This window comes from Selenomonas sp. oral taxon 138 str. F0429 (assembly GCF_000318175.2).
Taxonomy (GTDB): domain Bacteria; phylum Bacillota; class Negativicutes; order Selenomonadales; family Selenomonadaceae; genus Centipeda; species Centipeda timonae.
The window spans coordinates 227-105,885 of sequence record NZ_KB290930.1 but is presented as its reverse complement, the minus strand read 5'-3'; the positions used below and the strand labels follow the sequence as shown (position 1 = coordinate 105,885).

At 55.3% G+C, this 105,659-nt stretch carries 103 protein-coding genes, 1 tRNA gene, 1 other RNA gene and 2 pseudogenes; 91 read left to right on the top strand and 16 right to left on the bottom strand.

Annotated features, from left to right (window positions below):
* Window positions 1-162 precede the first annotated feature (162 nt).
* Window positions 163-1,407 (top strand): class I SAM-dependent methyltransferase, encoded by a 1,245-nt coding sequence (locus HMPREF9163_RS02055; RefSeq protein ID WP_157049407.1) that lies wholly within the window; start codon window positions 163-165, stop codon window positions 1,405-1,407.
* A 71-nt stretch (window positions 1,408-1,478) separates the two neighbouring features.
* Here HMPREF9163_RS02055 and HMPREF9163_RS02050 read toward each other — a convergent pair whose 3' ends face one another.
* The gene (locus HMPREF9163_RS02050) at window positions 1,479-1,703 is read right to left on the bottom strand and encodes a hypothetical protein (protein ID WP_037345697.1); all 225 of its coding nucleotides are present in this window, start codon (window positions 1,701-1,703) and stop codon (window positions 1,479-1,481) included.
* 135 nt (window positions 1,704-1,838) lie between these two features.
* Between HMPREF9163_RS02050 and HMPREF9163_RS02045 the strand changes: the two genes are divergently transcribed.
* From HMPREF9163_RS02045 to HMPREF9163_RS11950, 7 genes are all read left to right on the top strand, one after another.
* Window positions 1,839-2,618 (top strand): DUF134 domain-containing protein, encoded by a 780-nt coding sequence (locus tag HMPREF9163_RS02045; protein WP_009439974.1) that lies wholly within the window; start codon window positions 1,839-1,841, stop codon window positions 2,616-2,618.
* 355 nt (window positions 2,619-2,973) lie between these two features.
* The gene (locus HMPREF9163_RS02040) at window positions 2,974-3,474 is read left to right on the top strand and encodes a flavodoxin family protein (protein ID WP_009439972.1); all 501 of its coding nucleotides are present in this window, start codon (window positions 2,974-2,976) and stop codon (window positions 3,472-3,474) included.
* The gene (hutW, locus tag HMPREF9163_RS02035) at window positions 3,471-5,123 is read left to right on the top strand and encodes a heme anaerobic degradation radical SAM methyltransferase ChuW/HutW (RefSeq protein ID WP_009439971.1); all 1,653 of its coding nucleotides are present in this window, start codon (window positions 3,471-3,473) and stop codon (window positions 5,121-5,123) included. The genes HMPREF9163_RS02040 and hutW overlap by 4 nt, the downstream gene beginning before the upstream one ends.
* A 204-nt stretch (window positions 5,124-5,327) precedes the next feature.
* The gene (locus HMPREF9163_RS02030; protein WP_232296653.1) at window positions 5,328-7,451 is read left to right on the top strand and encodes a TonB-dependent receptor; all 2,124 of its coding nucleotides are present in this window, start codon (window positions 5,328-5,330) and stop codon (window positions 7,449-7,451) included.
* A gap of 13 nt (window positions 7,452-7,464) precedes the next feature.
* Window positions 7,465-8,085: a MotA/TolQ/ExbB proton channel family protein gene (locus HMPREF9163_RS02025; RefSeq protein WP_009439969.1), complete on the top strand. Its 621-nt coding sequence runs from the start codon at window positions 7,465-7,467 to the stop codon at window positions 8,083-8,085.
* Complete coding sequence (locus HMPREF9163_RS02020; protein ID WP_037345694.1) at window positions 8,075-8,482, top strand: biopolymer transporter ExbD; 408 nt, start codon at window positions 8,075-8,077, stop codon at window positions 8,480-8,482. Before HMPREF9163_RS02025 ends, HMPREF9163_RS02020 begins: the two co-directional genes overlap by 11 nt.
* Window positions 8,460-9,296, top strand: coding sequence for an energy transducer TonB (locus HMPREF9163_RS11950; protein ID WP_157049406.1), 837 nt, complete (start codon window positions 8,460-8,462; stop codon window positions 9,294-9,296). Before HMPREF9163_RS02020 ends, HMPREF9163_RS11950 begins: the two co-directional genes overlap by 23 nt.
* A 56-nt stretch (window positions 9,297-9,352) precedes the next feature.
* Here the strand turns inward: HMPREF9163_RS11950 and HMPREF9163_RS02010 are convergent, their stop codons facing one another.
* On the bottom strand, window positions 9,353-10,459 hold the full coding sequence (locus tag HMPREF9163_RS02010; protein WP_009439966.1) for an A/G-specific adenine glycosylase: 1,107 nt from the start codon (window positions 10,457-10,459) through the stop codon (window positions 9,353-9,355).
* Window positions 10,460-10,594: 135 nt separating this feature from the next.
* Here HMPREF9163_RS02010 and serS point away from each other — a divergent pair, with 135 nt between their 5' ends.
* The 7 genes from serS to HMPREF9163_RS01975 are packed head-to-tail and all read left to right on the top strand — an operon-like array spanning window position 10,595 to window position 16,563.
* Window positions 10,595-11,866, top strand: coding sequence for a serine--tRNA ligase (serS, locus tag HMPREF9163_RS02005; protein WP_009439965.1), 1,272 nt, complete (start codon window positions 10,595-10,597; stop codon window positions 11,864-11,866).
* Window positions 11,863-12,417 carry a UbiX family flavin prenyltransferase gene (locus tag HMPREF9163_RS02000; protein WP_009439964.1) on the top strand — a complete coding sequence of 185 codons (555 nt, stop codon included), beginning with the start codon at window positions 11,863-11,865 and terminating at the stop codon, window positions 12,415-12,417. Before serS ends, HMPREF9163_RS02000 begins: the two co-directional genes overlap by 4 nt.
* A 4-nt stretch (window positions 12,418-12,421) precedes the next feature.
* Window positions 12,422-13,042 (top strand): acyloxyacyl hydrolase, encoded by a 621-nt coding sequence (locus HMPREF9163_RS01995; RefSeq protein WP_009439963.1) that lies wholly within the window; start codon window positions 12,422-12,424, stop codon window positions 13,040-13,042.
* 11 nt (window positions 13,043-13,053) lie between these two features.
* The gene (gene rnhA, locus HMPREF9163_RS01990; protein WP_009439961.1) at window positions 13,054-13,734 is read left to right on the top strand and encodes a ribonuclease HI; all 681 of its coding nucleotides are present in this window, start codon (window positions 13,054-13,056) and stop codon (window positions 13,732-13,734) included.
* A gap of 25 nt (window positions 13,735-13,759) precedes the next feature.
* Entirely contained in the window at window positions 13,760-14,527 is a 768-nt protein-coding gene (locus tag HMPREF9163_RS01985; RefSeq protein WP_037345690.1) for an ABC transporter permease, read from the top strand.
* Window positions 14,528-14,539: 12 nt separating this feature from the next.
* Window positions 14,540-15,286 carry an ABC transporter ATP-binding protein gene (locus HMPREF9163_RS01980; RefSeq protein WP_009439958.1) on the top strand — a complete coding sequence of 249 codons (747 nt, stop codon included), beginning with the start codon at window positions 14,540-14,542 and terminating at the stop codon, window positions 15,284-15,286.
* Complete coding sequence (locus tag HMPREF9163_RS01975; protein ID WP_009439957.1) at window positions 15,283-16,563, top strand: MlaD family protein; 1,281 nt, start codon at window positions 15,283-15,285, stop codon at window positions 16,561-16,563. Before HMPREF9163_RS01980 ends, HMPREF9163_RS01975 begins: the two co-directional genes overlap by 4 nt.
* A 179-nt stretch (window positions 16,564-16,742) precedes the next feature.
* On the opposite strand, the gene HMPREF9163_RS01970 is transcribed toward HMPREF9163_RS01975, so the two are convergent.
* A complete protein-coding gene (locus HMPREF9163_RS01970; protein ID WP_009439956.1) occupies window positions 16,743-17,519 on the bottom strand; it encodes an enoyl-CoA hydratase/isomerase family protein in 777 nt (258 codons plus the stop codon).
* Between the two features lie 108 nt (window positions 17,520-17,627).
* Window positions 17,628-17,822, bottom strand: coding sequence for a ribbon-helix-helix protein, CopG family (locus HMPREF9163_RS01965; RefSeq protein ID WP_009439955.1), 195 nt, complete (start codon window positions 17,820-17,822; stop codon window positions 17,628-17,630).
* Window positions 17,823-18,030: 208 nt separating this feature from the next.
* Between HMPREF9163_RS01965 and HMPREF9163_RS11440 the strand changes: the two are divergent.
* From HMPREF9163_RS11440 to HMPREF9163_RS01885, 16 genes and pseudogenes are all read left to right on the top strand, one after another.
* Window positions 18,031-18,162 (top strand): annotated as a pseudogene (locus HMPREF9163_RS11440) (flagellar biosynthesis protein); the annotation flags it as partial.
* Window positions 18,163-18,186: 24 nt separating this feature from the next.
* Window positions 18,187-19,484: pseudogene (locus HMPREF9163_RS01955) on the top strand (flagellar hook protein FlgE).
* Between the two features lie 186 nt (window positions 19,485-19,670).
* Window positions 19,671-21,206: a TolC family protein gene (locus tag HMPREF9163_RS01950; RefSeq protein ID WP_009439950.1), complete on the top strand. Its 1,536-nt coding sequence runs from the start codon at window positions 19,671-19,673 to the stop codon at window positions 21,204-21,206.
* A gap of 10 nt (window positions 21,207-21,216) precedes the next feature.
* A complete protein-coding gene (locus HMPREF9163_RS01945; RefSeq protein ID WP_009439949.1) occupies window positions 21,217-25,542 on the top strand; it encodes a translocation/assembly module TamB domain-containing protein in 4,326 nt (1,441 codons plus the stop codon).
* 37 nt (window positions 25,543-25,579) lie between these two features.
* Window positions 25,580-26,206 (top strand): sigma-70 family RNA polymerase sigma factor, encoded by a 627-nt coding sequence (locus HMPREF9163_RS01940; protein ID WP_009439948.1) that lies wholly within the window; start codon window positions 25,580-25,582, stop codon window positions 26,204-26,206.
* Between the two features lie 87 nt (window positions 26,207-26,293).
* Window positions 26,294-26,836: a hypothetical protein gene (locus HMPREF9163_RS01935; RefSeq protein ID WP_009439947.1), complete on the top strand. Its 543-nt coding sequence runs from the start codon at window positions 26,294-26,296 to the stop codon at window positions 26,834-26,836.
* 72 nt (window positions 26,837-26,908) lie between these two features.
* Window positions 26,909-28,849: an outer membrane protein assembly factor gene (locus HMPREF9163_RS01930; RefSeq protein WP_009439946.1), complete on the top strand. Its 1,941-nt coding sequence runs from the start codon at window positions 26,909-26,911 to the stop codon at window positions 28,847-28,849.
* 2 nt (window positions 28,850-28,851) lie between these two features.
* Window positions 28,852-30,159 carry a hypothetical protein gene (locus HMPREF9163_RS01925; RefSeq protein WP_009439945.1) on the top strand — a complete coding sequence of 436 codons (1,308 nt, stop codon included), beginning with the start codon at window positions 28,852-28,854 and terminating at the stop codon, window positions 30,157-30,159.
* A gap of 11 nt (window positions 30,160-30,170) precedes the next feature.
* The gene (locus tag HMPREF9163_RS01920) at window positions 30,171-31,124 is read left to right on the top strand and encodes a glycosyltransferase family 2 protein (RefSeq protein WP_009439944.1); all 954 of its coding nucleotides are present in this window, start codon (window positions 30,171-30,173) and stop codon (window positions 31,122-31,124) included.
* Entirely contained in the window at window positions 31,117-32,574 is a 1,458-nt protein-coding gene (locus HMPREF9163_RS01915; protein WP_009439943.1) for a glycosyltransferase family 39 protein, read from the top strand. Before HMPREF9163_RS01920 ends, HMPREF9163_RS01915 begins: the two co-directional genes overlap by 8 nt.
* An 88-nt stretch (window positions 32,575-32,662) precedes the next feature.
* Window positions 32,663-33,064 (top strand): hypothetical protein, encoded by a 402-nt coding sequence (locus HMPREF9163_RS01910; protein ID WP_009439942.1) that lies wholly within the window; start codon window positions 32,663-32,665, stop codon window positions 33,062-33,064.
* A gap of 87 nt (window positions 33,065-33,151) precedes the next feature.
* Window positions 33,152-33,616, top strand: coding sequence for an OmpH family outer membrane protein (locus HMPREF9163_RS01905; protein WP_009439941.1), 465 nt, complete (start codon window positions 33,152-33,154; stop codon window positions 33,614-33,616).
* A 112-nt stretch (window positions 33,617-33,728) separates the two neighbouring features.
* Window positions 33,729-34,784 carry a hypothetical protein gene (locus tag HMPREF9163_RS01900; RefSeq protein WP_009439940.1) on the top strand — a complete coding sequence of 352 codons (1,056 nt, stop codon included), beginning with the start codon at window positions 33,729-33,731 and terminating at the stop codon, window positions 34,782-34,784.
* A gap of 38 nt (window positions 34,785-34,822) precedes the next feature.
* On the top strand, window positions 34,823-35,257 hold the full coding sequence (locus tag HMPREF9163_RS01895) for an OmpH family outer membrane protein (RefSeq protein WP_037345688.1): 435 nt from the start codon (window positions 34,823-34,825) through the stop codon (window positions 35,255-35,257).
* A 12-nt stretch (window positions 35,258-35,269) separates the two neighbouring features.
* The gene (gene lpxD / locus HMPREF9163_RS01890) at window positions 35,270-36,295 is read left to right on the top strand and encodes a UDP-3-O-(3-hydroxymyristoyl)glucosamine N-acyltransferase (protein ID WP_037345686.1); all 1,026 of its coding nucleotides are present in this window, start codon (window positions 35,270-35,272) and stop codon (window positions 36,293-36,295) included.
* A gap of 1 nt (window position 36,296) precedes the next feature.
* On the top strand, window positions 36,297-37,163 hold the full coding sequence (locus tag HMPREF9163_RS01885; RefSeq protein WP_009439937.1) for a lysophospholipid acyltransferase family protein: 867 nt from the start codon (window positions 36,297-36,299) through the stop codon (window positions 37,161-37,163).
* A gap of 76 nt (window positions 37,164-37,239) precedes the next feature.
* Here HMPREF9163_RS01885 and HMPREF9163_RS01880 read toward each other — a convergent pair whose 3' ends face one another.
* On the bottom strand, window positions 37,240-39,744 hold the full coding sequence (locus HMPREF9163_RS01880) for a cell division FtsA domain-containing protein (protein WP_009439936.1): 2,505 nt from the start codon (window positions 39,742-39,744) through the stop codon (window positions 37,240-37,242).
* 143 nt (window positions 39,745-39,887) lie between these two features.
* Window positions 39,888-40,063, bottom strand: a non-coding RNA gene (gene ssrS, locus HMPREF9163_RS11565) — 6S RNA.
* 210 nt (window positions 40,064-40,273) lie between these two features.
* Here ssrS and dhaL point away from each other — a divergent pair.
* The 8 genes from dhaL to ttdB all read left to right on the top strand — a co-directional run bounded on the left by dhaL (window position 40,274) and on the right by ttdB (window position 45,937).
* Complete coding sequence (dhaL, locus tag HMPREF9163_RS01875; protein ID WP_009439934.1) at window positions 40,274-40,897, top strand: dihydroxyacetone kinase subunit DhaL; 624 nt, start codon at window positions 40,274-40,276, stop codon at window positions 40,895-40,897.
* Window positions 40,898-40,925: 28 nt separating this feature from the next.
* The gene (gene gltX, locus HMPREF9163_RS01870; protein ID WP_198142763.1) at window positions 40,926-42,395 is read left to right on the top strand and encodes a glutamate--tRNA ligase; all 1,470 of its coding nucleotides are present in this window, start codon (window positions 40,926-40,928) and stop codon (window positions 42,393-42,395) included.
* A gap of 72 nt (window positions 42,396-42,467) precedes the next feature.
* Window positions 42,468-42,542, top strand: a tRNA-Glu gene (locus tag HMPREF9163_RS01865).
* 79 nt (window positions 42,543-42,621) lie between these two features.
* A complete protein-coding gene (locus HMPREF9163_RS01860; protein ID WP_009439932.1) occupies window positions 42,622-43,380 on the top strand; it encodes a sulfite exporter TauE/SafE family protein in 759 nt (252 codons plus the stop codon).
* Between the two features lie 34 nt (window positions 43,381-43,414).
* The gene (locus HMPREF9163_RS01855; RefSeq protein WP_009439931.1) at window positions 43,415-43,819 is read left to right on the top strand and encodes a rhodanese-like domain-containing protein; all 405 of its coding nucleotides are present in this window, start codon (window positions 43,415-43,417) and stop codon (window positions 43,817-43,819) included.
* A gap of 35 nt (window positions 43,820-43,854) precedes the next feature.
* A complete protein-coding gene (locus HMPREF9163_RS01850) occupies window positions 43,855-44,271 on the top strand; it encodes a rhodanese-like domain-containing protein (RefSeq protein ID WP_009439930.1) in 417 nt (138 codons plus the stop codon).
* Window positions 44,272-44,453: 182 nt separating this feature from the next.
* The gene (gene ttdA / locus HMPREF9163_RS01845; protein WP_037345891.1) at window positions 44,454-45,326 is read left to right on the top strand and encodes a L(+)-tartrate dehydratase subunit alpha; all 873 of its coding nucleotides are present in this window, start codon (window positions 44,454-44,456) and stop codon (window positions 45,324-45,326) included.
* Window positions 45,326-45,937 (top strand): L(+)-tartrate dehydratase subunit beta, encoded by a 612-nt coding sequence (ttdB, locus tag HMPREF9163_RS01840; RefSeq protein ID WP_009439928.1) that lies wholly within the window; start codon window positions 45,326-45,328, stop codon window positions 45,935-45,937. Before ttdA ends, ttdB begins: the two co-directional genes overlap by 1 nt.
* Before the next feature lie 79 nt (window positions 45,938-46,016).
* On the opposite strand, the gene HMPREF9163_RS01835 is transcribed toward ttdB, so the two are convergent.
* Together HMPREF9163_RS01835 and HMPREF9163_RS01830 are read right to left on the bottom strand one after the other, a co-directional pair.
* Window positions 46,017-47,129, bottom strand: a complete 1,113-nt coding sequence (locus HMPREF9163_RS01835; RefSeq protein ID WP_009439927.1) for a 5-methyltetrahydropteroyltriglutamate--homocysteine S-methyltransferase — start codon at window positions 47,127-47,129, stop codon at window positions 46,017-46,019.
* Window positions 47,130-47,267: 138 nt separating this feature from the next.
* Window positions 47,268-49,424: a PTS transporter subunit IIABC gene (locus tag HMPREF9163_RS01830; RefSeq protein ID WP_037345890.1), complete on the bottom strand. Its 2,157-nt coding sequence runs from the start codon at window positions 49,422-49,424 to the stop codon at window positions 47,268-47,270.
* Window positions 49,425-49,868: 444 nt separating this feature from the next.
* On the opposite strand from HMPREF9163_RS01830, the gene ilvB reads away from it, so the two are divergent.
* From ilvB to HMPREF9163_RS01745, 17 genes are all read left to right on the top strand, one after another.
* Entirely contained in the window at window positions 49,869-51,533 is a 1,665-nt protein-coding gene (gene ilvB, locus HMPREF9163_RS01825) for a biosynthetic-type acetolactate synthase large subunit (RefSeq protein ID WP_009439925.1), read from the top strand.
* Window positions 51,534-51,537: 4 nt separating this feature from the next.
* Window positions 51,538-51,927: a competence type IV pilus major pilin ComGC gene (locus tag HMPREF9163_RS01820; protein ID WP_009439924.1), complete on the top strand. Its 390-nt coding sequence runs from the start codon at window positions 51,538-51,540 to the stop codon at window positions 51,925-51,927.
* A 13-nt stretch (window positions 51,928-51,940) separates the two neighbouring features.
* Window positions 51,941-52,510 (top strand): A24 family peptidase, encoded by a 570-nt coding sequence (locus HMPREF9163_RS01815; protein ID WP_037345676.1) that lies wholly within the window; start codon window positions 51,941-51,943, stop codon window positions 52,508-52,510.
* 11 nt (window positions 52,511-52,521) lie between these two features.
* Window positions 52,522-53,025, top strand: coding sequence for a hypothetical protein (locus HMPREF9163_RS01810; protein ID WP_009439922.1), 504 nt, complete (start codon window positions 52,522-52,524; stop codon window positions 53,023-53,025).
* On the top strand, window positions 53,006-53,401 hold the full coding sequence (locus tag HMPREF9163_RS01805; RefSeq protein ID WP_157049405.1) for a type II secretion system protein: 396 nt from the start codon (window positions 53,006-53,008) through the stop codon (window positions 53,399-53,401). The genes HMPREF9163_RS01810 and HMPREF9163_RS01805 overlap by 20 nt, the downstream gene beginning before the upstream one ends.
* On the top strand, window positions 53,376-53,894 hold the full coding sequence (locus tag HMPREF9163_RS01800; protein WP_009439920.1) for a hypothetical protein: 519 nt from the start codon (window positions 53,376-53,378) through the stop codon (window positions 53,892-53,894). Before HMPREF9163_RS01805 ends, HMPREF9163_RS01800 begins: the two co-directional genes overlap by 26 nt.
* Entirely contained in the window at window positions 53,884-54,348 is a 465-nt protein-coding gene (locus tag HMPREF9163_RS01795; protein WP_009439919.1) for a hypothetical protein, read from the top strand. Before HMPREF9163_RS01800 ends, HMPREF9163_RS01795 begins: the two co-directional genes overlap by 11 nt.
* Window positions 54,326-55,507 carry a PilN domain-containing protein gene (locus HMPREF9163_RS01790; protein WP_009439918.1) on the top strand — a complete coding sequence of 394 codons (1,182 nt, stop codon included), beginning with the start codon at window positions 54,326-54,328 and terminating at the stop codon, window positions 55,505-55,507. Before HMPREF9163_RS01795 ends, HMPREF9163_RS01790 begins: the two co-directional genes overlap by 23 nt.
* 6 nt (window positions 55,508-55,513) lie before the next feature.
* Window positions 55,514-56,056, top strand: coding sequence for a type 4a pilus biogenesis protein PilO (gene pilO, locus HMPREF9163_RS01785; protein WP_009439917.1), 543 nt, complete (start codon window positions 55,514-55,516; stop codon window positions 56,054-56,056).
* Window positions 56,057-56,167: 111 nt separating this feature from the next.
* A complete protein-coding gene (aroC, locus tag HMPREF9163_RS01780; protein ID WP_009439916.1) occupies window positions 56,168-57,337 on the top strand; it encodes a chorismate synthase in 1,170 nt (389 codons plus the stop codon).
* Complete coding sequence (locus HMPREF9163_RS01775; RefSeq protein ID WP_009439915.1) at window positions 57,334-57,855, top strand: shikimate kinase; 522 nt, start codon at window positions 57,334-57,336, stop codon at window positions 57,853-57,855. Before aroC ends, HMPREF9163_RS01775 begins: the two co-directional genes overlap by 4 nt.
* A 1-nt stretch (window position 57,856) precedes the next feature.
* Complete coding sequence (gene aroB / locus HMPREF9163_RS01770) at window positions 57,857-58,945, top strand: 3-dehydroquinate synthase (protein WP_009439914.1); 1,089 nt, start codon at window positions 57,857-57,859, stop codon at window positions 58,943-58,945.
* 58 nt (window positions 58,946-59,003) lie between these two features.
* The gene (locus tag HMPREF9163_RS01765) at window positions 59,004-60,776 is read left to right on the top strand and encodes a diguanylate cyclase (RefSeq protein WP_009439913.1); all 1,773 of its coding nucleotides are present in this window, start codon (window positions 59,004-59,006) and stop codon (window positions 60,774-60,776) included.
* 174 nt (window positions 60,777-60,950) lie between these two features.
* Window positions 60,951-61,292, top strand: coding sequence for a 50S ribosomal protein L19 (rplS, locus tag HMPREF9163_RS01760; protein WP_009439912.1), 342 nt, complete (start codon window positions 60,951-60,953; stop codon window positions 61,290-61,292).
* Between the two features lie 72 nt (window positions 61,293-61,364).
* A complete protein-coding gene (gene lepB / locus HMPREF9163_RS01755; RefSeq protein WP_009439911.1) occupies window positions 61,365-61,892 on the top strand; it encodes a signal peptidase I in 528 nt (175 codons plus the stop codon).
* A gap of 12 nt (window positions 61,893-61,904) precedes the next feature.
* The gene (locus HMPREF9163_RS01750; RefSeq protein WP_009439910.1) at window positions 61,905-62,657 is read left to right on the top strand and encodes an exodeoxyribonuclease III; all 753 of its coding nucleotides are present in this window, start codon (window positions 61,905-61,907) and stop codon (window positions 62,655-62,657) included.
* 20 nt (window positions 62,658-62,677) lie between these two features.
* Entirely contained in the window at window positions 62,678-64,303 is a 1,626-nt protein-coding gene (locus HMPREF9163_RS01745) for a peptide chain release factor 3 (RefSeq protein WP_009439909.1), read from the top strand.
* 59 nt (window positions 64,304-64,362) lie between these two features.
* Here the strand turns inward: HMPREF9163_RS01745 and HMPREF9163_RS01740 are convergent, their stop codons facing one another.
* From HMPREF9163_RS01740 to HMPREF9163_RS01730, 3 genes are read right to left on the bottom strand one after another with little or no spacing between them, the layout of a single operon-like run.
* Window positions 64,363-65,361: an alpha/beta hydrolase gene (locus tag HMPREF9163_RS01740; RefSeq protein ID WP_009439908.1), complete on the bottom strand. Its 999-nt coding sequence runs from the start codon at window positions 65,359-65,361 to the stop codon at window positions 64,363-64,365.
* A 14-nt stretch (window positions 65,362-65,375) separates the two neighbouring features.
* Entirely contained in the window at window positions 65,376-65,984 is a 609-nt protein-coding gene (locus HMPREF9163_RS01735) for a hypothetical protein (protein ID WP_037345673.1), read from the bottom strand.
* 13 nt (window positions 65,985-65,997) lie between these two features.
* Window positions 65,998-67,362, bottom strand: coding sequence for an FAD-dependent oxidoreductase (locus tag HMPREF9163_RS01730; protein ID WP_037345671.1), 1,365 nt, complete (start codon window positions 67,360-67,362; stop codon window positions 65,998-66,000).
* Between the two features lie 165 nt (window positions 67,363-67,527).
* Here HMPREF9163_RS01730 and HMPREF9163_RS01725 point away from each other — a divergent pair, with 165 nt between their 5' ends.
* Window positions 67,528-68,223 carry a Crp/Fnr family transcriptional regulator gene (locus HMPREF9163_RS01725; protein WP_009439905.1) on the top strand — a complete coding sequence of 232 codons (696 nt, stop codon included), beginning with the start codon at window positions 67,528-67,530 and terminating at the stop codon, window positions 68,221-68,223.
* Window positions 68,224-68,302: 79 nt separating this feature from the next.
* Here the strand turns inward: HMPREF9163_RS01725 and fumC are convergent, their stop codons facing one another.
* From fumC to HMPREF9163_RS01705, 4 genes are all read right to left on the bottom strand, one after another.
* On the bottom strand, window positions 68,303-69,667 hold the full coding sequence (fumC, locus tag HMPREF9163_RS01720) for a class II fumarate hydratase (RefSeq protein WP_037345669.1): 1,365 nt from the start codon (window positions 69,665-69,667) through the stop codon (window positions 68,303-68,305).
* An 82-nt stretch (window positions 69,668-69,749) separates the two neighbouring features.
* Entirely contained in the window at window positions 69,750-70,238 is a 489-nt protein-coding gene (locus HMPREF9163_RS01715) for a Gx transporter family protein (RefSeq protein ID WP_009439903.1), read from the bottom strand.
* A gap of 1 nt (window position 70,239) precedes the next feature.
* Complete coding sequence (locus HMPREF9163_RS01710; RefSeq protein ID WP_009439902.1) at window positions 70,240-70,578, bottom strand: NusG domain II-containing protein; 339 nt, start codon at window positions 70,576-70,578, stop codon at window positions 70,240-70,242.
* Window positions 70,579-70,626: 48 nt separating this feature from the next.
* A complete protein-coding gene (locus HMPREF9163_RS01705; protein WP_037345667.1) occupies window positions 70,627-71,115 on the bottom strand; it encodes a hypothetical protein in 489 nt (162 codons plus the stop codon).
* 98 nt (window positions 71,116-71,213) lie between these two features.
* Between HMPREF9163_RS01705 and HMPREF9163_RS01700 the strand changes: the two genes are divergently transcribed.
* From HMPREF9163_RS01700 to HMPREF9163_RS01665, 8 genes are all read left to right on the top strand, one after another.
* Window positions 71,214-72,047: a Cof-type HAD-IIB family hydrolase gene (locus HMPREF9163_RS01700; RefSeq protein WP_009439900.1), complete on the top strand. Its 834-nt coding sequence runs from the start codon at window positions 71,214-71,216 to the stop codon at window positions 72,045-72,047.
* Window positions 72,048-72,050: 3 nt separating this feature from the next.
* The gene (locus HMPREF9163_RS01695; protein WP_009439899.1) at window positions 72,051-72,845 is read left to right on the top strand and encodes a Cof-type HAD-IIB family hydrolase; all 795 of its coding nucleotides are present in this window, start codon (window positions 72,051-72,053) and stop codon (window positions 72,843-72,845) included.
* Window positions 72,846-72,854: 9 nt separating this feature from the next.
* Window positions 72,855-73,766 carry an RNase adapter RapZ gene (gene rapZ, locus HMPREF9163_RS01690; protein ID WP_009439898.1) on the top strand — a complete coding sequence of 304 codons (912 nt, stop codon included), beginning with the start codon at window positions 72,855-72,857 and terminating at the stop codon, window positions 73,764-73,766.
* Between the two features lie 3 nt (window positions 73,767-73,769).
* A complete protein-coding gene (gene yvcK / locus HMPREF9163_RS01685; RefSeq protein ID WP_009439897.1) occupies window positions 73,770-75,065 on the top strand; it encodes a YvcK family protein in 1,296 nt (431 codons plus the stop codon).
* Between the two features lies 1 nt (window position 75,066).
* On the top strand, window positions 75,067-75,990 hold the full coding sequence (gene whiA, locus HMPREF9163_RS01680) for a DNA-binding protein WhiA (RefSeq protein WP_009439896.1): 924 nt from the start codon (window positions 75,067-75,069) through the stop codon (window positions 75,988-75,990).
* Between the two features lie 40 nt (window positions 75,991-76,030).
* Window positions 76,031-76,858 (top strand): polysaccharide deacetylase family protein, encoded by an 828-nt coding sequence (locus HMPREF9163_RS01675; RefSeq protein ID WP_009439895.1) that lies wholly within the window; start codon window positions 76,031-76,033, stop codon window positions 76,856-76,858.
* A gap of 28 nt (window positions 76,859-76,886) precedes the next feature.
* Window positions 76,887-78,116, top strand: coding sequence for a hypothetical protein (locus HMPREF9163_RS01670; protein ID WP_009439894.1), 1,230 nt, complete (start codon window positions 76,887-76,889; stop codon window positions 78,114-78,116).
* 120 nt (window positions 78,117-78,236) lie between these two features.
* Window positions 78,237-78,761: a methyl-accepting chemotaxis protein gene (locus tag HMPREF9163_RS01665; RefSeq protein ID WP_009439893.1), complete on the top strand. Its 525-nt coding sequence runs from the start codon at window positions 78,237-78,239 to the stop codon at window positions 78,759-78,761.
* Between the two features lie 50 nt (window positions 78,762-78,811).
* On the opposite strand, the gene HMPREF9163_RS01660 is transcribed toward HMPREF9163_RS01665, so the two are convergent.
* A complete protein-coding gene (locus HMPREF9163_RS01660; RefSeq protein ID WP_009439892.1) occupies window positions 78,812-79,264 on the bottom strand; it encodes a nitrous oxide-stimulated promoter family protein in 453 nt (150 codons plus the stop codon).
* A 159-nt stretch (window positions 79,265-79,423) separates the two neighbouring features.
* Here HMPREF9163_RS01660 and HMPREF9163_RS01655 point away from each other — a divergent pair, with 159 nt between their 5' ends.
* The 26 genes from HMPREF9163_RS01655 to HMPREF9163_RS01540 form a co-directional block, all read left to right on the top strand.
* Entirely contained in the window at window positions 79,424-80,689 is a 1,266-nt protein-coding gene (locus HMPREF9163_RS01655) for a sensor histidine kinase (RefSeq protein ID WP_009439891.1), read from the top strand.
* Window positions 80,686-82,152, top strand: a complete 1,467-nt coding sequence (locus HMPREF9163_RS01650) for an aminotransferase class I/II-fold pyridoxal phosphate-dependent enzyme (RefSeq protein ID WP_009439890.1) — start codon at window positions 80,686-80,688, stop codon at window positions 82,150-82,152. The genes HMPREF9163_RS01655 and HMPREF9163_RS01650 overlap by 4 nt, the downstream gene beginning before the upstream one ends.
* Complete coding sequence (locus HMPREF9163_RS01645; protein WP_009439889.1) at window positions 82,139-82,810, top strand: hypothetical protein; 672 nt, start codon at window positions 82,139-82,141, stop codon at window positions 82,808-82,810. Before HMPREF9163_RS01650 ends, HMPREF9163_RS01645 begins: the two co-directional genes overlap by 14 nt.
* On the top strand, window positions 82,807-83,346 hold the full coding sequence (rnmV, locus tag HMPREF9163_RS01640) for a ribonuclease M5 (protein ID WP_009439888.1): 540 nt from the start codon (window positions 82,807-82,809) through the stop codon (window positions 83,344-83,346). Before HMPREF9163_RS01645 ends, rnmV begins: the two co-directional genes overlap by 4 nt.
* On the top strand, window positions 83,343-84,221 hold the full coding sequence (rsmA, locus tag HMPREF9163_RS01635; protein WP_009439887.1) for a 16S rRNA (adenine(1518)-N(6)/adenine(1519)-N(6))-dimethyltransferase RsmA: 879 nt from the start codon (window positions 83,343-83,345) through the stop codon (window positions 84,219-84,221). The genes rnmV and rsmA overlap by 4 nt, the downstream gene beginning before the upstream one ends.
* Entirely contained in the window at window positions 84,218-85,006 is a 789-nt protein-coding gene (locus HMPREF9163_RS01630) for a PHP domain-containing protein (protein ID WP_009439886.1), read from the top strand. Before rsmA ends, HMPREF9163_RS01630 begins: the two co-directional genes overlap by 4 nt.
* Window positions 85,007-85,072: 66 nt before the next feature.
* On the top strand, window positions 85,073-86,014 hold the full coding sequence (locus tag HMPREF9163_RS01625) for an AEC family transporter (RefSeq protein ID WP_037345662.1): 942 nt from the start codon (window positions 85,073-85,075) through the stop codon (window positions 86,012-86,014).
* A gap of 80 nt (window positions 86,015-86,094) precedes the next feature.
* Complete coding sequence (locus HMPREF9163_RS01620) at window positions 86,095-86,877, top strand: polysaccharide biosynthesis/export family protein (RefSeq protein WP_009439884.1); 783 nt, start codon at window positions 86,095-86,097, stop codon at window positions 86,875-86,877.
* A 16-nt stretch (window positions 86,878-86,893) separates the two neighbouring features.
* On the top strand, window positions 86,894-88,234 hold the full coding sequence (locus HMPREF9163_RS01615; RefSeq protein WP_009439883.1) for a GumC family protein: 1,341 nt from the start codon (window positions 86,894-86,896) through the stop codon (window positions 88,232-88,234).
* Window positions 88,235-88,248: 14 nt separating this feature from the next.
* Window positions 88,249-89,634 carry a sugar transferase gene (locus HMPREF9163_RS01610; RefSeq protein WP_071606072.1) on the top strand — a complete coding sequence of 462 codons (1,386 nt, stop codon included), beginning with the start codon at window positions 88,249-88,251 and terminating at the stop codon, window positions 89,632-89,634.
* 57 nt (window positions 89,635-89,691) lie between these two features.
* Window positions 89,692-90,897: a glycosyltransferase gene (locus tag HMPREF9163_RS01605; protein ID WP_083475854.1), complete on the top strand. Its 1,206-nt coding sequence runs from the start codon at window positions 89,692-89,694 to the stop codon at window positions 90,895-90,897.
* A 30-nt stretch (window positions 90,898-90,927) separates the two neighbouring features.
* Complete coding sequence (locus tag HMPREF9163_RS01600) at window positions 90,928-92,205, top strand: lipopolysaccharide biosynthesis protein (protein ID WP_198142760.1); 1,278 nt, start codon at window positions 90,928-90,930, stop codon at window positions 92,203-92,205.
* A gap of 24 nt (window positions 92,206-92,229) precedes the next feature.
* Complete coding sequence (locus HMPREF9163_RS01595) at window positions 92,230-93,045, top strand: glycosyltransferase family 2 protein (RefSeq protein ID WP_009439879.1); 816 nt, start codon at window positions 92,230-92,232, stop codon at window positions 93,043-93,045.
* Between the two features lie 20 nt (window positions 93,046-93,065).
* Window positions 93,066-94,409 (top strand): hypothetical protein, encoded by a 1,344-nt coding sequence (locus tag HMPREF9163_RS01590; RefSeq protein ID WP_009439878.1) that lies wholly within the window; start codon window positions 93,066-93,068, stop codon window positions 94,407-94,409.
* The gene (locus HMPREF9163_RS01585; protein WP_083475853.1) at window positions 94,406-95,413 is read left to right on the top strand and encodes a glycosyltransferase; all 1,008 of its coding nucleotides are present in this window, start codon (window positions 94,406-94,408) and stop codon (window positions 95,411-95,413) included. Before HMPREF9163_RS01590 ends, HMPREF9163_RS01585 begins: the two co-directional genes overlap by 4 nt.
* 29 nt (window positions 95,414-95,442) lie before the next feature.
* The gene (locus HMPREF9163_RS01580; RefSeq protein ID WP_157049404.1) at window positions 95,443-96,519 is read left to right on the top strand and encodes a glycosyltransferase; all 1,077 of its coding nucleotides are present in this window, start codon (window positions 95,443-95,445) and stop codon (window positions 96,517-96,519) included.
* 18 nt (window positions 96,520-96,537) lie between these two features.
* Window positions 96,538-97,554, top strand: coding sequence for a GDP-mannose 4,6-dehydratase (gene gmd, locus HMPREF9163_RS01575; RefSeq protein ID WP_009439874.1), 1,017 nt, complete (start codon window positions 96,538-96,540; stop codon window positions 97,552-97,554).
* Window positions 97,555-97,556: 2 nt separating this feature from the next.
* Window positions 97,557-98,657 carry a DegT/DnrJ/EryC1/StrS aminotransferase family protein gene (locus HMPREF9163_RS01570; RefSeq protein WP_009439873.1) on the top strand — a complete coding sequence of 367 codons (1,101 nt, stop codon included), beginning with the start codon at window positions 97,557-97,559 and terminating at the stop codon, window positions 98,655-98,657.
* 13 nt (window positions 98,658-98,670) lie between these two features.
* On the top strand, window positions 98,671-99,594 hold the full coding sequence (locus HMPREF9163_RS01565; RefSeq protein WP_037345653.1) for an NAD-dependent epimerase/dehydratase family protein: 924 nt from the start codon (window positions 98,671-98,673) through the stop codon (window positions 99,592-99,594).
* Window positions 99,595-99,651: 57 nt separating this feature from the next.
* Window positions 99,652-100,215 carry an acyltransferase gene (locus HMPREF9163_RS11610; protein ID WP_009439871.1) on the top strand — a complete coding sequence of 188 codons (564 nt, stop codon included), beginning with the start codon at window positions 99,652-99,654 and terminating at the stop codon, window positions 100,213-100,215.
* Window positions 100,216-100,233: 18 nt separating this feature from the next.
* The gene (locus tag HMPREF9163_RS01560; protein ID WP_009439869.1) at window positions 100,234-100,458 is read left to right on the top strand and encodes an acyl carrier protein; all 225 of its coding nucleotides are present in this window, start codon (window positions 100,234-100,236) and stop codon (window positions 100,456-100,458) included.
* Window positions 100,451-101,692, top strand: coding sequence for a fatty acid--CoA ligase family protein (locus HMPREF9163_RS01555; RefSeq protein ID WP_009439867.1), 1,242 nt, complete (start codon window positions 100,451-100,453; stop codon window positions 101,690-101,692). Before HMPREF9163_RS01560 ends, HMPREF9163_RS01555 begins: the two co-directional genes overlap by 8 nt.
* Window positions 101,689-102,420, top strand: a complete 732-nt coding sequence (locus HMPREF9163_RS01550; RefSeq protein ID WP_009439866.1) for an SDR family NAD(P)-dependent oxidoreductase — start codon at window positions 101,689-101,691, stop codon at window positions 102,418-102,420. Before HMPREF9163_RS01555 ends, HMPREF9163_RS01550 begins: the two co-directional genes overlap by 4 nt.
* A gap of 66 nt (window positions 102,421-102,486) precedes the next feature.
* Entirely contained in the window at window positions 102,487-103,281 is a 795-nt protein-coding gene (locus HMPREF9163_RS12020; protein ID WP_009439865.1) for a ComEC/Rec2 family competence protein, read from the top strand.
* 36 nt (window positions 103,282-103,317) lie between these two features.
* Window positions 103,318-103,989 (top strand): hypothetical protein, encoded by a 672-nt coding sequence (locus HMPREF9163_RS01545; RefSeq protein ID WP_009439864.1) that lies wholly within the window; start codon window positions 103,318-103,320, stop codon window positions 103,987-103,989.
* 749 nt (window positions 103,990-104,738) lie between these two features.
* Window positions 104,739-105,659, top strand: a 921-nt coding sequence (locus HMPREF9163_RS01540) for a hypothetical protein (RefSeq protein ID WP_198142759.1), incomplete at its 3' end; no start/stop codon positions are given.

The following is a 105,659-nucleotide window of genomic DNA, read 5'->3' as shown; positions in this document are numbered from 1 at the left end:
CTGACGGACTTCATTTTATTGGCGATTCCTTAATTTTAAGAAATGATATGCTGGATGCAAGCAAGGAAAAGTAGAATACATGAAGACCTATAGGGATGAAGTTCATTGGATTGCTGTTTCCGACAAATGTTTGTATGAGAAAAATTAAGGGAGCGGATGGATATGTTATTGATGGGAGAGGCATTTGTCGAATATTTATGGAAACACGATGTGTTTCAAGAGAAAGACATTATCGGGAAGAATTGCCTTGTTGTCGGTGGCTCGTACATTTCGGGGGGGAACTATGCCCCTCTGCTAAATAAGCGATTGCTCCACTTAGGCGCGGCACGATGTGATAATGTCATGCTGTTTGACCCCTATTTTCAGGACTCTTTTTGCGATCTTACCGATACGGAGGAGGCAATCGGTGCGCTTCGCTATGACTTAATTATCGTTCTTAGTGGAATGGAGAAGACTCGAAATATTCGTGAAGGTGTTCGACAGCTGCAAGAGGTATGTCATGTGGGTGGAAAGATTTTTGTGACAGCAAGGACGCCACATGATATTTCGGCGCGGAGAGAATTACACACCTATGAGGATATATGGCGTTATGATCTAGAGTCACTGGAGGACTTGTTTCATAATTGCATCCCAGAGAAGACTGCTGTTGATGAAGGCAATGGCCTCGTTGCTGTGATGTTTGTACGAGGTGAGTCGATAGATACCGTTTCGTCAGTCACCTTGTTTAATACGAAGCGTGGAGAGCACGTCACCATTGACGATGAATTGCCGCGAGGATATTTTGATGGCCTTTCAATGCTTGATGCCATTGGTCTGAAATATCGCACGGACAAGTGCAGTATGGAGCATAACTATCTTAATAAATATGCTTTTTTTCTGGAAAAATTTCGATTGCAGCCGACACGACTTCTTGAACTCGGCATATTCAATGGTGCGAGCTTGCGTATGTGGCAGGAATATTTTCCATATGCAGAGATTTATGGTGTTGACATTGCGGATCGTTGCAGTCAGTATGCAGATGAGCGTATTCATATTATCCAAGCGGATCTTTCCGATCCGGAACGGGTTGCAAAACTCAAGGAAATTCGACCGCAGATCATCATTGATGACGCGTCCCACATTGTGAGCCACCAGCTTCTGGCGTTGTTTACGCTCTTTGACGTGCTGCCAAGCGGCGGTGTCTACATTCTCGAGGACTTGGAGACCTCTCTGAACCCAGAGCAATTTGGAGAATCTTATCGTGACTGTCCCTTGGATGCCTACGAGGTCTGTGCGCGCATTGCACACGTTGCGGCACGCAAAGTGCCCGACGACGACAGTCTATACGCCGAGCACATCAATCGCATCGGCATGGCGGCGGAACTGATCTCCGTCACCAAGGGCACTGTCATTTTTGTAAAACGGTAATATCTGCGTAAAAAACGGGACTGATCGGAGGTTTTTTCTCCGTCAGACCCGTCTTTTCTCTCTTCGCTCGCTCAGCGTCCGCGCGCGCAGCCGCAGCCGCCGCGTGCATATGTGCGCTCACTGCGCTCCGATTGTGTGCGGTCGCCGTAGCAGTATGCGCCGCCGTTATCGTAGCAGTACGCCGTGTTCTGACGCTGCGGCAGCTCGCATGCGCCGTCCTCGCAGCCATAGGCGATTGCCTGTGCACCTGTGGCGAGGATGAGCCCCGCAAATAGTCCTGCAATCATCTTTTTCATAACCATTTCCTCCCAAAATATAATGGATTCTTACCTCTATACTATCATACTTGTCAAGCTGAGAAAAGAGATAATTGACATATGCCGAAAACTTTGTTAATATAATAACTGTCATATGACAGAAATGGAGGGGCTATGCCGCGACCAAAGAGATGCAGACGCATATGCAGCTATCCGGACTTTTGGAGCTTTGCGCCAGAGGATGCGGAGGAGGAGCAGGATGAGACCGTCATTCTCGGGCTGGACGAGTTCGAGACGATCCGACAGATCGACTACTGCCGTCGGACACAGGAGGAATGCGCCGCAACGATGGGCGTGTCCCGCGCGACGGTGACGGGCATCTACGAGTCCGCACGATACAAGCTCGCGGACGCAATCGTCTGCGGGAAGCGCATCCGCATTGCGGGCGGCGTGTATGAGATCGAGGAGGCGGCAATGCCCCGTATGAAAGAAAAAGGAGAGCATACAATGAGAATTGCAGTACCATATACAGATGGTCAGATCGAGCAGCATTTCGGCAGGGCGAAGCAGTTTAAGTTCTACGATGTTACAACCGATGTGGCTGAGGAGATTGTGGACACGGTCGGCGAGGGGCATGGCGCGCTTGCGGCGTTCCTTCACACGGCGCAGGCAGATCTCGTCATCTGCGGCGGCATCGGTGCGGGTGCACAGACGGCGCTTGCCGAGGCGGGCATCCAGCTCGTCTCGGGCGTGAAGGGGGATGCGGATGAGGCTGTGAAGCAGCATCTCGCGGGGACGCTCGTGCCGAATGCGGATGGCGGAAAATGCAAGCACCGTCACCAGCACGGCAAGCATGGTGAACATGGCTGCGGTCATGGCGACCACCATGCACATGGAGAGCACGGCGGACACTGCGGACATCACCACGCGCATGGCGAGCACGGCGCGCACTGAGATCATCATAGGAAAGCACCGCTTCGGCGGTGTTTTTTGTTGCTTTTTCATAATGAAAAGTTATATGTAAAGATAAATAGTGAATATATATAAGATAAATTATAAAAATTTGAAGATCGTGAACTCTGAAGAAAATATAAATATGATTTTCTCAATAAGCATGCTATAGTTGAGAATGTAATTGAGAAAGAATATAGATATTTATAGTGACGGTGGATAAATCCACAAACATGAATTTGATTCATAATTATTATTTATGATTTTTGCAAAAGCACTTGATTTTTTAGATGTGCTGTTATATTATATGAATCAAGCAAAGATGATATTCACATTGATATGTTTAGGAGAATGAATTATGGCGAATGAAGTTACTGTCATCTACTCCTCGCGCACGGGGAATACAGAGAAGGTTGCAAAGCAGTTGGCGGAGGCGCTCGGCGCGACCTGCCACAGCGTGAAGGATACGTCGGCGGTGCCCGAGGGCGCAGATCTCTGCGTCGGCACGTGGATCGACCGCGGAACGGCGGACGCAGGTGCGAAGAAGTACATCGAGAGCCTGCGCGGACGGCGCGTCTTCCTCTATGGCACGCTCGGCGCGGAGCCGGACTCGGAGCACGCGGAGAAGTGCATTGCGAACATCCGCGCACTCTTCGATCCGTCGAATGAGATTCTCGGGGCAATTCTCGTGCAGGGCGCGATCGACCCGATGCTGATCGAGATGTTCAAGAGCATGCCGAAGGACAATGTGCATGCGTTTACCGAGGAGAATGCGGCGCGCTATGCGGCGGCGGCAAGCCACCCCGATGAAAATGACTTCGCACAGGTGATTGCGGCGGCAAAGGAGGCACTGGCATGAATACGTTTGAAACGAAGCTCGCGGGTCTCCCCGAGGAAGCACGCGGCTGGCTGCTCGGCACGAAGTCGGCGAATCCGCTCGGCTGTGCCTTTACGAAGAAGCGTGTTGTGCACCCAGGTGTGGGCGGCAAGCGCATGATTATGGACAAGGCGGAGCAGGCGAGTGTCTGGCAGGAACTGATGAACACGACGCCCGATCCCGCCGATGAGCGCGCCGTCTACATCCACATTCCGTTCTGCGACAAGAAATGCAGCTACTGCGGTTTCTTCCAGAACTTCACGCGCGAAGAGGCGGCGCATCACTACGTCGATGTGCTTCTCGATGAGCTGGATGCGGCGGCGGATACACCGTATGTGCAGGGCGCGCCTTTTCAGGCGGTGTTCTTCGGCGGCGGTACGCCGACGGCGCTCTCTGACGCCGATCTCTCGCGCCTCGTGCGCGCTGTGCGCGAGCGTCTGCCGCTCACGAGCGACTGTGAGATCACGCTCGAGGGACGCATTCACGACCTCTCGGAGAGTAAGGTCGAGGCGGCGCTGAACGCGGGCATCAACCGTTTCTCCCTCGGCGTGCAGTCCTTTGACACGCGCGTCCGTCAGTCCATCGGGCGCATCGACGACCGCGATACGGTTATCGCAACGCTTCGCCGCATGGTGGAGAAGCAGGGCGCTGTCGTCATCGCCGACCTCATCTATGGGCTGCCCTATCAGTCGATGGAGGTCTGGGAGAACGACGTGCGCACGCAGTTCGAGATCGGGATTGCGGGCGGCGACCTCTACCAGCTCAACGTCTTCCCGTCGAGCGAACTGGCACGCCGCATCGAGTCGGGCTATCTGCCCATGCTCCCGACGACCGAGGAACAGTCCGAATACTTTCGTCGTGGGCTTGAGATTGTCGCGGAGTACCCGATGGCACGCCGCATCGACACGACGCATTGGACGACGGATCACCGCGAGCGCAGCCTTTACAACACACTGGCAAAGCGCGGCAACGATGTGCTCGCCTTTGGCTCGGGCGCGGGCGGCTTTATTGGTTCGTTCATGTGGCGCAACCACGGTGCGCTTGCACCGTATGAGAAGATGGTCGAGGAGGGCTCGAAGCCATTCCAGTTCATGGGCGAGCAGGCGGATGAACACCGCATGCACAGCGAGATCGGCGATCAGATCGAGCACGGGTACCTCTACGCGCCGTTCTTCGAGAAGAAATACGGCGTCGACCTCCTCACGGAGCTTGCACCGCTTCTCTCCGCATGGGAGGAGAACGGTCTCGTCACGCGCACGGCGACAGGCTTCCGCCTGACGCTCGCGGGCGAGTTCTGGCACGACAACCTCATCCAGGGCTTCCTCGAGGCGTATGCACTCACGCAGGAGGACGATGTAAAGCTCCGCAAGGAAAACGTCGCCCTGCAGGATATGATTCCGAAATCTGTGCGCTCCATGCTCGAGGCAATGTTCCCGGACGGGATGCCTCCGCAGATGGCGGCGGCGCTCGCGGGCAAACCCACGCCCGAGATGGAGAACCATCCACATATGCAGATGCTCAAGAACCTCATCGAAAAAGAGCGGGAGAAGGAGCGCGCCGCAGGCGACTCCGCCCCCAACCTCAACACCGTCATGCGCACCTCCGCGCGTGAACTTGGCAAAGCTGTGTAATATATAGATAAAAGACCCTTTACACTGAAATGGACGCTGTATATTTCTCATAAGAGAGATGTCGGCGTCCTTTTCTATGTAATTTTTATGAACTTATTGACAATGAATATCTATATTGATAAGATAACTCCTGATGTTTGATGATGCTCTGATAAAAAATGATGAGCGTCAAATGTGTGCTTACAAATAGAAATGGAGACTGAGATGAAGCAGCACAAGCGCAAGAGTTATCGTTCCTATCTGAGCCTGCTCGTATGCAGCTATCTGACTGTATGTGGGGGGGGGACGACGGTGTCGTTTGCGGCGGATATGTCGGAGACACAGGAGGCACAGAGCGCGCAGGAGAGTGCGTCTGCCACGGCGCCGATCAAACTCTCTGACTCCTATGTCCGTCCGGACTACGTGGAGATCGAGAAGCTGCGCGATACGAAGCAGATCATTGTCATCACAAAGAAGATGATTGAGGAAAAGGGGTATAAGACCATCTCAGATGTGCTGAAGGATCAGCCAAGCATCAATGTCGGCGCTACATTCTGGGGGGAAATTGACATTCGCGGGCAGGGCGGCGATCAGGCGCATCGCAACATACAGGTATTGATTGATGGTGCTCCTATGACGACGATGGTCACGCACCCGCTGCCGAACAACTACGATTATGTGCCCGTAGAGCAGATCGAAAAGATCGAGATCATTCCAGGCGGCGGTTCTGTCATCTATGGTAGTGGTGCGGCAGGCGGCATCATCAATATCACGACGAATCTCAGGAGCATGAACAAGCCGCAGCGGACGGTGACGACAGAGTGGAACTCGGACGGCTATCGACTGGGCTTCAACTATGGGGACAAGGTCGGCGAAAAGTTGACGGTGCAGGGGGGATATAATAAGCTGGAGCGCGATCTCTATTTCAAAAATACCTACCGCGACAGCGACTATCTCTTTGCAGGGCTGCGTTACGATGCAGACAGCGATCATTCTGTGACATTCCGTTTTAGTCATTTGGAAGAACAAAGTCGTTTTGTACAAAATATTTCACGGAGCATGGTTGAACGCTACGGTCGGAACGCACGACCCTCCGATGGAAAGTATAATGACGGCGATCGGGATCTCAATACGTATAATCTCACCTACAACCAAAATCTTGGCGGTGGATGGAAATTCAGCGGTGATGTCTTCTATGCGGATGGAAATTATAGGAACTCGAAAATTGTCAACGGGCGTATGTATCACGATTCTTACGGTACGCGTATGAAGTTTGACTATGCGTATGGCAAAAGGGATTCTCTGCTTATCGGACTTGATTGGCTCGATCAGTCATCCCATCTGGACTACATATCCGGGAGAAAGCTCATGTCTTTCAATTATGAAAAAGAGACGCGGGCACTCTATTTGCTGAATCAGATGCGGCGCGGTAAGTTTACCTTTACGCAGGGCGTTCGCCGTGAGGATCTCATCTGGTCGTTCGATAAAGATGGGGGGACGCTGAGGAGACCAATCGGCGGTAAGGCCGACTCGCATCGCTGGAACACGGCGGGAGAACTTTCCGCCGCTTATCAGTACGGCTCCATTGGACGCGTGTTCGTGCGCTATGAGCGCGGCTTTACCAGTCCGGACGGTTTGCAGATTGCAGACGAGGTCTACTCAGGGCCGTCGGGCAAGGTCTATCAGGCGACCACCGCGCAGGAAGAGCACTACAATCTCTACGAGATCGGCGTGCGCGATAAGATCGGCGCGACATCAGTTAATCTGACGCTCTTTGCATCTATGACGAACAATGAGTTGAATCGTCCGTATTTTATCGGTGCCTACGGACCTGAGTACAAGACCTTTAATATGTTCAACGTAAGACGACGCGGCGTAGAGCTGACCTTGCAGCAGCGACTCGGCAAACTCGATCTGACGGAAGGGTATACCTATTTGCATGGTCGCCGTACATATACGGAGCAGGGGCGCGCCATCCTAGACGAATATGGTGAGGATGCGATCGACTTTACGAACAGCGGACTGGTGGCTGTACCAAAGCACAAGGCGATCATTCAGGTAAACTACACGTTCGACAAGAAGTGGAGCGTCGGCGCGAAGTATACATATTTTGGCTCCTATAATAATTTTGTCAAAGAATCCAAGCGCAATGAGATGGGCAGCGTCATAGAATCCTATGGGCTTCTGGATGTGAACTTTAAGTTCAAACAAAATGAAGATCTCGAATGGTACGGCGGCGTTACCAATGTTCTCAACAAAACCTATTATGAGTATGCAAGCGAAGGGCTGTGGACGCTTACGCCGGGATTCCCGCGCACCTATTTTGTGGGTGCACGGTATAGCTTCTAAGGAAAGGCGGGGGATGATGGAGATTTTTGAACTGCTCGCAAAGGGCGGGCTTGCGATGATTCCGATTGGCCTTGCCTCGTTCATCAGCGTGATGATCGCACTGGAACGCTTCTCGTACTATCGGGGGCAGGAGGAGCGGTCAGCAGACTTTTCGACGGAGTTCTGTGCGGCGCTCGCTGCAGGGGATGATGCACGTGCTGCTGAGCTCTGTCGAACCTCCGGCGGTGCGGCGGGAGAGGTCCTTCTGACTGCGCTCGAGGAGCGTACCCATAAGAATGTGCGGCAAGAGGAGCTCGTGCAGGCGGTAGCAAAGAAAAAGGCGCTTGCGCTGCGCCGTTATCTTGAGTATCTGAGTGTGATCGTGACGATGGCGCCGCTTCTAGGTCTGTTGGGGACAGTCATTGGCATGATTAGCTCATTCAGCGTACTGTCTGTTGCCGAGGGAGAGCCGTTTGCCATCACAGGCGGTGTCGGTGAGGCCCTGGTTGCAACGGCGAGCGGATTGCTCGTCGCGATTCTTGCGCTGAGTCTTTATGCCTATCTCTCGCATCGGGCAAACGGCATCATAGCGGATGTGGAGTACTCTGCCACGATGTATCTGGCGCATGTGGGAGGTGAGCGCGGTGAAGCTTGACCTTCTGCCGCAGGAGGAACGCCCGCAGCTGATGATCATTCCGATGATTGACATCATTTTCTTTCTGCTCGTTTTCTTCATGATGAGCATGCTCTCGATGGTCGTGCAGAAGAGTATGCCGCTTACACTGCCGCAGGCGGAGAGTGCAAAGGTCAGCATGACGCGCAATATTCCCATCACGATCACGGCGGATGGCGGGATCTACTACGAACGAGATCTGATGAGTCTGCGCGAGCTTACCGCGCGCCTCACGGAGGATGCAGCTCGTGGAGAGGATATCTCTGTCATCCTGCGCGGCGATACGGCGGCGTCCTATGGGACGGTTGTGCAGATCATGGATGTGGTGAAGCGCCTCGGTATTGAGAAGGTCTACATTGCGACCAATACACCGGGGTGAGACGATGCATACGCGTTCATGGAAAATTTACGGCGGTTTGTCACTCGCTGTACATGTCGGTATTATAGGCATATTGCTTCTTATCGGACTGGACTGGTTCGCCTCGCCGCCGCTGCCGAGTACACCTCTGCAGGTTGGCTTCCTATCGGAGATGCAGGTCGCGGCGGCAGTAGAGAGTTCGGCGAATGAAGGAAGTGCTGGCGGCGCGGGGGAGATCGAGGAAGTAAAACGGGAGAGCAGCCATGCGGACATCTCGGCACAAAGTATGCTGCCCAGTATAAAGGCTGCTAGTGCTCCGACAATGCAGGAGCTTGATCGCGTGGTTCCGCCTGTGGAGCATGCGATTGCATCTATTGTTGCTGCGCCAAGCGGCGAACAGAGTTCGGATGCAATACCTACATCTGGCGGAGTCTCGTCAGATGGCAGAGAGGATAACGGAGCCTCATCTGCTGCAGGAGGCAGCGGAATAGGTCAGGCGTCGGGATTGGGAGCTGGATTCTCTGATAATGGAGACGGCTCATATACGGCGGCATCTGCCGCAGGGATTTCTTACCAAATCCTGCGCGATGCAGAGGCGTATTATCCAGAAGAGGCGCGTTCTCTTGGCTACTCTGAGACCGTCTCGGTCACGGGGCGCGTGCTCGTTGGCACGGATGGCAGCATTGAATCTGTGCGCATACTGACTGATGCACCGAATCTTGGCTTCCGTCAGGCGGCAGAGGAGGCGTTCTGGCGGATGCGCTTTGCCCCGATCGTCTATCAGGGCTACCCGATCAAACTCTGGTTTGAAAAAACACTGATCTTTCAGCCATAGAAAAAGCGCAGCTACAGCACGGAGTCATTTCGACCTTCGTGCAGCAGCTGCACTTTTTATTTCGGCGTAAAGTAGCCGAATGCGGCGGGGATGCTGTACTTGTCCGCAAGTTCCTCACGGCGCACCCAGAGAAGTGGGGCGGGCGCGCCGTCTATCTCCTCTGCCGCCATCAGCGGCGGTTCGTTCCATTCTGCGACGCTGACCGCCCAGCCCGTCAGACTCCATTCAATATGTGAAAAGATGTGGCGCGCGGGCGGGAGCGGTGCGATGTCGAGGACATGATAGCCCTCCGACTCGAGATGCGTGCGCACGGCACGCTTCGAGAGTTTGCCGTCCAGATTCGGATATTCCCAGAGACCCGCGAGGAGACCCTTCGCGGGTCTTTTTCGTATGGCGATCTGCTCGCCGCAGGAGAGGAGGAGGACGGTGCGCTGCTCCTTGCGGCGCGCCTTGAGTGCGGCCTTGACGGGATAGTTCTGCTCCGTGCCGTATTCATGCGCAAGGCAGAGGCGTGCGGCGGGGCAGGCGTGGCAGAGCGGCGTGCCGTTCGGGAGACAGATGGTCGCGCCGAGATCCATAAATGCCTCGTTGAGGAGACCTGCGTCCTTGCCGCTCGGATAGGACGGCATGAGTGCGGTTTCGAGCGCGCGCTTCGTCGCGTCCTTTGCAATGTCGATGGGATTCGCCGTGACACGCGTGGCGACGCGCAGGAAGTTGCCGTCTACGGCGGGGCGCGGCGCACCATAGGCGAACGCGGCGATCGCGCTCGCTGTATAGCGACCGATGCCGGGAAGGGCGAGCAGCGTGTCGAAGTCATTTGGCAGGACGCCGCCATGCTCTGTGACGATCACCTGCGCCGCGCGTTTGAGGTTGCGCGCGCGGCTGTAGTAGCCAAGCCCCTGCCAGAGCTTCATGAGCGCATCGTCATCCACGGCGGCGAGGTCGCGGACGCTCGGCAGTGCATCGAGGAATCGCAGATAGTAGGCGCGCACGACGGCGGCGCGCGTCTGTTGGAGCATGATCTCGGAGATCCAGACGTGATACGGCGTCGGTTCGTCGCGCCACGGCAGGTCGCGCACGTTGGGGGCGGATTTGCGCCACGCAAGCAGTGTATTGCAGAGGGCGGGAAAGATGGAGTCACCCGCCCACGGTAAAATTTTCATTAAAAAGCTCTCCTTTTCGTGTCGATTTTACTATGTCTGTGTGAAACATGGATGAAGAAGCGGGCTTTTCTTTACAAAAGGCGGGCTTTGTACTATGATAGCAGATAACAAATTATATTGATGGAGTGATTTCACATGTTGGATATGAAATTCGTGCGCGAGAATCTGCCTGCGGTGCAGGAAATGTTGAAGAACCGCTGCAATTCTCTCGATCTCTCGTCGTTCACGGCGCTTGAGGAGAGCCGCCGCACGATTTTGCAGGATGCCGAGGAGAAGAAGGCGCGCCGCAATGCCGTCTCGAAGGAGATCGGCGTGCGCAAGAAGGCGGGTGAGAATGCAGACGATGTGGTCGCGGAGATGCGCGCTCTCGGCGATGAGATCACGGCGCTCGACGAGGATCTGCGCGAGGTTGAGGCGAAGCTGCGCGACCTCCTGCTGCAGATTCCGAATATGCCGAAAGCCGACGTGCCGATCGGCAAGGATGATACGGAGAATCCCGAGGTGCGCCGCTGGGGCACGCCGCGCACATTTGACTTCGAGCCGCAGGCGCATTGGGACATTGGGGAAAACCTCGGCGTACTCGATGCGGAGCGCGCGGCAAAGGTCACGGGTGCGCGATTCACGTTCTACAAGGGACTCGGAGCGCGCCTTGAGCGCGCGTGCATCAACTTCATGATGGATCTCCACGCGGAGAAGCACGGCTATACGGAGATGCTTGCGCCGTACATCGTCAACGCCGACAGCATGGTCGGTACGGGACAGCTGCCGAAGTTCGCGGCGGATATGTTCAAGCTCGAAGGGCTCGACTACTACCTTGTGCCGACGGCGGAGGTGCCGACGACGAACTACCACCGCGATGAGATTCTGGACGCGGAGCAGCTGCCCGAGTACTATACATCCTATACGGCGTGCTTCCGCGCAGAGGCGGGGAGTGCGGGACGTGACACACGCGGACTGATCCGTCAGCACCAGTTCAACAAGGTAGAGCTGATCAAATTTGTCACGCCAGAGACGAGCTGGGACGAGCTCGAGACGATGGTGGAGGCGGCGGAGGATGTGCTGAAAACGCTCGAACTGCCGTATCGCGTTGTGCAGCTCTGCACGGGCGACATGAGCTTTACCTCGGCAAAGACCTATGATATCGAGGTCTGGATGCCTGCGCAGGATAAATACCGTGAGATCTCGTCCTGCTCGAACTGCACGGACTATCAGGCGCGCCGCGCAAATATCAAGTATCGTCCTGAGCGTGGGGCAAAGCCGGCGTTCCTCCACACGCTGAACGGCTCGGGCGTTGCCGTCGGCCGCACGGTTGCGGCAATCCTCGAGAACAATCAGCAGGCAGACGGCTCCGTCCTCGTGCCGAAGGCGCTCGTCCCGTATATGGGCGGCGTCACGGTCATTCGATGAAGCGCCTCGTCGTCGGCATCACGGGCGCGAGCGGCAGTATCTATGCCCTCCGCCTGATCGATGTGCTGCGTGCAAAGGGCATTGAGGTTCACGCGGTTGTCACGGCGAGCGGGCTGCGCGTCTTGGACTACGAATGCGGCGTTGCGGAGGAGGAACTTGCGCGGCGCGTCTCCGTCCTCTATCCGAATCCGGACGTGGGCGCGGCGATCGCGAGCGGCTCGTTCCGCATGGACGCAATGGTCGTCCTGCCCTGCTCGATGAAGACCGCGGGCGCAATTGCCCACGGCGTGACGGATGATCTCCTCACGCGTGCGGCGGACGTGACGCTGAAGGAGGGGCGGCGGCTTCTCCTCGTGCCACGCGAGACGCCCATGCACGAGATTCATCTTGAGAACCTGCTGCGGCTTGCACGCGCGGGCGCGGTCATCATGCCCGCAGCACCGGGCTTTTATCATCGTCCTGAGACACTGGACGATCTTGTCAACATGATGGTGGGAAAGATACTCGACCGCCTCGGCATCGAGGCGGAGCTTTTCACACGTTGGAGGTAACGCAATGAGATTCCAAAACAAAACGCTTGCGGCATTTGCGCTCGTCGGCGCACTCGTACTGCCCGCTGCGGTGCATGCAGCGCCGAGCTCAGACGACAATGCGATGGAGATGCACATGGGCTCAGCGGAGGCAAAGGACAAGAAGGCGGAGATCCAGATGGACTATCTGGAGCATCGCGGCGAGCGGCGCTATATCGACCTCTATAACATACACGCCTTCCGCCAGTACAAAGAGATGCATGGGATGTCGCTCCACTGGGGCGTGACCGTCTCGCGTGCCGTCGGCTCATGGGCGGAGAAGGACACGCCCGACGTGCGCCTCGACTCGTCTGCGGTCGGTGCGGGACCCGCGTACATGGTGCGCTGGACGAAGCCTCTCGGATCGAAATGGGAGGCATCCCTTGACGCGACGGGCGCTGTCCTCGTCTACAACGACATGCACCCCGCGCATACACGCAACTACGGCTTCATGTGGCGTATCGGCCCGCGTGTGACGTACAAATTCAATGACCGCAACGCGCTCAGCGTCGCCTACCTCGGTCATCACGTCTCGAACGGTCAGCGCACGCGCAACCCCGGCTACAACGGTGTGGGCTTCTCCATCGGCTATCGTTATTCATATTAAAGGGAAAATTTGTGGCAAAGAAATATTACGCCGTAAAGCGTGGGCGCAAAACGGGGCTGTTCACCGTCTGGGGGGAGTGTGCGGCGCAGGTACAGGGCTTTCAGGGCGCGGTCTACAAGGGCTTTATGACGGAAGCAGAGGCTCGTGACTGGCTTGCGGGAGAGGGCTGTGCATCTCGTGCGAACGTGGGCGTGCTGTGTATAGGGAAAAAGAGTGCAGCCCCTGCGCCCGCAGAGTCGATTGATGCAGACTATATCATCCACACGGACGGTTCCTGTCTGCGCAACCCCGGCGGCGCGGGCGGCTGGGCTGCCATCATTGAGGCCGTTGCGACAGGTGAGGTCACGGAGAAGAGCGGCGGCGACCCCGAGACGACGAACAACCGCATGGAGCTGACAGCGGCGCTCGAAGCACTGTCTGCCGTGCCCGAGGGCGCACGCATCGCGCTCTTTACGGACAGTCAGTACCTCAAGAACGCATTCACAAAGTTCTGGCTGCCCGCGTGGAAGAAGCGCGGTTGGAAGAAGGCGGACGGCGAACCCGTGCTCAATCAGGATCTTTGGATGCAGCTCGATGCGGCATTTGCCGCGCGCCGCGTCCGGTTCCACTGGGTCAAGGGACACGCGGGCAACGAGCGCAATGAGCGCTGTGACGAGCTTGCACGCGCAGAGGTGGAGAAGCTTTCTCGATAAATAAATGAAGGAGAGGAGGGAATCTATGCAGCGCATATTTGAGCTGGTGGGGCGCATTGTCCTCACGCATCTTGCGAACATCGGCCGCATCACCCTCCTCTACGGGGAGACCATGCGGCAGGTCACCCAGCGCCTGCGCGTGCGCAGTATCGTCTACCAGATGGCGCATCTCGGTGCGGACTCCCTCCTCATCGTCGGACTCACCCTCCTCTTTACGGGCGTCGTGCTGACCCTCCAGATCGCACACGAGTTCATCCGCTACGGCGCGCAGAGCACCATCGGCGCCGTCATCGCCATCGGCATCGGGCGTGAGCTCGGCCCCGTTCTCGTTGGTGTCGTCTGTGCGGGGCGTGTCGGTGCGGCAATCACGGCGGAGGTCTCCACCATGAAGGTCACAGAGCAGATCGACGCCCTGCGCGTTATGGCGGTCAGTCCCGTGAACTACCTCATCGTGCCGCGCATGCTTGCATGCATGATCGTCGTGCCCATCCTCACCGTCTTCGGCGATGTGATCGGCGTTCTCGGCGGCTATATCACAGCCGTGCATTATTCGGGCATCTCGCCCTATACATTCACGCACTCCATTACGCAGTTCGCCGAGATCTACGACATGACGGGCGGGCTCATCAAGGCGATCTTCTTCGGCAACGTCATCGCCGTCCTCGGCTGCCACTACGGACTGAATGCGCCGAATGGCGCGGAGGGCGTCGGCAAAGCGACCATGCAGACCGTCGTCACCTCCATCATCGTCATTTTCATCCTGAACGCCGTCCTGACGTTCTTCCTTTTTTAGACGGAGGGCGCCATGATACGACTGAACAACGTCCGCAAGCAATTTGGGGACAAGGAAGCGCTCAAGGGCATCAGCCTGACGATCGAAAAAGGGGAGACCATCGCCATCATCGGCGGTTCCGGCTCGGGCAAATCCACCCTCCTGCGCCTGATGATCGGACTCGATCGACCTAGCGCAGGAGAAATCTACATCGGTGCGGACAATATTGCGGCGATGACGGAGAACGCCCTTGACCGCGTGCGTCTGCGCATGGGCATGGTCTTCCAGTACTCTGCACTCTTTGACTCCATGACCGTCGGCGAGAACGTCGCCTTCGGGCTGCGTGAGCACACAATGAAGACCGACGAGGAGATCGCGCGCATTGTCGCGGAGAAACTTGCGCTTGTCGGCCTGCCCGATGCGGCGGCACTCATGCCGCAGGAACTCTCAGGCGGCATGAAAAAGCGCGTGGGGCTCGCGCGTGCGATTGCAACAGACCCCGAGATCATCTTCTACGACGAGCCAAGCTCGGGGCTTGACCCCATCATGACAGCAAAGATTGACGAACTCATCATCGACATGCAGCGAAAACTCGACGTGACCTCCGTCGTGGTCACACACGATATGGCGAGCGCAAGCCGCATCGCTGACCGCATTGCGATGATTTACGACGGGGAACTCATCGCCGTGGACACGGCAGAGCGCTTTCAGTATATAAAAGACGAGCGCGTACAGGCATTTTTCCGTACGCTGCACCAGCGAAGGGAGGCAGGGGCATGAGTGCTGAGGCAAAGGTCGGCGCATTTACACTCGGAGGCGCGGCGCTCCTCATTGCCGTCGTCATGTTCTTTGGCGGACTGCGGCTCGGCGGCGGGCATGACTATACGATCTATGCGGGCTTCGGGCGCGCCGTCGGGCTGAACCCCGAGGCGCAGGTGCTCCTCTCGGGCGTTCCCGTCGGGCACGTCGAGGAGGTCGTGAATGACGGCTCGGGGGTCACCGTCTCCCTCGTCATTCAGGACGGTGTGAAGATTCCGCGTGGCTCCTCCGTCACCATCGGGCAGCCCGGCATCATGGGGGACAAATTCGTCATCATCACGCCGTCTGCGAGCACGGACTTCTACACAGGCGGCGACTACCTCTATGGCACGGACGAGATGGGCATGGACGCCATGTTCACCGAGCTGAACAAGATGATTATTCAGGTCGAGGCAATGCTCACGTCGATCAACAACATCGTCGGCGCACCGGGCTTCCAGACTTCGATGGTACAGCTCGTCGTCAACATGGAGCATATGACGGCGCACCTCGACGGGCTGACTGCGACCCTCGAGCAGATGGCGGCGGAGAATCGCGGCAATCTGCACGAAATGCTTGCCAATATGAATACCATGTCGGCAAACCTCGCGCAGACCACGGCGAGCGTCGAGCGCATCATGACGAACCTCGAGACCGTCGGCGCTGACCCCCAAACCGCAGAGAACATGAAAAAGACGCTCACGAATATCACGGAGACCTCCGAGCGTATGCTGCGGATCGCAGAGGGAATAGAGGCGGTCGCGGGAGACAAGCAGACGCAGGAGGATGCACGCGCGCTCATTCACAACGCGCGCACAATGTCGGACAAAGCGAACGGACTCATGGGACGTCTGCAGAACGTCAAGGTCACGTCAAAGGTCGATGCCATGTACAGCGGTAAGGCGGACGACTGGCGCACGAACTTCAACCTCGATGTCGGCGAAAATAAAGGGATGTATGCGACCTTCGGCGTGGACGACATCGGCGGCGGCGATAAATTCAACGCACAGGTCGGCACGCGTGGTACCTCATTTGGGGCGCGTGCGGGTGTCGTCGCGGGCGCGGCAGGCGTCGGCGTCGACGCCTATGCGGGCGAGAAATTCAAATTCTCCGCCGACGCCTACGACCCGAACGATCCTACCCTCCGTTTGCGCGCGCAGTATCAACTGCGCGGCGGCACCTACCTCTTCGGCGAATGGAACGACGTGAACAGCTCGAAAAAGCGCGCATTCTATACGGGCGTGCGGCAGGAGTTTTAACAAGAAAACGGCAATCGCAGAAATTTTTGCGATTGCCGTTTTTACAATGAAAATTTATACTCGCTCAGTGAAAAATCCCCCTCGGGGCATCACTCCCGAGGGGGATTTCTATTGGCTAACGAATGTCAGCTAGGAAATTCTTTACTAAAGATACTACAATCCGTGCCCTTTTTCAAGCCTTAATCATTCTGATTAAAAATCGGCTTCCGTCCCTCAATAAACGCCGTCACTGCCTCGCGGTGGTCGGCGGATGCGCCCGCCTTTGCGAGGTTCTCCGCCTCGATGCGGCTGTACGCCATGTAGTCGCGGTAGAACACCTCGTAGTAGAGCTGTTTCTGCAGTGCGAGTGCGTTGAGCGGGCGGCGCAGCAGTTTTTCGGCGAACGCCTGCGTCTCCTCCTCGAGCTTGCCGTCGGGGGCAAGCCGCGTCGTCAGCCCTAGACGGAACGCCTCCTTGCCGTAGATGCGCGGACTCAGTGCCATCAGCTCGATCGTCTTTGCGAGTCCGACGATCTGTTTCAGATGGTAGATGCAGCCCGTATCGCCCGGCAGCCCGACACTGGAGAATGCTGTGAGCAGACAGCTCTCCTCTGTCATGATGCGGAAATCAGCGCCAAGCGCGATGCCGCAGCCCGCACCCGCCGCTACACCGTTTACCATCGCGATGACGGGCTTCGAGCAGCGGCGCAGGGCGAGCGATGCCTGGCTCGTCAGGATCGAGAGTTCGTAGCTGATGAAGTCGAATGACGCCATCTCCTTGATGTCACCGCCTGCAGAGAAATTCTTGCCCGCGCCCGTGATGATGATGACTTTGACGGACTCATCCGCGTCACAGTGCTCGACCGTTGCAATCAGATCGTGGAACATCGTAGCATCGAGTGCATTGTTCGATGCAGGGCGATCCATCGTGATCCGCGCGATCCCATCTTGAATATTTAGTTTAATATGCGCATACATTCGGATACCTCCTTTTAGCAAAACTTAGAGGCTGAACCCCACCTAGATTTTTCAAAATGTTATGTCTGCTGTTATGTTACTTCATTTATCCTCGTAATACAAGCAAAATTATTTTTCAGCAACCACCTCGCTGTTGTCGATGGCGAAGTCGAGGAGGAGGCCGATGAGTTCGTTGCGCGAGCGGCCGGTTTCGTCGGCGAGCGTATCAATACGGTTGATAATATCTGATCTCACGCGGATGGACAGGATTTTATATCCGTCCTCTCCGCGTTTTCTTTTTGTAATCATTAGCTTTGTGTTCATATATATCACCTCTTTTGTAGTGTATATACAAGTGGAAAAACATCATATATTATCTATCATATTCATGAGTTTATATAAAGCACTTAAGATGTTATATAAAATACACAATATTATGTTTGCAAAATATGTTATAAAATATGTTATAAAAGTGGAAGGTGGAAAAATGGAGATACATCCTGCTGTAAAAGGGGGCGCCGAGCAGGGAAGCGCGCTCGTCTACATGAGCCGCGGGCTGGCGATGGTCGTTAGCGTCAAGAACCGCACCGTCATCACGGCGCTCGACGAGGCAAGTGCAAAGGAAAATATCTTTACCAATATTGACAGTGCTGTAATTTTATAGAAAATTTAAGGGAGAGATGCAGAAATGATGCGTTCAATGTTCTCGGGTGTATCGGGGCTTAAGGGGCACCAGACCCGCATGGATGTTATCGGCAACAACATTGCGAACGTCAACACGACAGGCTTCAAGTCGAGCCGTGTCACGTTCGCGGACATGATCTCGCAGAACCTTTCGGGAAACGATACGATCGGTGGCGTGAACCCGAAGCAGGTCGGTCTTGGCATGATGGTCGCGAGTACAGACCTTATGTACACAATGGTTCGGTACAGCAGACTGGCAAGAATACAGACGTTGCCATCTCGCGCGGCGACGGGCACTTCGTCGTCAAGCGCGGTGAGCAGCAGTTCTACACGCGCAACGGCGCATTTGGCTTCGATGCAGACGGCAACCTGACGATTCCAAGCACGGGTCTCTATGTACAGGGCTATATGGCGAAAAATAATCGCATTGACATTGCTGGCGATAATACGACGAAGATTCAGATTCCAGCAGGAAAGCCGATGGAAGCAACGACGACAGCGTTGGCTTCCTATACGAAGAACCTCAACGCGACAACACCGGGCTATGAGGTGGCGAACGTCCTTGTGAGATATGCAGACGGCACCTCGGAGACAGTTGCAAACTATAATCCCGTGGAAAAAGGAAAAATCATTTTAATGATGGAGTCTGGCGAACGCATCACGCTTGATGAGTCTGCCACCTATAATTTTAAGACAGGTGATCCTGTCAACAGTGCGAAGGTCTTTTATCAGCGATTCCTTAATATCTGGGACATATGCTCTTAACGGAGATTTCTCTCTTACGGGAAAAAGTTTGACACAGCCGGCGCATATGTCGATGGTACAGCATCGCTGAACCTCACTTATCAAAACGGCGCTGCAGCACAGCAGGTCAGCGTGAACCTCGCTGCGATTTCGCAGTATTCGGGCACGTCGACGATTGCGGCGAGTTCGGACGGTAATGCGCCGGGTACGCTCGCGAGCGTTGACATCGACAGCACGGGCGTCATCACAGGCACGTATACGAACGGTGTGCGCCAGAAAGAGGCGCAGATCGCGTCGGCGCAGTTCAACAACCCATCGGGTCTGACGAAGATGGGCGGTGACCTCTATCAGGAGTCGAACAATACGGGGACGCGCACGATCAGCGGAGCATCCGACATCGGATCAGAGCTGACGACCTCTGCACTCGAGATGTCGAACGTCGACATTGCCGACCAGTTCTCGGATATGATTATCACACAGCGATGCTTCCAGTCCAACTCGAAGATCATCACTGTTTCGGATGAAATGCTCGAAACGTTGATTGGTATGAAGCGGTAAAATCTACACTTTGCGAGCCGTCGCCCTCACATGGGCGGCGGCTCTTTTGCACCTAACGATAAATTTATTTGAAAAAAAATAGGGGAACTGATACAATGAGAGAACCTGTCAATACGATTTCATGGTGTTGACTATGTTTGGAGCAGCCCGCCGTTCGGATATATCCCGTCAGCGGTCGAGGAGGAAATGGCTTTGAAGAATAGGGGACGTTTTGCGGCGCGACTGGTACGGACTCTGGCTCTGACCGCCGCCGTCGGACTTTTTACGGGGACGGCATCGGCTGAGACGATGCAGGTGGATCTCTCACGCAGCGTGCAGATGGCGCTCGAGAATAACCGTACGATCAAGCAGGCGCTGACGGATGTGGATGCGGCGCACGCTGCGCTCGCGCAGGCGAACCGATCGATGGGACCTACGCTGACATGGTCGGCGACGGCGAACCGCATTGGCGGCGAGGCGTACGCGCAGGCGCGCATGACGGGCAAAAATTACGACTATAACTACGGCAATACGGGCACGATCTCGATGCCGGTCTATAATGCGTCGCTGAACGCACAGCGCAAATCTGCGCGCTACGGGCTGAACTCGGCGGACTTTGCGCTCGAGCAGACGAAGCAGTCGATCCGCCTGACGGCGACGACGGATTATTTCAATATCCTGCAGGCGCGCAATCTGGTGAAGGTGCGTGAGGATACGGTGGCGACGCTGCAGGCGCATCTCGCGGATGTGAACGCGCAGTTCCGTGTGGGTACGGTGGCGCGTGCGGACGTGCTCGCCTCGGAGGTGGAGCTGGCGAATGCGCAGCAGAATCTGACGACAGCGCGAAACAACTATGAGGTCGCTGTGGCAACGCTGAACAATGTGATCGGTGTGCCGACGGATACGACGCTCACGATCAACGATGAGCTGCGCTATGCGGGCTATACGCTCTCTCTGGATGACTGCACGGACTACGGGCTGCTCTACCGCGCGGATGGTGCGGCGGCGGTCTATGCGGTAAAGCAGGCAGAGGAGGGCGTGCGCGCGGCAAAGGCGGGCTATCATCCGACGGTGAATGCGGCGGCAACGCGCTCGATTGCGGGCGAGCACCCCTTCAAGGACGACCATACGAGCAGCAATACGTGGTCGGCGGGTGTGAGCGCGTCGTGGAATATCTTTGACAACGGCGTGACGGCGGCGCAGGTCGATGCGGCAAAGGCGACGCTCCGCAAGGCGGAGGAGGCGCTCGCAGCGACGGATGAGCAGATTCGTCTTGATGTGCGTACGGCGTATCTGAATCTGCGTGCGGCGGAGCAGAATATCAAGACGACGGAGAAGGCCGTGCAGCAGGCGGAGGAGGACTACAATATCGCACGCGTCCGCTATAATGCGGGCGTGGGGACGAATCTTGAGGTGATGCGTGCCTCAGACAATCTGACGACGGCACGCATGAACTACTCAACGGCGCTCTACAGTTACAATACGGGCAAGGCGAGCCTTGACAATGCGATGGGCGTGCCCGTCGATCTCGATGCTGTGCGGTATCGTGCGGCGGAGGAGGACGGTGCGCGTGCAAAGGAGGCGCGTGCGGCGGCACAGCTGCATGACGATGTGCTCTTTGCAACGCCGAAGGATGCCGAGGTGCGCCCGACTGCAGAACGTGCACCTGCGGATGCCGCTGCTGCTGCGGCGGCACGCGTACAGGCGGCGAATGCCGCGTACGAAGCAGAGATGAACAAATAAGAGGTTTGCTATGAGACGGAAGGCGTATATCGGGGCGGCGGTGATCGCCGCCGTCCTCGTCTGCGCAGCAGTTCTCATCCATATCGTACGCGCTCAGGCATTCATGGCTGAGGCGGGACAGATGGCAGAGCGTCTCGTGGCGCAGAAGCTGGGAACGGCTGTGCACATCGGTGCGGTGGAGATCCGTTCTCTGCACGAATTGAAAATGGACGATGTCGTAATCTACGATAAGCAGGCGGAGGCTGTGCTCCGTGCCGATGAGGCACGGGTGACGCTTCGTCTGCTTTCTCTGCTTTCATCGCCCGAAACCTCGATTGACGAGATCCTGCTCACGGGCGCGCATGCGGACATTGTGCAGCGCGCGGACGGCTCGTGGAATTATGATGATATCGGCGCGGACGACAGTCAGCCGAGCACGTTCGAGGGGCGCATCCGCACGGAGGGCGGTTCGGCGACCATTGTGACAGATAGTCGCACGTACGAGCTGACGGAGATTGCGGGGGCAGTGGAGATCGACCGCAGCGATGTCTCCTATGAGGCGACGGGAGCCCTTTCGGGGGTGCCTCTGCGTGTGCGCGGCGCGTATGTCGGCGGGAACCAGGAGCTCTATCTCAGTTCCTCAGATACGGATTTCATGCAGCTGCGTCACCTCCTGCCGGAAAACTCTCTGTCCGAGGAGTTGCAGCTCTCGTCTCTGCACGCAGATGCCGTGCGGATGGAACTGCATCGCGTGGACGGGGTGCTGACGCTGGACGGCCGCATCGACGGTATGCGTGGCGCGGCAGATGTTTACGGGACGCAGGTGCAGCTGGAGAGCTCAGCACTGCGCTTCAATGAGCGCGCAATTTTCGTTGCTGCGACAGTGGAGGCGGCGGAGCAGCGCGCGCGTGTGGACGGGACGATTCGGCTCGATACGGATGCACCTTATCTTGATCTCACTGTGCGTGCGCAGGATTTCGCCGTTGACCGCATTCTCGCGGACAGCCCCTATCAGGGGGCTGTGACGGCAGATCTTCACGTGAAGGGGACGCTTGCGACGCCGATTGTCACGGGGAAACTGACGGCGGCGGAAGGGGCGGTGAACGGGGTCTCCTTCCGAAATGCGGCGGTGGATGCTGCCTATGCTGACGGCACAATTTCGTTCGAAAATCTGACGGCGGAGGCGTTCGGCGGGACGCTCTCGGGCACGGGTGTGTTTACTGCGGAGAAAAATACCTACACGGCGCATCTGACGGTCGACAATGTCGCACTTGCGGGGCTGCGCTCCCTCTCAGTGTCCCTGCCCGAGGGGCTGAACGGTACGCTGCACGCCGATCTTGGCATCGACGGGCAGATGGGGGAAGCTCTCACGGTCCTCGGCAGCGCCGCACTCTCGGACGGCGTGTACCGCAACATTCCCGTGGAGCGTGCGAATGCGTCCTTTATGCTGCGCGGGGACGATCTGACGATCGATTTCCTCAGTGCGAAGCTGCCGAATGAAACGGAGCTGGGGGTAGAGGGGCATATTATGCGCGGCTCTGCGCTCAATCTGCGCTTCTACGGCGCGCATGCCGATCTCGCGCTGCTGAATTATCTCGACGAACGCCTCAGCTTCTCTGGGCTTGCGGATTTCTCGGGCGAGGTTCACGGCGATATTCATGATCCGCAGGTCGATATGCAGGTCTCCGCGACGAATGGCGATCTCATGTATCAGCCGTTTGACAGCCTGCTTTTCCGTGCGGATGGCTCGCTCTCGGGCATCGGCATCTATGATTTTTCGATGGAGCGTGGCGGACGTGAGGTCTGGCTCGTGAACGGAACGATCGGCTTTACGGGCGAGCGGCGCATCGATCTTCAGATTGATACGATGGGCGCGCGCATGGAGGACGTGGCGGCGCTTGTTGCGCCCGATCAGCCGATCACGGGCAACATCGACAATATCATCAAGTTCACGGGGACGCTTGACAATCCGCATGCGGTCGGCTATGTTCACTTCTATCGCGGCAGCTATGCGGGCGCGGTGCTCTCAGGTATGGACGGCGACTACTTCCTCGATAACGGCATCATCCGCGTGCAGGTCTTCCACATCTATTCGCCGATGGTGGATATGGTGCTGAACGGCACAATCAGCGCGCAGGGCGTGCTTGATTTCGATGCTGAGGTGCGCGATCTCGATATGAAGCGATTCGAGCACAAGCTGCCCTACGAGGTCTCGGGGCATGGCGTCTTCAACGGCAAGGTGGGGGGCACGATCTCCCATCCTATTTTCCGCGGGAAACTGAAGGCGGACGAGATCACGATGAACGGCGTGGAGCTGCGCGAGATTACCAGCTTTGTCCACTATGAGAACGGCATCATCGACATGGAGCGGACGGGCTTCCGTCAGGGGACGGAAGGTTCTGTGTCCGCGCGTCTGCGCTATGATACCGAGACGCGCGCCCTGCGCGGTACGATGAATATTGACAAAATGGATGTTACGGCGCTGCTCGCTCTTGCCAATCAGCAGGAGAGCCGCATTACGGGAACAATCACGAGTGCGGTGCAGCTCGGCGGTACGCTGGACAATCCGTCGATCGATCTGACGGGTGCAATCGAAGAGGGGGCGATTGCCTCCTATCCCGTGCGCGATGTTGCGCTTGACGTCTCGCTCGTGGATCGCGTGCTGACGCTCCGTAAGTTCTCGGGGACGCAGGGGAGCGGTTCGTTCTCTGCTGTCGGTACGGCAGATTTTGACGGCGCGGCAAATGTGGACATCACGGCGACGGATATTGCGCTTGGGATGTTTACGCGCTTTGCGGGTACAGAGCAGGAGGTGACGGGTACGGTGTCGCTGACGGCGCATATCGGCGGGCAGACGCGGCAGCCGGAGGCGGATCTGAAGCTGACGGCGAAGAACGGCGGCACGAATGGCGCGACGTTCGATGAGATGGCGGGAGAGGCGCAGCTGCGCGGCTCTGTGATCCACCTGAATCAGCTGACGGTGACGAAGTATATCGACGGCATTGCCTACACGGCAAGTGCGCACGGCACGCTGCCCCTGCGTGCGCTCACAGCGGATCGCGATGAAACGCTGGATGCCTACGATCAGCTCGATCTGACGATTGCACTCGACAATGCCGATCTCTCGCTCATTCCTGTGTTTTCCAATCAGGTGGAGTGGGCGCTCGGACGTACGGAGGGCAGTCTGAAGGTGCATGGGACGCTTTCCGCCCCTCGTCTTACGGGCACGCTGCGCGTTGTGAACGGTGCGGTGAAGCTGCGCTATTTCGAGCATCCGGTGACGGATATGCAGCTGCGGATTGATGCGCTCGGCGAGAGCATTTCTGTGCGTGAGTGCACGGGCAAGATGGGCTCGGGCACCTATATGCTGACGGGGCGTACGGAGCTTTCGGGCACGGAGCTGCGCTCCTATGATTTCACATTCGTGATGAATGCGCTCGAGATCAAGACCTCGTTCTTTGAGGGACCTCTCAGCGGCACGCTGCGTCTGAATGAGGGCGAGTACTGGGGCGAGACCCTGCCAAAGCTCTCGGGAACGATTGACATCAACCGCGCGCTCGTCTCGATCCCGTCGATTCCTGAGACGGACGACGAGCTCCCGCACATCATCCTCGATGTGGGGCTGACGGTGGATCGCTATGTGCATTTCTTCAGTCCGAACCTCTATGATATTCATCCGTCGGGCTCTGTGCATTTCGGCGGTACGACGCGTCACCCGCATACGACGGGCATGATTGGCGTGCGGCGCGGCGATACGGTGAGCTATCTGCGGACGGTGTTCAAGATCCGCGAGGGGACGGCCACGTTCAACCAGCCGGAGTCGTTCCTGCCGGAGATTGCGTTCTATGCGGAGGCACGTCTTACGCACACGCGCGTCTTCCTCTCGGCGCACGGGCCGCTCGACCATATGGATTTCCGCCTCGGATCGAGCCCGGAGATGTCTGAAGAGGAGATCATCCGCATGCTGACGCTGCGCAGTGCCTATCGGAGCGGCGAGGGAAACATTACAGCGGCGGATGTGCTCTCGATCGGTCTGCAGATGAGCATCCTCTCGGAGGTGGAGGACTCTGTGAAGAACTTCCTCCATCTCGATGTGCTTCGCCTCTCGAGTGGGAGCGGCGCGCTCTTTGAGACAAAGGATGACGAGGCGGTGCGGCAGAACGAGAACGAGTACAATGTCGAGATCGGAAAGTATTTCGGCGACCGCGTGCTCCTGCGCTATGTGCAGGGGCTCGGCGCGGCGTCGGATACGCATCGGATCGGCATTCAGTATGACTTCAATGACCGCTTCGGCATCTCGTATGACCGCGAGGGCTCGGATCAGCTCATCAGCGTCGAGGCACGGTTCAAGTTCTGATCCCGTCGTATTATGTTTTTGAAAAGGAGGTGTGCCCGTGTTTTCGGATTATGTAAAGAAGCTCGCCGACGTGCAGAAACTCACGCCGACAGAGGAGGGGGAACTCTGGCGCGCCTATAAGGAGCGCGGCGATGAGGCGGCGCGGCGGAGGATCATCGAGTCGTATCAGCCGCTCGTCTTCCGTGAGGTCATGCCCTATCGCGCGCTGCCCGCCGTGATGGATGCGGTGCAGGAGGGGACGATTGGTCTGATCGAAGCGGTGGAGCGCTATGATCCCACGCGCGGCGTAGCGTTCAGCCTCTACGCTGTGCATCGCGTGCGCGGGCGCATTCTGGACTTTCTCCGCCGTGAGGGGCGGGTCGATCTGCCGTGCCTCGAGGCGGAGACGGAGGCGTACGAGACGGCGAAGGAGCTGCTCGTCGACGAGTGTCCATCAGTTGCGGAACTCGCGGAGCATCATGCGCTTGTCGGCGTGCTCGGCGCTGCGATGGAGCGCCTGCCAGCGCGGGAGCGCCTTGTGCTCGAGGGTGTGACGATCGGTGGCGCACGAGCGCAGACAATGGCGGAGTCGCTTGGCGTGACGCCGGCGCAGATCTACCGTCTGCAAAAAAACGGAATTCGTCGCATTCGCGGGATGCTCTCGCGCTTTATGCAGCATTGGTAGTTTCTTAGCACTTAGTACTACGTTTTAATTTTAACATCTTGAATCCATCCTATAGAGTGTAGTATAATTCCGAAAGGAGGTACGGTGATGGCTGCAGACCGCAGAGAGCGCGCGAAATCTATCCGTGCGGCACGGGACTGGCTTACGGGCGCAGAGCATGCGCTCGCGGGCGAAGACGATCTTGCGGGCGATCTGAAACTCATGCTTGCGCGCGCAGAGCTTGCGCGTATTGCAGCGGATCGCCGTGCGCGTCTGAGACGCCTTGCCCTTTGGTTGCTGCCGACGGCTGCTGCGGCAGTTGGGCTCGCATACTTCGTGTGGGGCACACCGCCTGCAGAGGAGATGGCGATGCCGCCGCCCGTGCACCGCACGGAGCGGGATGTGCCCGCCGCTGCGGTGGATGCCGTGGAGGATGCAACGCCGCTAACGAAGACAGCGCCCGCAGAGGCACTGTCGAAGGAGATGCCTGCGGCGGATGCAGAGCGCGTGCAGCCGCAGACACAGCCCGCCGCTGCGACCGTGACTGCACAGGCATCTGTGCAGAGCACAGCGCCTGCGCAGCGTCCGCAGATGCCCGATGCCGATATGCAGCGACTCATGCAGGTCGGCGGAAAAATTTTACGAGAGTAGTCGATCATTTCCCCGCATTGCGGTCGGATTGAAATAGTGCGCCAAGGCGCACATATCTAGGAGGTTTCGCCTTTGAACAGCAAGAGATATCAGAGACTCACACTCGCCGTCGCGCTTGGCGTCGGCGTGTCCGCCGCGGCGTTGCCGCATGGCTTTGCCGCAGAGGAGGGGACTGCGCAGGAGAGTGCCGCTGTGGTGACAGAGGCACCCGTGCTGAGCGATGCTGCGCCATCTGCCGTAAGCAACACTGCGGACGCTCCGGTTGCGAATGCACCCGCGCTGACGACCACATCTGCGCCCACGTCCTCGGATGAGCGTGCTGCCGCATGGGCGGCAAAGCGTCCTGCTGAGGATGAGATCACGAACTACCTTGCAGCGCAGGTGGGCAAGACGATTATGGAGATCAAGTTCAACGGTGCGACGGAGGCGACAGAAGGGGCGGCGCGCGCTGCACTCACGATGCACGTGGGTGACGCCGTGACCGAGGAGGGACTGGTGAAGGATCGCGATGCGATCTACGCAACGGGCTATTTCTACGATCTCTATCCGACCTTTGAGCAGGTACCCGAGGGCGTTGTCCTGACTTACAATGTGCTCGAGAATCCAGAGCTCAAGGAAGTGAAGATTGAGGGCAACACGGTCGAATCCACGGAGTCTCTGATGGAGCTCATCACGGTCAAGAACGGTGAGCTGCTGAATTCGCGCACGCTGCAGGAGAATGTGCAGGCGATCCAGGAGAAGTACCGGGCGGATGGTTACATTCTTGCAAAGATCACGGATCTCAACATCGCGCAGGACGGCACGCTCACGATCAAGATCAGCGAGGGCACACTCGAGGGCTATAAGGTCAAGGGCAACAAAAAGACGAAGGAATACGTCATCCTGCGTGAGATGCGTCAGAAGGTCGGTGAGCCGTTCAATGCAAATCAGGCGCGCCGCAGCATGCAGCGTGTCTACAACCTTGGCTTCTTCGAGGATGTCAATGTCAAGATGAACCCCGGCGTTGAGCCGAATGCGGTCGTCATGGAGATTGATGTCAAGGAGAAGCGCACGGGTTCGTTCGGCATCGGTGCAGGCTATTCAAGCGCTGACGGCATGGTTGGGACGCTGAGCGTCAGTGACACGAATTTCCGCGGGATGGGCGATACGATCAGCATCACCTATGAGATCAGCGGCGATGATACGGATGCGCGCGGCTATACGTTCATGTACCGCCGTCCGTGGCTCGACAAGAAGGAGACGGCAGGTACACTGCGCATCTACAACCGCACATACGAGTACGATGACTACGATGAGGACGGCAACCACAAGGAGTCGTTCATGCGCAAGTACTCGGGCGGTGAGGTGACGATCAGCCGTCCCATGAGCGAGTATTCGACGAATTTCGTCACGCTCCGCAACCGTCAGGACAAGTATGTGAAGCATACGGAGACGGGCAACGCGGGCAACCGCAGCAACAATACGGCTTGGATTAACAGCAATTTCGGCACAACGCGCAGCATAACGCTCGAGCACGTGACGGATACGCGCGATAATGTCTACGAGCCGACGATGGGGGCGCGTGCCTCTCTCTCGGCAGAGTTCGCAGGTTTTGGTGGTGACTTCAACTACCAGAAGTACATTGCAGGGGATACCCACTACCTCAAGGCGGGGCGTTCGCAGGTCTTTGTTCTGCGCGGGCAGTACGGCATCAGCCGCGGCTCGATCTCGGAGTACAGCCAGTTCCGCATGGGCGGTCAGGATACGATCCGCGGCTACCGCGAGGATCAGTTCCGCGGGACACGCATGGCGCTCGCCTCGATTGAATACCGCTTCCCGATCGTGTCGAAGGTGACGGGCGCACTCTTTGCGGACTACGGTGGCGCATGGAGCGATGGCTTTACGCCGGAGAATATGTACGGGAGCATCGGCATCGGGCTCGGGCTCAACACGCCGATCGGTCCGCTGCGCCTTGACTACGGTCGTGGTTCGCAGGGCGGCCGCGTTCACTTCCGCGTCGGCGGCACGTTCTGATAATGCAGGCTCTTGTGCCTGGGCGCATCTGGGCGATCGCCCTCCTCATTTTTGCAGCTTTCGGGTGTTTTGCCCACACATATGCCGCAGAGTCCTCCCGCGTGGAGGAGACTGCGGCTATTGTTGTAGGTGAGCGGGAGATTCCCTCCATTGTGCGAGCGCGCATGGAGCGCACGGTTGCGGCAATCGCGGCAGAGCGTATGGAGGGGCGCGTGATTACGACGGTCTCTGCGTTGGAGGAGGCGGAGATCATCGGCACGGTCTTTGACCGTCTGCTCGTTGGCTACACGGTAACTGGGGTCGATGTGCGTCCTGCGCAACGGACGGAGGTCATAATCCACCTTGCACCGTGGGCGGATACGATCCAGGGTGTTCATGTACAGATGGCGGTGGAGGGCATACCAGCCGCCGTTGAGGAGATTGTGCGCGCAGACCTTGCGGGTGTCAGCACGGTCTTTTCGGATGCTCTTGTGGGGCTGCCGCTTGCGGCGACGGACTGGGCGACGGGGGCGCTGAAACGCAGCTTGAACGCCTATATGGACGAACATCTGCCGGAGTTCCGCGCGGACTACGATATCGATGTCGATCAGACGGCACAGGTGCGTCTCACCGTCTATCCACGTCTGCCCGTTGTGCGGATCGTGGATCTCTCGATGCGTTCGGATACGATACCGAACGTGACGCTGCTCACGCAGCGCAGGGCGATGGAGACGGCGGCGAATCGCCTTGTCGGCGTGCCTGTCGCCTTTGTTGCGCGTCACCGTTCCGTGTTTGAACAGCAGCTGGCAGATGGTCTGGATGGCGCGGAAGGACTACGCCGACTCCATCTCACCTCACAGGTGACGATCACGCCGGGGGAGCGCATGGCGGTCATGAGCCGCACGGATACGATGCGCTATCGTCTTCGTCTGACGGGCTGGCTCGATATCGGGCGCACCTCGGAGAATCGCGGCTGGGATCGGCGCGACCTACACGTGCGCCTGCATGCAGGGCAGATGCTGAGTGCGCGCGATGAACTCTATGCGGAGACCGATGCCGCGCCCGAGGATGTGCGCTTTGACTGGCGCGTCGGCTATGCGCGTGAACTATTCCCGCATTTCACGGGTGATCTGCGCTACGATCTGCGCGATGACCGTCTCTCTGTCGCGGGGAGCTATGCGCTCCATCCGCGCTGGCTCGTGCGTTACGAGCAGTGGATGGATACGGGCGCATGGGAGTGGGAGCTGCGGGACAAGATGCATGATTTCCTCAGCGTTGGAGCGCTTGCAGACGGTCATGACAGGTGGCTACGTCTGATTGGAAATTTCTAGGGGGTGAAGCGGTGAAGCGTGTTTCGATTGTGGTTCCGGTCTACAACGAGGAGGACAATATTGCGCACTTTGTGCAGAGCGTGGAAAAGGTGATGGAAACGCTGCCCTATGCGTACGAGATCCTCTTTATCGACGACGGTTCCCGTGACCGCAGCCGCGAGATTTTGCGCGAAATGGGGGAGCGCGACCCGCATGTGCAGTCAATCTTCCTCGCGCGCAATGCGGGGCATCAGGTCGCGCTGACCTGCGGAACGGATCATGCAGACGGGGACGCGGTGATCACGATGGACGGCGATATGCAGCACCCGCCGGAGCTCCTGCCCGTCCTCCTTGCGAAGTGGGAGGCGGGCTATGAGATTGTTCAGACGGTGCGTCTGACGACGGAGGGCGCATCCATATTTAAGCGTCTTACGTCGAAATACTACTACCGCTTGCTCAACGCGATGACCGATGTGGAGATTCAGGAGGGCGGGTCGGATTTCCGCCTGATGGATCGCAAGGCGGTGCTTGCACTGCGCCGCTATCACGAGCACGCGCGCTTCATTCGCGGAATCGTGGGTGCGATGGGATTCCGCAAGACGACGGTGGAGTTTGTCGCGCCGGAGCGCTTTGCGGGGCAGTCAAAGTTCTCCCTGCACAAGATGATCTCGTTCGCACTCGATGGCATTCTTGCCTACTCGGTGCAGCCGCTGCGCGCTGCCTTCTACGTGGGCATATGCTCGGCACTGCTCGCAGTTCTGCTCTTTCTCCATGTGCTCTATGAGACGCTCCGTGGCGAGACAGTGGCGGGCTGGTCGACGATCGTCGTATGCAGTCTCTTCTTCGGCGGCATGCAGATGATGATGCTCGGCGTCTGCGGCGAGTATATTGCGCGCATTCTGCAAGAGGTGAAGAATCGTCCGCTCTATCTGATTGCGTCTGATAATCGACGTATGGGGGAGCAAAGGGAGGAAGGCAATGAATGAGCGGTTGACGAGCGGCGTTGCGATCCTGTGCCTTGTTGTACTCTATTTCTGGGGCAACGGGGCACTCGCCGTGACGGCACCCGTCGAGGTGAACTACGCACAGACGGCGAAGGAGATGTTGGCAGCGGGAGATTACCTCTCCCCGCAGATCTACGGGAACTATTGGTACGATAAGCCGATCTTCTTCTATTGGGAGCTGATTGCAGCGTTCTCCGTCTTCGGCGTGACGGACTTTGCCGCACGCTTCTTCCCCGCGCTCTTCGCTGCGGCGGGGCTCGTCTTGACCTATGTCTTTGCGCGGCGGCTCTACGATGAGCGGACGGCGTTCTGGTCGGCGATCATCCTCGGGACGGGCGTTCTCTATTCGGTGCTCGCAAAGCTGATCCTCACGGATATGAGCCTCTTTGTTTTCTTTGGCGGGACACTTGCGGCGTTCTTTGTCGGCTACTATGAGCAGGAGCGAAGATATTTCTATATCGCGTATATCTGTGCGGGGCTCGCCGTACTGACGAAGGGACCGATCGGCATCCTTCTGCCTGGGCTTGTGATCCTCGTATTCCTTGTACTGCGGCGCGATCTCTCCGCACTCGGACGTATGTGCATCCCCAGCGGTTTGCTCGTCTTTGCGGCGGTCTGCGCGCCGTGGTACGTCTATATGTATTTCGCACACGGGGCGGATTTCGTGAACACCTTCCTCGGCATTCACAATGTCCTGCGTGCGACGGTGTCCGAGCATGCAAAGTGGGATGTCTGGTACTTCTATCTCGGCATCTACTTTATCGGGATGTTTCCGTGGAGCTTCGCCCTGCCGCTCGCGCTCTATCGTGCGTGGTGCGTGCGTCCTGTAATTGACACGCGCACGCTGTTTCTCCTTGTCTGGGCGATTGTCGTGCCCGTGTTCTTTCAGTTCATGGCGACGAAGTACCCAACGTACAGTTTCCCTGCATTCCTGCCAACGGCGATTCTGACGGCACGCCTCCTCGCAAAGAATACGCGCGTGCTGAAAGCCGGAGCGATCCTCGGCATGGGGCTCTACCTCGCCGTGGTCTTCGTCGTGACGAACTACTCTGAGGGCGACGGACATTTCAGTGGGAAGGGGGCGGCGGCAATCCTCGCGCAGACGATGAAGCAGGAGGATCTCCTCGTCTGTTATGGCGACTACACGGCGACCGTGCCCTACTATACGGGGCATACGATGTACGCGCTCGCGACGCGCGAGGAGATTGCGGCGCGTGCGCCGAAGGAGATGAGCTGGAACAGCAAGAATGTCATGCCTTTCCTGCCGCTGGATGAGCTGCCCCGCGATCGGACGGTGTATCTCGTCGTGGAGCGTCATGCGTTCGATGCGTTTGAGGAGAATCTTGCGGCGCAGGGCTGGGAAGAGCTCGGCGCACTGCCGCACGAGGGGCGGACGAAACTGCGTCTCTATCGACGGGCGGTGCAGCCGTGAGGAGTTCTTTTTTCTTCTTGAATGAACGTCTGGAATAGTGTATGATAAAAAGGTGTTTTGGAGAGTTTTATCGGAAAGAGGGAGTGTTATGATGAACGTCAGCAAACTTTGTCTTGTGGCAGCAGCATTTGCCGCCTCGTCCATGCTCATCGCGGGCTGCGGCGCAAAGACGGCGGAGCGTGCACCGGGACCCGGGGCTCTGCAAGCGGAATTCGATGCACAGAATGTCATCACGAAGGAGAATTTCGACAGCCTCCCGCCGGATCTGACGCTCAGCGATATGGAGGGGATGTACGGCAAGGCGACTTTCGTTCAGCAGAGCATTGTAGACGGTGTCTACAGCTCCACCTACCGCTTTCAGGACGGCTCTAAGACCGTGGATGTGACCTTTACGCATGAGAACTGGCTGAACCATCCGCTGAGCTGCCCAAAAATCACGGATATGGAGTTTTCGGAGATGCCGATGGTTGCATATCGTGCGACAAAATAATATTGAACTGCATGGCGCTCTTTGCTATAATGGGAGCGTTCGGTTGATTGGTTAACCGACAGGTCTGACAGAAAAGGAGATTTATTCATGATCAAATTGCAGCAGAAGCAGGTTAAGATTATCAGCATTCTCATCGCCGTCGTCTTCGTCGGCTCGGTGGTAGCACTCGCACTCACGCAGAGCGGCTCGGGCATCGCCTCGGCGGCAACGTCCTCCGTCGGCGTGGTGGACTATCGTCAGGTCGGCAGCCAGCACCCGCAGCTCGCAGCGGCAAACGCTGAGATGCAGAAGGCGTCGCAGGAGGCACAGGCGGATTTTGAGGCGAAGTCGGCGAATATGAACGATCAGGAGAAGTCGGACTACTATCAGCAGACGATGCAGCGTCTCCAGCAGAAGAACGAGGAGCTGATGGAGCCCATCGAGAAGAGCATTCAGGACGCAGTCAAGAGCGTTGCTGAGAAGAAGGGGCTCTCCGTCGTCATCGAAAAGGGCGCAGTCGTATACGGCGGGCAGGACATCACGCAGGATGTCGTCAAGCAGCTGAGCAAGTAATTCGCAGGGAATGTGCATAGGTACCGGGCAGAGCTCTGCTCGGTATATTTTTTAGGAATCACTGAATTTATCAGTGGTTCCATAAACTGGTAAATGTGGACGGAGGTGCGCTGTGGGAAAGCTGTGGCAGTCGAAACGCAGGGAAATTCTAGCGGGCGGCGCGTGCCTCCTCGTCCTCCTCGCAGTCTTTCTCCTTATGCCGGAGCGTGAAGTGCCTATGGAGGAGCGCGAGATCGGTACCGTGCGGATTGCAGAGGTACTTGCTGCACACCCCTCCTATGAACGCCTCACGGCACTGCGCGCCGAGGAGCGAACGCTCACAATGCTCCTGCGCGACCTGCCGAAGACGCCTGAGATCAAGCCGCCAGAGACCGACCCGGCGCCGTTTGAGGACTCCGTCTGGCAGAAGAACGCACAGGTCGTCATCTCGACGCGCGTGGAGCTCGAGCGCGAGCAGAAGCGTCTGACCGAGGTCTATCGCAAGCAGACGGAGGCGGACTACGAGGCACGCAAGAAGGCGATTGACGACGAGTATCTGAACGCCATCCTGAATATCAACCTCAAGATCGACAACCAGCGTGCCATGCATGGACCACAGGTCTCGGAGGAGGAGCTTGCACGCGAACGCGCCGTGTGGGAGCGTCAACGTGAGCTGCTGAAAGAGGAACGCGGCGCGCGGCAGATGGAGCTTCACCGTCAGTGGGAGGCAGAGATTCGCGCGCGCGTCGCCGCACGCATCGAGCCGCAGCAGGCGGCGTGGACGAAGCGTGCACGGGAGACCGTGGATGCGCAGAAGGCAGAAGCGGAGCGCATGAAGGCAGAGGTGGAAGAGCGCAGCGCACAGGAGATGGAGCGTGCGCTCGCCGCACAGGAGGGCAAGTCTGCTGTCTCTGCGCGTGCCATGCGCCTTGCCGCCGTGCGTGCGGAGGTGGATGCCCTCGAGGCGGAGATCATGCGCGACGTGCGCAGCCGTGCGGCGAAGCTCGCCCTGCAGCATCATCTTTCCCTCGTGCTCGCTTCTCCCGAGGCAGATGCGATGACGCTCCTGCCGGATACCGAGGCTTTTTCCCTGCGTAGCTATGCGCCGATCATCGGCACTGCGACAGTGGATCTGACGGCAGAGATGGTGCGTGAGATGGAGCGCATTGAGCCCGCTGCGGCACAATGAAATGCCCCTTTTTAACGATGGAAAGGACTAATTTACAGATGAAGTATACAAGCAAGGCGGCTGCCGCCGTCCTTCTTACCGCGAGTATGTTTGCTGCCGGCTGCGGTCAGGTTCATATCGGCACGATGGATCGCGAGCGTGTGCAGACGGAGGCGCCCCAGATCAAGGCGGTCGTCACCGAGGCGAATGAGAAGCTCATGGAGGCGCAGCAGGAGGCGCAGGCGAAGTTCGAGGCGAACCCGGCTATGACCACCGAGGAGGCGCAGCAGCTCCAGATGGAGACGCAGCGCAAGATGGCGGGGCTCAATCAGATGTATATGACCCAGTACGAGCAGAAGCTGAACGTAGCGGTGCAGGATATTGCCAAAGCGAAGGATCTGGACATTGTACTGGATGCAGGCTCTGAGAAAACACCGACAGTCTTCACGGGCGGTGTGGATATCACCGACGAAGTGATTGGAAAACTCCAATAAAGGAGCATGAGCATGGAAAAGACAGTCAATGAGATTGCAGCGCTCATCGGCGGCACGGTCAGCGGTGACGGCAATCGCGTGATTCGCAGTCTCGCCGCGCTGGATGAGGCGGGGGCGGACGATCTCACCTTTGCCGTTCCGCCGCATATCGATGCGGCACGCACGGCGGCACAGGCGGGCGCACTCCTCCTGCCGACGGGCACGGAGGGCTTTTCGTGTCCCGTCATTTTTGTTGCAGAGCCAAAGGCGGCGTTTGCAAAGCTGTTGACAATCTTTACTCCGCCCATTGAGCACGCTGTCGGTGTCAGTGACGAGGCGTATATTGGTGCGGACGTTCAGATTGGGGAGGGCGTCACGATCCTGCCCTTTGCCTACATCGACGATCACGCCGTCCTCGGCGCGGGTGTGACCGTCTATCCCCATGCCTATGTCGGGCAGTACTCTGTGATCGGCGATCATACGGTTATCTATCCGAGCGCGACTGTGCGCGAGCACTGCCGCATCGGGGCGCGCTGCACGATTCACAGCGGCGCCGTCATCGGTGCGGACGGCTTCGGCTTTACGACCGAGGCGGGCGTGCATACAAAGGTACCACAGGTCGGCGGCGTCGTCATTGACGACGATGTGGAAATCGGCGCGCACGTCGGCATCGACCGCGCGACCCTCGGTGCAACGGTCATCGGCAAGGGCACGAAGATCGACAACCTCGTGCATATCGGACATAACTGCAGCATCGGCGCGAACTGTCTCATCGTTGCGCAGACGGGTATCTCCGGTTCGACGAAGGTCGGGCACAACGTCACATTCGGCGGGCAGGTCGGCACGGTCGGTCACATCAATATCGGTGCGAATTCGGTCTACGCCGCGCGCTCGGGCATCATCGGCGACATGCCCGAGGGGGTCTTCTGCGCGGGATTCCCTGTGCAGCCGCACGCGGAGTGGCTGCGTGTGCAGGCGGCGATCCGGCGTTTGCCCGAGATGGTAAAAAAAATAAAGACCCTCGAAAAGGAGCTCGAGGGTCTGCGCGGGAAGAGCTGAGATGTTCTCCTACTATGTGATGAAGATTCTCAGCCGCCTCATCTGCCTGCTGCCGCACGGCGCTGCGATGGCACTCGGGGAGGGGGTGGCACGGCTCGCATGGATCTTTGTCCCTGCAAAGCGCAAGCGGCTTGCACGCGAGCAGGTCACGCGCTGTCTTCATCTTCCCAAGGCGGAGGCGGAGCGCATTGCGCGCGCGAGTACGCTGCGGTTCGGCCCGATGCTGATGGAGGTGCTGCGATTTCCCGTCATAAAGTCCCGTATGAGCGAATACGTTACGATCACGGGCGCGGTCGATGAGGTGCGTGCAGCAGCTGCGGCAGGCAAGGGGGCGATCTTTGCCACCTCGCACAGCGGCAACTGGGAGCTGATGGGCGGCGCGTTCGCCTGTGCGGGACTTCCTATCGTTGGGGTGGCAAAAAAGCAGAGCGCTCAGGGCATGGATCGCTTCATCAACGAGTACCGTGCGCTCGTCGGCATGCACATCACCTATCAAACGGGCGTGCGTGAGATGTTCCGCATGATCGATGCGGGGTGGATCATCGGGCTCATCAGCGATCAGGATCCAAGCCTGCGCGACGGTGTCATTGTCGACTTCTTCGGGCAGCCGACGAATGCGTTCACGGGTGCGGCGGCGATTGCCCGCCGCTGTGGGGTACCGATCTTTCCCGTCTTTATCCATCGTGAGCCGAACGGGCATCATATCCTCACCGTCGATCCTCCCATTCTGGTCGAGAAGACGGATGACCGCGCGGCGGATGTCCTGCGCGTGACACAGATTGTCAATACACGTATCGAAGAATGGATCCGGACATATCCCGAGGAGTGGTTCTGGTTGCACGACCGCTGGAAATCCCTGCGGAAGTAACGATCCATTTGAACGACTGAAAAAAGAGCAGAGAGTGCAGGAAGTCCTGCGTTCTCTGCTCTTTTTGTATGTCGGTTCAATCGTACCGCATCAGGGAATCGATGGTGATGGTACCGCTGCTCTGTGTCGATTCTGTCGTTTCTGTCGGTTGTGCAGGAGATGGTGTGTCCTGCTGCACGTCCGCCATGCGTGCACTATCCTGCACGATGCCTGCGCGTGCGGCGATGCTGCCAAGGATGGCGCTTGCCGCAGGGGCATTCCCGTCCTTCGACGCTGTCGCAGCATTCAGCGACTCGAGCGGCGTGAACGCGACCTCGAGGGTATCGCCCGTGCGGATGGGACTGGTGAAATCTGCTTTCGTACCGTTCACAAGAAGAGTGAAGGTGACGCGGCTCGTCGCGGCCGGGGGCGTGAAGCCGACGGCGAGGAGCGCCTCGCTGACGTTTGCGCTGCCCGTGCCCTTCTGATAGGTGATGACAGCGCCGTCCTCGACAATGGTGCCGGGAGATGCCTCACGCCCATTGATCGTGAGGGCAAAGCCGGACGCGGGCACATTGTGCTCCCGCCCCTCGTATGTGATCGTCGCATAGGAGGCGGCGGAGAGGTCGAGCACGGATTCGACGGTCGGAATCGCGGTCTCCTCGTACTCGATGATATCGCCCTCGTGCAGCATCGTGGAGAGCGGTGCGGCTACATCGTTCAGTGTGATATGAGGTTGCGTGGAGAAACGGCGCGCCTCGCCGTTGAGCGTATAGGAGATGCGCCGCCCCGTGGGCGGGAGGTTCGCTGCGCGCAGCACCTCGCCGAGCGTGCGCTCACGTCGTGAGACAATCACATCGCCGTCGCGCAGGATTGGGTCGCCTTCGGGAACGCTCTCGTTGACAAGGATGCTTGCGGTGACGGTTGTCTCCTCTCCGTTGAGGACGACAGTATAGCTGTCGATCGTGCCGATGATCTCGCTGAGACGTACCTCAGGCTGCGTTCCGTTCTCTCCCGCGACGAGCTTGATGCGGCAGTCATCGTGGATGGACGAGTCGAGACTCGCGCTCTTGCCGTCGATTGTGATCTGCGCGAGCGTACCCATCGTGCCGGGGAAGCTGCGGCGCTCCCCGTTCACGGTAATCATCAGCCCCATGCCGGGACGCCCGTTGTATTTGCGCAGACTGATGCCCGCTGCGAGCAGAGCATCGGAGACGTTGAGCTCGCGGAAGTTGAAGAGACTGTATTCGATGTCGTTGATCCAGACGGCGAGAAAATGCAGGGTGTTGATGGATGCGATCTTCAAAATGCCGAGCGGCGTAACCGCATCGGGGGCGTGAAGTTCTTCGGGCAGCTCTGCAACCCCGTCCACCTCGTCGGGCTGGCGCACGGCAACGCGCGCCTCGGGAATACCGAGCGCCGCTGCAACAAGCTCAGGCATCATGGGGGTGAGCGCACCGCCGCCGACGAGCATGACCGCCTGCGGCGGCTCGCCGTTGAGCTCGAGAATTTGCTTTGCAATTGCGTTTGCAAGGTTCTCCACACCCGGCTTGATTGCCGCGACAACCTGTTCTGCAGTCAGCGAGAGCTTCATGCCGAGGATGTCCGTGAATGAGACATCCTGCCCGTCCGCTGCCTTGCGCTTGATGTCCTCGGCAATGTTGAAGTCGAGGAGGTACTCGCGTGAAATCGCCTCCGTGATCTCGTCGCCCGCCATCGGCACCATGCCGTAGGCAATGACGGAGCCGCCACGAGTGATGGCGACGTCGGAGGTACCCGCGCCAATGTCCACGAGGACGAGGTTCAGATGGCGCATCGTGGGCGGGATGAGGACGTTGATGCCTGCGATCGGCTCGAGCGTGAGCGCGCGCATCTCGAGATGGGTCTCGCGCAGTGCCGACTGCATGGAGTCGACAACCTGCCGCGGGAGGAATGTCGCAATGACAGTCGCCTGTGCGTGTCTGCCGCGCTGACCGACGAGTGTCTTGAGCTCGTTGCCGTCGAGCGTGTAGCGGATCGTGCTGTAGCCAACGCAGTAGTAGCGTGTCGGGTCGTCAACTGTGTGCGAATGGGCGAGCTTCTTCTGTGCCGCCTGTACACCCGCAAAGTCGAGGTCGCGCTGCTGTGCGGGCGTAATCGTGCCCGTGATGTCCTGTTCTGCCTCGGCGGTCATCGTGTAGAGCGCGCGTCCTGCGGCGGCGACGGCGGCGCTGCTGAGTGCCCCCGTGCGCTCGGTGAGGCGGCGCTTGACCTCGCGGATGATGGCGGCGACCTGCGGTACGTCGTGAATCTGTCCGTCGAGCATGGCGCGCGTCTTGTGCTCCATGCGCTCGGTAGCGAGGATGTGGAGCAGGCCGTCGCGTTGCTCGGCGACGATTCCAATGACGCTGCGCGTGCCAATGTCGAGCGCAAAGACAAGTTCTGTGGGGCGCTCGCGGCGTGGTGCGGGATGCATCGCTGCGGTCTCATCCTTTTTTGGGCGGCCGCGCTTTTTGGCAGCGGTATCCTCCGTTTCCTCCTGCACGCGCTTTTTCGGACGCCCGCGTTTCTTTGCGGATGTGTCCGCAGTCATCTCTTCGTTCGTTTTATCCAGATCCGGCATTTCGATCTCCCTCGCAAACTAACGTATACTATCTCTATGTATTCGTTTCTTTTTAAAAAAATCCTGCCAATATGCACGCATGAAGGCATACAAAAAGGTCAGAACAGAGCCGCCGCAAGGGCAGTTCCACTCTGACCACAAGAGAGGGGTCTGAAATGCCGTATGACTTATATGTCTATACCTGCGTAAAGCAGGTGGGTACCCTAAGTCCGACTACCGCGTTCTCCGGAGGAGCGTCGCATTCACCGGAATCAATTCGGATTCCCTAAAAGATCTGTAGGTTAGACATTGCTAAGGCATACGCACACCTAAGGCTCACCTTCTTGTCCATTATGATAGCATAAAAAAAAGTACGTCGCAAGACTTGACAAATACAGGAATAACAATTTGTTGCAACAATTTGAAATCTGTCTTTTCGGAAAGCTTCACCGAAATGTCGGAAGCCTCTTTTCCTATGGAAAATCCCGTGCTATAATAATACATATGAGAATATGGAAGAATCTAATTTTGGGAAAGACGGTGCGATGAGATGGCAAATGTTCGCGACGCAGTCAATGCGGTCATCACCGCAATTATGGCGCAGAAGGATTATTTGACGGCGGTGGATGCCAAGACCGGAGATGGGGATCACGGTCTGAACATGGCGCGCGGCTTTACGGCGGCGAGGGAACGCCTGGCGGAGCTGCCCGCAGATGCGCCGGTGAAGGATGTGCTTCATCACATCGGACGCGCGTTCATCGAGAATGTCGGCGGTGCGGCAGGGCCGCTCTACGGCATCGGATTCGTGCGTGCGAGTGAGGCAGTGAACGATAAGACGCGACTCGATGTGCACAGCTTCGAGAAGCTCTTCACTGCGGGAATTGAGGCGATTCAGCGGCGCGGGCGCGCCGAGCGCGGCGACAAGACAATGCTCGATACGCTCATTCCGATCCGTGATGCGTTTCGCGCGGAGAATGCGGACGGGAAGAGTCTGCGGGAGTGCCTTGAGGAGGCGCTCAACGAGGGGCGTGCAGGTGCGGAGTACACGAAGACAATCGCGGCTCGCAGGGGGAGAGCTGCGCTCATAGGTCCGCGCAGCATCGGCATCGAAGACCCCGGTGCGATGAGCTCGCTCATCATGTTCCGCGCTCTGTGCAGCTATCTGCGCGGCTGATTTTTGAAGTTTTGGAGGAACTAGATTGATGACAGAGGTTCGCACGCGTTTCGCACCGAGTCCGACGGGCTATATGCACATTGGCAATCTGCGCACGGCGCTCTATGCGTATCTGTTTGCGCGCGCAAATGACGGGACGTTCATCCTGCGCATAGAGGACACCGACCGCAATCGCTATGTGGCAGATGCGGTGGACTTCATTCGCCGCACGCTGGATGCGGCAGGTATTGTGCCCGACGAAGGACCCGACGATATCGGCGGCGATTACGGTCCCTATGTGCAGAGCGAGCGTATGGAGATCTATAAGAAATATGCGGAACAGCTCGTGGAGAGCGGCCATGCCTACCGTTGCTTCTGTCATCATACGGAGGAAGCGGAGCCCACAGACGGCGAGAAGTCCTTCGGTGGATATCCACGCACCTGCCGCGACCTCAGCCCCGCTGAGGTGGAGGAACATCTAGCGCGCGGCGAGGAATACGTCATTCGTCAGAAGATGCCGCTCGTCGGGGAGACGACGTTCTACGACGTTCTGCACGGCAATGTCACAATTCCGAACACGGAGCTCGAGGATCAGGTACTCCTGAAGCGCGACGGCATGCCGACCTATAATTTTGCAAATGTGATCGACGATCACCTCATGGAGGTATCGCACATCATCCGCGGGACGGAGTTCATCACCTCGACGCCGAAACACGTGCTCCTCTATGAGGCGTTCGGCTGGGAAGCGCCCGTCTTCGTCCACCTCGCGCCTGTCATGGGGCGCGACGATGCGACGGGTAAGACGAGCAAACTTTCGAAGCGGCACGGCGCGACGAGCTTTGACGATCTCGTGCAGATGGGCTACCCCGCTGAGGCGATTGTGAACTATGTCGCACTCCTCGGGTGGAGTCCGAAGATAACGAATCAGGAAGTCTTCTCGATGGACGAGCTGATCGAAGCCTTTTCGCTCGAGGGGCTGTCGAAGTCGCCCGCCGTCTTTGACTATGACAAGCTCGGCTGGATGAGCGGCGAGTACTTCAAGGCGATGACGGATGAGGAGTTTGCCGCAGCCGCGCGTCCATTTGCAGGTGAGCTGCCCGTGCATCTCGAGGAGCAGTGGGGGGCGATTGCCGCCCTGCTGCGCACGCGCGTCACAAAGCTCGGCGATGTGCGCCCCGCGATTGCATTCCTGATCGAGACGCCGCCCTTTGACGTGCATCTCTACGAGAATAAGCGCAACAAGGTGACGCCGGAGGCGGCAAAAGAACTACTGCCCGAACTCATTACGATCCTTGCTGCGTTGCCCGCAGAGCGCTGGGAGAATGATCTCCTCTATGCACTGCTCGAGGAGTGCATAGAGCATGAGGGCTGGAAGAAGGGCACGGTCATGTGGGTTCTGCGCATTGCGGCTGCGGGTCAGGCGGTGACGCCGGGCGGTGCGACCGAGATCCTTGCCATCCTCGGCAGGGAGGCGGGACTCGCGCGTCTTGAGGCGGCTCTGGCACAGCTTTCCTCATAAAACGGAGCGCGGCGAAAAAATCGCTTGCGTTTTGGTAAATTCTATGATATAGTACCTCCTGTTGACATATGTGGCGCCTTCGTCAAGTGGTTAAGACACCGCCCTCTCACGGCGGGTTCATGGGTTCGAATCCCATAGGCGTCACCATCGCAATGAATGGGAGCTGCTGTGCAGCTCCTTTTATATTATAGGGGCGCAGCTTGCTGTGCCCCCGGTGGAGAATGCTATGCTCTTTCTGTCCATGCTCCTCATGGGGGGGGGCATTGGTTTTGTCGGAGCAGGCGGCAGCGGTGTCATCATCACGCTGCTCGTCGTTGGCTTTGGCATTCCCATTCATCAGGCGCTTGCGGTTGCGCTCGGCTCAATGGCGTTTACAACGCTCTCGGGCGCGATCAGTCACTATCGCGAGCGCGAGGTCGTGCCGCTGACGGGTGCAGTGCTTGGCACGGGAGGTCTCGTCGGTGCGCTGATTGGGGCGGTGCTCTCGAACCATATCGAGGCACCGAATCTGAGTCTCTTTACGGGGCTTATGCTCCTCTCAAGTGCATTTCTCCTCTACCTGCGCATCTATCAGGCGGAGTGGCTCGGACGGCAGATTTCCGTGCGTGAGGAACTCCTGACGGGGCGGCGTCTCTATCTTTACGGTCTGCCTGTCGGCTTTGTCTGCGGCGTGCTCTCAGGCGCATTTGGCATCGGCTCGGCAGCGTACATTCAGATTGCACTCATGGTCGTCTTCGGCGTGCCGCTCCTGCAGGCAATTGGAACGACGATGATGATCATCGTGCCGATCTCGATCAGCGGCGGCATCGGCTATGTTCTTTACGGACAGCTCGAGCCGTGGCTGTTTATCCAGACGCTTGTCGCACTCTCGGTTGGCTCGTTCGTGGGGGCGAAGCTGACCCATCTCGCACCGCTGCCCGTGTTGCGCTTCTGGATCGTTGCTCTGCCGACGATCGGCGGTTCGATTATGATACTCTTTCGATAGATCACCGCTTCTGCGGTGTTTTGGGGGGAAATCTATGAGAAAGATCTTGGCAGTCCTCGTGCTCCTCACGACGGCACTCTCCATCCTCGGCTGTGACGGAGATGTGGCAGAGGATCGGAAGGAGCAGGCGAAGTATCGCCGCATTACCGCTGATGAGGCGCAGATGCTCATGCAGCGGGAGCAGGATTATCTGATCCTCGACGTGCGCTCGCCCGAGGAGTATGCGGCAGGGCATATCCCGCATGCGATCAACATCCCGATGGAGCAGTTCGGCGAAGATCCGCCGAAGGAGCTGCCCGATCGGAATCAGATGATCTTCGTGTACTGCGTCAAGGGGATTCGCAGCATGAATATCGCGAACCGTCTCGCGCATATGGGCTACAAGAACATCGTCGAGATCGGCGGCATTCAGGATTGGCACGGGGAAATCGAGAAGTGAATTTATTGGTTGTTTTGTTGTAAGGAAGTTTTAATATGAAATTATTTGTAGCGTTGCTCCTTGGTGTTCTGGCACTCGGTATCTGTGGATGTGGGGGCGCCCAGCCCTCCGAGGCATCTGACGGAAAGGATCATGGCATGGCGGCATTTCAGCGTATAACCTCCGACGAGGCGGCGAAGATGATGGCGGAGGAGAAGAACTATATCATTCTCGACGTGCGGACGGCGGGCGAATACGCGGGCGGGCATATCCCGAACGCAATCAATGTGCCGAATGAGTCCATCAATACGACGCCGCCGAAGGAGCTGCCCGATAAGAATCAGCGCATCTTCGTCTACTGCCGCAGCGGTGCGCGCAGCATGCAGGCTGCGCAGAAGCTCGCGAACATGGGCTATACGAACATTGTCGAGATGGGCGGAATCAAGGACTGGCACGGAGAGGTTGTGAAGTGATTTGTTGAATCGCGGTCTTTTGATAAAATGAAGCGAGGTACACACACTGATGCCTCTGCACAAAAGCCCCGTTTCCCACTGAGGGAGCGGGGCTTTTCGTGTGTTTACCGTGCGCAGAACGCTTGCAGCTCTTCACGGAAGATATTGACGGCGCGCGGAAGGTAACGTTTTTTCGCGCGCGCATGACCGACGTGCTTGCCAAATTCGTGGCGTACACGGGCAAGCGCCTGCCGGATGATGTGCGGGCGAAGATTGCAGAGCTGGCAGCGCAGGAGGATGCACCACTCGCGAAGTCCATCTATGAGACGATGGAGAAGAATCAGGAACTCGCGGTAAAGCTGAACCGTCCGAGCTGTCAGGACACGGGTGCGGCGCAATTCTTTCTCAAATGCGGGTCGAACTTCCCGTACATGGCTGAGATGGAGGGGATCCTGCACGCGGCGGTCGTGCAGGCGACGGCAGAGGCACCACTGCGCCACAACGCCGTGGAGACGTTTGACGAGTTCAACACGGGCAAGAACGTCGGCAAGCAGATTCCCTCGATTTTCTGGGAGATCGTGCCCGAGCGTGACGACATCGAGATCCATACGTACATGGCGGGCGGCGGCTGCACGCTGCCGGGCAAGGCGATGGTGCTCATGCCGGGCGAGGGCTATGAGGGTGTGACGCGTTTCGTTCTCGATGTCATGACGAGCTACGGGCTGAACGCCTGCCCGCCGCTCCTCGTCGGCGTCGGTGTCGGCACATCGGTCGAGGTTGCGGCGCTCCATTCGAAGAAGGTGCTCATGCGCCCGATCGGCTCGCACAATCCGAACCCGCGTGCCGCCAAGATGGAGCAACTGCTTGAGGACGGCATCAACGCCATCGGCCTCGGTCCGCAGGGACTGATGGGCAAGCACTCCGTCCTCGGCGTCAACATCGAGAACAGCGCGCGCTATCCGTCTGTGATCGGCGTCGCCGTGAACGTCGGCTGCTGGTCACACAGGCGCGGTCACATCATCTTTGACAAGAATCTCGACTATAAGATTCTCTCGCATGCGGAGGTGGATTTCTGATGGAGAAGAAAGTTCTGACGACCCCGATTCAGCCCGAAGACCTCGCGGCCATCAACGTGGGTGATGTGATCTACCTCACGGGCTATCTCACAACCTGCCGCGATGTGGCACACCGCCGCGTGATCGAGGAGGGGCGCAAGCTACCCGTCGACGTAAAGGACGGCGCGATTCTCCACGCGGGGCCGATCATCCGCAAGCACGGTGAGGGAAAATACGAGATGGTGACAGTCGGCCCAACGACCAGTATGCGCATGGAGAAATTCGAGGAGGCGTTCATCGCTGAGACGGGCGTGCGCCTCATTATCGGCAAGGGCGGCATGAAGGACGGCACGATGCGTGGCTGCCGCGATCACAAGGCGCTGCACTGCGTCTTCCCTGCGGGCTGCGCCGTCGTTGCCGCTACCTGCGTCGAGGAGATTGTGGACGCGAACTGGCTCGACCTCGGCATGCCGGAGACACTCTGGACGTGCAAGGTGAAGGAGTTTGGCCCCCTCATCGTCTCCATTGACAGTCACGGGCGCAACATCTTCGAGGAGAACAAGGTGATCTTCAACGAACGCAAGGAAAAAGCGTGCGCGGAGATCTGCAAGCAGGTCGGGTTTATCAAATAAATACGCATAGAAAAAACAGCGACGCATCGGTCGAGATGACTGATGCGTCGCCGTTTTGCACTTTACACGATGAAGTTTTCTATTTCCAAACCAATTCCGCGACCTCTTTGATAAAGCGCAGCTTGTTCCACTGCTCCTCCTCCGTCAGAATGTTGCCCTCCTCGGTTGAGGAGAAACCGCACTGCGGGCTGAGGCAGAGCTGATCGAGCGGGACGTGCTTTTCCGCCTCATGGATGCGTGCGATGATATCCTCCCTCTTTTCGAGTGCGCCCGACTTCGAGGTGACAAGTCCGAGCACGACACGCTGATCCTTGATGTGATCGAGCGGTGCGAATCCACCCGCGCGGTCAGAGTCGTATTCGAGAAAGAAGCCGTCAACCTTGCAGCCGCCGAAGAGAATCTCTGCGACGGGCTCGTAGCCGCCCGAGGAAAACCATGTCGAGCGGAAATTGCCGCGGCAGATGTGCATGGTGATCGTCATGTCTGCAGGCTTTGCTTCCAGTGCATGGTTGATCATCGCCACGTAGGCACGCTCGATGCGGTCGAGGTCGAAGCCGCGCGCCTCGTACGCTGCACGCTTCTCCGGATCACAGAACTCGCCCCAGGACGTGTCGTCGAGCTGCAGATAGCGGCAGCCTGCCTCGTAGAAAGCACGGATTGCCTTCTGATAGGCAAGGGCGATGTCCTCAAAGAGCGCATTCTCCTTCTCGTAGCGCGGAATCGGTGCGTAGTCCGTCGCACGCACGCAGCAGATGAGGTGCAGCATGCTTGGCGAGGGGATTGTCATCTTTGCGACGGCATCCCCTGCGAGATCGTTCAAAAACTGGAAGTGGTCGAGGAACGGATGCGCTCCGAAGTCCACCTTGTCCACAATTTTTACCGTTGCCGCCTTTGGCTGTGCGCCCTTGAACGCGACCGACCAATGCGCGGCACCGATCTCCTCCACGCCGCCGAGTGCCGCGAGAAAGTCGAGATGCCAGTAGCGGCGGCGGAACTCCCCGTCCGTGACGGCACAGAGCCCGACTTCCTTTTCCTTTGCGACGAGATCGCGAATCGCCGCGTCCTCTGCTTGGCGCAGATCTTCTGCTGTGGCATTCCCGTTTGCAAATGCCTCACGCATCTTCATGAGCGCAGCGGGGCGCAGGAAGCTTCCGACGATGTCATAGCGAAATGGTGCCTTTGTATTGTTCATTGAAATTCCCCCTATTGTATTATTGTGCTTGCGTTATTATAACATAGAATCCCACTTTGGAAATGTTTCTCAAGTCACAAATACCATAGAAAAAGCAGCTTGTCCGAAAACAAGCTGTTTTTTGGTGAAACGTAAATATCAGAACTTGGCAACTGGATCGAGCGCCGTGACTTCGCCCTCGGCGGTCATCTCGATGCTCGTGCCCTCGGGCAGTCCTGTGAAGATCACAAGGCAGGCATCGGATTTTGCATTTTCACGAATGTAGTCGATGTCGAACTCCATGAGCTTGTCGCCCTTCTTCACATGCTGTCCCGACTCGACAAAGACTGTGAAGCCCTGCCCGCCGAGCGCGACCGTATCTACACCGATGTGGAGCAGGTACTCCGTGCCATCCGCACTCTTCATGCCGATGGCGTGCTTCGTATCGAAGACGAAGACGACCTCGCCGTCGTCGGGTGCAAGCACCTCGCCTTTGCTCGGGTAGATGAAGAATCCGTCGCCCATCATCTTGCTCGCAAACGCCTCATCCGGCGCCTCCGTGATCGGATGTACCGTGCCCGTGACGGGGGAGTATAGCGTGCGCTTTGCCGCATTGGCGGGAGCGGCTGCAGGCGTCTCTGCTGGATTTTCCTCTGCGGGTGCTGCTGCGGGCACATCGTCCTCCGGCTCGACCTCGGGGGCGGTTGCGAGATAGGTCTCGAGGTTCGACTTGATGACGGCGACCTGTGGCCCATAGATGACCTGTACGCCCGTGCCCTTGACGATGACGCCGACCGCGCCCGTCGCCTTGAGCAGCTTTTCATTGACGAGCGATGAGTCCGCGACAGAGCAGCGCAGACGCGTCGCGCAGCAGTCGACGGACGTGATGTTGCGCTTGCTGCCGAGACCGCGCGCAATCGCCGCACTCTTTGCGTCAAATCCTGCATCGCCCGATGCGCCGCCCGCACCCTCGCGTGCCTTGTAGTCCGCCTTTGTATAGAGCTTCGTCTCCTCATCGTCGTCCTCGCGACCTGGCGTCTTGAAGCCGAAGTGCGTAATCATCCAGCGGAAGATGAAATAGTAGAGGAAGAAGTAGATGATGCCGACGGGGATGACGTACATCCAGCTCGTCTTTGCCTCACCCTGCAGAATACCGAAGATAAAGAAGTCGAGGAGACCGCCCGAGAACGTGAGTCCGACGGCGATGTTCAACATGTGTGCGATCATATACGCCGCACCTGCAAGTACAACCTGCACGGCAAAGAGCGCGGGTGCGACAAAGAGGAAGGAGAACTCGATTGGCTCTGTAATACCCGTGAGCATACAGGTGAGCGCTGCCGAGAGGAGAAGTCCCCCTGCGATCTTCTTCTTTTCGGGACGCGCACAGTGGTACATCGCGAGCGCCGCACCCGGCAGACCGAAGATCATGAAGATGAACTCACCGGAGAAGTAGCGCGTTGCGTCTGCGCTGAAATGTGCGACATTCGGCGAGGCGAGCTGTGCGAAGAAGATGTTCTGGCCGCCCTGTATGAGCTGACCGTCGATCATCATCGAGCCGCCGACGCCCGTCTGCCAGAACGGCAGGTAGAAGACGTGATGCAGACCGAAGGGGATGAGTGCACGCTTGATGATGCCGAAGATGAGCGTGCCGATGTAGCCCGTGCCCGTGACGAGGCTGCCGAGGGCGAAGATGCCCTGCTGTGCGAGCGGCCAGAGGAAGTACATTGCAATGCCGACGAAGAGGAAGACGATCGTCGAGATGATCGGAACGAAGCGCGAGCCGCCGAAGAAGGAGAGTGCATTCGGCAGAACAATCTTGTGGTATTTGTTGTGCAGCCATGCAACGCCAATGCCGACGATGATGCCGCCGAAGACGCCCATCTGGAACGACATAATGCCGCAGGAGGCGGCAATCGTACCCTCGAGAACCGTCGGTGCGATCGAGCCGTCCGGCAGGATCTGCCCGCCGATTTTCAGCATCGCATTGCAGGCGGTGTGCATGACGAAGAAGGCAATCATCGCCGAGAGCGCCGCGACCTCCTTCTCCGCCTTTGCCATACCGATGGCGACGCCGACCGCAAAGATGATCGGCAGATTGCCGAAGATCGTGCTGCCCGCGCTCGCCATGATCGAGAGCAGCGAGTGCAGTGCCGTGCCCGCGCCGAGCACGCCGCCGAGACCGTACGTCTCGATCGTCGTGGGGTTGGTGAACGATGCGCCAATGCCGAGCAGAATACCTGCAATCGGCAGAATCGCGACGGGCAGCATGAAGCTGCGCCCAACCCGCTGGAGCACACTAAAGATTTCATCTTTCATTTCTGTGACCCCTTTCCCCTCCGCATCCATCCGTTGTACGCCCTCCCCTTTTGGGCAATACAAACAAAAAGGCATCAGGAAGATTGCGAAGCTCCTTGATGCTGCTTGTGTGTGATGAAACGCGGGAACTATAACATAATACATGGTAATTATACCGTAGATGGGGAAGGTCTGTAAAGGGGAAGTTTGCGCGGGGAAAACGAGGAAAAATTTTTGTGAGGCGTGGAAATATGTGATTTGTTTATCTATTCCTGTACGTAAAACTATGCTATAATAGAAACGATCGTATATTCTGAAAACCAATAGGTGAGATAGGTCATGCATGTCGGAGATGTCGGTCGAAAAAATTCGCGAGATTGGACGCATGCACAGCTTGCTCTAATTCGTTGGCCTATGATATAATACGAGTGCAACTGTGTATAAATCAGAGGAGAGTGCGCACATATGAGAGGTGCGGAGGCGGTCTTGGCATGCCTGCGCGAGCAGGGCGTGGACACGTTGTTTGGATACCCAGGCGGGATGATCCTGCCGCTTTATGATGCGCTCTATGCACAGGATGCGATCCGTCAGGTTCTCGTAACGCATGAGCAGAATGCCGCGCATGCGGCGGACGGCTATGCGCGTGCGACGGGACGTGTCGGTGTCTGCATCGCCACGTCAGGGCCGGGCGCGACGAATCTCGTGACGGGTCTTGCGACGGCGTACATGGACTCGATTCCCGTGGTCGCGATCACGGGGCAGGTCGACATCGCCATGCTCGGACGCGATGCCTTTCAGGAGACAGATATCCTCGATGTGACGATGCCCGTAACGAAACACAACTATAAGATCAAGAATGCTGCCGATCTCGTACCGACGATCCGTCAGGCATTCGACCTTGCACGCAGCGGGCGTCCCGGCCCCGTACTCCTCGATGTTCCGCGCAATCTCCTCTTCGAGGAGGTTGTCTATACGCCCGAGGAGCCGCAGACCCGTGTTCCGGGCAAGCCCGACGCGGACTTTATCATCTGCGCGGCGGAGGCGGCAGCGGAGATTGTAGCTGCCGAGCGTCCGCTCGTGATTGTGGGCGGCGGCGTGATCTCGGCGGGCACCTCGGCAGAGGTCACCGCATTCATCGAAAAATACCATCTGCCCGTCGTGCATACGCTCATGGGCATGGGTGCCGTTTCAAGCACGCATCCGCAGATGCTTGGTTTCGCTGGGATGCACGGGGAAAAGGTGGCGAACTATGCCATTGGTGCCGCCGATCTCGTCATTGCGATCGGCAGCCGCTTTGCTGACCGTCAGACGGGCAACCTCAGTAAGTATACGGCGAACCGCAAATTTATTCACATCGACATTGACCCCGCTGAGATTGACAAGAACATCGAGAACAGCCTCGGTCTCGCGGGCGATATGCGGACGATTCTGAAGTTGCTCATGCGGCAGACGCCGAAGGGCGATCTCGGTGCGTGGTGGGAGCAGATCCGCACGTGGCAGGAGGAATACGACTACGACTACCATGTCGGTCGCCTGACCGTGCCGTGGGCGCTGAATCAGGTCGCGCAGAATACCCGCGGCAAGGCATATGCCTATGCGACCGATGTGGGGCAGCACCAGATGTGGGCGGCCCTCCACCTACGCGTGGAGGAGCCGCGGACGTGGCTGACCTCGGGCGGTCTCGGTACAATGGGCTACGGACTGCCCGCCGCGATGGGTGCACAGCTCGCGTGGGGAAATCAGCGGCGTGTCATCCACATCGTGGGCGACGGCGGCATCAAGATGACGGGCAACGAGTACTATACGATCGCGCATCTCGGTCTCCCCGTGCTCTCGATCATTGTCGACAACCGTGGGCTTGGCATGATCCGTCAGCTGCAGAAGGTGCTCTACGACGAGCGCTATATTGCCTGTGAGCTGGATCACGAGATGGACTACGTGAAATACGTGGAGAGTTTCGGCATCAAGGCGGTGCGCGTCTCCACGCAGGAGGAGTTCGCGGCGGCGCTGAAGGATGCACTTGAGGACGCTGCGCACCCGCGTGTCATCGTGATGGATGTATGGCGCAGTTTCGTGGAACCGATGGCGAAGGGCGGTGCGCGCATTGACGAGTTTGTCGACTTTAAGTAAACGCATGCAGTCCGCACATACGCAACGCGGATTTTCCCTGCTTTCGACACTGCTTGCCGTGATGATCTTGGCGGTGATCCTCGCGATTGCCGTGCCGCGCTTCACGTCTGCGATTGCGACGGCGAACACGGTGAAGGTGCAGGCGGATCTTACGGCGCTCGACACGGCAATCGTGCTGTATCAGACGGCAAAGGGGAAAAATCCCTCGAATCTTGACGATCTGGCAGAGTATGTAACCGATCTCAAGAATCTCAAGCCGCCCTCAGGCAATGTGCTCGTCGGCGGAAAGGAAGAGTCCATGGAAAAGGCGACGTACAAGATCGAGCAGAAGAACAATGTCTGGCGTGCGACTTGTGCGGGACGGACAGCGGAGGAATATCGTACGAAGGAGTAAGGGAGGCATGAGGATGCAGGAAGAGCTGCATGAGCTTTTTCCCGCACGAACTGCCCTCGTGCCGCTTGTTGTTCTTTGGCTGCTTTCCGTGATTGGCGTTCTGTTCTTCGGCGGTGTCACGCTGCGCAGCCTCTGTGGCAGTCTTTTTTCTGCGGTGCTCCTTTGGCTCTCCTATCTTGACCTCAGAGATGGTATGCTCTATGACGTGATTACATTGCCCTTTGCTGTCTTCGGCTTTGTTCCGGTGCTGGCGGGGCTGCTTTCCCTGCGGGAGGCTCTCATCGGTGGGACGCTTTGCGGCGTCTTATTTTATTGCCTATATATTGCCGCACGCGACGGCCTTGGCGGCGGTGATGTAAAACTTGCTGCGGCGCTCGGCGTTTGGCTGGGATGGGAATCGGCGCTGATTGCCGTCTGGATCGCCTTTATGCTCGGCGGAATTGCGGCGGCGTTCCTCCTTGCGACGGGGAGAAAAAAGCGCCGTGATGGGATTCCCTTCGGCCCCTTCCTCGCAGCTGGCGGCTATGTCGCCTTTGTCGCGGGCGCGCAGATCTGGCAGCTCTATTGGGGAGCTGTCTTGTGAGGCGCGTCGAAATGCGGGGCATGGCGCTTCTCAACGTGCTCGTTGCAGTCTCTGTACTCGGCATCGTATTTGCGGCGGCGCTTCCGGCAGCGCTTTCACTCTATGCACGTGCGGCGGTTGAGTACGAGGCTGTGCATCTCGCCGCCGAAATTCGGCGCGTACAGGCGCTCAGCCGTGTGACGGCGATGGAGCTCTATATGCTAGAGGGAAGACGCTCATGGAAACGCGATCCGCGTCTTGAAATTTACACTGATGGCTATGCACTTCATCGACCGTTTGATGGGACTGTTCGCGTGCATGAGCCGCTGCCGCTTGTGCGATTCGAGCAGGAGACGGCGCATGGAAAGCGCGTGGCATTTGACCGCAACGGAGATATTGCAAGAGATTGGAGCAGCAATATGACAATTCGGGTCTATGCTGTGGGGCACGAGCAGGATGCGCTGCGCGTTGTGATTGACCAGGCAGCGCGGATCCGCTTGCACCGAGGAGCACCTCATGACGATGAGGCGGAATAGGGCGGAGGCCGGCTGGGTTCTCATCGAGACTGTTGTACTCGGGATCATTGTCCTTGCTGTTGTGGCTGCGCTCACGCTCTTTGCACGAACGGCATTACTCGAGGAGCGCGCTGCCGGACGCATGGAGGCGGCGTTTGTCGCACGTGCACAGCTTTCGATGATGGAGGCGGAGCTGGATCAGGGAATACCGCCGCTATCTGCGCTGACAGCGGTCACCTCGAATGATCGACTCTATCAGGTCGAGACATTCGTTGCGCGTCAGGATGAGTTCTACGATGTGCATCTGCAGATTTCGTGGGAACATTTGGGGCATGAGGAGCAGGCGGATTTTGTGCGGAGGATGAGGCATCATGGAGCGGTGTCAAGCAATCCCTAAGGACACGAACGGCGCAAGGGGCTTCCTGTTGATGGAGCTTGCCGTCAGCCTGCCGATCTTTGTGCTCCTGCTGAGTTTTCTCGCCTTTGCGGTTGTATGGTCATGGCGCAGCTATCAGAACGAGATCGCGGATGCGGAGCTGCGGCAGGAAATGCAGATTGCAGCTGCGCGCATTGTGGAGTCAGCGCTGCTCTCCGACCACATAGGGGAACGGCAGCGAGGCTTTTATGAAATGCGGCAGAGGGCGTGGGATCATGCGCCGCAGGATCGCTATTGGCGCACGGATGGTCGTCTGGTGCTCAATGCGGTGACATCCCCCATCACGGGAGCGTTCAGCGGGGCGGGCGTCCATATCGAGGCGTTCTCTGTACGGGAGGATGCGCTGCATCCGCGCCTCTACCACATCGAGATGAGAGGCATGAGCATGGTGACGGGGCGTACGTACAGCCTCGCAACCTCTGTCTATCTGCGGGAGGATATGGGTGGCACATAAGGATGAGCGCGGCACGGTCTCTGCCGTCGGGCTTGCTGTACTGACGGTAATTCTCCTGCTCGGTCTGGCCGCCACTGCGTTCATGCGCGGCGGTGCCGATGTGACAGTGGAATATGAGCGGGAAATGCAGCTGCGCCTTGCTGCTGAGAGCGCGGTGGAGACGGCTACAGCAAAACTTGAGCGGAATGCCAACGCATACGGCGACCTGCCGGATGCGGGTGAGACCAAGGAAGTGAACAAGGATGTGGGCGTGATTCCAACAGCGGAGAAGATCGAACTCCACGTCTTCATCGAGACACCAAGAGAGCGGGGACCTTTCCTCACGGTGGGGGCGGCTGCCATCGATGAGAGCGAGACGCGTGTCCCCGATGGAGAGAAGTGGCTGCGGGCAAAGATCGTTCGTGCGCGGATGGAGAAGAAGGGGGATCACTATGTCTGGCGGCGCTGGTATTAGACTCTTGTGGTGCACGCGCGAGGCAGTTGGCCTCTATCCTGGGGGGAAGGGACTTGTGCTCGCGCACCTATGTGCAGCCGAGGAGAATGGGGGCGCGTGGATGGTGACGGAATCGCGCACGTTGGAGGAATGCTGTCCTGCACCTTCGGATGCAGCAACACTCGCTGCGTTTATTGGCACTGCGCTGCGGCACGCAGGCTGGGAGAGACTCCCACTGGCATTGGCGCTCCCCGCTACCGAGGCGGAGACGGCGGAATGGGAGCTGCCCATTCACCTCAGCCGCAGAGAGCTGCGGGAGGCGCTTCTCTGGTCACTGCGCGCCGAGGCGGACGAGGCGGGGGCACCTCTATCCGATGATGCTGAGATCGTGTGCTCGGCGTTGTCCGAGACTGAGCCGCGGCGCTATTGGACGGCACGGATGGATGGGTATCGCATCCGTGGATATTTTGCTGCATTTTCCGCTGAGGGGCTGCGATTGCAGATGATTACCGTCTATCCGCCGGATGGCGGTGTGTTCGCGGACGAGATCGAGGCGGCACGTGAGCCGCGTATGCCGTGGGAGATGGAAAGCGCGGAGGATGCGATTGCACCTGCTATCTATGCGGGGCTGCTCATGCGTGCCGGAAGCCCTGAGCATCTGTATTGGACGGCGCGGCAGCCGATCTCTGCTTTCTTGCGTGCACATGCGGCGCAGCTGATCGCCGTTCTTGCCGTCGCACTTTTTCTCGCGGGCGTTGGTGCGGATGTTGCTTCTTACATGGCAGTGCGTCAGGCGCGTGACCGTACTACAGAAGAACTTGCGCTCCGGGGCTCGGAGCTGGTGCGGATGGAGGAGTTCTCTGCTTTGCGCGCCGATGTGGCACAGCGTGAGCAGCTCCTCTCTGCATTTTCTGCGGAGTCTCTGCCGCTGCCTGCGCTCCTCGTGCATCTTGGCTCGATGACAGTCGATGGCGTGCATATTTCGGGGGTGCAGGCAGAGGCTCATGCGATTCGAATCGACGGGGAAGCCGCAGACTATGCGGCACTTGCCGTGCTTATGGGCACGATGGAGGAGGACGCATTTTTCTCTGCGGAGGTCACGCTCGAACAGGCGGGGCAGGGGGAGCGCACGACCAATGTACCGGGGCGCATCCACTTCATCCTGCACAGCAGCTGGTAGGGAGGCATGATGGAACGACTTTCCGAGCGACAGCGCATCGAGATTGTGCTGATCTTCGCGCTTGCATTGCTTCTGCTCTATGCGCTCCTCATAGGACCGTATATCGCTGTGCAGCGCGATGCGGCACGCGCCGAACGGGCAGCGGCAGAGACGCTGCTTATGCGTGCAGATGCATATCAGAGAACGCTGCTTGCAGATGGTGAGGCCGCGTCAAAGCTGCGGGCGCGGCAGAGGCGTCTTGCGGATGCCCTGCCCGAGGTGCAGGGGCAGGGCAGGTTCATTCATGAGGTGGAGAGCCTTGCTCGGCGCAGCGGCGTGTCGATTGTCGGCGTTGCGCCGCAGCCGTCCGAGCCTGCGGGCGAGATTGCAGTGCAGCCGATCGAATTCAAATTTCACGGGAATTACTTTGATGTCCTTTCCTTTCTGCGCGCGCTGCAGGAGGGGGCGCGCTGCGTGCAGTTCTCTTCCTTCTCGCTCACGGCAGAGGGAAATGAACTGCATGGAGTCCTTCTCGTCAACATCGCTGCGTATGCGGGCGCGGCGAAGTAATGTATACGAAATGCCTCTCTGCGTAACAAAGGCGGATACTCTTGCAGGAAAAGGCGGGCTTGTATCGAATCTATTTCAAGATGAATAGAATTTTAGCACGGGGGAATTGGAATGAGCCATTTGCGTTTTATCACGGGCGGCGAGTCCCACGGCGCGGCGCTGACGGCGATTCTCGATGGAATGCCGGCGGGGCTGCGTGTGACGCGTGAGGCGATTGATGCGCAGCTCGCGCGCCGCCAGCAGGGCTATGGGCGCGGCGACCGCATGAAGATCGAGACGGATCGTGTCGAGGTGCTTTCGGGGCTGCGTTTTGGGGAGACACTGGGATCGCCGATCACACTGCAGGTTGTGAACCGCGATTTTGCAAACTGGACGGAGCGCATGGATCCATTTGGAGTGCCCGCAGGGTCAAAGGTCACAGCCGTGCGCCCCGGGCATGCCGATCTCACGGGCGTGCTGAAATATGATAGGCTGGACGCACGCGACATCCTCGAGCGATCGAGTGCGCGCGAGACGACAATGCGTGTCGCCGTCGGTGCCGTCTGTCGTCAGCTCCTCGCAGCCGTGGGGGTGACTGTTGCTTCGCATGTGACAGAGATCGGCGGCGTGACAGTTGACCGTGCGGCAATCCGTGACGAAGATATCGGCATGACGAACAGTGATGATTTGAACTGCTGCGATCCTGCGGCAGAGATACGGATGAAAGACCGCATCGACGAGGCACAGGCGGCGGGCGACACGCTCGGCGGCGTCTTTGAGGTCGTTGTACGCGGTCTGCCTGTCGGTCTCGGATCGCATACGCAGTGGGATGCGCGTCTCGATGGAAAGCTTGCGGGCGCTCTCATGTCCATTCAGGCGATCAAGGGCGTGGAAATCGGCGCGGGCTTTGCGTGTGCGCATCTGCCCGGCAGCGAGATCCACGATGAACTCTATATGGGGACAGACGGACGCCCCTATCGCAGGACGAATCGTGCGGGCGGCCTCGAGGGTGGCATGACAAACGGAGAGACCCTTATCGTTCGCGCGGCGATGAAGCCCATCCCGACGCTGATGGCACCGCTGAAGACGGTCGATCTTGCAACGGGCAAGGAGGTCTCGGCGAGCAAGGAGCGCAGCGACACCTGCGCCGTTCCTGCCGCTTCTGTGGTGGGGGAGGCGATGGCCTCCTACGTTCTCGCGGATGCCATCTGTACGCAGTTCCATGCGGATTCGATGACTGATCTCAAAGAATCCCTTGCCGCCTATCGTACGCGGCTCGAGAGGGTGTGGAAGAAGGCATGAAGAATGTCGTATTGATCGGATTTATGGGCACGGGAAAGACGAGTGTCGGGCGACTGCTCGCCGCGCGTCTGGGCTGTGCATTTCACGATCTCGACCGCAAGATCGAGGAGAAGCACGGCATGTCCATTCCTGCAATGTTTCGGGAACATGGTGAGCCATATTTCCGTGCACGCGAAAAGGATGCTGTGCGCGAGGCGGCTGGGCGTACAAACCTCGTCATTGCAACGGGCGGCGGTACGGTAAAGGATGCGGAGAACGTCGCGATCCTGCGTCAAAATGGCATCCTCGTCGCGCTGACCGCCGATGTCGACACGATCCTCCAGCGCACATCGGCGCGCGGCGCACGTCCCGTGCTCGATCATGCGGATGCAGGGGATCGCCGCGCTGCTGTTGTGCAGCTCCTTGATGAGCGACGCAGCCTCTATGACGGGGCGGACATTACGGTCGATACGAGCGGACGCGCGCCGCTTGAGGTGGCAGAACACATCCTGCAGGCACTTCGGATATGGAGAAAATAATATGATACGCAGAGTGGCAGTCGAGCTTGGGGAGCGCAGCTATCCCATTGTGATCGGGAATTCTATTGACGATGAAATGATTGGATTCGTGCGTCAGGCGGGATACTCCGCGCATGGCATGATCGTCACGGATACGAATGTCGGAGAGCTCCATGCCGGACGCATTGCAGAGGCACTCGAACGCGCCGGGCTGCAGGCGGAGATTGCAGTGATTCCTGCGGGGGAGTCCTCGAAGAGTCTGGACACGGCGAACGATCTCTTTACGCGTGCAATAGAGCTCGGACTAGATCGCAGGTCGCCGATCATTGCGCTCGGCGGCGGCGTGGTCGGCGACCTCGCTGGCTTTGTCGCGGCGACCTATATGCGCGGCGTGCCCTTTATCCAGCTGCCGACGAGCCTGCTCGCACAGGTGGACTCGAGCGTCGGCGGCAAGGTCGCCGTCAACCATCCGCTCGGCAAGAATCTCATCGGTGCATTCTACCAACCCGATGCAGTCTTTATGGATCTCGATCTGCTCAACACGTTGCCTGCGCGAGAGATTACAACGGGACTCGGCGAGATCATCAAATACGGTATCATCTGCGATGCGGATTTCTTTGCATGGCTCGAGGAGCACTGCGCACAGGTGCTTGCGCTCGCCCCACCCGCAGCGGCGCATATGATTGCGCGTTCCTGTGAGATCAAGGCGGATGTCGTGCGGCAGGATGAGCGCGAGGGCGGTCTCAGGCGCATCTTAAACTTCGGGCATACGATTGCGCATGCGATCGAGAAGGAGACGGGGTATGTGCGCTACCGTCACGGGGAGGCAGTTGCGATCGGCATGGTCGGCGCAGCACAGATCAGCGAAGAGATGGGGCTGCTCTCCGCCGCAGATCGCCTCCGCATGGAGTCTCTGATTCGCGCGATGGGGCTGCCGCTCACCGCTACGGGTGTGACGGCAGAGGCGATGTATGAGGATCTCTTCCACGACAAGAAAACCGTGGGCGGCCGCATTCATTGGGTGCTCGCCGAGGGCATTGGCAAGGTCTCCGTGCACAGCAATGTGCCGGAGGAGATTGTACGCAAAACATTGCTAGGACTTTCTTCCTGAAAATCCTTAAGTATACTTCATTTTCCAACGAACATGTTTGAAAGGGGGTGAGCGGAGCATGAATCGGAGATGGTGCAAATTTGTGCAGATGCTTTTCTTTGCGCTGCTCGTTTGCACGGGACACATAGCTTCCGCTGAAACCTCCGAACTCTCATGGGAATATTGGCAGACGGATTCGCCGGAGTTCAGCATCCGTGGAGCGAAGACCGTCCCTGCATTTCCAAAGGATGAGGGGCGTTGGAGAAAATTCAATCCGCAGTTTGGTGTTGCTGTTCCGGAGGGGACGCACCATGTCTGGATTCGTGTCTACATTCCGCCGGATACGGGCGTGGATGAGAGCCTCTTCTTCTCCACAACAGATCAGTCCGTACAGATCTTTTTGGACGGGGTCTCCATCTATCGCTATGGCGATCTCGGTCAGCACGCCTTCTCCTATGGTCGGAAGTGGCATCTCGTCGATTTGCCGGCGTGGGCGGTCGGGCGTCAACTTTACTTTCAGGTTCATTCGGACAATATCTGGGTGCTTGGGCAGTTTGACCGCATTCGACTGGATCGCCCTGCGCACCAGATCGAGGATGTCTTCCTCTACGACTTTCCCTATGTCAGCGGCATTACAGCGCTCCTCATCTTCATCATGCTGCTCGGCGTCTACTTCTTTACGGAGAAGGAGCTGCGGGATATCTATCTGCGTCTGATCGTCGTCCTTTTCATCTTCTTTGTATGGATGCTCAGTGCGTCGAGTCTCGTGCTCCTCTGGCTCGACTGGCCTGTATTCTGGCGGATCGTAGAGCTGGTGTCGTCCTACCTGATTCCGCTGAGTGCCAACTTACTGATCTACAGCATCATTGACGAGCAGTATAAAAAAAACATCTTGCGCCTTTCCTCCATCTATGGAATTATCCTTGTTCTTGCCGTTTTGCTTGAGATTCTAGGGCAGAATGGCCTCTATCTCATGCGGTTCTGCTTCTATCCCGCCCTTGCTCTCTGCGGACTCGTGACCGGGTACTGGCTTTGGTTATGCTACAAACGCGGGAATCAGCGCTGCCGTTCGCTGCTCGTTGCGTTTGGAACACTCTCTGTACTTGCCGTGGTCGATGGGCTCTCGTCCCAATACCGCATATTCGGTTGGCATACCTATTTTGTTCCGTTCGGCATCTATACGATCGGCTTCTTCATCGTACAGCTGATCTTGGAGCGTGCCGCGCATGAACGTTACCTCGCAGAGCTCTCTGCGAGCCTTGAGAACGAGGTCAGCGTCGTGACGAAACGCATGGAGGTTGATCCGCTCACAGGCGCGTTCAATCGCAATAAATTCCCTGCGGCGACGCGCGACTTCATGCGCATCTCTCTTGAAATCAAGGAACCGTTTGCGCTCATCATGTTTGACATCGACCACTTTAAAAGCATCAATGACACCTATGGACACGATGTCGGCGACGTGGTGCTTGTGGGCTTTGCACAGACGATCAGCGCCTTCCTCGACCGCCGACACGTTCTCATACGCTGGGGCGGTGAGGAGTTCATCCTGCTCTGTCTGCACTATGACGGTGCACAGGCAGAGGCTTTTGCCAACGTAATTCGCGAGGCGGTTTCAGAGGCGCACATCCACCCATCGGATCAGGTGACGTGCAGCGGTGGTGTTGCCATCTGGTACGGTACAGCCGAGGATACGGTGGATCATATGGTAAAGCGCGCTGACACGGCGCTCTATCAGTCGAAGGAGAACGGACGCAACCGCATCACCTGCGAGCCGGACTGGCGGGAACATATGCCGCCGCGCCGCGCAAAGAAGCCGGAGTCAAAAAAGCCCTGTCCGACGGGACGTTCCTAGGAAAGTGAGAGGGGCGGACGGGAACGCAATACATAACGGCCGCGGCTTTACTGCTACGGAAAAATTTTTCTTGCGTCAGCGTCGATCTTATGCTATAGTCACTAGGTATGTGTGTGGATGGTCCGCTGGGCGGCATGAGCCGGCTATGAACGTCCGAGCGAAGGAGGAAAACATATGAATATCATCGAGGTTCTTGAGAAGGAGCAGCTCCGCTCCGACATCCCCGCATTTGCACCGGGCGATACGGTTCGCGTTCATGCGCGCATCGTCGAGGGCACGCGCGAGCGCATTCAGGTGTTCGAGGGCGTTGTCATCGCGCGTCAGGGTTCGGGCGTGCGCGAGACCTTCACCGTGCGCCGCATTGCATCGGGTGTCGGCGTCGAGCGACTCTTCCCCGTGCATTCCCCGCGCATTGCAAAGATCGAGGTGACGCGTCGCGGCATTGTCCGCCGTGCGAAGCTCTACTATCTGCGCGGACTTACGGGCAAGGCGGCTCGCATTCGGGAAAAGCGCTAATTCGGCATGGATGGGGACTGCTGCGGCAGTCCCTATTTTTGCTTATTTTTTCCTGTTTGAGAGGAGAATTTTATGGAAAAGGAAACATCGACTGCGGCGGAGATCAAGGATTGGATCGTATCCATCGTTGTTGCCGTTGCACTCGCCATGTTCATCCGCACGTTTATCGTGGAACTCTATGTTGTCGATGGTCCGTCGATGCGCCCGACACTCGAGTCGGAGGAGCGCCTCGTCGTCAATAAATTCATCTATCGCTTCCGCGTACCGGAGAAGGGCGAAGTGCTCGTCTTTCAGTACCCGCGCGATCCGAGCCGCGACTTCATCAAGCGCGTGATCGCGACGCCCGGCGACACAATCGAGATTCGCGAGGGGCGCGTGCTCGTCAACGATCAGCTGCTGACCGAGGACTACATCCTCGAGAAGACGCGCAGCGAGTACCCGAAGACGACAGTGCCCGAGGGGCGCATCTTCGTCATGGGCGACAACCGCAACAACTCCGAGGACAGCCGGTTTGCCGACGTCGGCTTCGTGCCGTACGACCTCATCAAGGGCAAGGCGATCCTCGTATTCTGGCCGATTTCTGCGTATAAGACGCTCTGACGGAGGAACGCGATGCGCTTTGTATCATGGAATGTCAACGGACTGCGTGCGGCTCTGAAGAAGGGCTTTATGGAGTCCTTCAAGGAACTCAACGCCGACGCATTCTGCCTACAGGAAACGAAGATGCAGGAGGGGCAGGCGATCCTCGATCTGCCCGGCTACGAGCAGTATTTTTACAGTGCGGAGAAAAAGGGCTACTCCGGCACGGCAATCTTTACGCGCCTAAAGCCGCTCTCGGTCAGCTATGGCATCGGCATAGAGGAGCACGACAACGAGGGGCGCGTCATCACGATGGAGTTCGAGGATGTCTACCTCGTCACCGTCTACACACCGAACTCGAAGAACGGGCTCCTGCGCCTCGACTACCGCATGGTCTGGGAGGATGCGTTCCGTGCGTTCCTGCTTGACCTGCGCGCGAAGAAGCCCGTCGTCGTCTGCGGCGACCTCAATGTTGCGCATACGGAGATCGACCTCAAGAACCCGAAGAGCAACCGCCGCAATGCGGGCTTTACGGACGAAGAGCGCGGCAAGTTCACGGAGCTGCTCGCAGCGGGCTTTGTCGACACTTTCCGCGCGCTCTATCCCGATCTCACGGGCGCGTATACATGGTGGTCGTATCTGCGCCACGCGCGCGAGACGAATGCGGGGTGGCGCATCGACTACTTCCTCGTCTCCGAGGAGCTGCGTGACCGCATCGCAGCGGCGGAGATCCACGCGGATGTATTCGGGAGCGACCACTGCCCCGTATCATTGACCTTGAAATAAAATCGAAGTAAGGGAGATTCATGGCAACGCTAAAAGAAGAACTCGCGCGCGAAATCGAAAAGCGCCGTACATTCGCCATCATCTCGCATCCTGACGCGGGCAAGACCACGCTCACGGAGAAGCTGCTGCTCTACGGGGGCGCGATCCATCTCGCCGGCTCGATCAAGTCGCGCAAGACACAGCGCCACGCCGTCTCCGACTGGATGGAGATCGAGAAGCAGCGCGGCATCTCCGTCACATCCTCTGTCCTGCAGTTCGACTACGACGGCTACCGCATCAACATCCTCGATACCCCCGGGCATCAGGACTTCAGCGAGGACACCTACCGCACGCTGATGGCGGTGGACAGCGCCGTCATGATTATCGATGCGGCAAAGGGCGTGGAGGCGCAAACGCGCAAGCTGTTCCGCGTCTGCCGTCAGCGCGGCATTCCCATCTTCACCTTCGTCAACAAGCTCGACCGCTTCGGCAAGGCGCCGCTCGACCTGATGGATGAACTCGAGAACGTGCTCGGCATCCGCTCCTATCCGATGAATTGGCCGATTGGAATAGATGGCACGTATCGCGGTGTCTACGACCGCGAGAAGAACCGCATCGAGCTGTTCGCCGAGGATGTCACGCACGGGCAGGAGACACGCGTCTCTGAGGTGTTTGAGATGGAGGATCCCGCGTGGGTGGAGCGCGTCGGAGAGGATGTCGCCGCTGCGCTCCACGACGACATCGAGTTGCTGCGCGACGCGGGTGAGGAGTTCGACCGCGCGGCAGTGGATGCGGGCGAGCTCACGCCGATGTTCTTCGGCTCGGCAATGACGAACTTCGGCGTGCAGAACTTCCTCGAGGAGTACATCCGCCTTGCACCGACACCTGCACCGCGCATCTCCTCGGACGGTTTGATCGAACCCGACGATGAGAAATTCTCGGGCTTCGTCTTCAAGATCCAGGCGAATATGAACCCCGCGCACCGCGACCGCCTTGCCTTTATCCGCATCTCCTCGGGCAAGTTCGACCGCAATATGAGCGTCTGGCACGCGCCCTCGGGCAAACTCATCAAGCTCGCACAGCCGCAGCAGTTCCTCGCGCAGGATCGCCAGATCATCGACACGGCATATCCCGGCGACATCGTGGGGCTCTTCGACCCCGGCGTGTTTGGTATCGGCGACACGCTCTGCGATCCCTCACATAAATTCAAATTCGAGGACTTCCCCGTGTTCCCGCCCGAGCGCTTCGCGCGCGTCGCCGCAAAGGACACGATGAAGCGCAAGCAGTTCGTCAAGGGCATCGAGCAGCTGACGCAGGAGGGTGCGATTCAGCTCTTCGAGCAGGTCGGTGCGGGTCTTGACAGCTACATCGTCGGCACCGTCGGCACGCTCCAGTTCGAGGTGCTCGAGTACCGACTGAAGAACGAGTACAACACGGAGATCACGATGCAGATGCAGCCGTTCGAGACGGCGCGCTGGCTCGCGTTCCCCGATGGGCGCACAATCACGCCCGCCGACCTGCGCGGCGCGGATCGCGGCATGTTCGTCCACGACCGCAACGGCAACCCCGTCCTCCTTGTGAGCAACGAGTGGGCGCTCGGCTGGATCCGCGAGAACAACCCGGATCTGCAGTTGGGGCAGGTACCGTTCGACCGCAGAGAAGCATAATAGAGAAACGACAAGCGGGAGATTTTGCTCATGTGGCGAAATCTCCCGCTTTCGTATGATTATGGTAGGTCGTTCATATACCGATTCACAAAGTCCCGCATCTCCTCCAGTGCAGTGAAACTTTCTGCGAGTTTGGGCAGGACGAGCGGGAATACGTGGGGCATCTCGGGGTAGACGCTGAGCGTCACAGGAGTACCGTCTGCAGCCACCTTTTCCGCAAGCTGTTCGTCCTCTGTCAGGAGAAGATCGTAGCCGCCCGTCTGGATCAGCATCGGCGGCAGTCCGCTGAGATCGGCGTGAATAAGAGAGAGGCGCGGATCGTCGAGCGGGAGACTGCCCGCGTAGGGCGGTGCTTTGCGAACAGTGTCTGCAAATGGGGTTCCGGCACCGAGCATTTTGTCTTTTTCAAAATTCTCCGTGCGTGATGTGCCGTCCTTGTGCTCGAAATCCACCCATGGCGAGAGCAGAAGCAGCAGGGCGGGCTGCGGAAGCCCCTGCTCTTTTAGCCGGAGCGCAAGTGCGAGGGCGAGATTGCCGCCCGAAGAATCTCCGAAAACAATAATGTTTGACGGAGCGATTCCACGTGTGAGCAGCCCGCGATAGACAGCTTCCGCATCCTCCAGCGCGGCCGGATAGACGTGCGCGGGGGCAAGCCGATAGTCTACGTTGTAGACCTCCGCCGCATTCATATATGTTGCCTGACGAACAGACAGCGCACGGTAGCGGTCGGTTATGCCGCCCATATAGCCGCCGCCGTGCAGCAGCAGGATGATCCTCTGTGCGGCCGATTTTGTCGGCGCAATCCGCTCGACGGGCACATCTCCGATCGTAAGTTTTTCATGGATCCAACCATTGGGCGGGGACCATGGTTTTGCCGCAGTATTCTTGGTGGGGTGGTAGAGTGCATCCATCTCTTTTTGAATGTAGTCCTGTTTCACCTCCCCTGACAATACAATGCCGTGCTCCTGTGAAGCGGGCGCACCAAATGCGGATGGGGACAGAACGGCAAGACCAAACGCAAACACTGCGCGGCTGATGTATTTCACCCAGTTCTTCATGGAATCTCCTTTTCTTACTTTCCTTTCGCCGCGAACGCTTCGTCGCACCATGTGAGGAGAATATCCTCGATATCCGCCTCGTGTCCGTTCACGGTCTGCCCCTCGGAGGTGATGTAGAGGCTGTGACCGTCCTTGTAGGAGAGGACGATGTTATAGGCGGGATTCGTGACTGTCTCCGCGCGTGCGCCGTAGTCATTCTCAGCGGTGAGGTTCCGCTCTGCAATGAGTGCGTGGAGGCTAGCCTCGAGCTCCGGTGTCCACGGGACGTAGCGCTCGCTGATGTCCTGATTGCGCCCGTCTGTGTACTCCTTGCCGACGAACTCGCCGAGGCAGGGGATGAAGCTGTTTGGATCGATTCCTCTTGTCGTGAGCTCTTCCGATGAAAGAGCGTTCTTTGCGGGCGCATCGACGAGCCAGATCATGCGCATGAGTGTACCGTCTGCGACGGGATGCCGGAACTCCATCGATAGGAGCTGAATGCTGCTCGTAGCAGGAGCACGCTCGGACACCTGTTGTACGGGCGCTGCTTCAGGCGCGGCTTGCGCGCATCCCGCGCCAAAGAGAAGGAGCGGGGCGAGCAGGAGGGCGATGCGAGCTCGGGTGCTTCTGCGTGAGATGTGCATGATGTTCTCCTTTTCATCCAAAGAGGTCGTTCAGTGCCTCGGTCATGGTCGGGTGCGTGTAGATGGCAGAGCCGAGCGCGCGGGCGGTAATGCCATGGTCGATTGCCGCCTTCATGAGGTTGATCATCTCCTGCGACTCGGGGCAGAAGAAATGCGCGCCGAGAATTGTGTCGGTCTTTGCATCTACGATTGCCTTCAGGATGCCTGCTGGTTTCTTGTAAACCTGCGCCTTTGGAATGGCTGCAACCTCGAGGCGGAGGACGCGCACGTCAAAGCCTGCCGACTGTGCCTCTGCCTCGGTCATGCCGACGCGCGAGAGCGGCGGATCGAGGAAGACGGAGTATGGGACGGCTCCGCGATTTGCCGTCGTACGCTCGGAGGAACCTGCGAGCTGATCCTTTACGATGCGGAAATCGTCGAGGGAGATGTAGGTGAACTGCAGTCCGCCTGTGACATCGCCCATCGCCCAGATATGCGGGACATTCGTGCGGAGGTGTTCATCGACCTCCACCGCGCCGCGCGCCGTCTGCCGTACACCTGCCGCCGCGAGGTTCAGCGCTTCCGTGTTCGGGCGGCGTCCCGTGGCGATGAGGATAGCGTTTGCCGCAAGCGTCTTTTCACCGTCCGCCGCCTGGATGACGACGTTTGCGCCCGCAGCGCCGTCCTCGATGCGCATGATCTTTGCGCCCGTCAGGACGTGGATGCCGCGGTCGTTCATCTGCTGCAGGACGCGTGCGGAAATCTCTGCATCTTCACGCGGGATAAAGACATCGCCGTCCTGTACGACGGCGACGGAGGAGCCGAAGTTGGCGTAATACGATGCGAATTCCAGCCCAATGTAGCCGCCGCCGATGATGACAAGTTTCTCCGGCAGTTCGTCCAACTCCATCATCGTCTCGCTCGTGTAGACGTGTGTGCTCTCTGCCGCTCCTGGGATCGGCGGGACGAAGGGGACTGCGCCCGTGTTGATAAAGATGCGCTCCGCTGTGATCCGCTGCTCCCCGTCTGCCGTCGTCACAGAGACCGTGTGCGCATCGACAAAGTGTGCCTCTCCGTCGATGACGACAGCACCTGTGCCCGTTACCTTCGCGTAGTTCTTCTCGCGCAGCATTGCAGTGAGGCGGCGCTTCTCCGAGATGGCGGCGCGATAGCGCTCCGCTTTTGCAGCAAAGCCTCCGCCGATCTCGGCCGAGAGACGCGCGCTGTATTCGAGGGATTTCGACGGGATGCAGGCAACGTTGATGCAGGTGCCGCCGTAGCGCGCCTTTGACCGCTCGACGAGGGCGACCGTCTCGCCTTTCTTTGCGAGGAAGCCCGCGAGTGTCTTGCCCGCCTTGCCAAAACCGATGATGAGATTTTGATATGATGTGTTCTGCATGGTATGCTCCATTTCTGTTGAACGTTGTATGACTGCTGTCATTATAGCATTTTTTGACACAATGAAGAGAAATATTGTGGAAAAAATGTGCGTCTCATTTACAAATTCGCGGATTCCCCCTATAATGATAGAGAATTGTTCTCTATCAACGGAAAGGAGCGGATTATGCTGACGCATGAAATGCTGGCGCCGTATATGGAACTGCTTCTGCGGCACGATCTGTTCGAGGGGATTCCGGCAGAGGCTCTGCCGGAGCTTCTGAATGCGCTCGGCGGTGAGGTGAAACGTTATGCGGCGAGCGCGGATATCATGCGCATGGGCCGTGCGCCGATTGTGACGGGCATCATTCTGACAGGGGCAATCGAGGTGTCGTTTCTCAACGAGAACGCCGACCAGATCGACATGAATATCTTTGAGGCGGGCAAGAGTTTCGGCGAGACGATGGAGGGGGCGAATCTCGCGGCAAGCCGTATGTTCGTCAAGGCACTCAGCGATACGCTGATCCTGCGCCTGCAGTTCCGACAGCTCTACGAGCGTACCGCATGCAGCGACCCGCATCTCTGGCGGTTCACGCTGAATATGCTGCGCAGAATTTCGCAGAAGGGAACCTTTTATCAGCACAAGATCCGCATCATGGGGCAGAAGAGCATCCGCGCAAAGCTCAGCGTCTACCTGCAGGCAATCCCCGTGGAGGGGGATGGTACTGCCGTGCGTGAGCTGAACCAGACGCAGCTCGCGCGCTACCTTGGCGTGGAGCGCAGCGCACTCAGCCGCGAGATGAGCCACATGCGCGACGAGGGGATCATCGACTACGACCGTAAGACGCTCCGCGTGCTCAATCCGGATTTTTTGGCGATTTAGGGGGGCGCAAAAATGGGCCGTTGCACGAAGCTGGAAAACTTCGTGTGACAGCCCATTTTCTCATGAGGAAACGTAAATTTTACACCATCTCTTCAGGATGGAAGACCTCATCGAATTTCTCAGCGGTGAGGAAACCGAGGGCGACGCACGCCTCCTTGAGGCTGATGTTCTCGTCGAATGCCTTGTGCGCGGTCTTTGCAGCGTTCTCGTAGCCGATGTATGGGTTCAGCGCCGTGACGAGCATGAGCGAGCGATGCAGGTTCTCGTGCATCTTCTCGCGGTTCGCCGTGATGCCCGTGACGCAGCGGTCATTGAACGACTTGAGGGAGTCGGTGAGCAACCGCGCGGACTGGAGGAAGTCGTAGATCATGACGGGCATGAATACGTTCAGTTCGAAATTGCCCTGCGAGGCTGCGATGCCGATGGCAGTATCGTTGCCCATGACCTGTACGGCGACCATCGTGACGGATTCGCACTGGGTTGGGTTGACCTTGCCCGGCATGATGGAGCTGCCCGGCTCGTTCGCGGGGATCGTGATCTCGCCGAGACCGCAGCGCGGACCTGCGGCGAGCCAGCGGATGTCGTTTGCAATCTTCATCATGTTTGCCGCGAGCCCCTTGAGTCCGCCGTGTGCAAAGACGATCGCATCCTTGCTCGTGAGTGCGTGGAACTTGTTCGGCGCGGTGACGAAGTTCTTGCCCGTCAGTTCGCTCGCCGCCTTGGCAACCGCGACATCGAAGCCCTTCGGCGTGTTCAGCCCCGTGCCGACCGCAGTGCCGCCGAGCGCGAGCTCGTGGAGGAAGGGGAGTGCCGCCTGCAGCTGCTTCTTCGACTGCTCGAGCATCGCGAGCCAGCCGCTGATCTCCTGCGTGAAGGAGATAGGCACTGCATCCTGCAGATGGGTGCGCCCCGTCTTGACAATGCCCTCGTTTTCCTTCATGAGGCGGCGGAAGGTGTCGGCGAGGAGGTCGATGCTCGGGAAGAGCCCGTCCTCGATCGCAATGACGGCGGCAATGTGCATGGCTGTCGGGAAGGTGTCGTTCGAGCTCTGCGACATATTGGAGTGATCGTTTGGATGGAGGATCTTCTCGCCCGCGATCTCGTTGCCGCGGTTCGCAATGACCTCGTTGACGTTCATGTTCGACTGAGTGCCGCTGCCCGTCTGCCAGACCGCAAGCGGGAAATGCTCCGCGAGTTTGCCCGCGATGATCTCGTCGCACGCCGCCTTGATGGCATCGAGGCGCTTCTCGTCGAGCTTGCCGAGCTTGTTGTTTGCAATCGCGGCGGATTTCTTCAGAATGCCGAATGCGTGGATGATCTCGGCGGGCATCTTCTCAATGCCGATGGGGAAGTTCTCGAAGCTGCGCTCCGTTTGCGCCGCCCAATACTTGTCTGCGGGCACCTTGACTTCGCCGAGGGAATCATGTTCGATGCGATACTCCATTTGGATTGTCCTCCTTAAATTCATAGTAGAGAGAAAAATCTGCTAATGACAGTATAGCATAAAACGATGAAAATGAGAATATTTATCTTGATATTTTCTGTAAAATTACGCGTGCGGTGATGCCGATGAGTATGCCCGTGAGTATGCCGACGATGCCAAGCATGGGCGCATAGACAAAGAGCGCTGATGTCTGCATCACGGCGGCGGCGACAAGCAGCTGCGCCATATTGTGTAGGAAGCCACCCGCCGCACTGATGCTGACGATGGAGAGCTGCGTGTATCGTTTCAGCAGCACCATCGCTGCAAAGCTCGCCGCACCGCCTGCGAGACTGTAGAGCATGGGGGCAAGTCCGCCGCCGAAGGCGGAGGCGAGGATGATGCGCAGTGTGAGCATGAGTGCCGCGTCGCGTGCTGGTAGCATATAGAGTGCAATCAGTGTGACAATGGCGGCAAGTCCGAGCTTTGCACCCGGGACGGGAAGCGGCAGAGGGAGGAAGCCCTCGAGGATAAAGAGAATGAGCGAGAGCGCCGTGAGCAGCGCAATGCGTGTGATCCGTTGAAGTCCGTTCATATCATTTCACTTCGATCAGGAGCTTGTGCGGCAGGCAGGCAATCACGTCGCCCTTTTTCGATGCCGCACCCGTATGCACACAGACGAGATCGGGGCAGTCGGCGTCAATGACAGCGATCGTCTCGCCCTCAATGCGGATGATATTCTCGCCGTCCTCGTCCGCGATGCGGATCTCCTCCGTGCCCGTATGTCCTGTGAGCGGAATGTCGTAGAGAATGACATTGTTCTGCATAATGACGGCGTGGCGCGCCTCACTGTCCGCGTGCGTGAAAAAAAACATGGCGCCGATCCCGCAGAGGAGGAGCAGCGCGCCGATGAGTACGAGGTCGTTCTTCTTCATTGGAGTTCCCTGCCTTGACGAATGTTTTCAATAACAGTACAATAGCTTTTAGATGCCGCGTCCGAGTTCGCGCTGCCAATAGGCGAGGTCGGGTTCGTTCAGCGGCAGGTCGATGGTCTGGCCGTTGTCGTAGTAGAAGCGCACGCGGATGCCCGTCGCCTTGCGGATGGCGGGGAGACTCGCGCGCGGCAGTTCGACGAAGAATTTGTTTTCGTTCTTGTATGGGCTGTCTGCATCGGGAACGGGGCGCGGCGTGTATTTCGTGACTGCCTTCATCTCCCATGCGGCGCCGTCTGTGTAGAGGACGACGTCGGGCAGGAGTTTTGCCTCGTCGAAGCGATAGTCCCAGAGCGTGAGTGTCGCGCCCTCGAGCCGTCCCTCGCCCGTGTAGGATGCCTGAAAATCGATGCGCGCGTACGCTGAGAGGCTGCGTGCGCTGCGGTGGTCGATCTGATAGGTGTAGGAGAGACCGAAGATGCCGACGAGGATGAGGAGCAGGGCGACGAGTATAAGGAATTTGCGGACGATGTTCTGCAAGGCGCGCCTCCTTTCGATGAATCGTTTCGGGGTATTATAACATAGGGGAAAGCTCTTTGTCAGCAGATAAAACACAGGGAATACAGGAGGGGGACGAAATGGCGGTAAAGCTGTTTGTATCGGATCTGGACGGGACGATGCTGCCGGACGGCAATGTGGTCTCGGCGGAGAATATTGCGGCGGTGCGCCGTGCGACGGAGGCGGGCGTCGTGGTGACAATCGCAACGGGGCGCATGTTCGAGGCGGCACTGCCCGTTGCACAGGCGCTCGGCGTGGACGTGCCGATCATCTCGTACAACGGCGGGCTCATCAAGAGCCCGAGCGGGCGCGTCTATGAGGAGCATACGATTGACGCGGCGCTTGCGCATGACATCATCGCGTTCTGTCAGGAGCGCGACTGGTACATCCAGACATACAGCGGCGGCGTTCTGCGCTATGTCGAGGCGTGCGACGAGTCACGCTTCTATGAGAACTCGCAGAAGCTCACAGGCGAGGCGGTCGGGTGGGACGGCATGTTTGCACATACGGCGGGCAACTGCAAGCTGCTCCTCGTGACCGAGGGACGCGATGTGACGCTCGTACGCTCGGAGGCGGTGCTTGCGGCATTCGGCGATCGGGTGGATGTAACGCGCTCGGCGGACTGCCTCATCGAGATCGTGCCGAAGGGGATCTCTAAAGCATCGGCACTGAGGTCGCTTGCGAACAAACTTGGCATCGCTATCGAGGAGACGATGGCGATCGGCGATGCATACAATGATCTGCCCATGCTGAAGGCGGCGGGCAAGAGTGTTGCTATGGGCAACGCGTTCCCTGAGGTCAAAGCGGTGACGGACTACGAGACCCTCTCCTGCACGGAGAACGGGCTTGCGGCGGCGATCTATCACTATGTGCTCGGCATGGGGGCGGATGCGCCCGTGCCGATGAAGGGCTGAGTCATGGCAATCAAACTCATTGCGCTCGATCTGGACGGAACGCTCCTGACATCGGACAAGAAGATCACGACACGCACAAAGGACATTCTTGCGCGCGCAATGTCGCGCGGCGTCACTGTGACGATTGCGACGGGACGCATGCTGCGCTCGGCGCTCTACTTTGCGCGCTTGCTTGCCTCGGATGCGCCCGTTATCTGCTGCAACGGCGGCTATGTTGGAAAAGCGGAGGGGGCTCCCGTCTTTGCACGCTATTTCGCTCCCGCTCTGACGCGCGAGTTTCTGACATTTGCCTACGAGCGTGACTGGTACGTGAACTGGTACATCGGCACGGAGATCTACGCACCGGAGTACCGTGAGGAATACTTTGCCGCCTATCGAACGACGGCGCATTTCGTGGTGAACGGTGTCGGGCGTGACTTTCTGCGCTATACGGAGAATGTCCCGCAATTCGTCCTGCGCGAGCTGGACGAGGGCATCGGCTCCTATGTGTGTGCGGTGCAGGAGCGCTTCGGCGATCAGCTCGTGCCGCAGCAGAATACGGGCACGAGCGTCGACATCAACCCGCCCGGCGTGAATAAGGCGGTCGGTGTCAAGGCACTCGCGGATGCAATGGGGCTGACCCTCGATGAGGTGATGGTCGCGGGCGATGCGGACAATGATTACGAGATGCTCGAGATGGGCGCGTTCTCCGTCGTGCCGGAGAACGGCATTCTGGGCGCAAAGGAGCGCGCGCGTTACATAACGACATCGAACGACGCGAACGGGATTGCGCTTGCGATTGAGAAATTCGTACTGTGAGGTGATACTATGGCAGACGTGAAACGTGTAGCGGAGAAGTTTCGCCCCGTGATCGTGACGGGGCTGTCGGGCGGCGGCAAATCGCTTGCCGCACGCTATATGGAGGATCTGGGATATTTCTGCGTGGACAATCTGCCCCCCGTCTTCATTCCGAAATTCATCGACCTCTGCCGCGAGACGCACGGGCAGATCAGCCGCGCGGCGATCGTTGTGGACACGCGCAGCCGCGAGTTCTTCGACGACTTTGTGCGCATTCTCGGTGAACTGGATGCGGGGGATGTTGCCTATGAGCTCCTCTTCATTGAGGCGTCCGACGACGTCATCATCCGCCGCTACAAGGAGACGCGCCGCCCCCACCCACTCGCACCGGATGCGCGCATCTCGGAGGGCGTGACGCGCGAGCGTGGACAGCTCGCAGAGATCCGTGCACGCGCGACGCAGCTGATCGACACCTCCCGTCTGCGCAAGGCTGAGCTGCGCGAGATCATCCGCCAGCATTACGATACGCCGGGCAAGGACGCGGAGATGAATGTCAATATCCTTTCCTTTGGCTTCAAGTATGGCATCCCGCTCGACGCCGACCTCGTCTTTGACGTGCGGTTCCTGCCGAATCCGTTCTATGTGGACTCACTGCGTAACAAGAGCGGCACGGTTCCGCAGGTCTCCTCCTACATCGAGTCGTGGGATGTGACGCAGAAATTCGAGCAGCAGCTCGACGGGATGATCGATTTCCTCCTGCCGCAGTACGTGAAGGAGGGCAAGAGCCAGCTCGTCATCGCCATCGGTTGTACGGGTGGCATGCACCGCAGCGTCTTTATCGCAAAGCACCTCTACGATCGGATCAAGGGGAGCTATGCGGCGCATCTCGAGCATCGCGACCTCATGAAGAATGAGGTGCATGAACACGTGAGCGAGGGCTAGTTCATGCATCTGATGAAATGGCTCTACCCCGGCATGGGCTTCAAGCGCTGGCTCTTCGTCTTTGCGATTGGAACGCTCTGCGTCGGCCTCGGGGTCGCCCTGATTTTCAACTACAAATACATCGACAGCATCGAGGAGGCGATCTTCCGCTTCGTCTATACGTGGCAGGGTAGCTATGACTACGGCTTCACGGCGATTGCGGGGTCGGCGGTTGCACTTCTCGGCAGCGGGCTCATGCTGCTCGCGACGCGGCACATCATCCGCTCCGTCATCACGGCGCTGATGCCTGAGGGGACATCGGCGCGCCTCGTCGATCTCGTCTATGAAAAGACGCGTCTCAGCCGAGGTCCTGCGGTCACGGTGATCGGCGGCGGCCACGGACTCTCCGTGCTCCTGCGCGGAATCAAGGAACTGACGAGCAATGTGACGGCGGTGGTGACGGTCGCAGATGACGGCGGCTCATCGGGACGTCTGCGTGAGGAGTTGGGCATCATCCCTCCAGGCGATCTCAGGAACTGCCTCGTTGCGCTCGCCGACACCGAGCCGCTGATGGAAAAACTCTTTCAGCATCGCTTCGAGGGGCGGAGCAATCTCGCGGGTCACAGCTTTGGTAACCTCTTTCTCGCGGCGATGGCGGAGGTCACGGGCGATATGGAGACGGCGCTGCGCGAGTCCTCAAAGGTTCTCGCGGTCAAGGGGCGTGTGCTCCCCGCCTCGAAGCAGTCCGTGCGTCTCGATGCGATCCTCGAGGACGGCACCGTCGTCGAGGGCGAGTCCCACATCCCCGAGGTGCCGGGGCGCATTCGCCGCGTTCGTCTTCATCCGCAGGATGTTGCACCCGTGCCGTCCGCACTCGAAGCGATTCGCACGGCGGATGCAATCATCCTCGGTCCCGGCAGTCTCTACACGAGCATCATGCCGAACCTTCTTGTGAACGGCGTGGCGGAGGAGCTGCGCAAGAGCCGCGCGCTCAAGATCTACATCTGCAATGTCATGACGCAGCCTGGCGAGACGGACGGCTATACGGCCTCCATGCACGCGGAGGCAATCATCAAGCATGCGGGGCGCGGCGCGATCGACTTTATGCTCGTCAACAGCGCACCGATTTCGGATGAACTGCGCGAAAAGTATGCGGCGGAGGGAATTGTGCCCGTCGCCGTGGACGAGGCGGCGATCAACGCGCTCGGCATCGGCTTTGTTGCGGCCGACATCATCAATCAGTCGGATGCTGTGCGGCATGACCCCGACAAGCTAAGCCGCAACGTCATGCGCATGATCTACGATTTTCGGGTGAGCTGAGATGCCCTCGTTTGCCTCGGATGTAAAGAATGCGCTCTCGCGTACGGATACTGAGCGTGAGTGCTGTCAGACGGCAGAGCTTGCCGCACTCCTGCGCATGGGCGCGTCGATGGTAACGGACGAGGAGCTCGGCCTCGGGCTGCGGTTCGAGGCGGCGAGTGCCGCCGTTGCACGCCGCGTGATCCGTCTCCTGCGCACCATGGACGCTGCGATCGAGACCTCGGTCGCAATGGAGCGCACACCACAGCTGCGACGGCGCACATACATCGTCAATATTGCAGCAGGAGAGGCTGTCACGCCGCTCCTCACCCGCCTCGGCTTCCTCGAGGCGGGGATGCTGCGCGCGGGTACGGATATGGAGCTGATCCGCAAGAAATGCTGCCGTGCGGCCTATCTGCGCGGTGCATTCCTCGGCGGCGGCAGCGTCAACCGTCCCGAGGCGAGCTGTCATCTCGAGATCACGGCGAAGAGTGCGACGATGGGGCGTGCGCTTCACACGCTCCTGCGGCGGTTGCATTTCCCCGTCGGCTTGACCGATCGGCATGATACCTACGTGGTCTACCTCAAGGAAGGCGATGCCGTCATGGACTTCCTCGCGCTGATCGGTGCGGAGGAGGCGGCGGAGGAGATCGAGGTCGCACGCAACCTCAAGGAGGTGCGCGCGCAGGTGAACCGTCTCGTCAATGTGGAGACGGCGAACCTGCAGCGTGCCGTAGACGCTGCGGCGGGGCAGCTTGCGGCAATCGAGCGCCTTGCAGCAGCTGGACGTCTCGTATCGCTCTCCGAGGATCTACGCGAGACGGCAGAGATGCGGCGCGCACATCCGGAGATCACAATGGCGGAGCTCGCGGCGCTCTGCCACATCAGCAAGTCGGGTATGAGCCATCGTCTGCGGAAGATCTGCACGTTGGCGGAGGAGGTATAGCGTTTTGATCAGAGGAATCGCGCGGTTGCTTTCAAAGGGGATGCCGCTGCCCGTGCTCCTGTTCTTGGCATTTGTGGCGTGGGTGCTGACCGCAGAGCCGCCGACGGGCTTTCCCATTCTCGAGTATCATATGGTGACGGAGCCTCCGCGCCCGGGGGCAGAGCCGTACGTCGTACCGCCCGAGGAGTTTGCCGCGCAGCTGGACTACCTCGCGGCGGAGGGGTATACGACAATCACGCCGCAGGACTATGCACGCGCACGCAAGGGCAAGCAGGAGCTGCCCGAAAAACCCGTCATCCTCTCCTTTGATGATGGATACGAGGACAATCACCGCGTGATCCTGCCGATGCTCGAGGAGCGCGGCATGAAAGCGGTGTTCTACGTGGTGACGAATGACATCGGTCTCCCCGGCTATATGACATGGGACAATCTCTTTGACATGGAGCGGCGCGGCATGGAGATTGGCAGCCACACGGCGAACCACATTCCGCTGACGACACTGCCCCCCGAGAAACAGCGCGAGGAGCTGCGGCTCTCGAAGCTGATGCTCGAGTGGAAGGGGCTGAAAACCATCTATAGCTTCTCCTATCCGACGGGGGCGTATGATGCGGGGATTGTTGCGATGCTTGCCGAGGAGGACTACCTGACGGCGGTGACGGGCGAGGCGGGGCTGAACAATGTGGAGACGAATCCGTATCTCCTGCACCGTGTGAACATTCCACGGCCGCATTTTGGGTTGACGGAGTTTCGCCTGCGCCTCATGAAGGCGGATGTGGCGGCGCGTCTGAATGTGCGCCTCGCGCAGCTGCCCGACGGTGTGCGTGAGGGAATCACACACCTGCGGACGGTTCTGCGCGGGGATCAATGAGAAATGAAGGGAATGTATAACAGAACGCATGAATAAGGGATTGTTTCAAAAAATGGCGGCGGTGACGCTTGCACTCGTCTGTGCGGCGGGGCAGGCATACGCGGCAAAGCATGACGGCAGCACGACAATCGTGCGCGAGCGCGGTACGGCACAGGCGAATATCCGCGACCGCATCACGAATATTCTCGGGTCGACGGAGCCGCCACGCAACCGTATCTTTTCACCCGGCACATCGCGCCTCATGCACCGTTGGCCGGTGGAGTCCTACGACACGGGCGGCACGCTGCTCTTCTCCGACAGCCCCGAGTATGTCAAGGAGGTCGGCGTTCTCTATCGGGACACGGTGACGGGGGACGCGCGCGTCCTCTACTATCACCTGAATGACACGCCGCAGCCCAAGAAGGTGGCGGTCGTCCTCGATACGGAGGCAGATCTCGCGACCGTCACCGTAACGCGCGGGGCTGCCGCAGCACCGAGTGCGGACTATCTGCACGTCGGAAAGGCGACACAGATCGGCTACTTTGACACGCGCGAGCTGAACGAGCGCATCTATGTGACGAAGGAGCGGCCGCGCCTTCTCGTGCCCGCAATGAACGAAACTCTGCTCGCGCCGGGGCAACTCGTGTACGGTGTCTACGATTTCCACACGAATGCGCCCGTGCGCGTCTCGGTCATCATGTACGGTGCGGATGTCGATCCCTTTGCCTTTCTGCGGATCGCGCACGTCCTGCCGCGCGATGAGATCGCACTGCGCGGGACGTTCCGCGGGATGAACCGCGTCATCACCTCGCAGAAAACCTACCGTCCGACGATGGACGGCGCGGTCTATTTCCCGATCGGCGACAATGTTCACGATGTCTACCGGCGCGGCATCGACGCGACGGACGGCTCGCCCGTTGTGAATTACGGCAACTACGGCATTCTCTATCAGATCAATATTCCGACGGCGGGCCGCGAGAATACGCGTTACTTACTGAGCCCTCTGGGCGGTGTCTATGCAGGCGCCGTGCGCGCAGAGAGCGGCGGCAAGCGAGTGCTCGTTCAGACGCCCGCAACGCGCGCCTATTTCGGCGATCAGACACTGCCCGAGACAGAACAGGTTGCACAGGCGCGTGAGGAGGGGCTGCTCTTCCTCACGCAGTATACGGAGCTCGCCGATCTCGGTACCTATACAAGCGCGCAGCCGGTGTCCTTCGAGTATTCACCGCCGGGCGCATCGAACCTTCCAGTGAACATCATTCTCATGCCTGAGAAATGAAGAATTTACACAGATAAATTTTTCATCTGAGAAGGGTTTTTCTTATGTACGTTGAATAAAAACATAGCAAGCGTACAACGAAATCATTCATATCCGGGTGGATCAGGGAGGAAGCAAAACATGGCAGAAGAGACAAAGATTGACCACGAGCGCCTGCTCACCGCGATTGAGCAGATCGCAACCTCGACGCAGACGGTCTACGAGGCAATCGAGCAGGTCGCAAAGAGTGCGACGGAGCTGGCGAGCGCAGGACAGGAGTCCGTGAAGCAGGCGAAGTTCCTGCAGGAGCGCAATGCCGACACGATCAAGGTCATCGACTTCATCACGAATATCGCGGGTCAGACGAATCTGCTCGGACTGAATGCGGCCATCGAGGCGGCGCGCGCGGGCGAGCAGGGGCGCGGATTCGCAGTTGTCGCAGAGGAAGTGCGCAAGCTTGCCGAGCAGTCGCGTGAGGCGACGGAGCGCATTCAGGTGACGCTGAATGAGATGAACCGCGCCGTCGAAGATATCTCGAAGTCGATCGAGACGACCGGCTCCATCAGCGAGCAGCAGGCGGCATCGACGCAGGAGATCACGGCGAACCTCTCGCGCGTGACCCGTGCGGCGGACGAGCTGAAGGACTATATCAAGAATCTCGCCTGATACGGAACAAAAAAACCTCCCGCAATCGAACGGGAGGTTTTTCTATGCCCTTACTTCTTCTTCTCTTTTTCCTTTGCGCGCGCCTTTGCCGCCTTTTCCTTCGCCTTTGCCTTGTCGCTGACCTTCTTATCCTGCTGGTACTTCGCGTAGTCGACGCCCATGCTCGCCAGCTTGTGCTTGATCGTCATGATCGGGTGGCGCAGGAACATGCCGCGCGTGCCCTTCATGATCGTGAGGAAGTCCTGCGTCGCCTTTGCCCCGAAACACGGGCGGTCGCAGCGGTCGCAGATCGGCTTTGTGATGCCGTAGGGGCAACGGTCGATCTTCGTGAAGACTGTGGCGAGGAGCGCCGTGCAGGAGGGGCAGAGCTTGCCGCCCTTCGGGCTGTGGTGCTTGCTGCAGTATACGCCGAAGGTCTTGCGGATGTTCTCCTTCTCCTTCGGGATGTTGTTCTTGAGTTCGGGCGGTTTGCGCTTCGGGAGGAAGCGTGAAAAGATGCTCATGCGATTCACCTGTGCTTTCGTCTTATCTATGTTTATGATGCGTTTCTCTCCAATTTGTCATTTTACCGATTTTTTAAGGAAAAAGCAAGGGAGAAGTCTGCGTGACTTTTGCGGGGAAATGGGGTACAATGCAAATATATGGGTGTTTAGGAGGGTACGATGCGGACAGATGAGAGACGGCGCGCACAGGGCTATCAGCGTGTGGATGACCAGCCCGTAGAGGGGCTCGAGGAGGGGCAGCTGCGCAGGCTGCTGACGAATACGATCGACACGATCGAGGATAATAAGACGCAGATCTTCGACATCTACCAGAATACGCGTAATGAGGTGGACGACGCGCGGCAGCGGCTTGCGGAGCTGAAGCAGCGCGTTGCGGAGAGCATCGAGCGCGTGGATGCGCTCGCGGCGGACGAGCAGCGGGCGAAGCAGAAGCTCGCCGAGGTGAGTCGGAATTTCGCGGAGCATACGGAGGATGAGATCCGCAAGACCTATGAGGCGGTGTCCATCATCCAGATTAATCTCGCGATCGAGCGCGAGAAGGAGCAGTCCATGCGCGTGGAGCGCGACAAGCTCGAGATCCGCCTGCGCTACCTGCACAATGTCGTGGCGCGCGCGGAGCATATGGCGCTCTCCATCGGCTCCGTGCTCAGCTATCTCAGCACACAGGTCAGCGGCGTGCTCTGGAAGATTGAGGCGGTGCAGAAGGACAAATTCGTCGGCGCGCGCATTATCAAGGCGACGGAGGAGGAGCGATACCGCATCTCCCGAGAGATTCATGACGGCCCTGCGCAGGATCTCGCGAATGTGCTCTTCACAACGACGATCACAGAGCGTCTGATGGATCAGGATATGGCGGAAGCAAAGAAGACCCTCGTGGAGCTGCGCGAGGAAATTCGCAAATGCCTCACGGGCGTGCGTCAGATAATCTTTGATATGCGCCCGATGGCTCTTGATGATCTGGGGTTGCCTCAGGCGGTGGAGCAGCTCATCCGTCTCTTCGGCGAGCGCGGGAAGTTGCGCGGGACATTCAGCCTCGAGGGGACGCACTACACACTGCCGAAGCATGTGGAGATCGCGGTTTTCCGCATTGTGCAGGAGGCGCTGAACAACGTCGTTCACCACGCCAAGACGGACAAGGTGCGCGTGCGCATGCGCTATACGGAGCAGGCGCTGTCCGTGCTGATTGCCGATGACGGGGTCGGCTTTGATCCGGATCGTCTGCCCGAGGAACCTGAGCAGACAGATGAGATGGATGATGCACTCGATATGGAGACGCAGCGCCGTCTGCGCGGGCGTCATTTCGGTGTGATCGGCATGGAGGAGCGCGCAAAGCTCATCGGCGCGGCGATTCAGATCATCTCTGCGCCGAATCAGGGGACGAAGGTGCATCTGCGTGTCGAGAACCGCATGGTGGAGGGCGAGTGAGCGCGCCACTGGCGGAGGCTGTGCTCCACTATGCGGGGCTTGGTGTTCTGCCGCTGCATACGCCGGGACATAAGGGCGGGCGCGGGGCGCATCCCATGCTGCAGCGCTTCTTTACGGAGGAGGGGCTGCGCGCCGACGTGTCGCTCTCGGCGGAGCTGGATGATCTGCATGCGCCGACGGGCTGTATCCGTGCGGCGGAGACTCTGGCGGCAGAGGCGTACGGTGCGGATGCGGCGTACTTCATGGTGAACGGGACGACGGGTGCGATTCACACGATGCTGATGGCGACGCTCGCACCGGGCGATGCCCTGCTCGTGCCGCGCAATGTGCACCGCTCCGTCGTGGGCGCGATGATCCTCACGGGCGTGCGCCCCGTCTACATGCAGCCTGAGATCGATACACGGCTCGGCATCGCGATGGGCGTATCGCTCGCTGCGGTGAAGCGCGCCGTGCGGGAGCACCCCGAGGCGCGCGCGGCGCTCCTCGTCTATCCGACGTACTACGGTGTGGCGACGGAGCTGGCGGCAATTGCGGACTTCCTGCATGAGCAGGGCAAACTCCTCCTCGTGGATGCAGCGCACGGGTCGCACTTTGCGTTCTCCGACGAACTGCCGCCGTCCGCGATGGCGGCGGGGGCGGATCTCTCGGCAGAGAGCACACATAAGCTGCTCGGCTCGCTGACGCAGACCTCGATGCTCCTCGCACGCGGCGGGCGCGTGCCGACGGAGCGGATTCGTACGGCATCGGGCATTGTGCAGTCGACAAGTCCAAATGAGATCCTGCTCGCCTCGCTCGATCTGGCGCGCGCGCAGATGGCGGAGAGCGGCGCGGAACGTCTTGCCGCTGCAATTTCGTGTGCGCATGATCTGCGCCGCCGTATCAATAAGATCGAGGGGTTGTGGGCGTTCGGTGCAGAGCATATGGGCGCTCCTGGGGTGATGGCGCTCGATCCGATGAAGATCACCGTGCAGGTCACGGGGCTTGGCCTTACGGGCTTTGCGGCGGAGGAGGAGCTGCGGCGGCGCGGTATTGCCGTGGAACTTGCCGATGCGCGGAATGTGCTGCTCCTCCTCTCCTATGCGGATGGGGAACGGGAGACGGAGCAGCTGCTTGCGGCGCTGCGGGATATGGCGGCAACGTGCGCGCCCCTGTGCACGTCGCGCGGGGCGGCGGCGTTTCTCTCACTGCCGCCGATTCCTCGGATGGAGATGGAGCCGCGCGCGGCGTATTTCGCCCCGCATGCGTGCGTGCGTATGGAAGCGGCTGAGGGGCGGATTGCGGCGGAGACGATTGTCTTCTATCCGCCGGGGATTCCCGTGCTCGCGGCGGGCGATGTGATCGACGGCGCGACGCTCTCGTATCTCTCTGCGATGAAGGCGGTGGGCGCGCGCGTCGTCGGCGCGGCGGATGCGTCGCTCGGGACACTCTTGGTGATTGCGGAAGGTTCGTATGGCAAAGGGTAAACTATTTATCATCGAGGCGGGGGACGGCTCTGGCAAGGAGACGCAGACGCGGCTCCTCACGGAGCGGCTTGTGCGCGAGGGGCATCGCGTCGTGCCCGTTACATTTCCGGACTACGAGGCGGACTCTTCCATGCTCGTGCGGATGTACCTGCGCGGGGACTTTGGCGCGCACGCGGACGATGTGAACGCCTATGCGGCGTCTACGTTCTTTGCCGTCGACCGCTACGCCTCCTATCGCATGAAGTGGGGGCAGGCCTATGAGGCGAGCGCGATTGTCCTCGCCGATCGCTATACGACCTCGAATATGGTGCATCAGGCGGTGAAGATTGCGGATGCGGCCGAGCGCGATGCCTATCTCGATTGGCTCTATGACCTTGAGTTTCGCAAGATGGGGCTGCCCGTACCAGACGCGGTCTTCTTCCTCGACATGGAGCCGCGTGCGGCAGAGCGGTTGATCGCGGCACGCGCTGCGGAAAAGGGGGCCGCACCCGACATCCACGAGCGCGACGCCGCCTATCTCGCACGCGCCCACGATGCCTACGTCCTCCTCGCCGTGCGCTACGGTTGGGTGCGCATTCCCTCGAGCGCGGACGGCGTGCCCCTTCCGATTGCGGAGATACATGAGACACTGTATGGGGAAGTTGTGAAGCGGCTGTGATCAAAGAAGTCATCATTGTCGAGGGGAAGATGGACGTCCTCGCTGTGCGGCGGGCGGTTGAGGCGGACTGCATCATCACCGACGGCTTTCGTCTGCGCAGCATGGCGATTCGGAATATCCGCGCCGCATACGAAAAGCGCGGCATCATCATCCTGACCGACCCCGATACCGTAGGAGAGCGTATTCGTGCACGCCTCACAGAGATGTTCCCCCACGCGCGCCACGCCTTTGTCCCCGCCGAGGAGGCAACGAATTTCAATGACGGCGACATCGGCATCGAACAGGCAAGCCCTGCGGCAATTCGTGCCGCACTCGAAAAGGTACGGACGCCGATGGAGCAGCCCGCAGAGATCTTTTCAATGAGCGATCTGATGGTGCATGGGCTGACGGGCACAGAGGATGCCGCCCTTCGCCGTGCACGGCTCGGACGTCGCCTCGGACTCGGCTTTGCGAATGCGAAGACATTTCTTCGTCGCCTCAACACCTACGGTGTGACGCGCGAAGAGTTTACATCTGCCATAGAGGAGCTGCAATGAACGCAAGTACACCCATAATCGCCGACCCGAAGGTCACACGCCACATCCTCAGCGCCTTTCACCTGCGCGCGAGTAAGCGGCTCGGGCAGAACTTTCTCGTGGATCGGTCGGTCGTGCAGGGGATTGTGGATGCGGCGGAACTTTCACCTGCAGATACCGTGCTCGAGATCGGTCCCGGCATTGGGACTCTGACACAGGGGCTCGCAGAGACAGGAGCGCGCGTTGTCGCTGTCGAACTGGACAAGAAACTTCCTGCCGTGCTCGCAGAGACACTGAAGGGCTACGATAATGTGACGATTGTGCCGGGCGACATCCTGAAGCTGAATATCTCGGAAATTCTTGGGCTGCCGAACAGATCCCGATTCAAGGTGGTCGCAAATCTTCCCTACTACATCACAACCCCGATCATTATGACCCTGCTCGAGCAGCGTCTGCCCATCGAGCGGCTCGTCACAATGGTGCAAAAGGAGGTCGCTGTCCGCATGACGGCGCGCCCCGGCTCGAAGGACTATGGTGCGCTCTCCATCGCCGTGCAGTATTTCACCGTGCCGCGCATGGTGATGGATGTGCCGCCGCGTGCATTCATGCCCGCGCCCGAGGTCACGAGTGCCGTCATCGCCTGTCATGTGCAGGACGTACCCACGGTGCGCCCGCAGGATGAAAAACTCTTTTTCCGCCTCGTCCGTGCTGCGTTCGGACAGCGGCGCAAGACTCTCCTCAATGCTCTTACGGGCGCGGGGCTGACGAAGGAAGAGAGCCGCGCGGGACTTGCGGCGGCGGGCATCGCGGAGAATATGCGCGGTGAGCAGCTCTCACTTGCGGATTTTGCGCGTCTGTCCGATGCTGTGGGCGATCTTGCAAAAGGGGCGGAATGATGATGTACTTTGACAGCCATATTCACACGGAGTTCTCGGCTGACTCGGAGATGAAGGCGCAGGATGCGCTGCATGAGGCGGAGCGTCAGGGGCTCGGGCTGGTCTTTACCGAGCACCTCGACTATGACTATCCGTCGGCGGGCACCGAGGAGTTCATCTTCGATCCTGCGGCGTATTGGGCGGCGTATGAGCCGCTCCGCGCCAAGGGAAATCTCTCACTCGGTGTCGAGATGGGCATGATGGCGAGCGCACGCGAAAAAAACGCCGCATTTCTGCAGCGTGTTCCGTTTGATTTCGTGCTCGGTTCGATTCATTTTCTGGACGTGAAGGATCTCTACTATCCCGAGACGTTCGAGGGGCATGAGAAGCGGGAGATGTATCACGAATACCTCACCGTCATGCGTGACGAGATCTATGCGCATCCGTTCATCAATGCGCTTGCACACATCGACTACATCGCACGCAACGCAACATTCGATAATCCTGAGCTTTCCTACGGGGATTTCATCGACGACATTGACACCGTCCTGTGCGCCCTCGTCGAGACGGATACCGTCATCGAGATCAATACGCGCCGCCTCGGTACCCCGCGTGGCATCAAGGAACTCGCTCCCATCTACCACCGCTACCATGAACTCGGCGGACGATATGTTACCATCGGCTCCGACGCGCACGTTCCGGCAGGGGTCGGCTGCCACTACGCGTGTGCGCACGAGCTTGCCCACGCGTTTGATTTGCAGGTTGTCACGTTCCGCGAACGAAAGATGCAGCTTTGTGAGACGTGAATCTATCCGTTGCCTCTCCACCTCTTTCCTGATATAATACAGGAGAATGGGTGGGGAGGCTTTTTTGTGCTTAGCAATTTCTTTGTCGCGCTCGGCGGCGTCGTTCCCCTCTTCTGTCTGATGGCGGTCGGCGTTTTCGTGAAACGTTCGCGTCTTCTCAGTGAGGAAGAACTTCGGCATATGAATCGCATGGTGTTCCGTGTGTTCTTCTTCTTTATGATGTTCTACAACATCTACATCTCCGATCCGGGGACGGCATTCCAACCCACGCTCATGCTCTTTGGTGCGGTGGGTGTGCTGCTCACGGCACTCGTCTTTACGGGCGTTGTCTGCCGCATTGAGTCGGACAATGCCCGACGCGGTCCGATGATCCAGGCGGCCTTTCGCGGCAATTACGTCCTCATGGGCATTCCGCTCGTCAGCAACATCTTTGGCGATGCGGCGATTGCGATTCCGACCATGATGATTGCAGTCATCGTTCCCATCTACAATATACTCGGTGTGCTCGTGCTTGAGACCTTTCGCGGCGGTCGATTTGACCTCCTGCCGATCCTGCGCAGCGTTCTCATGAATCCCATGATCTTGGGAGCAATTACGGGGGCTCTGTGCCGTCTCGTAGAGCTGGCGATTCCTGCGCCAGTGCTGAAGCCCGTCGCGCAGATCGCGGCGGCGACCACGCCCGTTGCACTCATCATTCTCGGTGCATCCTTTCACGGTGGAAGCTATCACGCGCATCTGCGTCAGCTCATCTTCTCGGTCGCCTCGCGGCTCATCATTGTGCCTGCCATCGTGCTTTCGCTTGCGATCATGTTTGGCTTTCGCGGTGTCGAGCTCGTGACGCTCATCGCCGTGTTTGCCACACCCTGCGCCGTCGCCGGCTTTGCCATGGCGCAGCAGATGCAGGCGGATGCGGAGCTTGCGGGCAACTGCGTTGTTTACAGCAGTGCGCTTTCTTGCTTTACCATCTTTGGATGGGTCTTTTTGCTCAAGACATTGGAATTATTTTGACGAAAGCCAACGGCTTGACAGTTTATTTTAATTTTGTATAATTAGGACTAGGTTCTCATAGGAAAAGGAGTCAGACGCTCATGATATGGAAGAAAAGTCTTGCAGCTATTAGTGCGGTTACGATTGCAGGCTGCGTCGGGATTATGGCACCGTCTGTGTATGCGGCGGTGGACTCCTCTGAAAAAATGGATGTGCCGAGCAATATGCCTTATCGCGTCGTCGAAGGCGGCGACTTTCAGATCGCGACCCTGAAGGGAGATCGTCTCCTAGATACCTATCGTTTGACGAAATATGATGTGCTTGATATTCAGATCGTCGGTTTCTCCAGTTTTGAGTCGAGCGATTCTGCAAAGACGAATGGGCTGAATAATGTTGTGATCGGACCCGATGGCTATGTCCAGCTGCCCTATGCCGGTTCGGTCAAACTTGCCGGACTCACACTGGATGAGGCCAAAGAAGTTGTTTCTGAGAGGTTGCGCCACTATCTGCGCTTTCCAGACTTGTCAATCCTCGTCAAGAGTTATGGTGAACGTAAGATCTATGTGATGGGGGAGGTTCAACAGCCAGGAATACATGAGCTGAAGGTAGACACATTGAACGCCTATGCAGCAATCTCTTCGGCAGGTGGCTTTACAAAGCGTGGACGCAGTACAAAGGTGCAAGTGCTCCGTGTCGATGGCGATACCATGTATTATAAGCAGATCAACATCAAAAACTATATCAAGAAACATGATCTCACACAGAATGTCGCACTACAGGACGGCGACATTGTGTACGTACCACGCTCTGATGGGATCAAATTTAATGAAGATATCCTGCCGTATATCAATGTATGGGCGACGTATAAGGCGCTGACAGACTGAGGGAGAGGAATAGATCATGGAACACAATGAAGACACGATTGACCTCTCTCGCCTGTTTCGAGTAATGGGAGATCATAAACCTGTGATCCTTGGCATCGTTGGAATTTGCACCGTCGTAGCCCTTGTGATTTCGCTTGTTCTGCCGAAACAGTATGAGTCCACAACCCTCGTTCAGACCAGAACAGCTACAAAAGTTGATATTTCAGGTGCAGCTGCCGCGATGGCTGCACTTGGCGTAGGTGGGGGAAGCGTTTCCTCGCCAACGATGAACTATATTGAGCTGATGAAGTCCCGTACTGTGCTTGATCCGATCATCGATTCAATGGCATTTGAAGTAGATGAAAAACCAGATGCTAAAGGATTCGCAAAAAAATATTTGGATATAAAAAATACGAAGGGGACGAATCTTATTGAAGTCGCAGCACGCGGAAAAAGTCCTGAGGAAGCACAGCGTATCTCACAAGCTGTGGTAGATAACTTCCTCCTCATGCAGACGGATATGAACCAGCAAACGCAGTCACTGCTTATGAAGTTCCTCGATGATCGCATTGGAACCGCCAAGCATGAGGCTGAGGATGCGGAAGCGAAGCTGGCACAGTTTAGCCGTGAGCATAAACTCTACAGCCCCGACGACCAGGCAAAGGCTGCAATCGAGCAGATGGCGGCGTTTGATAAGGCGATTGGCGAAGTGCAGGTTGCAGAAAAGTCGGCGCAGGCATCCCTCGACGCAGCAAACGAAAAGCTTGGCGAGCAGAAATCCGCGAGCAGGGCGTATCATATCTCAGACAATACGACCGTACAAAAGATTCGCGACCAGATCGTTGCCAAGCGTGTCGAGCTTGTCGGACTTGAGCAGAAGTATACGGAACTTCATCCGAGTGTTCAGCAGGCGCGTAAGGAGCTTGAGCAACTGCAAAATAGCCTTGATGTAGAGGTGCTCGCGACAGTTGAGTCCAATGCGACAACATTGAACCCAACACAATCGCAGCTTCTCAGCAACCGTGCGCTTGCTGCGGTCAACCTTGCTGTTGCAACGGCAAGTGAGAGTGCTCTGGAAAAGCAGCAGGCGAAGAAGGAAGAGGAGCTTGGTACATTTCCGGATGATGTCATGGAGTATATGCGCCTCAGCCGCGATTCGAAAGTTAAAAATGAGGTTTATCTGAACCTTGTCAAACAGTATGAACAGAACAAGATTCAAGCCGCGATGGAGAGCATGGACATCCAGATTATTGACGCAGCGAATTTGCCGGATAAGCCGGTCTGGCCCAAAAAATTACTCTTCTTATTGATTGGCGCAGTAACTGGTTGTGTTGTTAGTTGCATCTATCTGGCGAGTAAATATAAACGGTGTGTTTAGATTGAGGTGTTGGCATGAAAAACAATAGACCACTATTGATGGGGAAGTTTTCTCTTGTCATAGGGGATGTTGTAGCGATACTTGTATCTTGCTGCATTGCGGATATTTTTTCTGCCAAAACCGATGTATTTCGATTTGAGTTGATCCCATACATACAAACAGTATTTATCCTGCTTGCATGTGTGGGTATAAGTTTTAATATAAATGATTTATATACCGTGCTGTATAAAAGATTTGCTGAGATATTGTTAGCTCTACTTGTTTCGTTGATGCAGTCCGCAGTAGCAGCATATGTGTTTTTGGTGATTACAACAAACAGGGCGACATGGGGGGGGTACATTGCTTTATTTACAGCAAGCGTATTCTGTATTATGCTCTTTTTGCGATATGTTGTATGGGCTTTTTGGAAAAAACATCAAAATAAAAGAAATGCCTTTGTTATTGGCACAGACGACGAGTGCCTTCGGGTATACAATAAAATTGCGAGATATCCTCATTTGGGGATTGAACTAAAATATATTGCTGAGAATTTGGTTGAAACACATGAGTGGCGACAGGTAGCCCTACAGTCGGATATTATATTTGCTGGCACTCAACTTAATGTTTCTGAAAAAGAGCAAATCCTTCTCTTTGCCAATACACATGGAAAAGAACTAAGGTTTATACCGAGTATATATGATGTGGCATGTAATCAGTCGCTTTTAACTCGGATCGATGATATACCACTTCTTCGCCCCAAAGACTTCTTTTTGACTGCGGAAAAACGTGTTCTCAAACGGGGACTTGATATTCTGTTATCATTTATTGCAGCGATTTTTTTTCTTCCTCTGATGACTTTGTCCGCAGTACTGGTTAAGACGACTTCGAAAGGCGATATATTATATAGTCAGGTTCGTGTTGGGAAAAACGAGAAAACATTCAAGGTTTATAAATTTCGTACGATGACGATGGATGCGGAAAAATGTTCAGGACCGGTCATGGCGCATGAAAATGACCCAAGAATTACATCAGCAGGGAAGTTCCTCCGCATGACAAGACTTGATGAACTGCCGCAAATATGGAATGTTCTTGTAGGCGATATGAGTTTAGTTGGGCCTAGACCGGAGCGTCCTGTATTTGTGAAAGAGTTTAACAAAATGTTGCCCGCCTATCATTATCGTCATAATGTAAAGCCTGGGATCACAGGATTCGCGCAGATTTTTGGCAAGTATAATACGACTGCATCGGATAAACTTGTTTATGATTTGATGTATATTCAAAACTGCGGTCTCAAACAAGATCTTGTTCTCATCCTGCAGACCATTCGAATTTTGTTTACGAAGAGTTCAACAGAAGGTTATAGTGTGAGTGAGGACGAGACTGATTTGAATAGATATAGAGTGGGGAATATTTCGCAATAGAAGTGCCTCTGGCGATTGTTGGAAATCTGTTTTAACTGTGTTACGGGAGGGGTATCGTTGAAACTACTTTTTATTGCACCAAGATTTCCATATCCCCCTCAAAAAGGTGATCAACTAACGATTTTTCGTAGACTAAAAGTGCTCGCTGATCGGCATGAGATTACATTGCTGAGCTTTGTTGAACAGCAGCCATCTCCAGAGGATATGAAGTATGTTGGCGTGTTGTGCAGAGGCGGTGTATTTACGGTTCCTTTTAGTCGTACAACGGCTATGCTCCATTTAATTAAAGGTGCATGTTTTTCGTCTCTACCATTACAGTCCTTACTCTATCAGTCAAATGAGTTTCGGTTTATGTTAGATGATTTACTGCAAAAAAATACATATGATGTAGTCCATTTCTTCTTAATCCGAATGGCACCCTATGTTTCTTTGGTGAAAAAATATAATATACCAGCTGTCTTGGATATGGTTGACTCGATGACCCTCAATATTCAAAGACGGATACCTTTTGAAAAGGGGGTTTTACGATGGGGGTTAAAGTATGAGGGAAAGAGAGTTGAACGTTATGAACGCAATGTTTATCATGATTTTCACAAACTCATTGTATGTGCCAAGAAAGATTTAGAATATATCTCAGGTAAAAATATATCTATTATCCCGTCGGCCGTAATGGCCGAGGAGTTCTTTCCTCGATTGAATATGCGAAAGGAAAACACTTTTGTCTTTTCAGGAAACTTGTCCTATCCGCCAAATATTCATGCGGTGTTATGGTTCATTGAGCAAGTGTATCCTTTGTTAAAAGGGGAAAATATTACATTTCGCGTTAATATAATAGGTAGGCGTCCGGCGGAAGAGATTAAGAAAACTGTTTGTGGCAAAGATGAGATACATTTAGTAGGCAAGGTCAACTCTATGGCAGAGGCGCTCAATGAAGCTTCTTTTGCGATTGCGCCGATGCAGTCAGGCTCCGGGATGCAAGGCAAAATCCTGGAAGCTATGGCATGCGGCTTGCCTGTAGTGACGACCTCTTTGGGGCAGGGAAGTATTGAAGCGACGCCTGCCCAAGGACTCTTTGTAGCAGATACTCCAGAGGAGTTCTCGAGCATTATTATAGAACTCCTCAGAGATGAAAAGAAGTGTAGGGATACAGGGGGGGCTGCGAGAGATTTTATTTTACATAATCATGAAGTGTCTCTTTCTCTTCCAGTTTTGGAGAGTATCTATCGGACAGCTGTTGAAACATCTAATATTGATTATGTTTAAAGGAAGGTATTTTTACATAGGATGCGCAAGGTGTTCTTGAAAAATAGTATATGGATGGCTTTTGATTACGCCACCAACCTAATTACTCAAGTGCTTCTCATTAGAACCATCATTCAGCATCTTGGCGTTGAGGGGTATGGTTTTTACTCTTTCTTTATGGGGCTATACAGTTCGTTTGGTCTCATGGACTTTGGCATGGGGCTTGCGCTTTCAAAGTATCTTTGCGAATATCTTGCAAACAAGGAAATCCATTTATGTAATCAAGTCCTGACACTGGGGATCCTTTTCTATGTGTCGATTGGAGGGGGGCTTACGATATGTGCGTTTCTTTTCCGTGGAGAGATTGTTTCTCTCCTTGGCTTTCAAGGGCAATATTATACATATGGCATAGAGGTTATCCTTCTTCTTTCTGTTGCTTTGATATTTTCTCTACTAAATACAGTTGCCGTCAATCTTTTAATGGCATATGAAGCTTGGATGTCTTGCTCCGTCGTAGGAATTGTGTTTAAGTTTTCTACATTGGTGATGGTACTTGCAGTGTTCTTTTATGACCTTGCTTTTCCTCAAATCGCCATCTTTTATGGGATTCTTCTTTTGACCATGCTTCGTACTCTTTGTACCTTTTATATTTGTACGCGGCGTTATGATGGATTTTCCTTCTGTATGCCGGAAAAAAATTTGTTTCACAAAATTTTCTCTTTCTTACGATCCTCAAGCGCCCAATTCCTCCTCACGTTGCTAGCGGGACAAGCAGATAAATTAATCGTCAATAGATTCTTTGGACTAGAGATATTGGGAATATATAATTTCTGTTTTACGGTGTTTAACTATTTGTTTGGGTTTCTAGCAACTCTAGCAAAAATGGTTTTTCCTAGAATTTCCCGCCTCCACGCCACAGGAAATGAAGCAGATCTGCTTAAAGTTTTTTGGCGCTTCAATTATCTTGTTGCAGGCATTCATGTGGTATTAGCAGGAGGAGTACTTGCTCTGTGGGATATTCTCGTCACATGGTATGTCAATGCGGAGTTTGCGGGTCAAACATGGACGGCTATTCTGATCTTTATGGCCTATATGGTTCTCAAGAGTCCGGAGATTCCATTGTATTATTTCTATAATGCTACCGCACAGCCAAATATTTTGCTTAGAAATACGGTTCTCATTTATCTAATTATGTTTGGTGGATATATTGCTTTGATAGAATCTTGTGGAATTTATGGACTCATTATTTCTGCAGCAGTATCGAGTATAATTGTTTCTCTCTGGAATTGGTATGCTATCCATAAAAGGTGGATACAATTTTGTGCTTAGGAAGGAAGATCAAAGGAGCTTTCTATGAAGATAAGTGTGATTACGGTTTCCTATAATAGTGAGGCGACAATTGAACAGACCATACAGAGCGTCTTGCGCCAAAGGGAATATTGTGATTTGGAATACATCATCATAGATGGTGCATCTACAGATCGAACAATGGAGATTGTCAAGAAGTATGAGCCAGAGATAGATGTTCTGATTAGTGAACCAGACGATGGTATATGTGATGCCTTTAATAAAGGTATAAAAATTGCAACAGGAAAAGTTATCGCAATTCTAAACTCTGACGATTGGTATCAGGATGATACCATAAAAATCGTGATAGATGCAATTTCAAAATATCCAAATGCAGGACTTTTTTTTGGTGACCAATACTATTCTGATGTGAATGGAAACATTATACTTAAAATGACTGGTGATCCAGAATATGAGAAGTATTTATGGCAGGGGCTGATGAAAGTCCCCCCTGTTGCGTGGTTTATCAAAAAAGAAGTTTATGAGAGATGTGGCGTATTTGACCCTTCCTATAAGACGGCAATGGACTTCGAGTTGCTATTACGCTTTTCTGTCCAGGGTGTCAAGGGCGTATACATACCGGCTGTTTTTGGCACGATGCGATACGGAGGAGAATCTGACCAGAATTATATCGGTGGGTATAGAGAAGTTTTGAGAGCCATCAAAAAATATGGGGGGAATACCTCCTTGGTAAAATTAAGGATGTCCTTATGGATACTTCGCAGTGAAACACGTAGATTCTTGGAGCGTATAGGTCTTCGAGGTCTCGTGAGTTGTTTAAGAAAAAATATTGCATCTCGAAAAAATCTTAAACAGATGTAAACTCTAAGGAGGGTAGATCAATGGAATGGCTTTATTTCTTGGCAGGAGTAGAGAATGATCTTTCTTCCTATTTTGTTGTATTGGGAATCACACTTTTTATTTATATTATCGCATATCATCGCTACATAAGGAATGTTTTTGATCCTCTTTTTGTGATTGTTGCACAATTTATATTCGCTGCATCTGTTGTCGTCTTTATGTATATAAACAATATACTTGCAGAGGATGAACTGTTTTATGCTTTTGTTAGTACAGAGACTGCATTCTTTCTGGGATTTGTTCTATCAAGCAAAAAAGGGCGCTTAGCACCGCAGGTTATTTCTATAGTAAATACTATTCCGATATTCAACACTCCAAAAGTGGTAGTATACTATTTTTATGGCACCCTTTTTGTGCTTGAAAGGATAATAACATACCTTTCTTTTGGGCTTCCTATATTCTCACAAGGAACACATGCAGCTTTTTATCAAGGATATGGCAAGGTCTTGCAGGGGGTAGAGTTGGCGATTCTTCCCATATTACTAGTTCTTTTATTAGAACGGTATCTTTCACCGAATGTTTCCCGTGGTATATTGGGAAAAATTAGTGATACTGGATTGGTTTTTTTTATTCTCTTTGCATTATTGACGACGGGTGCGAAGTCTTCTTTGTTCATTGTGATGTTCTCACTTTTTTTCTATACCTTATATGTAAAAAAAACATATTCTACAGAAGATGCGAATATTGTATTTCGTCGTATTAAAACATGGTATATTGGCATATTTGCACTTGTTGTTGGGGGCGCAATTTTTACATTGTTTTTGGAGGAAAACAGTGATACCGAGACGGTATTGTTGACGCTTGTCATTCGTTTAGTTGCGTCGGGAGACGTTTTTGCATACTTCTTTCAAGCGCATCCCGGACAGTATGTGGGACTTGGCGGTGGTGTAGTAGGCCTTTTTCTTAGTCTTTTCGGTTCTATTTTTGATAAACTGGGGTTATTGTCAAGTGCAAATAACTCTATTATAGAGGAGCTCTATTGGCAATTTCTCCATGTTTTTCCAGGCAGTGGGCAAGGTCCTAATATGCGCTTTGATTTGTTTGGATTGATTTTCTTTGGCTATATAGGTGCCTGTATATATGCGTTCTTTTTAGGCTTTCTATCGGGAATTACGAGAGCTGTCATGATGGAAAGAAGGAATGTGAATGTATTTTTGTTTGTTCTTTCTGCACTGGTGTATTATTATAGCTTAATGTTTACGATTGATCTTGTGTTATTTTTTAACTATCTCTGGAAAGTGATCCTGTTCAACCTCGTCTTCTTTGCTACCCTTTGGTTGCTATTTGGGAAAAAACGTAAGTGTTTGACAGAGGAGAAAATATGATGAAGAAAATATATGTGGATACATTTCAAACAGCAACTAGATATAAGGGTACAGCAGTGTCTAAGCTTGTTAATAGGACAATTCATGAACTACAGTTGCGCAGCGATGTAAATATTTCTTGTGTAGGAGAACATACAGAAAACCGCCATTGGCATATGCTGGTTCGTTTACTGCTTAGCTTCAAATACAATGTATTGGTTGTATCTAATCCGAACACCTTGATCCCCCCGTGGAAGGGATATATAACATTTCATGATGTGATTCCCTACGAGCAGGCAACTGGTTGGAAGAAAAAAATCTTTTACCTGCAATATCGATTATGGATGATAAGCGCAAATAAGATTTATACGTTTTCAAGAGAAGTAAAAGAAAAGTTAGAAAACATTTTAGGCGGGAAAAGTGATAAGATTAAAATAGTTCCGTTTCACCTCCATGATGCGTATATTTCTCTTGCAGAGAGAGGACAGGGTGTACATAAGAAGAATTATGTATTAGGGTTTGGCACAGGGGAACCACGAAAAAACTTACAGAGAACCCTATTTCTCTTTTCTATAATTCATTCATTAAAACCTGATATGGAGCTATATTTATTTGGTAATAGTTGGGCAGGAAAGGGATACGAACTAGTAGATGAACTTCTATCGGAATATCCATTACAAAATCGTGTAAAACACTTACATAAGGTTTCTCTTGATGAGTTGATAAACCTGTATAGCGAGGCACAGTTGTTTTTGTTTCCAAGTCTTTCAGAGGGGGTAGGAGCTCCGCCTTTTGAGGCTGTTGCATCTGGAACTAAGGTAATATTATCCGATATTGATATATTTAAGGAGTTGTTTTCAGACTATAAAAACGCCTTTTTTATAAAATTAGATGACTCTAGTGAAGATAGATCGATCCTAGCAAGAGCTTTGTTGGAACCCTTTGACAATGAAGATTATATACAAATAAAGAAACATAAGTTGAAATATAGCGTAGATATCATAGCAGAAGATATATTGTGCTAAATCTAAGATTGTGACAGAGGTGGATTGTTGTGCATATCTGTATCGACGGAAGAGTTTTAGAAGGCTCGCCGCGTGGTATGGGGCTAACCTTAAAAGCTTTTCTGGAGACTCTTGGAGAGATTGATCAGGAGAATAAATATACAATACTAACAAATGATCGATCACAAATTCATGCCCGCTTTTCCAGTAATTTTGTATTTCGCGAAATATATATTCCAAGAGGTATCGGTGATGCGTTCGTATTGCCCTATTACATTAACCATATAAATCCGGATATTGCATATTTTCCAGAAAACATAGTGGTTCCATTTATAAAGAAAAATATAAAAGTGGTCGTTACAATACATGACTTAATGTTCTTTACAGAACATCAGAGACTATTTAGCCGGCAGTGGTTTGGAGCAATTTATCGCCAGCTGGGATGTTATATTGCCTTTAGAAGAGCGGACTGTATTCATGCGTATACGAACTACATTGCAAATATGCTCAAAGAGCATACGAAAAAGGAAACAACGAAGTTTTTGGTCTTAACCCATGGTGTGCCACGACATGAGAATATAGAGGACAATAAATTCGGAGATCTACAGGAGAAGCAGTTCTTTTATACGATCTCAGGGGATACACCAAATAAAGCATTTCCTTTTTTGATAGAATCGTATAAATCGTATCGAAAAAAAAGCCAGAACCCTTTGGATTTGTGGGTTACTGGTGTAAAAGATCGGATACAAGAAGATGGGGTGTTTTATACCGATTATATTAGTGAAGGTGAAAAGCAATTTTTATTGCGAAATTGTCGTTCCTTCATCTTCTTGTCCAAAGACGAAGGTTTTGGCATGCCGCCACTAGAAGCTCTGTATTTACAGACAAGATCACTGCTGACCGATATACCAGTTTTGAGAGAACTATATGGTGATGTAGCTGATTTTGTCAAATTTGGAGATGTGGAGGGAACGTCACTGGAACTCCTTAAGCTGGAAAAAAACCAAAAAAAAGTGTTTTCCGATGAAGTATGGTTGGATCAATTCTCTTGGGAACATATTGCAAAACAATTTTTACAGGAAATGGGGGCTTTAGCAAAGGGTGGATTATCAGAAGGAGCAATATAAAATCAGGAGGTATATAGAATGAAGAAGGCATTTATTACAGGATTAACAGGTCAGGATGGCTCGTATCTTGCAGAGCTTCTCTTAGAAAAAGGATATGAGGTGCATGGTATTATTCGGCGTGCGAGTGTGTTTAATACAGCTCGTATTGAGCACCTGATGAAGGATATCCATATCTACTACGGTGATATGGTTGATTCTTCCAACCTCAATCGCTTGATTGAAAAAATTCAGCCGGATGAAATCTACAATTTGGCTGCACAATCCCATGTGCAGGTATCTTTTGATGTGCCAGAGTTTACCGCTGATGTAGATGGCATCGGTACACTTCGTATTCTCGATGCGATTCGTGAATTACGCAGCAATATCCGTTTTTATCAGGCATCGACCAGTGAGCTTTTTGGCGGACTTCCTGAGACGGCTCCGCAGAGTGAGAAGACCCCGTTTTACCCGAAGAGTCCGTATGGGGCTGCGAAGCTGTACGCATATTGGATCACAGTGAACTTCAGGGAGTCCTACGATTTGTATGCGTGTAACGGAATACTGTTCAATCATGAATCTCCGCGTAGAGGTGCTACCTTTGTCACCAAGAAAATCACTCGTGCCATAGCCAATATCATACATGGAAATCAAAAGACGTTACAGTTAGGAAATTTGGATGCAAAGCGTGATTGGGGCTATGCAAAAGACTATGTTGAAGCGATGTGGTTGATGCTTCAGCAGGAAAAGGCTGAGGATTTTGTGATTGCAACAGGGGAAACACATTCGGTTAGAGCGTTTGTTGAAGCCGGATTTAAATACGCAGGCATTGACATTGAATGGGTTGGCACAGGAATTGAAGAGCGGGGAATCAATAAGGCCACTTCAGAAACTCTGGTAGAGGTTAACCCAAAGTATTTCCGTCCGGCAGAGGTTGAGTTACTGTGGGGCGATGCGACTAAGGCGAAAGAGAAACTCGGATGGGTACCAAAAACCAAGTTCGAGGATCTGGTTTCAATTATGATGGAATATGATTTAGAGAATGAAAAGAGGCGTTGATCATGATTGGAATGTTTGCTACCTATGTAGATCCATCGGCACGAGAAAGTGTTAGTGCAGTTTTAGACTCTACGTTTTTGAGCGAGGGAGTCAAAGTCAGGGCGTTTGAAGATGCTCTGACTCAAAAATTTGACATTCCTCGACCGATTGCACTCAATAGCGGATCGACTGCACTGGAACTCGCGTTGGAACTCGCTGGTATCGCTCCTGGTGATGAGGTGATCACATCGCCACAGACATTTATTGCTACAGGGATTGCAATCCTGCGCCAAGGGGCTGTTCCCGTATTTGCGGACATAGAATATGACACGGGCAATATAGATCCAGATAGTGTGCAGAAGAAGATTACGCCAAAAACGAAAGCTATACTTCCGATACATTGGGGCGGGTATCCTTGTGATATGGATCGCTTGTCTGCTATTGCGAAAGGACATGGCCTTAAGGTTATCGAAGATGCTGCACATGCCTTGGGAGCCAGTTATCATGGCAAATCCATTGGAGCTATTTCAGACTTCACTTGTTTTTCATTTCAGGCAATTAAGCACGTGACAACCGGTGACGGTGGTGCGGTTTGTTGTTTGTCTGCTGCAGATGAACAAGAAGGCATGAAAAAGAGATGGTTTGGTATAGATCGTGCACATTCACCAATGTCAATCTTGGGAGAGCGTGAATATGATTTAAAAGATCCCGGCTTTAAGTTTCACATGAACGATTATGCTGCTGCTCTTGGCTTGGCGAACTTGAAGAATCTTGATGAACGCATGAAACGTCGGCGTATGATTTCATCTAAATATCGAGAGGCTTTCAAGAACGTTTACGGGATCACATTATGGAGGCAGGAAGAGCATTGCATGTCTGCAAATTGGCTGTTTGGCTTCCATGTAGAACGTAGGGAGGACTTTATACGTGCTATGGCATCTCGTGGGATTACCGCCTCAGTTGTACATTTACGTATTGACGCCAATAGCTGCTTTGGTGGAATACGAAAAGACCTGCCAGTGCAAGATCGGTTTAATAATACGCAGATTCATATACCTCTCCATGATATGCTTTCAGATGATGAAGTCGGACAAATTATCGACAGTGTGACAGCTGGATGGTAATAGGAGAAACGATATGAAAGTTTTAGTATTGGGCGCTACAGGTTTCGTTGGAAAGAATGTTTGTGATGATCTCTCTGCCGTCGGATTAACTGTTGTGAAAGCCCCTCCGCGCAAGACCTGTGATTTGCGTGACATGGATTCTACAATAGCATTACTTAATAAGGCACAGCCAGATTACCTTGTTAATTGTGCGGCACAAGTTGGAAGTCTCAACTATGTAACAAATCATGCTGGTGAAGTCATTACAAACAACGCCAGAATGATTTTGAATATTTATGAGGCGATAAAGAACCTTTCATTATCTACAAGAGTGATCAGCCTCGTGGCGAACTGCGCTTATCCTGCAACAACCATGGAGGCATTCAAAGAAGATGAGTGGCAAAATGGACCAGTTCATTCTTCTGTTTTTGCATACGGTTCTGTTCGTCGTTTTACATGGGCTGTTAGTAAATGCTATGAGATGCAGTACGGCACTGAGACAATAACTCTCCTTGTCCCCAATATGTATGGACCGGGGGACTCAACAGATCCGGATAAAGCACATGCGTTAAATGCGCTGATTTCGAAATTTCTCCGTGCGAAACGAAATGGGGAAAAAAGCGTTTCTGTATGGGGAACTGGAGCGCCTGTACGTGAGTGGCTTTATGTCAAGGATTTCTCCCGTATTGTTGTACATATTGTTCGGGAGGGGAGTGATTTCAGTGAACCTGTGAATATTGCACAAAATTATGGGGTGAGTATAAAGGATTTAGTGGAACTCATTCGATACAATACAGGCTTTGCAGGTGATGTTGTCTATGATACCACAAAGGCGGATGGTGCACCCAAAAAAGTGATGGACGATAAACGATTCAAAGACGTTTTTCCGTCGTTTAAATTTACTCCGTTTGAGGTCGGAATTCCTGAGACGATACAATACTATAGGAAATTCTTATAATAACCTCGTGGAAAGATACACTTTCTTTTCCTAGGGAACGCTGCTGGGGAGGGCTATATGAGCTATACGGATCTTGATTATAAATTCAAGAGAATAGGAAAAAACGTTCAAATTGGTAGAAATGTATATTTTCGTTACCCCTCCGAGGTGGAAATTGGTGATAATGTTGTCATTGATGAATTTTGTTATTTTACAACGAGTGTTTCTATTGGCAACCATTGCCATATAGCACCGTCATGTTCTATTATAGGTGGACGAGATGCAAAGTTTGTTATGGAAGACTTTTGTGGAATGGCGGCCGGTGTTCGGATCGTTTGTGGGTCAGATGACTATCTTGAAGGTCTTACAAATGTGACGATACCTACACAGTTTCATCCAAATACAATTATTGGTGAAGTTGTTATGAGAAGACATTCCATCATAGGGACGAACTCTGTTGTGATGCCTAATGTCACTCTCGAAGAGGGGACTGCGATCGGTGCAATGTCTGTTGTTATGAAATCTACTATGCCGTGGAGATTACATATTGGCAATCCTGCAAAGCCTCTGCTCCCTCGTAATCGAAAATCTATTGAAGAAGGGGAACGGAAGTTTTTACAGTGGTGGAAAGAACATCAGTGAACTAAGGGAGGTAGCAAGATGAATCAAAAGTTGAAGGAAATTATCAAGGGGATTCTAGAAAAAAAGGAGAAAAACCTTGGGGAAGATGTGGATCTGTCTATGTCTTTACGAAAGGATTTAGGGTTCGACTCCTTTGATTTGGCAGAACTAACCGTATTGGTAGAAGATGAGTTCGGCATTGATATCTTTGCAGATGGGCTTGTTGACACCATCCAAGAAGTAGAGGCTAAACTCCATGGCTGATGTATTCCTGATTGATACCGAAGCAAATAAAATCTACTCATACCAATCTCTACTAAAGGATATCGGAACAGTGAAAGAGATTCCTGCTTTCTTACGTATCGATAATCTCTATACTTTTTATTGTACATTGCTTGCAAGTGTCTTGCATAACGTCGCAATTGAAGTGTTGGATGCAGACTTATCCTTGGATGAACTGCATCGCATAGAAATTAGTGATGATATGCTAAACCAAAAGCAAGAAGTGCCTGTCATCGATAATATCACGTCGGATTCGCTCATCCAAAACTTACTCAAAAATGAGACATGGACTCTTACGCTTTATACGTCGGGGACGACCGGACGCCCCAAAAAGGTTTATCATACGTTGAAAACGTTGACACGTACAGTAAAGCGTTCCCCCAAGCTGGCGGATAAGGTATGGGCGCTTGCCTATAATCCTACGCACTATGCTGGGCTACAGGTTTTTTTGCAGGCACTGTGCAATCTGAATCCTGTGGTCTATGTATTTGGGCAGCCTGTCCATCATGTGCCAGAATTATTGAGAGAACATCGTGTAACAAATTTGTCAGCGACTCCAAGTTATTATAAGATGTTTCTGCCACTGGCGGATGTTAATGAGACGATGGAGCGACTCACCTTTGGTGGAGAACAAATGGACGAAACATTGTTACCTGATGTGAAACGTGTATTTCCAAACGCGGAAATACGCAATATCTATGCTTCAACGGAGGCAGGAGCACTCTTTACAAGTGATGGAAACGAATTTTCAATTCCTCTGAAATTGAAGGACAAGATTAGGATCCTTAATACAGGAGAACTGTTGATCTATGCGAGTCTCTTGGGCGGCGGTGTCCCCCTTCAGGATGGTGAGTGGTTTTCGACGGGAGATCTTGTCGAATCTGTTGGAGAAAACCGTTTTTGCTTTATCTCGCGCAAGACAGAGATGATCAACGTCGGAGGTTATAAGGTTAACCCGAATGAAGTGGAGGCGGTAATACGCCAGGTAGATGGTGTTGCAGATGTCCTGGTATCAGGAAAGGAGAACCGATTACTTGGACATGTGCTTCTTGCGCATGTCGTTAAACAGAGAGTCGCTATTGAAGATGTAGTTCTGAAGGAAAAAATTCTTAAGCATCTTGCAGAGAGTCTGCAATCATGGAAATGTCCACGTGTTATCTATTTTGTGGATCATTTGGAATTGTCACGGACGGGAAAAAAGGTGAGACCACAATGAAAAGAACAACTTTAGTGACAGGGGATTCTGGCGGTTTGGGAAGAGCCATTGTTGAAGCCATCCTAGAGTGCGACCCTGAGGTTATTGTTGTGGGGGGGAGTCGCTCTGTAACAAAGAATGTTGAGGAATTACAAGAGCGTTTCGGAGAACGTTTTTTTCATCGTTTTTTGGATCTGAGTCAGCCGGACTCAGTGAAAACATTTTTTAAGGAAATAGCCAAGGATTTTTCCCCTATTACAGGATTGGTGAATAATTCAGGTTTTGCCTATGATGATATCATTACTAATGCAAAGTATGATGATTTGTTGGCGATGTATCAGATCAATGTCCTTTCACCTATTTTGTTGACCCGTGAATTCTTACGAGGTACTCTGCGTCATGGACTCTCGTCCAGTATTGTGAACATTTCTTCGGTTAGTGCACATACCGGCTATAAAGGTCTTTCTATGTATGCCTCGACAAAAGGTGCAATGGAGGCCTTCACCATCGGCTGTGCACGTGAGTGGGGCGAGCGGAATGTTCGCTGTAACTGTGTTGTCCCTGGGTTTATGGATACGAATATGAGTGCAAAACTCACGGAGAATCAAAAAGACCGTATTTATAAGCGGACTTCGATGAAAATGGCAACGCAGGAGTCCTCTGTTGCAGCGATGGTTGCATTTTTGTTGTCGGATAAGGCAATGTCCATTACAGGAGATCGGATTCCTGTAGACTGTGGAACTATTTAGTTCATGATGTATATAACCGTTATGGTTTTTAGTGAGGTGTGAAATGAAGATACATTTCGTACTACTATGATAGACATAAATAATGCACAATCTATTGATAAGGAAACAAAAGAAGAGATTATTCAAGAATGCCCAGGATATAATATTCAGTTAACAAATCCTGTAGAATATATGGAGGGACATAGGATTGATAAATTGTTCCGTTTTGTTATCACACATCCCCATATGGATCATATAAGTGGAATTAATGAAATAGCAAAAAGGTGTCAAAATGTTTGGCTACACCAAAATAGCTTTCCTGCCAATGATGAACTTTCTTCACAACAACGACAAGACTGGAAACAGTATGAATTATGGAGAAAACAAATTGGCATACAATCACAGAGTCCGCGAATTCTGAGCTTGTCATCGGGGGCGTGTAACAGCTATTATAAAGAAGATGGCATTCTTATTCTTTCACCAACAGAAGCTTTAGTAGAACAAGCTATCTCAGAAAATAAGCCTAATATCATGAGTACCGTTTTGTTGATACAGTATGGGAAATGTAAAATATTGTTAGGTGGAGATGCCGAAGCCCCTACATGGGAGTACATTCTGGAAAACTATAAAAGCGAAATATCTAATGTTACTATTTTGAAAGCAGCACATCATGGTAGAAACAGTGGATATTATCAAGAGGCGGTATCGGTAATGAAACCTGAATACACGATTGTGTCTGTGGGAAAGAAACCGGAGCAAGATGCTACTAATAAATACAGGAACTACTCTCGCCATGTCTATTCTACGAGATGGAAGGGGAATATAGTATTTGACTGCCATCGTAATGGTACTGTTTGTTGCAATCCACAATATGATAGATGATATTGTGAAGAAAAAATTCACCGATGGAGACTATATATGGGGAACCTGAAAGACTATCGAGACAAAGAATTAAAAAAATATATTTTCGCAAATTGTATCAGTGTGCTACTTCTTTTGGGTGAATTAAACCTCGATATGTCTGATCACATTGTAGGTATTGAGGGGGTTGGTATAAAGATTACTAACATAGTTGCATTGCTTTCAGTGTTCTATCTATATATAGTGATTTTTGATTCTTTATTATCTGATAAAATAAAGTTTCGCTTAGTATATCTATGGCGGATACTACCAGGCGAGTTCATTTTCGACGATATACGAGAAAATGATGGTGATATACGATTTACACGCTCGAAAGCATTAGAACGGTATAGCGATATTTATTCGGAAATAGAAAAGATCACATGTTTGAAACAAAGGAGAAAGTATGAGAATCAGGAATGGTATCGTATTTTTTCTTCTGTAAAGAATGAGGGAGCTGTTTTTTCTGCGCATCGTGATTATTTAATGTTGCGGGATATGTATGTTGCAACTTGGCTGCTAATGGTAATGGTCGTTTTTCTAGGGACTGTGGAATTTATACCCCTGAATCTAAATGCCTTAGTATTCCTTTTCTTTTTTATTATAATCACAAATGTGTCTGCAACTCATAAGGGCAAGCGATTTGTTTATAATGTAATTGCTTGCGACATTAACAGGGCCGACATTTGAAGTGGTAAACTAAAACTGGACACAGAGGAGGTATCGATATCTGGTGAACAAAGACCGTCCATGGAAATACCAAGCAATGAAAGATGTCATGATGCGGATTCATCCAGAAGGTGAATACAATAATACATATCTACGTGAGAACCCGTATGTTTCAAGTATTTAAGCTAAAACAGCAGGAAGGCGTCCATATTTCGAGTGAACGCACCAGCTATCGTGTGACGGAAGAGATCGGATTAATCCCTCGAAAACCCAATAGTATCATCCAAATAGAGCGGAAGGTACAAATCTCGGATAACCTCTTGCATCGTGGCGTTAAGGTCAATATCTCATTGCCAAAGTGCGGTACTGCATGAAGAACATTAGAGAGTGTGACGGAAAGCTCTATATTTCAGTATCCTTTGACTACTATGAGACCGGTGTACTCGGACTCTCTATAGATACGAACAAGAAGGATTCCCTATGTGTTAGCATGCTCGATACCGCCATGATCTCCTACCTGAACCTCAGAGGAGCAATCCGGCACTCGGATCATAGCAGTCAGTATACCAGTCGGAACGATCAGAAGACGGTTCAATACTATGGTATTCATCGCATGAATCATTTCAGGGAGCGTTACCACCATAACGCACTGAATTTACTTCATAGCTTAAGACAAAGGACCACCTATTACAAGCCGTTAAACCTCAAGGTATGTAGATAAAACATCTGACTTTATAAACCTATGTTGATTACACTCGGGGAGAATTCTTGTGAAAAAATTTGTTAAGAGCCTTTTATTTATAACGAGTTTATTTGTGTTAGTTATTATGGGATATAACTATTCAGTAGATGAATATGGACTCTTTCACGGGGATTATTCCAAACCAAAAGCTGACATACCTGAACGGTTTGTTAAAATGAGATTTTTATTGCAACATCCTGATCAATATAATTCCTTTTGCTTTGGCTCATCTCGCATAGCAAGCATAGATCTTACTCGTATTCGTAATGGGAAAAAATATTATAATATGACGTATGCTGCAGGAATTCCTTCAGAATGGTTGCACGACATAAAACAACTTCTTGCAGGAGGCGTTGTCATAAATCAAATTATTATTGGTGTGGATAATGTTTCTTTTTTATTAGATCCAATAGAAAACGAAAAGAACCCATTGCGTAGACCGTATTATAACTATGATTGGAAAATGTATACTATGTTTTTATTGCAGCGACCAGTTATCTTCTCAACAGATAATAGAAAGTTTCGATACGATATATATAACACTGGAAGAATTTTTCAGGATATCGCAGAAAAAAAGATTGCTGCTAACCCCGAAGGGTATGCTGAAAACCTCCCTCTTTTTATAAGTCCAACTTCTCGCAATCGTATAAGTGATGCGATTGATGAGATTAAAGCAATTAAGACATTTACAGATCAACACGGCATTGAACTTATTGTGTTTATTAACCCTATGAGTAAAGCCGCATATTTAGATATGGATTTTAACCAATTTAATGATTTTAAGTGCCGATTGGCAAATGTCGTTCCGTATTATGATTTTAGTGGATTGAATGAGATTGCTGTAGATAATCACAACTACTATGATACGGTTCATTATCGTCCAGTTGTGGGGGATAAGATTATTGACCGTATCTTTGGAATGGAAGAGAGTTCCTCCCCCCCCCCCCCG

What these genes read in the sequence shown, in the direction of transcription:
- HMPREF9163_RS02055 (WP_157049407.1), top strand. Translation starts at nt 163, where the DNA reads ATGTTATTGATGGGAGAGGCATTTGTCGAATATTTATGGAAACACGAT.
- HMPREF9163_RS02050 (WP_037345697.1), bottom strand. Translation starts at nt 1,703, where the DNA reads ATGAAAAAGATGATTGCAGGACTATTTGCGGGGCTCATCCTCGCCACA.
- HMPREF9163_RS02045 (WP_009439974.1), top strand. Translation starts at nt 1,839, where the DNA reads ATGCCGCGACCAAAGAGATGCAGACGCATATGCAGCTATCCGGACTTT.
- HMPREF9163_RS02040 (WP_009439972.1), top strand. Translation starts at nt 2,974, where the DNA reads ATGGCGAATGAAGTTACTGTCATCTACTCCTCGCGCACGGGGAATACA.
- hutW (WP_009439971.1), top strand. Translation starts at nt 3,471, where the DNA reads ATGAATACGTTTGAAACGAAGCTCGCGGGTCTCCCCGAGGAAGCACGC.
- HMPREF9163_RS02030 (WP_232296653.1), top strand. Translation starts at nt 5,328, where the DNA reads ATGAAGCAGCACAAGCGCAAGAGTTATCGTTCCTATCTGAGCCTGCTC.
- HMPREF9163_RS02025 (WP_009439969.1), top strand. Translation starts at nt 7,465, where the DNA reads ATGATGGAGATTTTTGAACTGCTCGCAAAGGGCGGGCTTGCGATGATT.
- HMPREF9163_RS02010 (WP_009439966.1), bottom strand. Translation starts at nt 10,459, where the DNA reads ATGAAAATTTTACCGTGGGCGGGTGACTCCATCTTTCCCGCCCTCTGC.
- serS (WP_009439965.1), top strand. Translation starts at nt 10,595, where the DNA reads ATGTTGGATATGAAATTCGTGCGCGAGAATCTGCCTGCGGTGCAGGAA.
- HMPREF9163_RS02000 (WP_009439964.1), top strand. Translation starts at nt 11,863, where the DNA reads ATGAAGCGCCTCGTCGTCGGCATCACGGGCGCGAGCGGCAGTATCTAT.
- HMPREF9163_RS01995 (WP_009439963.1), top strand. Translation starts at nt 12,422, where the DNA reads ATGAGATTCCAAAACAAAACGCTTGCGGCATTTGCGCTCGTCGGCGCA.
- HMPREF9163_RS01985 (WP_037345690.1), top strand. Translation starts at nt 13,760, where the DNA reads ATGCAGCGCATATTTGAGCTGGTGGGGCGCATTGTCCTCACGCATCTT.
- HMPREF9163_RS01980 (WP_009439958.1), top strand. Translation starts at nt 14,540, where the DNA reads ATGATACGACTGAACAACGTCCGCAAGCAATTTGGGGACAAGGAAGCG.
- HMPREF9163_RS01975 (WP_009439957.1), top strand. Translation starts at nt 15,283, where the DNA reads ATGAGTGCTGAGGCAAAGGTCGGCGCATTTACACTCGGAGGCGCGGCG.
- HMPREF9163_RS01970 (WP_009439956.1), bottom strand. Translation starts at nt 17,519, where the DNA reads ATGTATGCGCATATTAAACTAAATATTCAAGATGGGATCGCGCGGATC.
- HMPREF9163_RS01965 (WP_009439955.1), bottom strand. Translation starts at nt 17,822, where the DNA reads ATGAACACAAAGCTAATGATTACAAAAAGAAAACGCGGAGAGGACGGA.
- HMPREF9163_RS01950 (WP_009439950.1), top strand. Translation starts at nt 19,671, where the DNA reads ATGGCTTTGAAGAATAGGGGACGTTTTGCGGCGCGACTGGTACGGACT.
- HMPREF9163_RS01945 (WP_009439949.1), top strand. Translation starts at nt 21,217, where the DNA reads ATGAGACGGAAGGCGTATATCGGGGCGGCGGTGATCGCCGCCGTCCTC.
- HMPREF9163_RS01935 (WP_009439947.1), top strand. Translation starts at nt 26,294, where the DNA reads ATGGCTGCAGACCGCAGAGAGCGCGCGAAATCTATCCGTGCGGCACGG.
- HMPREF9163_RS01925 (WP_009439945.1), top strand. Translation starts at nt 28,852, where the DNA reads ATGCAGGCTCTTGTGCCTGGGCGCATCTGGGCGATCGCCCTCCTCATT.
- HMPREF9163_RS01915 (WP_009439943.1), top strand. Translation starts at nt 31,117, where the DNA reads ATGAATGAGCGGTTGACGAGCGGCGTTGCGATCCTGTGCCTTGTTGTA.
- HMPREF9163_RS01910 (WP_009439942.1), top strand. Translation starts at nt 32,663, where the DNA reads ATGATGAACGTCAGCAAACTTTGTCTTGTGGCAGCAGCATTTGCCGCC.
- HMPREF9163_RS01905 (WP_009439941.1), top strand. Translation starts at nt 33,152, where the DNA reads ATGATCAAATTGCAGCAGAAGCAGGTTAAGATTATCAGCATTCTCATC.
- HMPREF9163_RS01895 (WP_037345688.1), top strand. Translation starts at nt 34,823, where the DNA reads ATGAAGTATACAAGCAAGGCGGCTGCCGCCGTCCTTCTTACCGCGAGT.
- lpxD (WP_037345686.1), top strand. Translation starts at nt 35,270, where the DNA reads ATGGAAAAGACAGTCAATGAGATTGCAGCGCTCATCGGCGGCACGGTC.
- HMPREF9163_RS01885 (WP_009439937.1), top strand. Translation starts at nt 36,297, where the DNA reads ATGTTCTCCTACTATGTGATGAAGATTCTCAGCCGCCTCATCTGCCTG.
- HMPREF9163_RS01880 (WP_009439936.1), bottom strand. Translation starts at nt 39,744, where the DNA reads ATGCCGGATCTGGATAAAACGAACGAAGAGATGACTGCGGACACATCC.
- dhaL (WP_009439934.1), top strand. Translation starts at nt 40,274, where the DNA reads ATGGCAAATGTTCGCGACGCAGTCAATGCGGTCATCACCGCAATTATG.
- gltX (WP_198142763.1), top strand. Translation starts at nt 40,926, where the DNA reads ATGACAGAGGTTCGCACGCGTTTCGCACCGAGTCCGACGGGCTATATG.
- HMPREF9163_RS01860 (WP_009439932.1), top strand. Translation starts at nt 42,622, where the DNA reads ATGCTCTTTCTGTCCATGCTCCTCATGGGGGGGGGCATTGGTTTTGTC.
- HMPREF9163_RS01855 (WP_009439931.1), top strand. Translation starts at nt 43,415, where the DNA reads ATGAGAAAGATCTTGGCAGTCCTCGTGCTCCTCACGACGGCACTCTCC.
- HMPREF9163_RS01850 (WP_009439930.1), top strand. Translation starts at nt 43,855, where the DNA reads ATGAAATTATTTGTAGCGTTGCTCCTTGGTGTTCTGGCACTCGGTATC.
- ttdA (WP_037345891.1), top strand. Translation starts at nt 44,454, where the DNA reads ATGACCGACGTGCTTGCCAAATTCGTGGCGTACACGGGCAAGCGCCTG.
- ttdB (WP_009439928.1), top strand. Translation starts at nt 45,326, where the DNA reads ATGGAGAAGAAAGTTCTGACGACCCCGATTCAGCCCGAAGACCTCGCG.
- HMPREF9163_RS01835 (WP_009439927.1), bottom strand. Translation starts at nt 47,129, where the DNA reads ATGAACAATACAAAGGCACCATTTCGCTATGACATCGTCGGAAGCTTC.
- HMPREF9163_RS01830 (WP_037345890.1), bottom strand. Translation starts at nt 49,424, where the DNA reads ATGAAAGATGAAATCTTTAGTGTGCTCCAGCGGGTTGGGCGCAGCTTC.
- ilvB (WP_009439925.1), top strand. Translation starts at nt 49,869, where the DNA reads ATGAGAGGTGCGGAGGCGGTCTTGGCATGCCTGCGCGAGCAGGGCGTG.
- HMPREF9163_RS01820 (WP_009439924.1), top strand. Translation starts at nt 51,538, where the DNA reads ATGCAGTCCGCACATACGCAACGCGGATTTTCCCTGCTTTCGACACTG.
- HMPREF9163_RS01815 (WP_037345676.1), top strand. Translation starts at nt 51,941, where the DNA reads ATGCAGGAAGAGCTGCATGAGCTTTTTCCCGCACGAACTGCCCTCGTG.
- HMPREF9163_RS01810 (WP_009439922.1), top strand. Translation starts at nt 52,522, where the DNA reads ATGCGGGGCATGGCGCTTCTCAACGTGCTCGTTGCAGTCTCTGTACTC.
- HMPREF9163_RS01805 (WP_157049405.1), top strand. Translation starts at nt 53,006, where the DNA reads ATGACGATGAGGCGGAATAGGGCGGAGGCCGGCTGGGTTCTCATCGAG.
- HMPREF9163_RS01800 (WP_009439920.1), top strand. Translation starts at nt 53,376, where the DNA reads ATGGAGCGGTGTCAAGCAATCCCTAAGGACACGAACGGCGCAAGGGGC.
- HMPREF9163_RS01790 (WP_009439918.1), top strand. Translation starts at nt 54,326, where the DNA reads ATGTCTGGCGGCGCTGGTATTAGACTCTTGTGGTGCACGCGCGAGGCA.
- pilO (WP_009439917.1), top strand. Translation starts at nt 55,514, where the DNA reads ATGATGGAACGACTTTCCGAGCGACAGCGCATCGAGATTGTGCTGATC.
- aroC (WP_009439916.1), top strand. Translation starts at nt 56,168, where the DNA reads ATGAGCCATTTGCGTTTTATCACGGGCGGCGAGTCCCACGGCGCGGCG.
- HMPREF9163_RS01775 (WP_009439915.1), top strand. Translation starts at nt 57,334, where the DNA reads ATGAAGAATGTCGTATTGATCGGATTTATGGGCACGGGAAAGACGAGT.
- aroB (WP_009439914.1), top strand. Translation starts at nt 57,857, where the DNA reads ATGATACGCAGAGTGGCAGTCGAGCTTGGGGAGCGCAGCTATCCCATT.
- HMPREF9163_RS01765 (WP_009439913.1), top strand. Translation starts at nt 59,004, where the DNA reads ATGAATCGGAGATGGTGCAAATTTGTGCAGATGCTTTTCTTTGCGCTG.
- rplS (WP_009439912.1), top strand. Translation starts at nt 60,951, where the DNA reads ATGAATATCATCGAGGTTCTTGAGAAGGAGCAGCTCCGCTCCGACATC.
- lepB (WP_009439911.1), top strand. Translation starts at nt 61,365, where the DNA reads ATGGAAAAGGAAACATCGACTGCGGCGGAGATCAAGGATTGGATCGTA.
- HMPREF9163_RS01750 (WP_009439910.1), top strand. Translation starts at nt 61,905, where the DNA reads ATGCGCTTTGTATCATGGAATGTCAACGGACTGCGTGCGGCTCTGAAG.
- HMPREF9163_RS01745 (WP_009439909.1), top strand. Translation starts at nt 62,678, where the DNA reads ATGGCAACGCTAAAAGAAGAACTCGCGCGCGAAATCGAAAAGCGCCGT.
- HMPREF9163_RS01740 (WP_009439908.1), bottom strand. Translation starts at nt 65,361, where the DNA reads ATGAAGAACTGGGTGAAATACATCAGCCGCGCAGTGTTTGCGTTTGGT.
- HMPREF9163_RS01735 (WP_037345673.1), bottom strand. Translation starts at nt 65,984, where the DNA reads ATGCACATCTCACGCAGAAGCACCCGAGCTCGCATCGCCCTCCTGCTC.
- HMPREF9163_RS01730 (WP_037345671.1), bottom strand. Translation starts at nt 67,362, where the DNA reads ATGCAGAACACATCATATCAAAATCTCATCATCGGTTTTGGCAAGGCG.
- HMPREF9163_RS01725 (WP_009439905.1), top strand. Translation starts at nt 67,528, where the DNA reads ATGCTGACGCATGAAATGCTGGCGCCGTATATGGAACTGCTTCTGCGG.
- fumC (WP_037345669.1), bottom strand. Translation starts at nt 69,667, where the DNA reads ATGGAGTATCGCATCGAACATGATTCCCTCGGCGAAGTCAAGGTGCCC.
- HMPREF9163_RS01715 (WP_009439903.1), bottom strand. Translation starts at nt 70,238, where the DNA reads ATGAACGGACTTCAACGGATCACACGCATTGCGCTGCTCACGGCGCTC.
- HMPREF9163_RS01710 (WP_009439902.1), bottom strand. Translation starts at nt 70,578, where the DNA reads ATGAAGAAGAACGACCTCGTACTCATCGGCGCGCTGCTCCTCCTCTGC.
- HMPREF9163_RS01700 (WP_009439900.1), top strand. Translation starts at nt 71,214, where the DNA reads ATGGCGGTAAAGCTGTTTGTATCGGATCTGGACGGGACGATGCTGCCG.
- HMPREF9163_RS01695 (WP_009439899.1), top strand. Translation starts at nt 72,051, where the DNA reads ATGGCAATCAAACTCATTGCGCTCGATCTGGACGGAACGCTCCTGACA.
- rapZ (WP_009439898.1), top strand. Translation starts at nt 72,855, where the DNA reads ATGGCAGACGTGAAACGTGTAGCGGAGAAGTTTCGCCCCGTGATCGTG.
- yvcK (WP_009439897.1), top strand. Translation starts at nt 73,770, where the DNA reads ATGCATCTGATGAAATGGCTCTACCCCGGCATGGGCTTCAAGCGCTGG.
- whiA (WP_009439896.1), top strand. Translation starts at nt 75,067, where the DNA reads ATGCCCTCGTTTGCCTCGGATGTAAAGAATGCGCTCTCGCGTACGGAT.
- HMPREF9163_RS01675 (WP_009439895.1), top strand. Translation starts at nt 76,031, where the DNA reads ATGCCGCTGCCCGTGCTCCTGTTCTTGGCATTTGTGGCGTGGGTGCTG.
- HMPREF9163_RS01670 (WP_009439894.1), top strand. Translation starts at nt 76,887, where the DNA reads ATGAATAAGGGATTGTTTCAAAAAATGGCGGCGGTGACGCTTGCACTC.
- HMPREF9163_RS01665 (WP_009439893.1), top strand. Translation starts at nt 78,237, where the DNA reads ATGGCAGAAGAGACAAAGATTGACCACGAGCGCCTGCTCACCGCGATT.
- HMPREF9163_RS01660 (WP_009439892.1), bottom strand. Translation starts at nt 79,264, where the DNA reads ATGAGCATCTTTTCACGCTTCCTCCCGAAGCGCAAACCGCCCGAACTC.
- HMPREF9163_RS01655 (WP_009439891.1), top strand. Translation starts at nt 79,424, where the DNA reads ATGCGGACAGATGAGAGACGGCGCGCACAGGGCTATCAGCGTGTGGAT.
- HMPREF9163_RS01645 (WP_009439889.1), top strand. Translation starts at nt 82,139, where the DNA reads ATGGCAAAGGGTAAACTATTTATCATCGAGGCGGGGGACGGCTCTGGC.
- rsmA (WP_009439887.1), top strand. Translation starts at nt 83,343, where the DNA reads ATGAACGCAAGTACACCCATAATCGCCGACCCGAAGGTCACACGCCAC.
- HMPREF9163_RS01630 (WP_009439886.1), top strand. Translation starts at nt 84,218, where the DNA reads ATGATGATGTACTTTGACAGCCATATTCACACGGAGTTCTCGGCTGAC.
- HMPREF9163_RS01620 (WP_009439884.1), top strand. Translation starts at nt 86,095, where the DNA reads ATGATATGGAAGAAAAGTCTTGCAGCTATTAGTGCGGTTACGATTGCA.
- HMPREF9163_RS01615 (WP_009439883.1), top strand. Translation starts at nt 86,894, where the DNA reads ATGGAACACAATGAAGACACGATTGACCTCTCTCGCCTGTTTCGAGTA.
- HMPREF9163_RS01610 (WP_071606072.1), top strand. Translation starts at nt 88,249, where the DNA reads ATGAAAAACAATAGACCACTATTGATGGGGAAGTTTTCTCTTGTCATA.
- HMPREF9163_RS01595 (WP_009439879.1), top strand. Translation starts at nt 92,230, where the DNA reads ATGAAGATAAGTGTGATTACGGTTTCCTATAATAGTGAGGCGACAATT.
- HMPREF9163_RS01590 (WP_009439878.1), top strand. Translation starts at nt 93,066, where the DNA reads ATGGAATGGCTTTATTTCTTGGCAGGAGTAGAGAATGATCTTTCTTCC.
- HMPREF9163_RS01585 (WP_083475853.1), top strand. Translation starts at nt 94,406, where the DNA reads ATGATGAAGAAAATATATGTGGATACATTTCAAACAGCAACTAGATAT.
- gmd (WP_009439874.1), top strand. Translation starts at nt 96,538, where the DNA reads ATGAAGAAGGCATTTATTACAGGATTAACAGGTCAGGATGGCTCGTAT.
- HMPREF9163_RS01570 (WP_009439873.1), top strand. Translation starts at nt 97,557, where the DNA reads ATGATTGGAATGTTTGCTACCTATGTAGATCCATCGGCACGAGAAAGT.
- HMPREF9163_RS01565 (WP_037345653.1), top strand. Translation starts at nt 98,671, where the DNA reads ATGAAAGTTTTAGTATTGGGCGCTACAGGTTTCGTTGGAAAGAATGTT.
- HMPREF9163_RS11610 (WP_009439871.1), top strand. Translation starts at nt 99,652, where the DNA reads ATGAGCTATACGGATCTTGATTATAAATTCAAGAGAATAGGAAAAAAC.
- HMPREF9163_RS01560 (WP_009439869.1), top strand. Translation starts at nt 100,234, where the DNA reads ATGAATCAAAAGTTGAAGGAAATTATCAAGGGGATTCTAGAAAAAAAG.
- HMPREF9163_RS01555 (WP_009439867.1), top strand. Translation starts at nt 100,451, where the DNA reads ATGGCTGATGTATTCCTGATTGATACCGAAGCAAATAAAATCTACTCA.
- HMPREF9163_RS01550 (WP_009439866.1), top strand. Translation starts at nt 101,689, where the DNA reads ATGAAAAGAACAACTTTAGTGACAGGGGATTCTGGCGGTTTGGGAAGA.
- HMPREF9163_RS12020 (WP_009439865.1), top strand. Translation starts at nt 102,487, where the DNA reads ATGATAGACATAAATAATGCACAATCTATTGATAAGGAAACAAAAGAA.
- HMPREF9163_RS01545 (WP_009439864.1), top strand. Translation starts at nt 103,318, where the DNA reads ATGGGGAACCTGAAAGACTATCGAGACAAAGAATTAAAAAAATATATT.